We start from the raw sequence: 97,799 nt of genomic DNA, 5'->3' as shown, positions 1-97,799 counted from the left end.
CTATCCGTCGTGGGCGCAGGAAATTTGAGAGGAGCTGTCCTTAGTACGAGAGGACCGGGATGGACGCACCGCTGGTGTACCAGTTGTCTTGCCAAAGGCATCGCTGGGTAGCTATGTGCGGACGGGATAAGTGCTGAAAGCATCTAAGCATGAAGCCCCCCTCAAGATGAGATTTCCCATAGCGTAAGCTAGTAAGAACCCTGAAAGATGATCAGGTTGATAGGTCAGAGGTGGAAGCGCGGTGACGTGTGGAGCTGACTGATACTAATCGTTCGAGGACTTAACCAAATAGAAAAGCAGAGGCGACTGGTCAACTTCGACAGACGTTGGAGGGCCGGCACTGCAAATCCTGGTTTTGGATTTGTAGGGACGGATCGAAACGGCCGAGAAGTTAGGAGCCAAAGCTGGACAAAACATAGCAATATGAGTAAGGTGAACTCGGTTTTACAAAACTTCTTCTACAATATCTAGTTTTGAGGGAATGAAATTTTTTATAATTTTTCTCTTGCTATATCTTGAAAAAACAGTTATAATAATAACTGTCTTATAAACAGTCTGGTAATTAAGGCGAGAAGGTCACACCCGTTCCCATACCGAACACGGAAGTTAAGCTTCTCAGCGCCGATGGTAGTTGGGGCAGGCGCCCCTGTGAGAGTAGGACGTTGCCAGGCTGTTTTAAAATTTTTCACAATGAAATAATTTCTATTGTCGAGGGGTGGAGCAACGAGCGTTGCTTCGATGAATAATCTGCGAGTTGTATCAATCGAGCTGCTGCTTGAATATGCATTCTGAGATTGATACAGTCCATTCAAACTATGGGCATGAACAACATAGTTTAATTCTTATTGTCGCGGGGTGGAGCAGTCCGGTAGCTCGTCGGGCTCATAACCCGAAGGTCGCAGGTTCAAATCCTGTCCCCGCAATCTGGTCCGGTAGTTCAGTTGGTTAGAATGCCTGCCTGTCACGCAGGAGGTCGCGGGTTCGAGTCCCGTCCGGACCGCCATTTATATGTTAAGAATTACGAAACTTGGTTTCGTTTTTTTTATGTCTTTTTTGCTCTTCGGTTAAAAGTTAGGTAAAATACATATAGAATAGGCATCCTTAGGATAACTCCTAAGGATTTTTTTTTCATAAATAAGGTAGAATGAAGATATGACTATGGTTAATAAAAAGGTGATTATATGAATCAATATGAAATAAAGACTTCTGGCCCTGAAGAGACTGATCTGTTTGCAGAAAAGTTAGCTCGTTTTTTATTAAGTGGTGATGTTATAGCACTTGAAGGTGATTTAGGTGCGGGCAAAACCACATTTACAAAAGGACTGGCAAAGGGCTTAGAGATAAAGAAAACGGTAAATAGTCCAACCTTTACGATTATCAAAGAATATAAAGGTCGAATGCCCTTGTACCATATGGATGTATACCGTGTGGCAGATGCCTATGAAGACTTAGGATTTGATGAATACTTCGAAGGCGAGGGAGTTACTGTAGTGGAATGGGCTCATCTAATTGAAGAACAGCTCCCAGCAGAATTGCTGACTATTTACTTGTACCGTGAGGATGAAGTGAATCGAAGAATGGTACTAGTACCAAAAGGTAAAAGATATGAGCAATTGTGTAAGGAGATTTTTTCATGACAATATTAGCAATCGATACATCAAATTATACTCTCGGGGTAGCACTAATCGAAGAAAATCAGGTACTCGGGGAATATATAACAAATTTAAAAAAGAATCATTCAGTCCGAGTTATGCCGGCTGTAGAGACATTAATGAAGGACTGTGGCCGTAAGCCTGCAGACCTGACAAAGATTGTCGTAGCAAAAGGTCCTGGGTCTTATACCGGGGTTAGAATTGGAGTTACCATTGCTAAAACTTTAGCATGGTCATTAAAGATACCCCTTGTAGGAGTATCAAGTCTTGAGGTTTTAGCTGCAGGCCCAGGCAGGTATTTTGATGGGTTTATTTCGCCGCTGTTTGATGCAAGAAGAGGACAGGTATATACTGGTCTTTACCAATATAAAAAGGGAAAACTTCATGCAGTTGAGGATGATCGGCTCGTCATGCTGGCTGATTGGGTGGAGGCTTTAAAAGAGGCTGGCAAGCCAATTCTATTTTTGGGTAATGATTTGCCGATTCATCAAGCGGTAATAGAAGATATATTAGGCCGAAAGGCTGTTTTAGCAGCTCATACGGAACAGAATCCCCGTCCGTCAGAGCTTGCACAGATTGGCATTGAAAAGCATGGAGAAGACATACATTCCTTTGTACCTAATTATATACGCTTAGCAGAGGCTGAGATGAAATGGTTAGAGGCTAAAGGGAAAATTTAAATGGATAGGATTAGAGAGTGATGGTAGATTCTTTTGTTTTTCGTTATATGAAGGAAGAGGATATTGATCAAATCCTAGAGGTGGAACATGCTTCGTTTACAACTCCCTGGAGTCGTGAAGCTTTTTACAATGAAATTTATCATAATAAGTTCGCTATTTATATCGTTTTAGAGGAAGATGAAAAAATCATTGGATACTGCGGCGCTTGGATCGTCATTGATGAGGCCCATGTCACGAACGTGGCAATCTTGCCTTCTTATAGGGGGAAAAAGCTAGGGGATGCCTTGTTAAGAAAAATGATATCGATCGCTAAGGAAATGGGTGCAAGGAGTATGACGCTCGAAGTACGACTGACCAATCATGTTGCACAATCTCTTTATCGTAAATTAGGATTCCAGGATGGCGGAATTCGGAAAAACTATTATTCAGATAATCAAGAAGATGCTTTAGTAATGTGGGTGAATTTATGAAACAAGATCAATGGGTTATAGGAATTGAAACAAGCTGTGATGAAACAGCGGTAGCTATCATAAAAAATGGTCGTGAGATTATCGCCAATGTGGTTGCTTCACAAATAGAAAGTCATAAGCGATTTGGCGGTGTTGTACCGGAGATCGCATCGAGGCATCATGTAGAGCAAATCACCATTGTAATTGAAGAAGCATTAAATCAGGCAAACCTCAGTTTTTCTGAAATTGATGCCATCGCAGTCACAGAAGGACCAGGCTTAGTAGGGGCGTTATTAATTGGTGTGAATGCAGCTAAGGCATTAGCTTTTGCCCATAATATCCCGCTTATACCTGTCCATCATATTGCCGGACATATCTATGCGAATAGGCTAGTTACAGAATTACAATTCCCGTTATTATCATTAGTAGTATCTGGTGGTCACACGGAACTTGTCTATATGAAGGAGCACGGCCATTTTAAGGTGATCGGTGAAACGCGAGATGATGCAGCAGGGGAAGCATACGATAAGGTGGCTAGAACATTAAATCTCCCTTATCCTGGCGGTCCGCATATTGACAGGCTTGCTCAAGAGGGGCGTGTCACACTTGAATTACCGAGAGCATGGTTAGAAGAGGGTTCTTATGATTTTAGCTTTAGTGGTTTGAAATCTGCTGTCATTAATACGGTACACAATGCTGAACAGCGTGGTGAGACAATTGCTCCGGAAGATCTAGCAGCAAGCTTTCAACAAAGTGTTATTGATGTGTTAGTCAAAAAGACGGAAAGAGCTGTTTTAGAGTATGATGTGAAGCAGTTGTTATTGGCTGGAGGAGTGGCAGCTAATAGGGGGCTTAGAAAGGCTCTAGAGGATACTTTTTCTAACAGGGATGATTTAGACCTAGTGATCCCACCATTGTCACTATGTACGGATAATGCAGCGATGATTGCGGCAGCAGGCAGCATCATGTTTGCAAAAGGAATCCGAGCAGATTTATCATTAAACGCTAATCCGGGTTTAGATATTGAATTATATAATGATTAGCCCTTCTAGTATTAGAAGGGTTTTTTTGATTTTGTAAAGTAATTGTCGAAAAATTCTTGTGGATAACCTTTCTTGAAAAATTGTCGAAGTTTCTCTAGGTGTGGGTAAGTAACCGTTTTCATGTGTATAATGTGGATAACTTAAGGTTTTTCTGTGGATATTGTGGAAAAGTCTAAGGAAACTTGATAATAAAAGTATTGATATGTGGATAAGATTGTGGAAAAGCTGCTTTTAAGAAAGTAAACGTAGGGATCTTGTCGATTTTACATGTTATTTGTCGGAAATCCTCTAGCGTTGTTCTAGCAGGAGTGTGAATATATTAGTTAAAAGAGAGTGAGGAGGAAAGATATGAAATGGAGGTTGTTGTTGTCATTTATCGTGGCATCAGGACTGGCCGCATGCACTCAAGAGTCTAAACCACAAGAGGAGCCCACGCCGATTGTCGACGAGGTACCAGAAAAGCAGGTATATGAAAATGAAGTATTTAATGAGGTGACGCTGGAAGAAGTAGAAGGTAAAACTGTTGTTACAGGTAAAGCACGCGTTTTTGAAGGTGTTTTCCAATATGCCGTTGTATCTGGAAATGAAGTTCTATTAGAGAATTATTATCAAACAGATGGAGCCCCGGCATGGGGAGAATTTACAATAACCTTGGATAAAGCGTTGACGGAGAAAGCCGGGAGCCAACTAGAACTCTTTGTATACTCCGCAAAGGATGGAGCTAAAATCAACATCCTAACCATTCCACTGAACTAATAAAAGGACTTGGAGCGTAATCTCCAAGTCCTTTATCTTAATCCGCCAGCTCTGCCCATTGGTCCATTAACTGTTCTAATTCTGCTTTTAACTTTTCATTCTTCAGGGTAATTTCTAATACCTTTTCATGGTTTTGGAACACCTCAGGCTCACAAAGCAACTGTTCGCATTCTTGAATTTGTTCTTCAACTTCCTCAATGCGCAATTCAACTTCCTCAAGTTTTCTTTTACGCTGGCGTTCGAGCTTTTTACTTTCTTTCTCTTGTTGAAAATTGTTTTTTTCGATACTTTCTGTCTGATAGTTTTTTTTCCTGCTACTAGCAGCATCTAAAGCCTTTAACTCTTCTTGCTCCAGCTTTTTTTCTAGATAGTAATCATAATCGCCTAGATATTCTGTACTGCCGTGACTGCTTAACTCTAATACCTTGGTGGCAATTCGATTGATAAAATAGCGGTCGTGGGAAACGAACAAAATCGTTCCAGGATAGTCAATAAGGGCATTTTCAAGTACTTCCTTACTATCAAGGTCCAAGTGGTTCGTCGGTTCATCAAGGATTAAAACATTTCCCTTCTCTAGCATAAGTTTAGCAAGAGCAAGCCGAGCTTTCTCCCCGCCGCTTAATGTGGAAACAATCTTTAAAACATCATCACCGGAAAAGAGAAAATTCCCTAATACAGTACGAATTTCCTTTTCTCCAGTTAACGGCCATTCATCCCAAAGTTCATTAAGAACACGTTTGTTTGATGTTAATTCAGCCTGCTCCTGGTCGTAATAACTAATGGCGAGATTGGCACCATATTGTATCGTTCCACCTAGGGCTGGAAGCTTATTAATCAATGTTTTTAAAAGTGTGGATTTCCCAATACCGTTTGGACCGACTAAAGCAATGCTTTCCCCTCGATAAGCCCGGAATGAAATATTTTCCGATACCTTTTCTCCCGTATAACCAACCCCTAAAGATTCAACGGTCAGAACATCATTACCGCTTTGTTTGTTAATTTCAAACGAAAAGGTGGCAGACTTTTCATCCCCAAGAGGCCGGTCCCTTAACTCCATTTTCTCTAGCTTTTTACGTCGGCTTTGAGCTCTTTTTGTCGTTGAGGCTCTAGCAAGATTTCGATTAATAAAATCCTGAAGATTGGCCACCTCTTGCTGTTGTTTCTCATACATTTTTAGATCACGCTCATAATTGGCGGCTTTTTGCTCTAGGTAAGTACTATAATTACCTATAAATTTTTGAATCTGCTGCCGTGAAACTTCATATACCTGTGTGACAACCTTATCTAAAAAGTAGCGGTCATGTGATACGATTAAAATTGCGCCATTATAGCTCTGCAAATACTGCTCAAGCCATGATAATGTATCGATGTCGAGATGGTTTGTCGGCTCGTCCAATATTAGAATATCGGGTTTCGTTAGTAGCAATTTTCCTAAGGCAAGACGTGTTTTCTGTCCCCCGCTTAGACTTGAAATCATTAGCGAGTGATCAGGGAAATTTAAGCCATGCAAGATAGAACGGATATCTGCTTCGTACTGATATCCACCCTGTTCCTTGAACGTAACCTGTAGGTGGTCATATTCTTTGAGAATTCTTTCATAGCTGTCATTATTCTCCAAGACAGCAGGATCCGACATTTTTTCTTCGAGCTGACGCAGTGATTTCTCCATTTTTCGCAAATCATCAAAAACAGTCAGCATTTCGTCCCAAATCGACAAATTCGACTCTAAACCTGTGTTCTGTGCCAAATAACCAATGGTTACCCCTTTTGGCTTAATGATTTCCCCACCATCATGGGATAGATGGCCGGCAATAATTTTTAATAACGTGGATTTACCCGCACCATTCCTGCCGACGAGGGCTACGCGGTCTCGAGTTTGTAATTCTAACTTTATATTCGATAAAATAAGGTCAGCACCATAATATTTTGCTAGTTGATTAACTTGTAACAAAATCATTTTTTTCACCTCTATTACTTAGATTTAGTGTACCGCATTCAATGAATGTCGGCAATAAACTGTGTTATAGTTAAGACAGTAGGATAAAAAAACTATATGAAAAAAATGTAAATTATCAACATTCGTTCGAAGTTTCACACACATAGAAGCGAAAATAGTGTATGATCTATTATTGGGAGGATTTTATATATGGCAGAATTTACTCATTTTAATGAAGATGGCAGAGCAAAAATGGTGGATGTTAGCGATAAGCCAGAAACTGTTCGAACTGCTATTGCACATTCCAGCATAACGGTTAGTAAAGAAATTTATGATAAGATTACCAATAATGAGATGAAAAAGGGCGATGTCCTTGCAGTCGCTCAAATAGCTGCAGTAATGGCGGCGAAAAAGACTTGGGACATTATTCCGATGTGTCATCCGATTCCTTTAACAGGAGTGAATATTTCTTTCTCCTGGGATCAAGACGGCCATCATACATATAAACTTTCTATTGCTGCATCAGTGAAAACAAAAGGGAATACAGGTGTTGAAATGGAAGCGCTAACAGCTGCGTCTGCTTGTGCGTTAACCGTTTATGATATGTGTAAAGCAGTTGATAAGGGTATGGTGATTGGACAGACCTTTTTGGTGGAAAAAACCGGGGGGAAAAACGGTGATTTTCGTCGAACTGAACAAATAAAGTAATAGCAAAGAACATTTATGGGGTGGGGAGAATATGAGCAATGAAACGATGAAGATACCACAGGCAACAGCAAAACGATTACCGTTATACTATCGATTCTTGAAAAACCTCCATTCATCGGGTAAACAAAGAGTGTCATCAGCAGAACTAAGTGAGGCGGTTAAGGTCGATTCTGCGACCATTCGCAGGGACTTTTCTTATTTTGGGGCCTTAGGCAAAAAAGGGTACGGCTACAATGTAAATTACCTGCTGACATTTTTCCGTAAAACCCTTGATCAGGATGAACTAACGAAGGTAGCGTTAATTGGTGTGGGTAACCTTGGTACCGCTTTTTTAAACTACAATTTTTTAAAAAATAACAATACAAAAATCGAATGTGCATTTGATGTCGATCCAAATAAAATGGGAACGACAATTGGCGATGTTCCCGTGTATCATATGGATGACTTAGAAAACTATTTAGGTAATGATACGATCCCGGTCGCAATCCTTACAGTTCCATCAGCTGCTGCTCAAATGATTACCGATCGATTAGTGAAAGCGAATGTGAAAGGAATTTTAAACTTCACTCCTGCGAGGCTAAATGTCCCGCCTTCAATTCGTGTCCATCATATTGATTTAGCAGTGGAACTCCAGTCGCTCATTTACTTTTTAAAACATTATCCGACAGAAGCAATTGAATAAAAAAGCCTTCCAAAAAGGAAGGCCATATTTTTTCGGTAAAATTTTTCGAGTAAAGAAAAAATGTGTTTCTTCCGGTTATGAAGGCAAAAACTCGGTGGAATATCAAGAGAAATGGCCATCATCCGGGTTATGAAGACCAAAACTCGGTTGCATATCAAGAGAAATGGTCATCATCCGGGTTATGAAGACCAAAACTCGGTTGCATAGCAAGAGAAATGGCCATCATCCGGGTTATGAAGACCAAAGCTCGGCTACATAGCAAGAGAAATGGTCACCATCCGGGTTATGAAGACCAAAACTCGGCTGCATAGCAAGAGAAATGGTCACCATCCGGGTTATGAAGACCAAAGCCCGGTTGCAAAGCAAGAGAAATGGCCTTCATCCGGTTATGAAGACCAAAACTGTTATTTTTTCAATTTGTCTTTATATTTAAAGTAAAAGAAGAGTATTTTTACGCCTGAACCAAAGTCAAAGGTGGCGAGGAGGACTAGCAAGTAACTGAAAAAGCCCCAGCCATTTTGACTAACATCCTCAACAGCGAAATAGGTAAATAAAAAGCCTAGCAAGATATATATGAATGCAGAGAACAAAGGTGAACGTCTCATAAAAAGCCTCCGATAAAGTTTTGCAGCGCCTCAGCCTCACGGATTAATTTTTCAATATCATCCTTATATACAGACTGAATGACGACAACTAAGGTGTTCATGCTAACATGAGCAAAAATAGGAACGATAATATTTTTTGTCTTTACATAGAGAAAAGCAAAGGTAAAGCCCATTGCTGAATAAAGCAGCAGGTGCTGCGGCTCCATATGAGCTAATGCAAATATCACCGAGCTGATAAGGGCCGAAACAAAAAAGTTAAACCGTTTATAAAGCGAACCAAAAATGACTTTTCGAAAAACAATTTCTTCTAGAATCGGTCCGAGGACGGAACTTACTAAAATGGCAAGTGGGAAGGATTCGATGATCCGCATTATTTGCTGTGTATTTTCAGAACCCATTTCGATTCCAATCAGGCGCTCAATATTTGCCGCAAGGGCTTGTGAAAATAAAGCTAAAAAAATGCCCGCAACAGCCCAGACTGCGGACTGAGAAAAAGAACTTCCTCTCTCATCCAGCCGAGGTTTTCTCATCTCTTTCCGTAATAAAAATAAAATAATAATCAAAGCGAATGAAAAGCTAAAAATGAGCCAGTACGGGATAACCAAGCCTTGATCCATGCCAAGATAGCCAAATATAAACATCAAACCCGGTATACCTAACAAACTGGATAATTGCATAGCAATATAGACGATAAGTATAATCCAATATTCCCTTTTCAAATGTAAATCTCCTTTAGGATCTAATCATATTAATTCTACACTACTCTTCATTCTACTCATAAATGCGTAAATCTTTCAATTTTAACGTATTATCTTTTTGGTAGGTATAAAAATCTTTGGTAATCACATACTTGTAGGGTTGTAAGAAATTAACTATTTTTTTATAAAAAAGTGTGCATGATACTTGCAAAATTTTTTCGTATTCATTATGATAATAATTGTGTTAGCACTCATTAGGTGCGAGTGCTAATAATACAGAATTACATATATATTTGAGGAGGTTGTTTCAATTGTTAAGACCATTAGGTGATCGCATTATCATTGAGCTTGTTGAATCAGAAGAAAAGACTGCAAGCGGTATCGTTTTACCGGACTCAGCTAAGGAGAAGCCTCAAGAAGGAAGAGTCGTTGCCGTAGGTACTGGCCGTGTGCTAGAAAATGGCGAACGTGTAGCTCTTGAAGTCTCTGAAGGCAATCGCATTATCTTCTCAAAATACTCTGGTACAGAAGTGAAGTACCAAGGTGCAGAATACTTAATTTTACGTGAAAACGATATCCTTGCTGTTGTAGAGTAAGGTTCTTACTAAAAAACTTATTACGACGTTTATAAAATACGAGGAGGTTTTTTAAACAATGGCTAAAGAAATTATGTTTAGTGAAGATGCACGCCGCGCGATGCTTCGTGGTGTTGATGCTCTAGCAAATGCAGTTAAAGTTACTCTTGGACCAAAAGGACGCAACGTGGTACTTGAGAAGAAATTTGGTTCACCGCTTATTACAAATGACGGTGTAACGATTGCAAAAGAAATCGAATTAGAAGATGCATTCGAAAACATGGGTGCTAAGCTTGTTGCGGAAGTAGCTAGCAAAACAAACGATGTGGCTGGTGACGGTACAACAACTGCGACCGTTCTTGCTCAAGCGATGATTCGCGAAGGCCTAAAGAACGTTACAGCTGGTGCGAACCCAATGGGAATCCGTAAAGGGATTGAAAAAGCTACAGCTGTTGCAGTTGCGGAATTAAAAGCGATCTCTAAGCCAATCGAAAGTAAAGCTTCTATCGCTCAAGTTGCTTCTATTTCTGCAGCTGACGAAGAAGTGGGCCAATTGATTGCTGAAGCAATGGAGCGCGTTGGCAACGACGGCGTTATCACAATAGAAGAATCTAAAGGCTTCACAACTGAATTAGACGTAGTTGAAGGTATGCAGTTTGACCGTGGATATGCATCTCCTTACATGGTTACTGATTCAGACAAGATGGAAGCTGTTTTAGACAATCCATATATCTTAATCACTGACAAGAAAATTGCTAGCATTCAAGAAATTCTTCCTGTACTTGAGCAAGTGGTACAGCAAGGCAAGCCATTATTGCTTGTTGCTGAGGATGTTGAAGGCGAAGCACTTGCTACATTAGTAGTGAACAAGCTTCGTGGAACCTTCAATGCTGTAGCGGTTAAAGCTCCAGGCTTTGGTGACCGTCGTAAAGCAATGCTTGAAGATATCGCTGCATTAACTGGCGGTGAAGTCATCACTGAAGAGTTAGGCCGTGAACTTAAGTCAGCTACAATTGACTCATTAGGACGCGCTGCTAAGGTTGTCGTTTCTAAAGAGAACACAACGATCGTTGAAGGTGCTGGAGACACTGCTGCAATTGGCGCACGTGTAAACCAAATCCGTGTTCAATTAGAAGAAACTACTTCTGAATTTGACCGTGAAAAATTACAAGAGCGCTTAGCTAAATTAGCTGGCGGTGTTGCAGTAATTAAAGTTGGTGCTGCTACTGAAACTGAACTAAAAGAGCGCAAGCTTCGTATCGAAGACGCTTTGAACTCTACTCGTGCTGCAGTTGAAGAAGGTATCGTTTCCGGTGGTGGTGTAGCCCTTCTTAACGTATACAGCAAAGTAGCTGAAATCCAAGCTGAAGGTGATGTAGCAACAGGTATCAACATCGTATTACGTGCGATGGAAGAGCCTGTACGCACAATTGCTCACAACGCTGGCCTTGAAGGATCAGTTATCGTTGACCGCTTAAAGCGCGAAGAAGTTGGCATAGGCTTCAATGCTGCAACTGGCGAATGGGTAAACATGATCGAAGCTGGTATCGTTGACCCAACTAAAGTTACACGTTATGCATTACAAAACGCTGCATCTGTTGCGGCAATGTTCTTAACAACTGAAGCAGTTGTTGCAGACAAACCAGAACCAGCTGGTGGCGGCATGGGAATGCCTGACATGGGCGGTATGGGTGGCATGGGCGGCATGATGTAATTGCTGCTAAATCCCTTGATATTTAAGGGTTTTGAGGGATTTGCTATCAATATGCTAACATAAGGTATATAAAAGAGGCTTCTCATTAGTTGATTAAACTCTTGGGGAGCTTTTTTTAGCTTCTTGCGTGATATGAAATTAACCGTCGGAAATTATTTATATCTTAAGATTTTGTTGGTTTTAAGAAAAGGTGGGAAATTTTAATATAAAAAAAAGGCAAGCTCTTCTTTTTCAAGATACTTTTGAACTTCCTCTTCTTCTTTTTCTTATCCTTTTTCACATAAGCAAATCCAGTAGGGTAACATTTTATTTGTAAAGAATTATCTTTTTAAGGAGATCTCTAAGAATGCTAATTAAAGAACTTTAATTGGGGGGACTCTAAATTTTGATTCTTTCTGGTAGTATTCGGCAATCGGTTGGAAACATTCTGCATAGTGCTCTAAAGTAAAATTCTATTTGATGGTTATGTCGGATACTAAATGTATGAAAGTTAATCGAAAATCTCTTATCAACATGCCTATATTGAATGTTAGTAAGAGGTATTCTCCGAGGGGGGAGGTTAGGAACAATATCATTAATATTTGCTACTCGAATACTTTTTTTATTATATCGTTATAGGTATTTACAAATTATTTCCGTGCCTGTGGTCAAGCCCCGTAAAAATAGACATCAATAAATTCGACATTTATGATGCATTTTGGTAATTTAAATAATATAGTTTTGGAGAAACGAATCCCATTCTATGATAGATTCGTTTTTCGTTGTAATAGCGAATATATTTCTTTAGATTTTATTGAAAAGAATCGATAGGGCAGTTGGGATAAAACAAGGGAATTCAGTTTTTAACTGTGAAAAAAAACTCTCAATAACAACGTTATCCCAACAGTTTGCCTTTTGTGACATACTCGGTATGAAGTGCAGCTCCTTACTTAAATTGTGATACATGTGAGATCTGTACACGCTTCCTTGGTCGCTATGAATCAGAACGCCCTCCAATGTATCCAATTTTCGCCTTTTCTGTGCTGCTTTAATGGTGGCTTTTATCAACTCCTTATTAGGGCTTGAACTCATTTCAAAGGCAATCACTTCACGGTTAAATAAATCCATAACCGCAGAAATATACAGCTTTTCCTGTCCCATCAAAACCTCAGTCATATCTGTAACCCATTTTTGATTGGGATGAACGGCCATAACCGCGACTTCATTCTTCTAGGGCAATCAAAAATTTTGCGAAAAGATCCTACCCGAAAAAAACATAAAAAGGCCTGACTAGCGAATAACCGCTAGTCAGGCCTTTTTCCGCGCAAAACTTTCGATTGTCCCCTTAAAGGACCGTGCCCATAAATTTCTTGGTAGAAGTTCTGATAAAGTTCTTTACAATTTTAAATTTTTAGAATATTATAATAAGAAATGAATGATTTAATTCTTTTTTATTATAAAAAAAAAGATTTCATCCTTTTTTTTAGAATGGAGCAATTTTCAATGAGTATTCAGGAGTTAATGAAAGAAAAGTATTTAACGTTATCGAAAGGACAAAAAAAAGTAGCCGATCTTTTATTAAAGGATGTAGCCACATTTAGTATGTCAACCGCTTTACAAATTGCCAAACAAGCGGATGTAAGTGAAACAACCGTTGTTCGCTTATCGTATGCGTTGGATTTTGAGAGTTTTTCTCAAATGCAAAAGTTTATTCAAAAAGACTACCTATCAAAAAAAGAAATGGGTCCTGTTGCATTAAATGATGAAAAGAATAACAGTAACGATTTTATCGATGACCTAATTGATAAGGAAATAGATATATTAAAGTCTTTAAAGAGTAGTTTGAATATGAATCATTTCTGGATGGCTATCGATGAAATAATGGGTGCCGATGAAGTGAAAATTGTAGGATTTAGGGCTTCGTACTCTGCAGCTCACTGGCTTTATTTGAAATTAAATATGATGAGAACCAATGTAGACTTGATAACATCTAATACATCCAATTATCCAGATAATTTATTAGTGGATAGGGATAAAAAAATCGTATTTATATTTATCTCTTTGCCAAGTTACGCGACTCCAAGTTTAGAAATTGCTGAAATGGCAAAGAAACAGGGGGCAAAGTTAATTACCATTACCGATCATCTTTTATCACCGATTTCCCGCATCTCAGATATAACGCTTACAACTCAAATCAATGCTAGTTCCGAAAGTTTTATTCCCATTAGCTCTGTAATGAGTTTATTAAATATCATAGCTACTGGTATTGAAACCAAATATGAAAAGGAAGTGATAGAACGAGTTTTAAGACTTCAGAACTTGTATAAAGAAAAAGAATTTTTCCTTGAGTAATGTATTAAAAATGATCAAGCGGGGGGAAGGAAATGAAGAAACTTGTTACTTTTTTTGTCATACTTGTATCTCTACTAACATTCCAAATTACAAGTTATGCTGCAGAACCTGTTGCGAAAACGCTGGATAAAGCAGATATTTCGATTATCTCAGATGGCGAAAGCAATTACGAAATCAAACAAACTATCGTACTAAAAGGTGAAGGGGACTTTAGTGGTAATCAGATTGAACATACTTTTTCCAACATCAATGATATAAAACCGGAAAATCTCCAATTTATTTCTGAAGGGAATCAACTAGAATTTACGGTTGAAGAATTCGAATCACTTGACAAATATATTGTAAACATACCTAGTGGGGTTTCTGGGACTTTCACCTACGAAATTAGCTATACATTATCGGTGGGAGAAGGGGAATATGCAACGCCAATATTTGTGCCTATGCACCCGGCTGATGGTCAATCAAATGTTGTACAAATTGATTTTCAAACAACAGAAGAAAATATGGTTCAAAGAAATAGTTTCCCTGTTTTAAAGAAAGCGGAGGATAACGAGGTTACAAGTTATTTAATGAATATTCCTGCACATGTAAACTATATATTTGGGCCCGAAAAGAATCTATTTAACTCTCATAATATCATTTCGTGGGCATCTATTCTCATCTTATTAAGCATTATTTTTATATGGATCCGTTCTGAATTAAAAAGTAAAAATATTAATTCCAATAACAATAACAGTAAAGGAGTTGTGAATTAATGGGCGTTCCTTTTTGGGGTTTAGCAATCTATACCGTTGTGTTCTTAGTTAGTTACTTTGCATGGGCATTTTATAAGAATTCTAAAGAGGAATAGGGGGGAGAAAAATGTTTGAAATCAGTCCAGAATTTTATTACGTCGTAATTGGATATTTTGTCATGGTCATCGCAATAGGCTGGTGGGCAGGGAAAGGGAATAAAACAAGTGAAGACCACCTTGTAGCAGGACGTTCGATTGGTGCATTGGTAGGCGGTGCTGCTTTAGCAGCTACTCAAATGAGTGCAGGTACATTCGTAGGAACGATGGGCGTTCACTATTTAACAGGTGCGAGTTATATATGGTTCTGGCCGGGTTTATGGGCTGGTTGGATTGTTTCAGCCGTTTGGGTTGCACCAAAGTTCCAAAAGTTAAAAGCGGTTACAGTTCCAGAGTACGTTGAAAAACGATATAACACAAAGGTTGGCAGGGCGATTGCAGCGGTTTTAATCATCGTTGCCTACTCTGTTTACTTAATCGCTCAATATGTCGCTGGCGGAATTGTGATGCAAACCGTCTTTGGAATTCCAATGGTTTGGGGAGCGTTTATTACGATCGCCATCACGATGGTTTATACATTAAAGGGCGGCATGAAGGCTACGGCATATAGTGATTTTGTCCAAGCCTTAATCATGGCAGGTTGTTTTATTGCAGCCATTCCATTGTTAATTAGTCAAGCTGGCGGCTGGGATTTTGTAGGCAGTTTCTTAACGAGTCTCGATAGCAAGATTACTGGATGGCATTTTGGAGCAAAAGATCTAATCGGTTTCGGTGCTGCATTTGGATTTTCTATGGCGATTGCGCCGTATGAGCTGGCAAGAATGTATACATTAAAAAATGCGAAAACAGTACGCTTAGCGATTGGATTTTCGTTTGTTTTCCAAGCAGTTGTTGCCTTATCCGTAACTCTCGGTGGATTAGGAATAAGAGCGCTATTCCCAATTTTAAAAACGGGAGACAGTGCCTCATCGATCATGGCCATTAACGTTTTACCTCCGATTGTTGGGGCACTATTAATGGTTGCCATTCTAGCATCTATTATGAGTACCGTTTCTGGGGTCATGATTGTATCTTCATCGGGTATATCCCATGATATTTACGGATTGATAAAACCGAATGCAACGGACGCTCAAAAAATGAAACTTAATAGAATCGCCGTTATTGTTTTAGCCTTTATTCCATTACTCTTTGCGTTAAAACCATTTGATATGGTTCAGTTTATCGTAATGGCTCAAGCATCGATGGTGGCTAGTTTCTTCTTCGCCATCGTGTTATTTGGACTAAATTGGAAAAAAGCGACCACAGCCGGTGCGATGACTGCTATGATTGGCGGCGTTATCACTGTACTTGTTTGGTTATTCGTATTAGGCAAGCCATTTGGAATCAATGAAGTAATTCCGGGAGTATTAGTTTCTTCCATCTTATTAGTAGTTGTAAGCTCGTTTACAAAACCAGTACCAGAGGAAAACCTGGAACCATTTTTCGGTAAATAAAACAATAAAATGTGTGATGTTAGATTTGATATCACACATTTTATTGAAGTATGAGGAGTGACAAGAATGACGAGATCTGTAGCAATGATTACGGGGGCAGCTTCAGGAATTGGAAAAGGAATTGCCTTGAAGTTTGCTTCTCAAGGCAGCGATTTGATCTTAATAGACCTTCAAGAGGAAAAATTAAATCAGCTGTACAATGAACTATTAGATATCAATCAGGATATCACTGTATTAGTAGCGCCAGGGGATTTAACATCTGAAACCTTCGCAGATGAAGTAGTTGAAAAGAGTAAGCAACAATTTAGCTGCATCAATGTATTAGTCAATTGTGCAGGAATTTTCCCAAGCACCCCATTTTTAAACATTTCAAGACAAGAATGGAATCGTGTTTTTGACTTAAACGTTTCTTCCAATTTCTTTCTTACACAAAAAGTCAGCCAGCTCATGATCGATACGAAAGCAAAGGATGCCAATATCGTTAATATATCTTCAACTGCTAGTGAAGTAGCTAGACCAGGGGTTGCTCATTATTGTTCATCCAAAGCGGCAGTAAAAATGCTGACACAGGTTCTTGCATTAGAATTAGCTCCGAGTGGAATTCGAGTAAATGCAGTAGGTCCGGGATTAGTAGAAACGGAGACACTTCTAAGCACGCTGACAAATGAAAAAGCAATAACAGAGCACAAGGAAAAAATATCCTACTCACCACTCAATAGATCAGCTAGGCTTGAGGAGATTGCTGATGCGGTCTACTTTATTTCAAGTCCACAGGCATCTTATATTACGGGCCAAAACCTATTAGTAGATGGTGGATATTCAGCAGGTAGAATTTTTAAAAGCTTTAATCAATAGATTATTTTTCTCAAGGAGGATGTTATGAAAACAGTTAAACAGATTATCGAAGAAAACCATAATGAAATGGTGGAGTATCTTAGAAGAATTGTAGAGTTTGAATCTCCTTCTCGTGATAAGGAGAAACTTGACGTGTTAGCGGAATGGATTGCATCAACATTTAGAAAATTAGTTGGTGGTAAGGCTGAAATCATTCCCGTCGAAAATTATGGGAACCATGTTCGCTGCGAATGGGGCGAGGGGGAGGAACAAATTTTAATCTTATCCCATTTTGATACGGTATGGCCTGCTGGAACCCTAGAAAAAAACCCTTTTCGTATAGAGGGTGACCGTGCCTATGGTCCTGGTGTTTTTGATATGAAAGGCGGATTAATTCAAGGGTTATTTGCGCTAAAAGCGTTAAGAGAAGCAGGAATTAAATTAAACAAAAAAATTGTTTTCTTTTTTGATTCGGACGAGGAAATCGGCAACCCAACTTCAAAAAAATTTATTGAAAAGGAAGCCCAAAAAAGTGAACGAGTCTTTGTTCTTGAGCCAGCTATGACGTTAGAAGGCGGTTTAAAGACTTCCCGTAAAGGTGTAGGTATTTATGAACTAAGTGTTAAGGGTATCCCATCGCATTCGGGTATTGATCCTGACAAAGGTGTAAGTGCGATTGATGAATTAGCCAAACAAATTGTCAGACTACATAGTGAAACAGACCTAACAACTGGAACAACCATAAATGTAGGTGAAATTTCTGGCGGTTCAACAGTAAATGTCATTGCAGAGCATGCTCATGCTGAAATTGATGTACGGGCTAAAACAGTGGAAGAACTAAATCGTATTGACCGATTAATCTTGGGATTAAAACCGATCAATGAGAAAACCCAAGTTGTTACAACTGGTGAAATCAACCGAATGCCGCTGGAAAGAACTGAGAAAGTGCAAGAAATGTTTGAAGTTGCAAAGAATATTGCGGAGAATGACATTGGTTTTACCTTAATTGAGAAAGAAACGGGCGGCGGCAGTGATGGCAATTTAACAGCACCATTTGCCCCAACCTTGGATGGTCTGGGAGCCGTAGGGGATGGTGCCCATGCGAATCATGAGCATTTACTAGTAAGTCATATGCCTAAACGAAGTGCCTTATTTGCTGAATTGTTACTTCATTATGCTGGCATAAAGGAAGGAGCTGGAATAGGTGATACAAACAACAGAAGCTAAGGACCATTTACTGAATAAGGTTTCTGAAGAACATTTAATGACATTCACAAAGGAAATCTCCAAAGAGGTAAGATTATCAGGTTCAGAAGAGGAAAAAAGAAGCTTTGAATATGCAGAAAGAACGTTAAGGGAATTTGGCTTTCAAACCCAATTGTTTTATCGAAAAGCTTTGATTAGCCTTCCTATTCAATCTGATTTAACCGTTAATGGGAATCAATTTAGCTCCATTACCCATTCAATGGCCACCTCAACGGGAGAATCTGGGTTAGCAGCCGAGCTGGTATATGTTGGAGATGAAAACTATCAAGATGACATTTCTTATACGGGTAAAGCGGTTCTTATTGACGGTTTAGCCACTCCTGCTGCTGTTATAAAAGCTCAAAGTAAAGGTGCAGCCGCAACTGTTTTTATTACGGCGGATTATACCCATGAGATGATTGTTTCTGCTGTATGGGGAAATCCATCTATGGAGGATGCTGAAAACTATCCTACTATTCCTGTTGCTTCGGTCACCTACCGAAATGGCCAAGAAATAAAAGCCCTTCTTACTAGTTCTGCATCTTCAGAATTACAATTAAAAACGGAAGTTCTTAAAGAGTGGAGAGATATTCCAACTCTAATAGCTGATTATACTTTTAATCCAAATTCCAAAGATTTCCTTCTATTTTCAGGCCACATTGATTCTTGGCATTATGGGGTCATGGATAATGGATCAGCAAATGCAACAATGCTTGAAGTTGCACGGGTTGTCAGTGAAAACAAGCCAGAGTTCCAACGCAACTTACGACTTGCCTTTTGGTCAGGTCACTCCCACGGAAGATATGCGGGGTCCACTTTATATGTAGATGAAAATTATGAAGAACTTTATGATCATTGCTTGTTGCATTTAAATATCGACTCTGTCGGCGGGATTCATTCTACTGTATTAACAGAAGGAAATACAATGGCAGAAACCAAAAATTTAATTGGCGAGTCTATTAATTTAGTTTCTGAAGATCAGTTTGAGGGTTCCCGATTCGGACGGTCTGGTGATCAATCCTTCTGGGGAGCGGGAATCCCTTCAGCGTTAATGGGCTTGTCTGAACAAGCTCCAGTTGATACTCCTGCGATGCGTGCTTTTTCTAAACTATTTGGTTCAGGTAAAGGCGGAGGTTTTGGCTGGTGGTGGCATACAACAGAAGATACGATCGATAAAATCGATCCTCAATTATTAAAAAGAGATTGTAAGATTTATTTATCGATTATTTTCGATTTTTGCTCCGCTGACCTTATTCCCGTACAACAGAGTAAAGCCGTTGAAGAAATCACAAAGGTACTTAAAGGGTATCAAGCAGAATTTGAGTTTAAAGGCATGCTAGATACTGCATTTGAAAGACTGCAAACTTTGAATGATACGGTAAAGTTGATTGAGAGATATGCGTCTGACGATAAAATTGTTGAACAGTATAAAGATGAGATTAATGGTTGGAATAAAACGATGTCCAAGAGCCTTGTCCCGATTAATTATGTAGATAAGGATGTTTTTGGCCATGACCCTGCACTTGGCCAGCCGCCGGTTCCTTCCATCGGTAAGGTTATAAAGAAGGAAAATCTATCAAAATATGACAGTAATGTCATCTATACCACTTTAAAGAGAAGAATCAATAAAATGAACTTTACTTTAAGAGAGTTAAACCAAATTTCTTCTCAACTTAACCATTTGCTTGGGAGTGAAGCAAGCAATGAGTAAATTATTTGAACCTTATAAGTTAATGGATCTTGAATTGAAAAATCGGGTTGTTCTCTCTCCGATGTGCCAGTATCAAGCGATGAATAAAGAAGGGGTACCCGAAGCATGGCACCTCATCCACCTTGTTTCCCGAGCGATGGGGGGGGCAGGTTTGATTATGACAGAAATGACAAATGTTGAACCAATAGGTAGAATCACTGATTTTTGTCTAGGGATTTATTCTGATGAGCAAGAGCAGGAGTTTAAAAAAATCAACCATGAAATTCACAAGTATGGTGCAAAGGCAGCCATTCAAATTGCCCATGCCGGAAGAAAATCACAGTTGAAAGATGGGGACATTGTAGCACCTTCTGCCATTGCATTTAGTGATGACTCCAGGGTTCCTAAAGAATTATCTATAGATGAAATTCAAAGAATCATTCAACAGTTTGCGGATGGTACGAAACGAGCGGTTCGTGCGGACTTTGATGCTATAGAATTACATGGTGCTCATGGTTATTTATTACATCAGTTTATTTCTAGGGCTAGTAATAAGCGTGAGGATAAGTATGGGGACCCAACCTTATTCGTAAAAGAGGTCATTGAGGCAGTAAAAGCAGAAATGCCAAGTGGGATGCCCCTTATTATGAGAATTTCCGCCACAGAATATACTAATGATCCATATACCCTTGATGAAATGATTGATTATTGTAAAACATTTATTCAAGCTGGAGTCGACATGTTTGATGTAAGTACCGGAGGAAATTCTCCAAATCGACCAGATGTTTTTCCAGCGTATCAGGCTAAGTACGCGAAGGCTATAAAAGAATCACTAAATATTCCGGTTATCTCTGTAGGAAGTTTAGATATTCCAGAAGTTGCGGAATACGTTATTCAAGCTGATTATGCGGATTTAGTTTCAATTGGCAAAGGGATGTTGAAGGATCCACATTGGGCAAAAAATGCGGCAGTAAAATTAAATGTTCCATTGGAAATGCCTGGTGTTTATGGCCTAGGCTACTAAGGGGGAAGAGCAATGGCAATTACAATCATAGGAGCAGGTGCTATCGGCGGTGTAATTGGGGCGTATTTAATTAAAAATGGCGAAGAAGTCGTTTTTGTGGATCGTGACACCGCCCATGTTGAGGCGATGAACCAAAATGGTCTTACGATTCAAATGAAAGATAGCAGTTTTACTGTTAAAGCACCAGCTTATACAGTGGATGAATTTTTTAAAACGAAACAATCGGTTGATACTGTATTTTTAGCGGTGAAGGCTCAACATACAAAAGAAGCGATTCAACCTTTTGAGAAGCTGATGCATAAAGACTCATTTGTTGTTTCCTTCCAGAATGGATTATGTGAAAATATCATTGCATCGATTGTTGGTAAATCTAGAACGGTAGGATGTTTTGTTAATTTATTTGCCGATTACATGAGTCCGGGAAAAATTGAGTACGGCGGGGTAGGAAGTTTGTATATCGGTGAAATGGACGGAAGCGAAAGTGATAGAGTAAATGACTTGCGAGACAGGCTGCAGTGTTGGGGGAAGGCGAAAGCAACCCAAAAAATATTTGGGTATTTGTGGAGCAAACTAGCATATGGATCCATCTTAACCGCTACTGCTCTAACCAATAAAGAAATTGCGGACTTTTTTGAGGAGCGTGAGTTTCATCCTCTATTAAATGCAATTGGAACGGAAGTTTTACAAGTAGCAGAAAAACAAGGAATTACTCCTGAACCATTTGATAACTGGACCCCGGGATTATTGTATCCAAATAAAAAGGATATTGAACTTGAGAACAGTTATTTTGAAATTGCTAGATTGTTAAGAGGATATACAAAGACACGTACAGGAATCTGGCGGGATCTAGCTGTCCGAAAAAGAAAAACAGAAGTCCTTGATCAATTAGGTCCTGTCATCTCTATCGGAGAAAAACTAGGATTTACCATGCCGCTAACACGAAGTATTGTATCGATGATTCAAGAAATTGAAGAAGGTCAACGTGAAATGAGCATAGAAAATATCAATGAACTTAAAGATATTATCAAGGAGTCTTCAAAGTTATAAAAATTAGCTCAATTAAAATTCTGGAAAAACGAAACTTTTTGAAAAAGGGTATCCCAAACTATTAATATAGGGAGGCCCTTTTTCAGTTTGATAAATCTAGAGCACCACTTGAATATTCAAGATAAAAACAAGTTTATCTAAAAGTAAATAGTAGAAATGCTTGGATAACCTGCCTCTCGACAAAATTTTTTGTAAAAACTTATTGGTTGGGTGTTTTCCTACAAGGTTTTTCCAGCAGTTAATCAAACGAGTAATTAGTAAAAATCTTGTTAACTAATCGTTTGATTAGACTTGTAATTTTACTCAATATTGCTGGATTTATCCCCTTTCTTTGTTATGGAATTTGTCGAGAGGAGGAAAGAGGCTATGATATTTTTTAGCTTCTGAAATATTTGGATATCTAGGTTTTCCCTTTTTACGCTCCACTTCTATGGCTCTTTCCTCTATGATGTGACCCCAAAAAGTTAGAGTTTTATTTCTTAAGCAGCTGATTGGCTGGTATGGTTACGGAATTGAACCGGGCTCATGCCTGCCAATTTTTGCTTTATACGCTTGTTATTATAATAATAGATATACTCTTCAATTCTCTTTTTTAATTCCTCAAATGAGCACAGTGCTTCTCCATGATACATTTCTTGTTTCAGTAATCCGAAAAAGTTCTCCATAGGAGAATTATCTAAACAGTTTCCTTTACGCGACATGCTTTGGTGAAAAGTATTTACTTGAATATGGAAATTTTCACAAAGGTCTTAGTTGAATTCCTGATTTATAAGAATGTGATTTCAAACAAATAAGATTAGGCATGTAGGTTAATTGCAAAGTTATGCTAAGGAGTAACATAACTTTGCATTTTTCTGTGCCAATTGGGATATCCAAACATTTCTTAAGTTTACCCTTATGGAAACCACAGAGGTGAAAGGAAAATGAATAGAAAGGTTGGGGACAATGGTTAAAATAACAGTAATCGGAAGTTCATCCATGGATTTGGTTGTTACGGCACCCAAAAGACCAAATAAAGGTGAAACGATTCTTGGAGAATCATTTAAAACAGTGCCCGGTGGTAAAGGTGCCAACCAGGCGGTTGCTGCTGCTCGACTGGGTGCAGATGTGTATATGGTCGGATGCGTTGGAGACGATGCATTTGAAAAAACCATACTTGATAATTTTAAATCGAATAATGTTATTACAACTTATATGGAACAGGTTAAAGATACAGAAAGCGGCACTGCCCACATTACGCTCGCAGACGGTGACAACAGTATCATTGTGGTAAAAGGTGCGAATGATTATATAACTCCAGATTATGCCGCAAAGGCCTTAGATATTATTTCTGAATCAGATATTGTCCTTATTCAACAGGAAATACCTGAAGAAACAGTGGAATATATAAGCAAAAAATGCCTTCAATTAGGTGTTCCACTTTTATTGAATCCGGCACCTGCTAGCAGCCTTTGCTGTTGCATTGGCAGAAGGAAAGAATTTTGAAGAAAGCGTTCGTTTTGCTAATCGGACCGCTTCCTTATCTGTTACAAAGTTTGGTGCACAAGGTGGGATGCCAACAAGAAGTGAAGTAGAAGAAAGTATATAATTGCAGAACAATGGGCAATCGCTCCTTGAATAAAAAAGCAGAATAGTTAAGATACTTCGGTTATAAGGATTTCCTAATATAAGTTCAAAAAATTTTAAAGCATCTAAGATGTCATCAGTCATAATTCGAAAAGTAATAAATTTATGCACAACTTTATAACTTGTTATCTTGGTAAGTTACAAACATTAAAATACTCAATTAAAATGCTAACATTTTGCTAACGCAATCCAGTGAAAAACGATTAACTCTCATGAAAGATGTTACAGTAAGAATTTAACAAAACCTTGATATACCGCACTTTCCGCACACACCGTTAAAGATATTACACACTCTCACCTTACGGGCGGCATGATGTAATAACGCCGTCGAAGCCTTGATAGATAAGGGTTTTGATGTTTTTAAAAAATTTAAAGAGGATGCTCACAAATTGTCCAAATTAGTGAGCATCCTCTTTTTTCTTTTTTTACAAAGTTTATTAAATAAAAAATGAAGAGTCAGAAGTAATATATGGCCTGGCCTGTAGAGTTAATCATCCAAATGATTGGCTCTTTTTCTTTGTTCATCTTTTTGAATTTTTTGTTACAGAATTTCGCTTACTAAAGTTACATAACTATATCAAAAGTTACTAAACCCAATGGCACTAAAAGAAAAAAATATAAAGAAAGATTGATGGTAGCAGAAATAAACCGCCGATCTATAGACCTAATCAAGGGGTTTGAGCTAGTTGGGATTGCTGAATCAGTTGAATCTGCCCTTTTAATTATGGAAAAGAAGAAAGTTGACCTGCTTCTGTTAGATATTCATATGCCTGGAGAAAATGGCTGGAAACTAATGTCTAAAATCCGCGGCTTGGAAAGTGAAATGGACGTTATCGTTATTACTGCATCTTGCGACAAGGAAAGCATTAAAAAAGGACTTCGATTTGGGGCAGTAGACTATTTAATAAAACCGTTTGAGTTTGAGAGATTTCAGTCTGCTCTCGTTACCTATCAAACTGAACAACGGGTCATGGATAACAAGGATCAGCTTAAACAAACAGACCTGGACCAATTTTTGCTTCATAAAGATCAGGTCGTTTTGGAGTCATATGAGTTGCCAAAAGGGCTAACAAAAGATACACTTTGCAAAGTCTGGAAACAGGCCATCAAAATGGGCGGGAATGCTTTTTCAACAGAGGAGCTTGCCAGTAAAGTAGGAATATCAAGAGTTTCGATGAGAAAATATGTCCACTTTCTAGCGGATATTCATGCTTTGGAAACGAATATTGAATATGGCGGGGTAGGTCGTCCAGTTTATATGCATAGAATTTCAAAAGATGGCAGTAGGATGATGCCAAACAGGCCACTCTGTGATAAATGTTTAAAATGCACCGAATGCTGTACGTCTTAAATCTCAGGAGCAGTGTTTTCTTTAGAGGAAACACTGCTCTTTAAGTGTCTTTATTGCCCTCTGGGTGGATCTAATGTGGAAGAATATAGAAAGAAAAGGCACAGAAATTTTGAGTCAGATTTTAAAAGAGAATTAAACCGCTTACGTTTTTTAATTTAAAAAAAGAATTCATTAATTTTAAAGACTATTAAGTTTAGAAAAGAAGTACTATGATGTGATTAGATATGGAAACGATTACAGGGGAGGTTGGTTTATGAATAAACGAAATCTACGAGAGGAAACGATTAATCTTCATGGTAACCACGCAGGTAAAATAAAAGTATTAAGTAAAGTAAACCTTGAAAATGAACAGGATTTAAGTCTTGTATATACGCCAGGTGTTGCAGATGCGAAAGGGACAGCTAGTTACCAGAAGAACAGTAGAAATCCGGTTTCCTAATACCGAATTTCTACTAGATATATCTTATGCTGATTTGACTTAGAAATTAAAAGTCCCCAATTGAAGGTGAAGAAATGAGAATTCGGTTAAGGACAAAGATGTTAATCATGTCATTTATTGTGGTGTCGTTTTCGATGGTGATGAGTGGTTGGATTATGGTTTATAGTATTTCGGATGCGTTTGAGAAGGAGCTTGGGGAGAGGGCTCGTGCGATTGCGCGTACAGTAGCGCAAATGTCTATCATTAAAGAAAATGTGGGCAAACCAGGAGGAGAGATTTATATTCAGCCAGTTGCTGAACGAACTCGGGTAGCAACAAATGTAGATTACATAGTTATATTTGATATGAACCGAATTCGTTACTCTCATCCAACTAAAGAACTAATAGGAAAACAATTTGTAGGCGGGGATGAGCACGCCTCGCTTTCAGGACAAGAATATATATCAAAGGCCCAGGGAACTCTCGGTTACTCCATGCGAGCCTTTGTTCCGATAATGAATGAAGGAGGGGTAAAGCAGGTAGGAGTAGTTGTTGTTGGTGTGCTTACCCCAACATTCCATGCGTTAGTAGCCCAATACCGTAACGATATTTTGCTATCACTCGTCTGGGGGCTGCTAATTGGTCTTCTTGGTTCACTTCTGTTAGCCCAAAATATCAAAAAACAAACATTAGGCCTGGAGCCTTACGAGATTGCTAAAATGGTAGAAGAGCGCTCCGCCGTGATGCAGGAGATGGATATGGGGATTATTGCACTAGATGAAAATGGCAACATTACCTTTATGAATCGTCTGGCCAAGCAGTATACACAAAGTGACCAAAAACGAGAAAAACATGTAGCGGAAATTTTACCCAAATCATTGGCATCCATTGCAAGCCTTATGAACAACGAAGAGTCTCAACAAGATAAGATTATTAATCGCACGATAGTTCTTTATGATAAAACATACTTAATTTCTCTTTGTCGTATTCGAGTAAAAGGAAAGTTGGCAGGTTCGTTCCTAACGATGATTGACCGTACTGAGGCGAACCGTTTAGCTGAAGAGTTAACGGGTGTAAAAACTTTGGTAGATGCACTTAGGGCTCAAACTCATGAATATATGAACAAGCTTCATAGTATTGCAGGCTTAATTCAGCTTGAACGAATAGAAGAAGCCCTAGAAATCATTATCGATGAAACAACAGAAGAAGAGAATGTTATTCAATTTCTAAAAGAAAATATCAGTGAGCATTCTGTGTCAGGAATCCTTTTAGGAAAAAGGTCAAGAGCACGAGAACTAGGTGTTCATTTTTCGATTGACCAAGAAAGTTATTTAACTCAAATTGTGGATGGGTTTACTGCAGGAGATATTGTTACTATTCTTGGAAACTTAATTGAAAATGCATTTGACTCCTACTCTTCACATGATAGAAACAAGATCGTTGGGTGCTGTATTCAATGCGATGAGCATCATTTATCAATCATGGTACGCGATGAAGGAAAAGGTATCGCTAAAGTAGATCAAGATAAAATTTTTTTATATGGCTATACCACAAAAAGTAAGGATGGTCATGGGATTGGGCTTGCTCTTGTAAAGCAAATTGTTGATGCTCATCAGGGAAAAATACAAGTTGATTCTAAGCTAGGTGAAGGAACCAAAATAACAATTGATATCGAGAGGTATGTACCGTGATAAAAGTAATGATTATTGAAGATGATCCGATGGTCTTGGAAGTGAACAGTAGCTTCTTAAATAAAATAACGATGTTTGAACTTTGTGGTTTTGCTGCAAGTGGCAAGGAAGCTATAAAAAAAATAAAAGAACTAGAGCCTGACCTTGTTTTATTAGACATGTACTTACCCGAAATATCCGGTATAGAGGTGTTAAAACAAATGCGTGAACAAGGGCTGCCAACCGACGTTATTATGATTACAGCTGCAAGAGACAGCAAATCCATCCAAGAGGTATTTCGTCTAGGTGCTGTGGACTACATGGTGAAACCGTTTCATTTTAAGAGATTTAAGTCAGCACTCGATTCATATCAAAAAATGAGAACAAAACTCAAGGACTCAGGAACCTTACAACAGGAGGATATTGATGAAATAAAAAAAATGAAAGAAAGTGATGAGCATCTTCCGAAGGGCTTGAGTGAAAAAACGCTACAGCAAATTTTAACGGGGTTAATGAAACAAACTAAACCGGTAACATCCGAAAATTTAGCAACATATTTGGGAATGGCAAGGGTGACGGTTCGTAGGTATTTAGATTATTTGGGTCAAACTGGCAAAATACAAGTTGATATTCAATATGGAAATGTTGGCCGGCCAAGTCATTTTTATTTTATAGAAAAAAAGTAATAGACAACTAAAAACCATAATGTTCATTTTTGAGACCAAAAAGACCAAAATGAACATTATGGTTTTTATATTGTTTAAAATCTGAAAGCGCTTTATATTTGAAATATCAGAAAAAAGACACAATTTTGTCATAATTAGAGAGCGATAGAACAAAGAATCAACTAGATTCAGAGAATGTGAATGTATTGAAATTCTTATTTTAACAGATGAAGAGAAATAACAATGGGAGGAAGCTTTCAAGCCGGTATATCAAAAATATATTAATCGGTTTGGAGCTACTATATAAAAGTTCTACCGAAATACAAAGGGGTATAAGTAGTTAACCAAAAAAAGGGGGAAATAAGGATGAACAATTGGAAAAGAAAAGTTATCACTGTATTTACTGGTCTTTCACTGCTAGTATTGGCTGCATGTAGTGGGGGTGGAAATCAAACGTCTAGCGGCGAAGGTGGGGAAGTTAAATATAAGGAGTACCCAACTACAGTTAAAGTTGGAACCGCTTCCCAAGGTGGTACGTACTTTATCGTTGGTGGAGGTTTAGCTAATCTTTTAGAGCAAAAGCTGGAAGTAACTGCAAACGTTGAGGTAACAGGTGGACCTGTACACAATATGCAATTAGTTCAAGCGGGTGATCAGGATGTTGGAATGGTAACATTAGGACCAGCCTATGAAGGATATACAGGAACTGGCGAATGGACTGAAGGAAATAAAATGGAGGACGTTCGAATTATTTTTCCGATGTTTACCACTCCGATGCATTGGTTGTCGCTTGAAAGCTCTGGTATAACAAAACTAGAGGACATCAAAGGTAAACGTGTTGGTGCAGGTCCTGCTGGTGGTACAGCTGGTACGTATGTTCCGATGATCCACGAAGTATTAGGATTAGATACGGCTAATGTGCATGCTGGTTGGAGTGACCTGGCTTCACAGATGATGGATGGGCAATTAGATGTCATTGGATTTGGGGCAGGTATTCCAATTTCTGCAGTTACTGAAATCGAGGTTCAGCGTGATGTAAACTTCTTTGGTGTCGATGGAGAAACGAGGGATAAAATAATTAAAGAGTTCCCATATTTCATGCCATTCACAATCCCAGCTGATACCTATACAACCTTAGACAGAGATTTAGAAACAATTTCCATGTTCAACTTTGGTATTGTACGTAAGGATGCAAACGAAGACTTCGTTTATGATTTAGTAAAAGCATACCACGAGAACCAAGAGATGCTTATTCAAACTCATACATCAATGGAAGAATCAGTTGCAGAGGCAATCAAACTCAATAAGAATGTTCCACTACACCCAGGTGCGATTAAGTACTATGAGGAAATTGGGATTGAACTACCGAAATCAGTATATCCACCTGAGTGGAAGAACTAAATAAAAGTATTGTAATATGCTGACTCAGATATAGGGGTCAAAATCCCAATGAGTCAGCTAAATTTGCTTAGGAGGTGTTTTACATGAGTAACAAAGAAAAAAACAAACAAAAAGAAGTTGAAACAAAACCAGTTATTGACATGCTAGCAGAGGCAGAAGACGATGAATCAGTTGAAAGTGCGACAGAGGCGAGAAACTTTTGGGGATGGCGGAAAATTACGTTTACAACAATAGCTGTAATCGGGGCTTTATTTCATTTATATGTTTTAAATTACCACCCAATCGATCCTTGGCTTTTTCGAGCAGCCCACTTATTATTTGGCTCAATCTTAGGATTTATGCTTTTTCCTGGATGGAAGAAGGCCTCATCTAAAATACATGTAATAGACTGGGTACTTATTCTTGCAAGTATTGGAGTCTTTGTCTATGTATTCATTAACTTAAAACAATTACTTTTCCGTTTTGGAGTTTTACCAACTACAATGGACTTTATCGTTGCTTTGGTTGGGGTTTTATTAGTATTAGAGTTAACTAGACGTACAAGTGGATGGACGCTGCCGATTCTAGCAAGCATCTTTATTTTATATGCCTTTATCGGACCGTATTTACCTAGTATTTTAAATCATAGCGGCTATACGATTGATCGATTTACTACGTACATTTATGGACTTGATGGAATATTCGGAGTAACACTTGATGTCTCTTCAAAATACATTCTATTATTTATTATCTTTGGCTCGTTTTTACAAATGTCAGGTGTTGGACGTTACTTCATTGATTTCTCATTCTCATTAGCAGGCGGAATGCGTGGAGGTCCAGCAAAAGTAGCCGTTATCTCAAGTGGATTAATGGGTATGATGAATGGTACTTCTGCGGGAAATGCAGTTGCAACAGGGTCGTTAACGATCCCGCTAATGAAACGTGTAGGTTACAATGCTCGTTTTGCTGCAGCTACTGAGGCGACTGCTTCTGCTGGCGGTCAGATTATGATTCCAATTATGGGTGCGGGCGCGTTCTTAATGGCAGAAATTACAGGGATTCGCTATAGTGAGATTGTTATCGCAGCAACGATTCCAGCATTATTATATTTCTTATCTGTTTACTTAATGGTAGACTTTGAGGCTGTAAAAAAAGGTATGAAAGGAATTGCTAGAAAGGATTTGCCAAGCTTTAAGGAAATCCTGAGAAAAGCCTATTTATTCTTACCTATCGTTCTATTAATCACTCTTCTTTTACAAGGCTTCTCAGTTATTATGTCAGGTACCTATAGTATCTTTGCTTGCTTAATTGTCAGTTTATTCAGCAAAGAAACAAGAATGGGCTTGAAGAAGATTTTAGGTGCATTAGAATTAGGTATGAAGAATACAATACAGCTGTTAGCAGTCTGTGCATGTGCTGGAATTATCGTTGGTGTAATTGCTCTTACAGGTGTAGGTTTACGCTTTAGCTCAATGCTTTTATCTGTAGCGGGTAACAGTGAATTACTAGCTTTATTATTCGCAATGTTTATTGCGATAATCCTAGGAATGGGAATGCCAACAACTGCTGCTTATGCGGTGGCAGCTTCCGTTGTAGCCCCTGGTTTAATTAACTTAGGGATTGAGCCATTATTTGCGCATATGTTTGTATTCTACTATGCGGTAATGTCTGCAATCACACCACCAGTTGCATTAGCGGCATATGCGGCTGCAGGCATCGCTGGTACTGATCCAATGAAAACGGGGGTTGAAGCCTTCCGTTTAGGAATCGCGGCTTTTATCGTACCATTTATGTTCATGTATAGCCCTCAATTATTAATGGTAGGAAGTATTTTAGAAATAAGTATTGCGGTAATCACTGCTTCAATTGGTATTTATCTTCTTGCAGCATGTGTTCAAGGCTGGTTTGCAGGTCGAAAAACAAGCGTTGTTACACGAGTTTTATTGCTTGTTGCGGCATTACTCTCAATTGATGCTGGGCTCCAAACAGACTTAATTGCATTAGTGATCGTTGCTGTAGCGGTTGGAATTCAAATCTTCCTTTCGAAAAAAGATAATTTAAATACAGTTTCAGCTTAAAATGGAGAGGGATAGGTTTAGTTGTTCGAAATATGAACCAGCTAAATCCTATCCTTTTCCAATCTTTTTAAAACTTTGGCTGTGTTAAATGATATTGTTGATTTTATAAACCTGTTGATTTGCGCGGAAGGCACGAGACTCCTCGAAAATGCTATCGCATTTTCTTCGTGCGTGGGTAAATTCAAGGATGTAAATCAATGTCCTGCGGGACTAGCAGGTCAGGGTGAGACCCCACAGGCGCTTAAGCGCCGAGGAGGCTCACCGACCGCCCGCGGAAAGCGAAGTGACTGGAGCGCAAATCAACAGACTTGTTTAACACTAACTATAATACCTTACATAGGGAGAAAACAGTATGGAAAACGTAAAGATATCAGTTATACCAGGAGATGGAATTGGAAAAGAGGTAGTACCAGCAACACTTAAGGTATTAGACACTCTTGCTGAATTACATGGAGGGGTAAAGTTTCATTTTGAAACTCATCCGTGGAGCTGTGAGTATTACTTAGAACATGGAGAAATGATACCCGAGGATGGAATGAAGCGGCTAAAGGAAACCGATGCGATTTATTTAGGAGCAGTTGGAAACCCGACATTAGTACCTGATCATGTGTCTTTATGGGGATTATTAATTAAAATTCGTCGTGAATGTGAACAGGTGATTAATATCCGTCCTGCAAAATATATTCAAGGTGTTAAATCACCTCTTGCAGATCCTCGAGATTTTGATTTTATTGTTGTACGTGAAAATAGTGAAGGTGAATACAGTGAAGTTGGTGGAAGAATTCATAGTGGCCAGGATGAAATCGCTGTTCAAAATGCTGTTTTTACTCGAAAAGCAACAGAGAGAACAATTCGTTATGCTTTTGAACTAGCGAAAGGGCGTAAAGGAAAAGTAACAAGTGCCACCAAATCCAATGGGATTGTCCATAGTATGCCGTTCTGGGATCAAGTCTTTAGAGAAGTGGGACAAGAGTATCCTGATATTCAAACAGAAAGCAATCATATTGATGCATTGTCAGCTTTCCTAGTTTCTAAACCACACACGTTTGACGTCATAGTGGCTAGTAATCTATTTGGAGATATTTTAACAGACCTAGGTGCAGCGATTATGGGAAGCATTGGAATTGCACCTGCTGCAAATATCAATATCAATGGAAAATATCCATCCATGTTTGAACCAGTTCATGGCTCAGCACCTGACATTGTGGGACTTAGTGCAGCCAACCCAATTGGCCAACTTTGGACAGCTAAAATGATGCTAGATCACCTTGGTTACCAAGATCTTGGGACACTTCTATTAAAATCGATCAAAACCACCATTAATCAAGGAATTAAAACTCGTGACATCGACGGTACATCAAACATGCATGAGGTGATTGATGCAGTCATCTTAAACTTAAAATGACAAACGAGGGTCAGGCATTGTATCTTCTCTTATTGAGAAAAAATATCGATAAAAAAAGTAAGCTACTTTTTGTTGTTTACTTTTTTTATTGCCAAAAGTAATAATAAAACTTTCATAAACTATTTTTCCTTTAAAGAAACAACTACTATGTAGAGCAAGAGCAGTAAAGGAGGAATAATTTCATGGAAACAGCAAGAAAATTGGAAACGCTTCAATATGAAGAAGAAAAAAAGGGGTTCCTTACAAAGTTCAAACAATTAAAGGTAGGGGTTATTCCGTTGCCACTTTATTTAGTATTAGCGGCAATAGTTTATGGTGCATCTGTTTATAATCAACTGCCTCCAGACATGATAGGAGGATTTGCAGTTATTATGGTGCTTGGGATTCTACTAGGGGACCTTGGGATGAAGATTCCTATTTTAAAGGACATTGGCGGACCTGCTATATTAGCTCTACTAGTTCCATCTGTTCTTGTATTTTTTAATATCTTTAATCCGGCCTCGATGGAAGCGGTAACAACATTAATGAAAACGTCTAACTTTCTTTATTTGTATATTTCTGTTTTAGTTGCTGGAAGTATCCTGGGAATGAATCGCAGAGTCCTAATTCAAGGTTTCTCAAAAATGTTTATACCGCTTGTTCTCGGAACTATAGCATCTATTGTTGTTGGTTTATTAGTTGGAGTACTTTTTGGATATGAAATGAAGCATACCTTTTTCTATATTATTGTTCCTATTATTGGTGGAGGAGTTGGTGAAGGGATTTTACCCTTATCACTAGCATACTCGCAAATTTTAGGTGGATCAGCTGAAACGTATGTATCTCAAATGATTCCTGCTGCAGTCATTGGAAATATCGTTGCAGTCATATGTGCAGGAGTAATGAAAAAATTAGGTGAAAAAAAGCCAGAGTTAACTGGAAATGGCGTATTAGTCAAAGCAAATGAAGGTGTAAAAGAGATGAAGAACGAGAATACAAATATAAATGCCCCAGTCGATTTTTCATTAATGGGTGCAGGTTTACTGCTTGCCTGTGGTTTTTTCATCTTCGGTCAATTTGCCCATATGTTTTTAGGTATTCCGGGTCCAGTTTTAATGATTGTGGCTGCTACATTGGTTAAATGCCTTCAGCTAATGCCGGCAAAAATGGAACAGGGTGCATATCATCTTTATAAATTTGTTTCTACTGGTTTAACATGGCCGCTTATGGTAGGGCTGGGAATGTTATTTATTCCATTGGAGGATGTTGTGAAAATTGTAACTCCTGCATATGTGGCAGTTTGTATGTCTGTTGTGCTGGCAATGGTTGGGACAGGATATTTTGTTGGTAAATTCCTAAATATGCATCCGGTTGAGTCAGCGATTGTAACTGGGTGTCATAGCGGATTAGGGGGAACAGGGGACGTAGCAATTCTGTCTGCCTCCAACAGAATGTCATTAATGCCATTTGCACAAGTAGCAACAAGACTTGGTGGTGCTTCTACAGTAATCATTGCAACGATCTTAATGAAGCTATTAAGTTAAAACGATGAGGGAAATCAAGGGAAGTTTGGTGTTCACTCCAAGGTTTTGTCAATAATAAAAGGAATTAAGCCTTGCCGAGTCTCCAGGTGTAACCGAGCCATGATACGCCGTTTTAGATTTATAGATAAATAGTAATCCTAATTAACTAAGGAGGACATATTAATATGATTAATGTTGCTATTAACGGGTTTGGCCGTATTGGAAGAATGGTGTTTCGTCAAGCGATAAAAGAAAGCTCATTCAAGGTCGTAGCCATTAACGCGAGCTATCCAGCAGAAACATTGGCACATCTTATTAAGCGCGACACAGTACACGGAAAGTTTGACGGCACGATAGAGGTATCACAAGATCATTTATTGGTCGATGGTAAGGTGGTTCAACTTCTAAACCAACGTAATCCGCAAGAGCTTCCTTGGAAGGAACTAGGCATAGATGTTGTGATTGAAGCAACAGGGAAGTTTAATGCAAAAGAAAAAGCAAGTTTGCACATAGAAGCTGGAGCAAAGAAGGTTATTTTAACAGCTCCTGGTAAAAACGAGGATGTTACGATTGTGGTTGGTGTAAACGATGAGCAATTAGATATTACAAAACACGATGTAATATCTAATGCTTCTTGCACAACTAATTGCCTTGCTCCAGTCGTTAAGGTATTAGATGAACAATTCGGCATTGAGAATGGTTTAATGACTACTGTACATGCATATACGAACGATCAAAAAAACCTTGATAATCCACATAAAGATTTACGTAGAGCTCGTGCTTGTGCACAATCCATTATTCCAACTACAACAGGCGCTGCTAAAGCATTAGCAAAGGTTCTGCCACATTTATCCGGCAAATTACATGGTATGGCACTGCGTGTTCCGACTCCAAATGTATCGCTTGTAGACCTTGTAGTAGACGTGAAATGTGATGTGACAGTGGAACAAATTAATGATGCCTTCAATAATGCGGCTCAAGGATCAATGAAGGGAATTGTTGAATTCTGTGATTCACCGCTTGTGTCTGTAGATTTTAATACAAATCCAAGTTCATCTATTATTGATGGCTTATCTACAATCGTTATGGGAACTCGCAAGGTAAAGGTTCTTGCCTGGTACGATAACGAATGGGGCTACTCCTGCCGCGTTGTAGATCTCGTAAAGCTAGTAGCAAATCAGTTTGCTAGACAAAAAGATATGCAATATGTTTGAGTCGATGACTTTATTACTTAGGTTCAAATACTTTCAAAAGTACCAACAAACCCCTAAAAATAGTATGAATCATATACGTTGATGTATGTACTATTTATAGAGATTACGAGAAATTTTTAAAAAAGATAAAAGGATGATATAGATATGAATAATGTGAGCGTTCAAATTGAATTACATGAGTTATTAAATGGAAGTAATGCACAAGTTCAGTTAAGTGTTTCACAGTTAGTGGAAAAAGTAATTAAGAGAGAAGAAGGAGAATTAACTTCAACCGGTGCTGTTTCTGTTTCAACGGGTAAATATACAGGACGTTCTCCTAAAGATAAATTCATTGTTAAGGAAGCATCTACTGTAGATAAAATTGATTGGGGCACTGTTAATCAATCGATTTCAGAAGAGCATTTTGATAATCTGTACACAAAGGTATTAGAATACTTAAAAGAAAAAGAAGAAATCTTCGTATTTAAAGGCTTTGCTGGAGCGGATCACAGCTCTCGTCTTCCAATTCAAGTAATAAATGAATTTGCTTGGCATAACTTATTTGCACATCAATTGTTTATTCGTCCGTCAGAGGTTGATTATCCGAATCAGGATGAACTATTTACAATCGTAGCTGCTCCAACATTCAAAGCTAATCCAGAAATTGACGGAACAAATTCTGAAACGTTCATCATTGTTTCTTTCGAAAAGCATGTAATTCTGATTGGCGGTACTGAGTATGCAGGTGAAATGAAGAAATCCATCTTTTCTATCATGAACTACTTGTTGCCGGAACAAGACATTTTACCTATGCACTGTTCTGCAAACGTATCTGAAGAAGGCAATACGGCATTGTTCTTCGGCTTATCCGGAACAGGTAAGACAACGCTTTCTGCAGATCCAAACCGTAAGTTAATCGGTGATGATGAGCATGGCTGGTCTGATAATGGTGTATTTAATATTGAAGGAGGTTGCTATGCAAAATGCGTCAACTTATCTAGGGAGAAGGAACCTCAAATTTTTGATGCCATTACATTCGGTTCTGTATTAGAAAATGTTGTCATCGATGAGAATACTGGTCTTGCAGATTACAACGATGTATCTCTAACAGAAAATACACGTGCAGCATATCCAATTGACGCAATCGATAATATCATGCTTCCAAGTGTTGCCGGACACCCAAATACAATTGTGTTCTTAACAGCTGATGCATTCGGCGTACTGCCTCCAATCAGCAAGCTGTCTAAAGAACAAGCTATGTATCATTTCTTAAGCGGTTATACTAGTAAGCTGGCAGGAACAGAACGAGGGATTACATCTCCACAAGTAACATTTTCTACTTGCTTCGGTTCTCCGTTCTTACCGCTTGACGCATCTCGTTATGCAGAAATGCTTGGAGAAAAAATTGAAAAGCACAATGCAAAAGTATTCTTAGTGAACACTGGATGGACTGGCGGAGAATATGGCGTAGGTCAACGTATGAACCTTTCTTATACTCGCGCAATGGTGAAAGCAGCACTTAACGGAGAATTAGAAAATGTGGAAACTGCAAAGGACGATATCTTCGGTCTAGATATTCCACTTCATGTACCAGGTGTACCTGTTGAAGTATTAATTCCAGAAAAAACTTGGACTGATAAGGAAGCTTATAAAGAAAAAGCCTTAGACCTTGCCAGCAAATTCAATGAAAACTTCAAAAAGTTCACAAGCGTATCTGAAGAGATTGTTAAGCTGGGCGGACCTTTAGTATAAGGAAAAGCGGACTCAACTGTTCAGCTTTTACGGAAATTTGATAGAGATATAAAATTTAATAAAGGTAGGGAGATTCTGTTATGTCAATCTTACGAGAAGAAGCATTAAAGATGCATCAAGAAAATCAAGGTAAACTTAGTGTTAGTTCTAAAGTCCAAGTACGTAATGCGAAAGATTTAAGTCTTGCATATTCACCTGGTGTAGCTGAGCCATGTATGGCTATTTATGAGAATGAAGATAAAGTATATGATTATACAATGAAAGGAAATCTGGTTGCTGTCGTTTCAAATGGAACCGCAGTCCTCGGGCTTGGAAATATCGGGCCAAAAGCAGCTATGCCGGTTATGGAAGGAAAGGCATTGTTATTTAAAGAGTTTGCAAATGTTGATGCTTTTCCTTTATGCATAGATTCAACTGATACGGATAAAATTGTCGAGCATGTTAAAATGCTGGAGCCTACTTTTGGCGGAGTCAACTTAGAAGATATTGCTGCACCACAATGCTTTGAAATTGAAAAGCGTTTACGTGAAGAATGTGATATTCCTATTTTTCATGATGACCAGCATGGAACGGCTATCGTAACCGCAGCTGGATTAATAAATGCTCTTAAACTAGCAAACAAAAATATTGAGGATATTCGCGTCGTAGCAAATGGAGCCGGAGCTGCAGGTGTAGCTATTGTAAAGCTATTGCTGAATATGGGTGTTAAAGATATCATTTTATGTGATACAAAAGGAATCATATATAGAGATCGTCCGGTCGGTATGAATAAATTTAAAGAAGAAATGGCAAGCATTACGAATAAAGAACAAAGGCAAGGAACTTTAGCAGATGCATTGCAAGGTGCTGACGTGTTTATCGGGGTCTCTGCTGCAGGAGCAGTTACGAAAGAGATGGTTCGTTCGATGAATGAGAATCCGATCATTTTTGCTATGGCTAATCCGGTACCAGAAATTATGCCGGAGGAGGCAAAAGAAGCGGGAGCACTAGTAGTTGGAACAGGACGCTCTGATTTCCCGAATCAGGTTAATAATGTCCTCGCATTCCCCGGAATTTTCCGAGGTGCTTTAGATGTTCGTGCGAAGGAAATTAATGAGGCAATGAAAGTTGCTGCAGTGTATGCAATTTCTGGACTCATTACTAGTGATGAATTGCATGCTGATTATGTCATTCCGGATCCATTTGATATAAGAGTAGCGAAATATGTAGCAGCTGCAGTTGCAGCCGCAGCAATAAAAACAGGGGTTGCGCGGAAAAAATTTGATTGCACGACCACCTAATGCTTCGTTGTGCTTGTAGTAAGGAAATTATCTTATCCAAAATCCTCCAAATTAAGTTAAGATAGAAATTTTACTTTTAAAGCCTTCCTAATAATTTGTTTAGGTAAGGCTTTTATTTTACAATAGCTTAATTAAAGCTGCATTATATGAAAGAATATGCAGGAACGCTTTTTAGGAGTGGACTCATTGTTAAAACAAAAATTGAAGCTAAGTACCATTATTATTTTCTTTGTATGCTTGGTTGTTCTTTTATCATTGTTTTTTACTGATTTATTAATTAGTCATACAGTAGGCGAATCGATTCGTAACAATCAAGAAGAAAAAGCAAAGATTGTATCAAGAACTGTTGCCAAATCTGAAATTGTTAGAAGTGGGCTTGAGAAAGATGATGATAGTGGTGCAATCCAAGAGTATACATTCGATATTCAACAAGCAGCTGATGTACTTTTTATCGTAGTGATGGATATGAACGGAATTAGAAAATCTCATCCAGATCCTGGGGAAATTGGAAAACACTTTATCGGCGGAGATGAAGAAGTGGTATTAAACGGAAAAGAGTATGTCTCGATATCGAAAGGGACACTAGAGCAGTCATTACGTGCATTTACTCCTATCTATAATAATGTAAATGAACAGATAGGAGCAGTTGTAGTTGGGATATCTCTTAATAATGTTGAACAAGCACTTGAAAAAAGTCATAAAAATATTGTAATTGGCTCGGTCTTAGGTATTATTGTTGGTATCATAGGCGCAGTTTTCCTTGCAAGATACATTAAAAAGATTTTATTAGGATTAGAACCATCTTCGATTGCTAAAATTCATGAAGAACGAAATACGATGCTGCAATCCGTCCATGAAGGAATTATTGCAGTTGATAAAAATGCAATAATAACTCTTGTCAATAAATCAGCTTTACGAACATTTACGAATATGGGATTGTCAGGTAACCCTGTAGGAATGAAACTAAACGATTATTTTCCATTTTCAAAATTGGAACGAGTATTAAAGACAGGAAAGTCTGAAAAAGATGAAGAGATTACGCTCAATGGTGTGACACTTTTATCTAATCGGGCTCCTTTGATCGTAAATAAAGAAATTGTTGGAGCCATTTCAACGTTTAGGGATAAAACAGAGGTCCATCAATTAGCGGAACAATTAACAGGTGTTCGGATGTATGCGGAAGCATTGCGCGCCCAGTCACATGAGTTTATGAATCGACTGCATGTTATTCTTGGAATGGTTAAAATGGGGTTTTATGATGATTTAATGGATTTTATAAATGAAATTGTGGATCATCGTGTAAACGAAGTTAGTTATGTTACTAAAAATATTAAAGATCCAGTTCTTGCTGGGTTTATTATAGGCAAGCTTAGTACAGCTAGAGAAAATAAGGTAGAGATGAAAATAGATAATGAGACAATCATTCCCAAACCCAGTGAAGAACATGTTACCCATGAATTAATTACGATAATTGGAAATGTCGTAGATAATGCAATGGAAGCCATGAGTGAAGTGAAGGAAAAGAAGTTAAATTTAAAGTTAAACTATAATAAAAATCAACTTCTAATTAAAGTACGGGATTCAGGACCGGGTCTTAAAAAGCAACAGTTTTCTCACATATTTCAAAAGGGGTTTTCGACAAAGGGAGAAAATCGAGGTTACGGATTATATTTAGTTAGTAAAAGTGTTGAAACTTTAGGAGGGTCCATTCGGTTAAACTTAAGTGTTGAAAAAGGCACAGAGTTTATCATTCAACTTCATTATAAGGGAAAGGAAGAGACAAATGATTAATGTTCTAATTGTAGAAGATGATCCGATGGTAGCTGAGTTTAACAAACGCTACTTGAAAGAAATCGATGGTTTCTTTTTAGTTGGTACTGCACATACAGTAAATGAAGCAACAAAAATCATTGATAATCAAAAATTGGATCTTGTCCTTTTAGATATTTATATGCCTGGTGAAAATGGTTTAACCTTATTAAGTAAAATTAGAAGAGAAAATAAAGAATTAGATGTCATTTTAATCACTGCGGCCACTGACATAGATAAAATTCAGACGGCATTAAGATATGGAGCTGTAGATTATTTAATTAAACCATTTGAATTTGAAAGATTTCACCAAGCACTTACTTCGTACAAAGAAAAATTCTTCTATTTAAATCAACAAACTGAGATGAGCCAGAAAGATCTAGATAAGCTTTTATTGGTAAAACAGGATGAATTTAAAGCGGCTGAACCATTAAAGCCTTTGCCGAAAGGACTATCTAGGAAGACTTTAAATATCGTTTTTTACGCTATTAAGGAGCAAGGGAATGCTCCATTTACGACAGATGAAATGGCAGAAATGACAGATATTTCGAGAGTTTCCATTCGAAAGTATTTAAAGTTTTTAAATGAGGTTCATGTTATTGATGAAACATTAACCTATGGTATAGGTAGACCTCTGTATTCCTATATATTTAATAAATCAAATCAATTTATACTAGAACAATATGAGTAATTTTAAAACGAGATGAAACGACTATATAAAAGCAATGAAAGGAATCCAATATGGTTGATGGTCGCTCATTGAGTTCTTATTATTTATTTAAATATACGCAACAAAATGCTAACATTTTGCTAACGCAATTCAGTGAAAAGCAAATATTCCTGTTAAAGATGTTACAGACAAAATTTAGAAAAGCCTTGATTTACCGCACTTTTCGCACACATTGTTAAAGATATTACACATTCTCACCATAGGGTAATAAAGCCGTCAATTCCTTGATATATAAGGGTCTGTATGTAAGATGAAAGTGAAATGCTAACATAAAAGATTAACCGGAGGCTTCTCATCAGTTGTAAAAACCTTTGGGAGCTTCTTTTGTCACGTGGATGGAGGATATGCCGATCACCGAATGATCATATTGGCAAAGCTAAAAGGGAAGTTTATACAGAAGTATTTGAAGAAATGGAGGTGACCCTGATGGGTCACCTCCTATTTCTAATAGGGATGATTATTATTGATGCATTATGCTAGATGTGTTGGTTATTGTATTATGGATAATAGAACGATTGCCTCAATAAATATATATTATTTAAAAGTTAAGGAGAACTACATGACCTGGAGCAAATTGAAGCAAAATCTGGAGAGTTTTCTCTGTCCTGCATTATATGGAAGGGTTGAATACCGTGCAACAAGCTACTCTTATTTACCTGATAAAGCAGGAATTTGTTATATTGCAGTAGATAAAAAGAATGTACTCAATATGAGTGACATAACTACCTTAATCAAATGGTATCAGACGGAGTTGGAAATTAAGAATGATTCTGATATCCAAATTCCTATCAACAGTGAGGAAATTGAAGCCGTAAGAAAAGAAACCAAGGGGAAAGTTCCTGAGGATCGTCTACAGGTAATTGCTAGAGGTAGAAAATTATCAGAATATGCAAAGGAGCTTTTGTCAGCGCAGTCATCATTAAGTAAATCTAATTTTATCATTGTAGCTAATAAGTTTTTATCCACTTCTATAGAGGAAAGCCTAGAGAGCAATGATATCCTATTGAATATTCTAGCTTTGGTGGACAGACGGGTAGGAAAAAAACGAATTTTAAAGATGAGCGAGAAGATGAAGTTAAAGCATCCAATTGTGCAGTATTTTTATGAACTACGGCTTAGTACGTTAGATAATAAATAATTCATCACCTGAACATTACTTCTTGCGAAAAATTTACCGCCATGTAGATTTAGTTTTATTCATGATCTGGGAATTCAGAAGAATGGAACCCTTCCCATCGACTAAATAATAAGGGTTTCAACACTATTAATCTGAGAGACAACAAATTGTTTAGATATTTTTTTTATGCTAAAGTATTGATAATTATTGAATTGAAGGCGGAGGAACATGCATTACGAATTATGAGCAGATTGATTATCAGGTTGATTTACCAATAAAAATTTTTACACATACAGTTGAACATTTCCCCTATCATTGGCATGAAGCGACTGAAATCCTTTTCGTGCTTGAAGGTGAATTGGAGATCCGGGTAAATCAAGATGACTACAACCTGAGAAAGGGTGATATTTTTCTTGTAAATAGAAGAGATTGTTACGATGGATTAATCGATAAGATAAAACGGAAACTCACCCCAAATATAATGAAGTGCCAGGCATAATTCTACTTGGATGGTGCCTGGCACTTTTTTTATTATGTCCATCCTTTTGCTAATTGCTTTACCTAACTGTCTAATACCTAAAACAAACTAACCGCCATCATTCACATCTATGTGGAGGCTTGGCGTATTACGGGAGGACAATGGGGATTAGGAAAGTTCAGTGAAATGAATTAAGATAAAAGGATAATTATGGTACTATAGCAAAACTCTAATTTACCGCTCTCTAAGCACACCATGTTAAAGATATTACACACTCTCACCTTAGGGGCGGCATGATGTAATTTAACCATATTGGTTAAGTACATTTTCCAAACAAACTAAGAAAAAAACACTCCTTTAAAATATTGGGAGTGGTTTTTTTTGTTGTAAAATCGCCTATCCTACACGTAACTGAGCCTATCTTAACTACTAAGTTTAATGTATTTCTTACCTTTTTGCGGATAGATTCCATCAGTTTGAAACCACTCCCATAGCAAGGTACCGCTCTTTCGGCCGATACAACCGCTCATAATGAGTCCGGGGACGATTATATGGGTGGGTAAGCCTTTTACATAATAGGTTATATAGGTATTAAATTCTTTTAATACAGTAATCTGGTCAATGACACTTGTTACTTCAAAAAGGCTGTCCCTTCTTTTCGTACATTGCTTGAAACTCTGATTCGCTTTTTCGATTTGCTGCTCGGGGCTAAAGTCTTTCTGATGGAGTTGTGGAAAGTCTCTTAAAAAAATAGTATTCAGCACTTCCTCACATAATTTCAGGTCGGAAATGGCTTCTTTTGAAAACTTATTAACAACTGGAAACCATGTTGTACCACTCCGTTTATCAAGCCATTGGATAAACATTTTTAATTGGTAAAGGAAGGTTTCTACTTGTTTTTGTTCAGGGGTAATATGCATGACAAGTGGTAAGTGTGTGAAAATCAGTTCTTCCCAAAATGGTCGCTTACATTTTTTCCATGAGGAGGGACAGTCATCTTCCAACACGTTGGACATGAAGTTTGATAAGATGCGGAGAAACTCATTGCGGTCTTTGTCGTAGGGGCGTTCTAGTTTGTAATCTATAAAATCTTTTCCATAAAATAAAAAGTGTCCACGGTGCCTCATGTCAAATTCAGCACTTATCTTCATATTTCTTACCATAATTTCGTGTTCCTGTGGATTTTCAAAATGTTTCAATAACACTTTCATCTGCGGTTCTTTCTCGTCATGAATATTCTTTGTACTGTTGATGTTCTTCATTAAATCAACCTGCTTTCATCATGAGTGGATTTTGGGTAAGAAGTGAGGGAGGTGAAGGGAAACTACAGAGACTACTTGTATTATAGCGTTTTACGAAACCTATAAACGGTTAATATATGTTACTTTTGTGTATTTTAGGAAAAAATTCAGGAATGATGAATTGAAATAGACTATGTATTAACCACCCTTTTTCGTCGACAATAATTTTTCTAGTAAAACTGGTATTAAACCGGTTTAAAAGAATTAACTGCACTACTAATCAATCGATTAATTGGGATAACTACTAGTCTGAATTTGTAAAACTATGTACTTTGCTAGTTTATATTGTGGGGATGGGAATGGAATCTTAACAACGATAACTATTTTATGACAATAATTACTCTTGAAAAGAGACAATAGCATGCTTGATAAAGGGCTTAACCACAATTTAATCAAACGCTTGTTTAGTAGAATTGGCACTAACCAAACGTTTAATTATATTCACTCAAAATGCTGATAAACATGGGTTAAATCCTCTTGGACGGGAAGAATATTGTCGAGAAGATGATCTAGTAAAAATGAATTCATCTGATGGTGATTTTCATTAGATTTATATTGTTAAAGAATTGTTTTCTTGGCTAATTATAGAGATAGAGATATTAATGTTTAGAGTAGTCTTTTAGATATACAAAAACAGCTAAGTCAAGTTTATTAAATTCTTACTATAATGAACCTTACCTTTACTAAATATTTGATTCCAATCGGCCGTTACCTAAATATACAGTAAAAAGCTTACGCGAAAAGTTATTACTCGAATGGACATATAATACAAATGCAATTGAAGGAAACACGCTAACGATCAACGAAACGAAGGTAGTGCTAGAAGGAATTACTGTTGGTGGCAAAATGCTGCGTGAACACTTGGAGGTTATTAATCATCGGGATGCGATTCACTTTGTAGAGGAAATTGTACAAAAGGGTGAACCTTTGTCAGAGTGGCAAATTAAGAATCTACATCGACTTGTACTAAAAGGAATTGATGATGAATATGCAGGTGGATATAGGGAACAGCAAGTTTTTATTTCCGGTAAACACATACCTCCAAATCCCTTCCTTATAAAAGAAGAGATGGAGCAGTTGATGGCCTGGTATGAACAAGTAGAAACAAAAAAATTACATCCAGTTGCTCGTGGAGCTATGCTACATGCCATTTTTGTTGGAATTCACCCATTTATTGATGGAAATGGTCGGACATCACGGTTGTTGTTGAATTTGGAACTTATGAAAGACGGTTATCCACCAATTGTTATTAAAGTAGAAAATCGCCTAGCTTATTATGTAGCATTAGATAAAGCACATACACAAAAAGAATATGATGACTTTATTAAGATAGTCGCGGGCGAAGCAGAAGATTCATTAAACCTATATTTAAGTACAATAAATAGAAACGCCTAGTAAAATATACAGTAGAGTTGGCAGTTCTAAGATGACACCCCTACATCATTTTTTATCTGAGAACATTTTGCCAACGCAATCCAAAGAATAACAATAAATCCACGTTAAAGATTTTTCAATCTCACCATAGGGGCCGCATGATAAGGCTTTTAAGCCGTTATTTTTCCCCATACTGAGAAGTACTAAATGTAGAAAATCCATATCAATAGCTAAAGCCACTTCCTTATCATTAGGGAGTTTTTTTTTGCTTTAGTATACAAATTAAATGAATATCAAAATTAGCAATGCCGTTTAGGAATACTAGCAGGGCATTTTGGATCTTGCATCAGCAAAAAATGACCAACCCGAATCTATCATCCTGACATTTAGTTCGATTCAGAATGACATGTAGAAATACTCCTATTGACCCAAGCAGTACCAGAGATTTCTTCATTAGATTACTTCAAAGAATACTTCAGAGTATAGTTTACTCTTCCACTATCAAATTCCCTAAGCAAAAAATATTTTCTTCCAACCTAACCTTTTTACTTCTTTATATATATATATATCTGTTGAAGGGACTTAATCCATTCGGCGGGCTGTTCGCGTCTTACGACGGGACGGTATCAATGTTCCTTACAAAAAGATTCTATAAAGGAGAGATTCAGATGAGTAGGTTACTAATCAATGAAAGTCCAATCATGATTATTCCGAGTTTTGCAGTTAAGCTTGATTTAAATGAGGCAGTGGTGTTGCAGCAAATTCATTTTCATAGGGTCGTCGATTTGAAATCAGCTGAATGGCTGGGCGACCCTGATTGGAATAAGTTCCTGCGGCCGGAGACGTTGTTTGGGTCAAAATTTGAATCGTATCTCAATCAGCAGGAAGGTAAGAAGAGAATGTCTGAGGATGATTTTGACTTAGATGAATAAGAAAGAGATTTATACGTTGATGGTACTTATCGAAGCCTATTATGAAAAGTTTCAGTTTGATCAATATAAGCTGGATTCCTGGCATGTGGTCTTGCGAAAATATTCCTTTGAAAGAGCACATGAGAATCTATTGGAATTTGTGGCACATTCGCCGAATCCGCCAAAGATTAGTGATTTATTCAATAATTCATCGGGTGGCCGCTATATCCCACGTATATATGAAATTGATATGACTGCAGGGGAAGATTGATAGAGAACCAGTTTGATAGATTTTTTTCGCACTTATATTTTTCGACATAAATCTTTCAAGAATACAGGGTAACTCTTGGTTTGAAAGGATTTACTGTCCTTTTAATTAAACGATTAGTTGGTAGAAAAACCTGTTTGCAATTGTAAGAATAGGTAGTTTGTTAGTTTTTATTGTCAGTTTTGAAGATAATTCCTATAAATCACAACGTCTATACGACAATTAATTTACCTGAAAGCAAGGAAAGCTCTGTTGTTAAAAGGGCTTAGACGGTAATTAATTAAACGATTAATTAGGTAAATTGGTGTTAACTAAACGATTGATTAGAAAAGCCTTACATGCTGTTACACCTGTATTTAATGATCCTAAGTGTGAAGAGAATTGTCGAAAGGGGTGGCTAGTAAAAATGAAGGGAAGCCCCTCGACCATTGATGAAAATTAAAATGGCTGCCATTGAATACAATTGTGGTTCATAAGGAAAAGTGATAGTATTTTTTCTGAGGTGGCAAATATGGAGCAATTGATCTATACCCTGTTAGCATACATAAATAATTCCCTTGATAAGGACATTAATTATTCCATTGCCAAAAGCTTACTTGAGCATATCGATAAAATTGAGAGATTTTCTCTAGAAACAGCAGCAGAAGCGTGTAATGTTGCACCTTCTACAATCAATCGCTTCTGTAAAAGATTAGGATTCAGGAATTTTTCGCACCTAAGAAGTAGTGCTGCTATGCAGGTTGGTGCCTATTCAGGTGATGAATATGAAAAGTTATTGAGCCCAGACATGTTAGAAAAGAAATTAAAAGAAAATATAGAGATGATAGCAAATATTAAGACGGAACAGTTGGAACGGGTCGCTTCCAGTATTTACGAATCTAAAAAAATCGTAATTCTTGGTTTTGAAAAAAATCAAATTCAAGCGTTGGAGCTTCAAAAGAGGTTACTGCTTTTAGGAAAGTTTTGTGAATGCAGTACAAATCTTTTTAAACAAGTCGACGCTTTATCTCTATTAACGGAAGAAGATATGATCATCACGATTTCTATTCAGGGAAACATCTTAATGGAAGAGTTAGCCATCATTGATAAAATTGAAATGGCCAAGGGGAAGAAATTACTTATTACCTTTTCGGACGCCCTAAAACAGCAAGAAGTGTTTGATGAATTATTACAATGTGGAAAAATAGAAAACAGTGCAGTTAGTGCATATACGTTATTACGCCTGTTTGATGTGTTAGTTTATCGGTATCAAGAGCAATATTCATCCCGAAACTGGTCTAAATGAGACCAGTTTTTTCAATTTCATATGTGTATGATTGAACATAGATACGATAATAAAAGAATGAGGGAGGCAATATTTATGACAGAAAGCCGTTTTCCAAAAGGTTTTTTATGGGGTGGAGCAACTGCTGCCAACCAGTTAGAAGGTGCCTATAATGAGGGTGGAAAAGGATTATCCATTTTTGATATGGTTCAGTTTGTGCCAAAAGAAGACCGTACAAATGACATTGAGATGGATGTTAAGAGTAAAATAGAGTTAGAAGAATTATTAGCGGGTAAAGAGGGAGACAACTTCCCAAAACGCCGTGGGATTGATTTTTATCATCGTTATCAGGAAGACATTGCGCTATTTGCAGAAATGGGCTTTAAGACTTTCCGTATGTCAATTTCTTGGCCGCGTATCTTTCCTACTGGAGAAGAAAGCCAGCCAAACGAAGAAGGTTTAGCATTCTATGATAAAGTGTTTGATGAACTGGAAAAGTATGGAATTGAGCCGTTGGTGACCTTATCTCACTACGAAATTCCACTGAACCTAGTTCAAAAATATAACGGTTGGGCCGATCGCCGTTTAGTTGATATGTTTGTTAACTATGCGGAAACAGTGTTTAATCGTTACAAAGATAAAGTGAAATATTGGTTAACTTTTAATGAAATTAATATTTCTGTATTCTCGCCATATATTGGCAGCGGTATTTTAATCGATGAAGTCGAGAACAAAGAGGAAACGGTATATCAAGCACTGCATCATCAGTTTGTTGCAAGTGCAAGAGCAGTAAAAGCATGTCATGACATCATTCCCGGTGCGAAGATTGGCTGTATGCTAGCGCGTATGGAAATCTATCCCGAAACGTGTAATCCAGATGATGTATTAGCTGCATTAAATGAAGATCAGAAGAATTTATTTTTCACAGATGTTCAAGTACGCGGATACTATCCTAGCTTTATGCTTAGCTATTTTGAAGAGAAAAATATTCAGATTGATATGCTGCCAGGTGATGAAGAACTGTTACTAAATCATACGGTAGACTTCCTGTCATTCAGCTATTATATGTCAATGGTTGCTTCTGCTAATGACAAGGAAAAAGAATTAGGTAACTTCTTCACTGGTGTAAAAAATCCATACTTGCAAGCATCGGATTGGGGATGGCAAATCGATCCTAAGGGATTACGCATCACGATGAAGAAAATGTATGACCGATATCAGGTACCTTTATTTATCGTAGAAAACGGATTAGGTGCGTACGATCAGGTAGAAGAAGACGGTTCGATCATGGATGACTACCGCATCGACTATTTACGATCTCATATTGATCAGATGGGCGAGGCGATTAAAGAGGGAGTAGACTTAATCGGTTTCACAAGCTGGGGCTGTATTGACCTAATTTCCGCAAGTACATCTGAAATGTCTAAACGTTACGGATTCATTTATGTAGATCAAGATGATTATGGTAACGGTACTTTAGCAAGATCGAAGAAAAAATCGTTTGACTGGTACAAAAATGTAATTGCAACGAATGGGGAAGAGCTGTAATTTTCAAATTTCAAATAGACAGTGTTCCGATCCTTGGATGGGTTGGAGCACTGTTTTAATGAATATTGGAAAATAGTGAGGCTACAGTGAGTTAGCTTTGAAATGGATGATGGAAGTAGGTGGGGTTATGGGAAAAGTAAAATTATATCTCATTAGACACGGTGAGACCTATTTGAATCATTATCAAAAAATGCAAGGTTGGGCAGATAGTCCTTTAACAGAAGCAGGTAAAACAGTAGCTATTGAGACGGGGAAAAAGCTGGCTAATACCTCCTTTGAACGTGTGTATACTAGTGATTTAGGAAGAACGGTTGAAACTGCAGAAATTCTAATTGGACAAAACAAGCATAGCGATCAACTGGCTATACGAAAGCTTAAAGAATTTAGAGAATTATTTTTTGGCAGCTTCGAAGGGGAGTACAATGAGGTTGCATGGAGTAAGATCGCTAAGGAAAATGGTTATTCAGATAATGTGGAAATGATGCGCAACCAACCGATTGAAAAAGTAGTGGATTCGTTGCATAAGGCAGACCCACTGCAAGATGCAGAAACGTTTGCAGCGTTCTCAGAGCGTGTTGAAAAAGGCTTGGAGATCATTATGGCTGAAAGAAAAAAAGAAGATGAAAATATACTGCTTGTTAGTCACGGTGTCGTGATTATGCATCTACTCCATAAATTTGCTGAAGAACCAATTGATCCAATAGAAATTAGGAACTCTAGTATTACTCATATCGAGTACACGGAAGAAAAATACAAAGTAATTTCTTATAATCAATAAAGGGAACAAATTCTTGAAATACCATCTCAAGGGCGACATGCTTTAATAAAACAGGGCATATCATTAGTCATTTGTATATGCCTTTTCTTTTACAATCATCCAAAAAATTCTTCTTTCAAAAGGTCTTCCTGGGATTATTAAATCTAGTGGGAGGCCTTTTTGCATTCCTTGGAAAGTGTTTTTGCTTCTAATTAGCAATGTTCCTTATTCCTAGTAAACATCTCGGCTATTGTACAATTAAGTATTGACGAACTTACCTGATATGCTAGAATAGATTTTATATTTTGAAAATACTGTGTATAGGCCTTAGTTTTTTTTGAAATTAGGGCTATTTAGTTTAATGAAAAGGGGGGGGTTGGGTGTTTATTGCGATGATGATTTGGGTTGGCATGATGTTTTTTTCGTTTCTTTTAGGTACTTACCTTTGCTATAAAATTGAAAAATCAGGTGTCAAACGTTGGGGTGCTACAGGAAAGATTTTTAGGTATAAATAAGATATAAAGAGAGGCTAAAACAACATGATGTACGTAATTGTGCTAATTTTTTATTTATTATTCATTGTATGGTCAAGTTTAAAGAGTTTGAAAAATACCGAATCCATCTCTGATTTTACAACAGGCGGGCATAGAATGGGCTTGTTAATCGGTATTGGTACAACTACTGCCACATGGGTAAGTGTAGCTTCTGTTCTAGGAGTACCTGGTTATTTATATAGTTCAGGAGTGGCTGCGATTATTGGATGGGTTGCAGGCTGGTGTTTAGGTGGTGCGTTAATTCCACTTGTTGCTTACAAAATCAGGAGACCTGAAACTCCAGTTAGGACCTTTCCTGAGTATATCCACCTTAGGTATGAGCCACATAAGAAAAACAGTCCGTTACGAATGATTGTTGGGATTTTAATGACAATTGGTTACTTCCTACTTGTTCATATTCAGGTTAACGGCTTTGGAATTGTATTTGCTTCCATCACAGGAATTGATTATAAAATTGCTATTTTTGCATTTTTAGTATTTTTAATTTTTACAAGTATTGGCGGTTTCTGGTCCGTTGCAGCCACAGATACACTTAACACAGTACTTATTGTCATTGGGATGATCCTAGGTAGTGCGGCTGTATTGGTAGCAACAGGGGGAATGGATAATATTTTAGATAAGTTAGCTACTACGACTGCTCCGACCTATGTAGGGGGAGAGCCGCTAGAGCCGGGGATCCTTCTTTCACCACTCGGAACTTTTGGCTTAAGTGCGCTTATTTCAATTTTTATTTCTAATTCATTAGGTTCTCCAGCATCGCCGCATTGGGTAGGCAGGATGTTGGCCCCTAAAAATACAAAAGTAGCTATTTTACAAGTAATGAGTACGATTGGTGTATTAATATTCATTATGGGTCCGTTAATTATCATGGGGCTTGGTGCAAAAGCGTTATTACCTAGTATCCCTGAAGGAAAAACGACGGATTACATCGTTCCATTAATTATTCAGGATTATGCACATCCTTTTGTTGGAGCGATGACACTTGTTGCTCTTTGTGGTGCAGCTGTTTCAACCGCAAATTCAATGCTGCTCACGGCGGGTACAACACTCTATTATGATGTTTATTTAGGCCTTGCTAAAAATACAAAAGTGGACGACAAGACATTTAACAAACGTCTAAGAATGATCATTTTGGTCATGGGACTGATTGCAGTAATAAGTGCCATTAAGCCGCCGTGGTTTTTGGCAATGGGATTTGTATATGTGTACGGTGGTTTTGGAGCAGCCTTTTTCTTAGCTGTATTCTTAGGATTGTACTGGAAGAGAATGAATGCTGCAGGTGGATATGCAGGAATTATTATTGGTTCTGTCACCTATATTATTGCAAAAGCAATGGGTGCTGCAAATCCGTTCTTAGTCGCGGGTGTAATCTCTTTAATCGGAGTTCTAATTGCTGTTTACACTACTAAGAAACCACCAATTGAGGCGTATGAACCATATTTTAAAGAGAATATCAGTGATTCGACCCGTAAAGTGATTACAGCTGTAAGGGAGCGTTCACATATTTAGTGAAACGCTAAGATAATGCTAAAAAAAGAAGCTTCCCACAAGTCCATTGAACTTGTGGGAAGCTTCTTTTTTATATGATAGGTTCATTAAGTGGGTTAACTAAAAGAATATAGTAGTACTGAAATTGAATAGAAATTGACTTTCATCTACAAAAAACAATACCAAATTACCATATCGAAAAGTGAAGGAATGATACGATTTAAATAAATGAAAGCGGATAAATACTAGGAGGTTTAATTAAATAGTTTGAAGTAAGAGTTAACATTGGGTTAGGTTGGATTTCCATTGATTCTAGGCAAAAGAAATAGAATTAATGATGCAATAGTAGTAGTTGTGAAGTAGTAGATTTATAGGAGGAGTCATGATGCGAACAACAATATTAATGAACGAGGACTGGAAATTTGTAAAAGAAAATGTGGGATTAGAGAAAGTATTTACGGTACCAGGTGAGAAAGTAAATATTCCTCACACATGGAATGCAATTGATGGACAAGATGGAGGAAATGATTATTACAGGGGGACCTGTTGGTATGGGAAGACGTTTAAAAAGCCAGAAATACATTCTGGTGACCAAGTATATTTGGAATTTCGAGGTGCAAACTCAACAGCAGAAGTATGGGTGAATAATATTAAACGATCTACACATGATGGAGGCTACTCTACTTTTAGAGTAAACATAACGGAAGCATTAAAAGAAGATAATGAATTGGTCGTTTCTGTTGATAATGCTCCTAATGATCGGGTGTATCCTCAGAAAGCTGATTTCACCTTCTATGGTGGGATATATCGTGATGTATATATGGTAATCGTGTCTGCTAGTCACTTTGACATGGATTATTATGGAGGAAGTGGTCTGCAAATTACTTCTGAGATAAATGAAAAAACTGCAGTTGTAAATTTAAAAACAGTTATTACCGGAGAAGCAGAAGCTGTTCTTTATACAATCGAGGGCGTGGGAAGTCTAGAAGTACCTGTTAGAGATGGAGTTGCTGTTGGTATTATTGAAATTTCAGAAGTTCGTTTTTGGGATGGAGTGGAAGATCCATATTTATATGAAGCAAAAGCAGCACTTATAAAGAATGGTAAATTAGTGGACCAAGTTGCTAGCCGTTTTGGCTGTAAAACATTTTCTTTTGATAAGGATAAAGGATTTATATTAAATGGCAGACCTTATCCTCTTAGAGGAGTTTCTCGTCACCAAGATCGAAAAGGTGTTGGAAACGCCATTACAAAAGAGATGATGGTAGAGGATATGGAAATCATCAAGGAAATGGGTGCAAATACTATCCGTCTAGCCCATTATCAGCATGATCAGTATTTTTATGATTTATGTGATGAATACGGGATGCTCGTATGGGCTGAAATACCTTATATTACTGAGCATTTGCCAAAGGGTAGAGAGAATACAATAAGCCAATTGACAGAATTAATCGTACAGAATGTTAATCATCCTTCGATCATTTGTTGGGGATTATCTAATGAAATAAGCGTTACAGGCGTAACGGATGACTTAATGGAAAATCATAAGCTATTAAATGATTTGGCTCATCGTTTGGACCATACAAGACCAACAACGATGGCTCACGTTTTTATGCTTGAAACGGATGAACCTTTAGTATTCTTACCTGATATCATGTCCTATAACCTCTACTATGGTTGGTATTTAGGAAATCTAACTGATAATGATCGTTTCTTTGATGACTTCCATAAAAAATATCCTGATACAATCATTGGTTTAGCTGAATATGGTGCCGATGCTAATCCTAAATTACAAACTGCAATGCCTGAGAAAGGTGATTATACAGAACAATATCAGTGTGTATATCATGAACATTTGTTAAATATGTTCAGAGACCGACCATATCTATGGGCAACACATGTATGGAATATGTTTGATTTCGCTGCAGATGGTCGTGATGAAGGAGGGGAGAATGGAATCAATCAGAAGGGGCTTGTTACTTTTGATCGAAGATATAGGAAGGATGCGTTCTATCTTTATAAGGCAAATTGGAGTAAGGAACCTTTTGTACATTTATGCGGCAGGAATTATGTGGATCGTCACGAAGAAGAAACTGAAATTAAGGTATATTCCAATATTGGCTTAGTTGGACTATATATTAACGGCGAGCTCGTAGAAAAGCAAAGTGGTGATAAAATATTTAAATTCCAACTGAAACTTCAGGGCGAACATAGAATTGAAGTAAAAGCAGGTAATTTCTCAGATGAGATGACTATACGCAAAGTGTCAGAACCGAATAAGGATTATCAATTAAAAGGACGTGAAGTGATAAATTGGTTTGATGACCCAGAAATGAACTGTCCAGAGGAATATTATTCTATTAAAGATGTCATGGCGGATATACGTATGAACACCGAAGGAGCCAAAATCTTAGATGATATGATGGCTTATGCAAAATCTAAGCGCGGAGATGTTGCCAAAAATGTAAAACAGTCTGAAGCCATGACTAGAATAATGAATGCCATGACTGTTGAAGCACTGATTAAACAATCAGGAGGATCCATCCCTATGTCAATGGTAATAGAGGTTAACAAGGCTTTAAATAAAATTAAGAAAGTAAATAACTAGAGTTTTGTTTTCTGGCTGAAAAAAATAAAGATGAGAATGAAATGCTAACATGTAAATTAAAAGAGGCTTCTCAAAAGAACTAAACTTTTGCGAAGCTTCTTTTTTAGTTTTACATCTACTAGAAATTGTTGCAGTGAAGTCAAAAGTAATAAGCCTTCAATCCGTTTAAAGTTAAGAAAAGATCTTTCATCAGTTTTCTAAACTGTTGGGAGCCCTTTTCTTCCATATCAAGACAAAAATTGACAATATTTTTATAAGACTAAAGGCGAATTCTAGCATTGACAGGGGGCAAGGTGAAATGACAAATCCTTAGTCGGGTCAATTTTACTAATATTGTAGATTTTTGTTTAGTAGATAATATATTGACAAGTGGTTGGATTTGAATTATTCTATAGTTAATCAAAAATTCTGACAACACAAAAGGCATTCCTTGGTAGTTCAGTGCTGACAAAATGAACCTCATTATACAAATCTCCTTCGATAAACATCATCCCAGAGCCGGTTTTTATTTCAAAACAATTGTAAGCGCTTTTAAAATAGTGCTTCTCTATTTCCTAATTTCTAGATAGAATGACCATAGCTTTACTCCAAATGGTATATACCACTTCAAAAAACAAGAATTTACAAATGAAGTAGAAATACTATATCCTTTGTATATGGATTGAATACGTGCATATACGGGAGAAATAGAGATGAGCAGAATGAACAGAGATGAAGAGGATGTTCCTTTTTACAAACAATTAAAAAATAAAATTCTCGATGAAATTGAAAGCGGTAAGCTTAAGCACGGTGATAAGCTTCCTTCGGAACGGGAATTGGCTGAGCAGTTTCAAATCAGCCGGATGACAGCAAGACATACCTTGTCGATCTTGGAGCGGGAAGGTGTAGTGGAGCGGCGTGTAGGGGCGGGAACCTTTATCAACAATAAGAAAATCCAAATGGATTTTGTTACGTTTAATAGTTTTACCAAGAACATGCTGAGTAAAGGATTATTACCGAGCACACAGATACTGTCCATTCGTAAAATGGAAGCCACACCTAATTTAGCTCAAAAGCTTAAACTGCCCCTGGGAGAAATGATGATTGCTATTCAACGGCTTCGGCTTGTTAATGAGACTCCGATCTCGATTGAAGAGTCATTCTTGCCAGAGAAGCGGTGTCCCGGGCTCGATGAAATGATTACCGACAATGATTCCTTGTATGAAATTTTAGAAAGAGAGTACGGGATTATCCTTGTCATGGCAAAGGAATATATGCAGGTCACGGTTTCCGATGAAAGTGAGAGCAAGCTGTTGAAAATACGTTCCGAGAGTCCGTGTATCCTTCAAGAAGCAGTTGCTTTTGATACCAATGAAAAGGAAATAGAATTCTCCAAGTCCTTAACGAGAAGTGATATAGTCAAGTTTTATTCAGAATTAAAGCTGAAATGATAGTTATAATCATTTCAACTTAGTTTGAATGGTATATACCAATAATTGAATATGGGGAGGTTTTTTTCATGAAGGTAATCGGTGTTGGCGATAATGTGGTTGATAAATATGTTTATAAAAAAACGATGTATCCAGGCGGAAATGCCTTGAATTTCAGTGTCTATGCGAAGCAGTTAGGAATTGAGGCAGCCTATCTTGGAGTGTTCGGCAATGATCGGGCCGCAGAGCATATTATTGCCACCTTAAAAAAATTGAATGTTGATATGTCTAACTGCCGTCAGCATGAAGGGGAAAATGGCTTTGCCGCAGTTGATTTAGTAGATGGTGACCGGGTGTTCATCGGAGGAAATGAGGGTGGTGTGCAAAAGGAACATCCGATTGTCCTCAACTCAGAAGACTTGGAATATATTAAAAGCTTTGACATTGCCCATAGCAGCATCTACAGTGAGATGGATTCAGAGTTACATAAATTAAAAGAAACAGGGATCCTAGTATCCTATGATTTCTCGAGTGATTATAACGATGAATTGCTAGCGAAGAATTGCCCTCATATCGATATAAGCTTGCTCTCCTGCGGGCAATTGGCCGAAGAGGAAGTAGAGAATCTATTAAAGCGTGCTAATTCCTATGGGAGTAAATTAGTGTTGGGCACAATGGGCTCACGCGGCTCGATTGTCTATGACGGCCATTCCTTTTACCGCCAGGAGCCGCACTTTGTGGAGCCGGTTGATACGCTCGGTGCCGGGGATTCCTTTTTTACTGCATTTATCTTACATTATCTCTCTGAAAAAAAAGGAAATCCTGAAATTCAGGAAGCCATCCTCCTCCAAAACAGTATGGAGGAAGGGGCCAAGTTTGCGGCAAAGACGTGTCTTGTAGATGGTGCTTTTGGTTATGGGATTCCCTTTTAATTTCCTTAAAGGGATAAAATATTAATCCGCTCATAGAAGGTTGGGGGGTGAAGGAATACCGCTTTTGTATAGGTTGATTTTATAAAAATAAGGAGGGTTAATGAAATGAGAAGGAAAATAAACGTTTTATTAGCAGTACTGATGGTTTTCGCTCTTGTCCTGACAGGATGCTCTAGTTCCTCTTCTAGCAATGAAGAGTCGGGGAAAGTTGTATTAAAGTTTTTGCATAAGTGGCCGCAGCCAGAATACGCTCCATATTTTGAAGAAGTAGTGGAAGCCTTTGAAAAGGAAAATCCTAATATCAAGATTAAAATGGAAGCGGTTGCAGATGAACCAATTAAAGACAAACTCCGTGTCATTCTAGGCGGTAACGAAGTTCCAGATATTATGTTTTCGTGGTCAGGTGAATTTGCCAGGAAATTCGTTCGTGCTGATGCAGCCTTAGATTTAACTCCTTATTTAAATGAAGATACAGCTTGGAAGGACAGTTTTATTCCGGCATCTCTGCAGCCTTTCACATCAGATGAAAAAAATTATGGGATTCCGCTTCGTTTCAATGGTAAATTTTTTGTTTACAACAAGAAGATTTTTGATAAATATCAACTGCAGGCACCAACTACTTGGGATGAATTTATACAAGTGCTAGACACCTTGAAAAAGGGCGGAGAAACGCCAATTATTCTGGGTAACCAAGGTCCATGGGCAGCAATCCATTACTTAACAGGCTTAAACCAAAAGATGGTGGCCCAGGATGTGAGAACGAAAGACTATAATCCGAAATCAGGTGAGTTTACAGACCCAGGCTATGTAACAGCTATGCAAATGTTAGCTGATTTGAATAATAAGGGCTATTTTATGAAGAATGTTAACTCTAGTTCTCATGATATGGGACAACAATTATTTGCGGCCGGTAAGGGAGCAATCTTCTATGTCGAATTAGAAGAATTCCAAACGGTCGAGAATAATATGAAAGGAAACTGGGGCTTCTTCCCAATGCCGTCCATGGCAGATGGTAAGGGCAGTCAGAGTTTCATTACCGGAGCACCGGATGGATTTATCGTTTCCTCTAAAACAAAACATCCAAAAGAAGCGATTAAATTCTTGAAGTATTTAACAAGTAAAGATAACGCCTTAAAGCTTGTGAAGCAAATTGGCTGGCCAAGTCCGATTGATGGGGCTACAAACCAAGATACAGCTTTGAAGGAAGTGGCTGAAGGTGTGGAAGTCATGAAGAAGGCAGAAGGTATGGCTGAATGGCTCGACACAGATGTCCATGCGAAGGTAGCGGATGTGTATCTATCCAATATTCAGCTATTGCTTGATGGATCCAAATCTCCAGAAGAAATTATCAAAGAAGTACAAGATGTAGCTAAGCAAGTACAAAGTGAAGTGGAATAAGAAAAGCGGAAGGCCCCGTTTTGAGCCTAGTCCTCATTCGGGCTCAGGGGATAGACAGTAGTCTATTTTATTCCGTGTTACCTATTTTATAAACGAGAAAGGGTAGGCAGGGATACCTGCTTACCCCCTCCTAGGAGGAAGTTGGGGATGACAAAAACATTTAAAAACAGCCAAACTGCGATACTTTTTATTTTGCCAGCACTCCTATTCATCCTGTTTTTTGTATTTTTGCCGATTGTATTAAATCTATATAACAGTTTGTTTCGGTGGAATTCCTTTGAGGCTGGAAGAGTTTTTGTTGGCTTAGAGTATTATGGCAGACTTTTCAAAGATCCAATCTTTTTTACTGCATTGAAAAATAATTCTCTGTACGCTGTCATTTCATTGGTTTTTCAGGTAGGTATGGGCTTAATCATTGCAGCCATATTAGAAGATAAATTGATTAGAAGGTTTCAGCCATTTTTCCGGACTGTCTTTTTTATCCCATCTGTTATATCAATTGCGGTTGTTGGTTTGTTATGGCAGCTCCTTTATAATCCAGAAGTGGGTTTAGTGAACGGGGTGTTAAATGCAATCGGACAATCGGAATGGGCAATATCTTGGCTTGGTGACAGTAAGACGGCGATTTATGCTGTAGTTGCTGTTTCACAATGGCAGTACACCGGTTATATGGTGATGTTATTCTTGCTCGCCATGCAAAAAATTCCATATGAATATTATGAAGCGTCCATGATTGATGGAGCTTCTAAGATAAAAACGTTCTTTTTCATCACCTTACCGCAAATGAAAGAAATGATTCTGGTCGGTACGGTGATCACGGTAATCGGTGCGTTCAAAGTATTCGATGAAGTGTATGTAATGACCAATGGGGGACCCGGCCGTTCAACCGAAGTGTTAGGAACGATGCTTTATCGAGCAGCCTTCCGAAATGATGAAATGGGCTATGCGTCCACCATCGGGACTATTATTTTTGTCGTCACCCTTACACTATCCTTAATTCAGCTAAAAATAGGCAAATCGGGAAAGGAGGCGTAGGCAATGGCGAATAATAATACGGTAGTGGAGACGAATAAAATAAAGGAAATCCAGACAAATTCCAAGCTGTCTTTGAAGATGAAAAATAGAATTTTTCAAACGGTTGTGCTTATATGGTTTAGTCTCTTTGCAGTGGTGATCATTTATCCGATCCTTTGGCTCGGCTTGAGCGGACTAAAATCTAATGCTGACTTTTTCTTAAATACTTGGTCGCTTCCGGAAAAATGGCTATGGGAGAATTACCGGGCAGCTTGGGATGCCGGGATTGGCCAATTTTTCCTAAATAGTGTGTTCATTACGGTGGTATCGGTCGTAATCGTATTACTGCTGGGGTCGATGGCCGCTTTTGGATTAAGCCGCTTCCAGTTTAAAGGACAGAATATTTTACTTGTTATGATCCTAAGCGGACTAATGCTTGCGCCGCAGGTCAGCTTAATTCCACTTTACAAATTACTGCAGGCGATTGGACTGTACAATACTTATTGGGCATTAATTCTCCCCTATGTTGCCTTTCAATTGCCGTTTTCAATTTTCTTGATGCGTTCCTATTTTCTGTCGATCCCGAAAGAGCTTGAGGAGTCAGCGATTATTGATGGGTGTAATAGTTGGAAGGTGTACCGACATATAATTGTTCCGATGGGGAAACCGATTATTGCCTCGTGTGCGTTATTAACGGGAATGAACGTGTGGAATGAATTTATGTTTGCGTTAGTTTTTATAGAGGATTCTGCCCTAAGGACGATTCCGGTGGGTCTGATGAATTTGAGAAGTCAGTTGAATACTAATTTCGGAATCCAATTGGCGGGGTTAGCCATTTCGGCGCTGCCAATGATTATCGCGTATATTGTTTTCCAAAAGCAATTTGTACGCGGTCTCTCGGCAGGTGGTGTAAAAGGTTAATGGAAACTTGTAAAGAGTATAGGGGAATGAAAAGGAAAGGGTTCCACTTTCCACTTTCCTCTCCATCACTCTAGTTTCATAAGATTGGCTTGAATGGTATATACCAAATGTTACTTTATTAAAACTACGTTGGGAACGAAGTAGGAGGGATTAGATGGGCAAAATCAAACGGTCGCAAATAACAGGAATGAACTTTCATTATCTACACTATCCGCTGGTCTATTTTTTAGATGCAATGGTGAAGTATGAGTTTGAAAAAATTGAACTGTGGGGTGCTGCGCCGCACCTGTATGTGGAGGATCTTTCCTTAGTAGAAATCCGTGCCATTAAGAAAGAAGTCGACCGGCGTGAATTGGAGGTTGTTTGCTTTACTCCTGAACAGTGTATGTATCCGATCAATCTGGCCGCAAAAGAGTCGGCGATTCGTGAAAGAAGTGTCACTTATTTTAAAAAGTCGATTGATGCAACGCTTGAATTAGAGGCGCCGATGGTGTTAGTAACCGCCGGCTGGGGATACCGCAATGAAAGCAGGCAGGAAGCGTGGAGGAGGACCCAGGATTCTTTGGAGCAGCTAACCGTTTATGCGGAAAAACAAGGAATTGTTTTAGCCCTAGAGCCATTACAAAAAATTGAGTCCAATCTGATTACTACCTTGCCTGAGTTAAAAGAAATCCTTGCTTCGGTTGCTTCTCCTCATTTAAAAGGAATGGTCGATACCATTCCGCTTGCGGTAGAAGGAGAGGAACTGGCCAGCTATTTTCAGCAATTACAGGATGACTTGGTCCATATCCACTTTATCGACGGGAACCCGGGTGGACATTTAGCATGGGGGGATGGCAGCCTGCCGCTGGAAACCTATATGAAAACTCTAGGAAACTACAACTACGATCGTGCCCTTACGTTGGAGTTTACTTCTTCACAATACTTGATTGACCCTAACGAGGCGGTTGAAAAGTCCCTGCGAAGTCTTGCACCATTTCTAGAGTAATGGACGGAAAGATTGTTCCGACTAGGGTGACTAATTCAGTGATATAAAGGAGTTTTATCCTATGTCGATTTGGAGGAGTTATCCCAAGAGCTTAAAAGTTTTATTAATCGCAATGTTGGTCAATTCCACCGGTATGGCTTTTCTTTGGCCCTTGCACACCATCTACATGACACAAGGGATGGGAAAAACGCTGTCAGAAGCAGGATTTGTTCTAATGCTTCATTCAGGAGCTGAGATTGTTGGTAGTTTCCTGGGCGGCTACTTATACGACCGCATTCGTGGGAAACCAACCCTTCTCCTTTCGGTCCTAGCAGCTGCCTGTTTTATTTTCATTATTTCCATTGGTTTATCATGGCCCACCTATATCCTAATGATGGTCCTGCTTGGTTTAGCCATTGGAACCATTTTTCCTCCCATTTATGCCCTTGCAGGGATTGTTTGGAAGGAGGGCGGTAGAAAAAGCTTTAATCTCATCTTTCTGGTTCTTAATTTCGGTGTGGCAGTAGGTAGCGCTTTAGGCGGCATAGTGGCGCAATTCTCGTTTCAATACGTCTTTTGGGTCAATGGCTTTACCTATCTCGTCTTTATCTCCATTATTTGGTTCGCTCTCGAAGAACCTGACCCAGTGATTGAAGCTGCGAAGGTGAAGAAGGAACGTGACCTGAAGCCGAATCATGAGGTTCGTCCTGCACAAAGCTTTCATTCCTTATTGGTTCTTTGCTTAGGATTAATATTTTGCTGGGTTACCTATATCCAATGGCAAACAAGTATTTCCACCTATATGCACCAGTTAGGATTTACATTGTCAGCCTATAGTACTTTGTGGACTATCAACGGGGTACTGATCGTATTGGGTCAGCCACTGATCCAATGGTTTATGGCCCGCATGAAAGCACCGATGAAGTGGCAGCTTTTATTGGGTGTACTCTTTTTTATGGCTACCTTCAGCCTCTTGTCACAGAGTCATTCCTATAGCGGGTTTGTTGCCGGAATGGTGATTATGACGATCGGAGAAATCCTTATTTTTCCGGCAGTGCCAGCGATTGCGGATCGACTGGCACCCATAAATAAAAGAGGAATGTACCAGGGCTTAGTGAGTGGTGCTGCCAATGTGGGAAGAACAATCGGACCTTTACTAGGCGGGCTGCTCTACGATGAATTTGGGCCGTTGGTGCTACTGTATGTATGTATTTTTATTGGTGGATTTGCCTTGATTTGTTTTGGTACCTATCAAAGGCTCCAATATACACAACATGAAGTTTTACCTGTTAAAGTCATAAAAAAAGGAGGATAAAAAATGTTAGCAGACGTACAAAAGGCTTTGGATGTCTTTAGTGAACGGGACATCGATCGTGTTTATTTCGTAGGCTGCGGTGGCTCTTCATCCCTCATGTATGCAAGTAAATACGTATTAGACCGGGAAAGTGCAACGATTGACTCGGACCTGTATAGTTCCAATGAGTTCGTGCATCGTAACCCACGAAGACTCAACGAGAAATCGCTGGTGATTTTGTGCTCCCACTTTGGAAAAACACCGGAGACGGTAGAGGCCGCTCGATTTGCACGGGAAAAAGGGGCAATTACTGTCTCGTTAACCTTTGACCAGGGATCACCGCTTGCCGAAGCATCCGAGCATGTAATTGTTTATGAAGATGGGAAAGAAGCAAAGTATGTGAATGAGTCACCAGCCGTGATGCTGGAACTTGTTTTTGGACTTCTGGCTGCCAAAGAAGGGAATGAAAAGTTTTCTGATGTCGTTTCCTCCTTAGAGAATTTAGATCAAATTTTGGTACAGGAGAAAGCAAAGTATTTAAACCAGGCAAAGGAATTTGCTCAATCCTATAAGGATGAAAAAATAATTTACACAATGGCGAGTGGCGCGAATTATGGAACTGCTTATTGGTTTGCGATATGCCTCCTGATGGAAATGCAGTGGATTCACTCCCACGCTCTCCATGCCGGGGAATATTTCCACGGGCCGTTTGAAATCTTGGATCAAAACGTACCAATCATTCAACTGTTAGGTTTAGATGAGACTCGGCCATTGGAAGAACGCTCATTGGAATTCACCCAGAGATATGGCGAAAGAGTCGTTGTTCTTGATGCAAAGGACTTTGATTTGAAGGGTGTAGCAGAAAGCGTCAAAGGCTACATAGCCCCACTCGTCCTGCAAACCATCCTGCGCCAATACGCAGAAGAGCTAGCAACAGCCCGAAACCATCCACTAAGCACAAGAAGATATATGTGGAAAGTGCCTTACTAAAAATGTTGGTGGTGTCATTTATGGTGTTAGGCACCAAAGATGTAGTGCTAATAATTCTAATAAAAATTTGGAGGTAGTGTAGATGTTGAAATTTGATGCTGAGTTATTTTTACAATTGGTTGGGAAAGAGGCTATCGCGAAGAAAGAGGAAATTGAGAAGGTTGTTGATGGTGTTTCAGCTAAAGGATTTAAAAATATTTTCCTAATCGGTTCCGGCGGGACGATTGCGATGATGTATCCATATGAGTATATCTTAAAGTCCAATTCCACACTGGAGGTACATGCAGAAATTGCAGCTGAGCTTATGGTGATGAATAATCGCCACCTGACCAAGGATTCTGTTTGTATCTTTGCTTCAGTTACTGGCACCACAAAAGAAACAGTAGCGGCTGCTGAGTTCTGTAAGAGCAAGGGTGCGACAACGATTGGGCTAGTTGCAGAACAAGGCACGCCATTGGCTGAGGCGGTTGATTACTGCATCTCTACTGGTCATGAGAAGCACTCGTTTGACACTTTCTTTATTCACCTGCAGCTGCTAACGTTCCGTTTTATTCACAACAATGATGAGTTTCCGCAATATGACCAGTTTGCAAAAGAAATTTCCCTCTTACCACAAGGGATCGTCGATGCATTAGAGCAGTTCGACTCACAAGCTGAGCAATTCGCGATCAAACATAAAAATACTGATTACCATATGCTCGTTGGGGCCGGAAACCTGTGGGGGAATACTTATTCCTACGCAATGTGTATCTTAGAAGAAATGCAGTGGATCAAGTCCAAATCCATTCATGCGGCTGAATTCTTCCACGGTACGCTTGAGCTGCTTGAAGAAAATACAAGTGTGATTTTATTCAAGGGCGAAGATGAAACTCGTCCATTGGTAGAACGTGTGGAACGATTCGCAGAAAATATCACCAACGAACTGTTCATTATAGATACAAAGGATTACCGCTTGGAAGGAGTTAGTGATGAATTCAGAAAGCACTTTGCAATCTGCCTGAACTGGGCATTAACGGGCCGAATCAGTGTTTATCTTGAGCGGGAAAGAAATCATCCGTTAGAGACTCGCAGATATTATCGTAAAATGGCTTACTAGGAGGCGATTGGCATGTTTAACTTTGATGTGGAAAGATATTTAACCATTCAAAATGGTGCCTTATCTCTTAAGGATGAATTCGATCAGGTAATCGATTCGGTGGTAGAAAAAGGGTTGGAAAATGTATTTTTTGTGGGAACTGGAGGAGCGGCTATCCTGATGCGCTCGGCTGAATATATTTTAAAGACACATTCCAAGCTGCCTGTTTATACAGAAATCTCTTCGGAATTGATGTTGATGGATCATCAGCACCTGGGTGAACATTCATTGGTTATCTTGCCTTCTTTGTCTGGTACCACCAAAGAAACAGTGGAGGCAGCGGCATTTTGCAGAGAAAAAGGGGCGGTGACAATCAGCCTTGTAGGGCACGCCGCTACACCGTTAGCGATGGGAACCGATTATACCTTTATCAATTATGCGGCCGATGATACCTCCTGTGAATCGTTCTATATCCAGTCCTATTTACTAGCGTTCCGTTTGATGTATAAGCGTAATGAATTTCCAGTTTATCAGCAATTTGTTGAGGAAATGCGACATCTCCCAAATGCCCTCCTTACCGTGAAGGAAGAGGTAGAACCGCGGGCGGCGGAGTTTGCCAGGAAACATAAAGATACACCGTACCATATCCTTTCAGGAACAGGGATCGATTGGGGTCAAACCTATTATTATAGCATGTGTATTTTAGAAGAAATGCAGTGGATTAAAACACGACCGGTTCATGCCTCTGATTTCTTCCATGGTACCTTGGAATTAGTGGAGGAAGATACGAGCATAATCCTGCTAAAAGGGGAAGATCGAACCCGTCCGCTAGCGGAAAGAGTCGAGCGATTTGCTGAACATTATTCGAAGGAAGTAACTATTTTTGATACGAAGGAATATCCATTAGAGGGCATTTCCGAAGGTCTGCGTAGTCTCGTTTCTCCAATTGTCTTTGCGGCGTTACTTGAGAGAGTAAGCTGCCACTTAGAAGAGCAAAGGGATCACCCGCTGACAACGAGAAGATATTATAAAAAAGTACCATTTTAATAGAAACATTGGTTTGGGAGCGGCCTGCACAATAGTGTTGGCCGCTTCTTTTTTTAGTTTTACATCCACTAAGGAGTTGCTGGAATGAAACCAAAAGTCATAATCGTTATATTAAATAGCCGTAATTGATATAGCCAATAACAGCGTTACCATGTAAAATGAATTTAATATTATAAGAGGTTCTTATGGATTAAATAATGCTGCAAAGTTGGTCTACAGTGGCTCTTTCATCAAAGGAGGAAAACATGTGGCAGGGTTGATGCGTGGCTTTTATAGCATTTCAGAGTGGGTTATGAGATTAGCCTATGTAAACATACTATGGATGATCTTTTCTCTGTTAGGATTAGTTATACTCGGTTTCTTTCCTGCAACAGTTGCCATGTTTGCTGTTGTCCGTAAATGGGTAAGGAAGGACTTGGACGTTCCCGTTTTTAAATTGTTTTGGACAACCTATAAAGCTGAATTTGTAAAAAGTAACCTGCTAGGCTTAATTATTGTATTTATAGGTTTTGTTATGTATTTCAATTTTACCATTATTGAGGCCACAGTCATCCCTATCTATAAATGGCTTTATATCCCATACACGATTATTACTGCCGTGTATATTCTTACACTTTTATATGTCTTTCCGGTATTCGTTCACTTCAATATAAAGCTTAAGGAAGTGATTAAAAATGCCTTCATATTAATGACAGTAAGTCCTATAGTCACTTTTAGCAAGGCAGTTTTAACAGGGGTCTTATGCTTCCTTTTTCTGAAATTCCCAGGTGTGATTCCTTTTTATAGTGGAAGTGTAATTGCCCTATTATTAATGTTTTTAAGCAACAACTTATTCCGAAAATATGAAAAAAGTCGGAAGGATACTACTATCAAGTCGTAATAGTAATAGTGAACCTATAAGAAAGCCCTTACAATAAAGTTATGCTGTATCGGCTCTAGAAAAAACCTCTTTCATGTCTATTGGCAGCATGTGGAAGAGGTTTTTTCTATTATTATTATATAAAAATAATTGAATATTCGTTAAAATTAGGAGAGGGTTATAAATAAAAAGGGGAAACAACAGGTGAAAACAAAGATATCATGGAATTCAATCCGCTTAAAGTTAGTGATAGGATTTTTGGTACTCATTGTGCCATTACTCATATTAATCATTTATAGTAATTATCATGCGATGGATGTTGCTCGTGAAGAAGTGGCAGAATCTAATGACAAAATGGTCACCCTTTATATGGGTACGATTGATAGTACGTTAAAAACAGTAGAGGAATATCTCATTAATACGGCAACGTTCGATCATGATATTCAGCAATTGGAGTATTTTTTATCAGAGAAGGATTATACATTAGCAAAGATAAGAGCCCAGAGTAAAATAAAGGATCATATTCTAATGTTCGAATCGATTGATTCGCTCTTTTTATATTCCAACCATACCGGAGAATTTACAGAAGCATTTAAGCTTGATAGTGCACCTTATAAAGATCGAGTAAATGCTAGAAATTATATCCGTCATGTGATTAATGAAGACAGCTTGGAGGTTAACGAGAAAGGATGGCATCTAAAAGCGATTGATGGTGAACACTACTTATTCCGATATATAAAAACTAGTGGAGTAGTGGTAGGGGCATGGCTAAATCTAGAAACATTATTAACTCCACTAAATTTAATTGATTTTGGCGAGATAGGTTCCTCCTTTTTTGTAACTGATGCTGGTGAGACAGTTGGGGCGCCTACGGGGTTACTTGAGAAGAATCTTATCAACCTGACAGGTAATCTAGACAACTATTATCTCTCAGGAAGTAAAGATAAGTTTTTAATCGTTGGGCAGCCATCAACCATGGCTAATTTTAGCCTTGTTGCCATGATACCAGATGATAAGATTACCGAGAATTTTAAATCTCAAAAACAAATTGCTACTATTGTTGCGTTGGGTTCCTTGTTAATCATCCCTTTAAGCCTGTTTTTATTAAATAAAGGGGTATTGGCTCCTCTTCAAAATATTGTTTATGCAATGAAACGAATCGGAAGTGGAAATCTAGATGCTCGAATACCGAAGGATGTAACCTCTGAAGAATTTCAGCTTGTAAACCATACATTTAATCAGATGATGGATCAAATAAAAGAATTAAAGATTAATATATATGAAGAGCGAATCCTAAAACAGAAAACAGAATTGCAATTTTTACAATATCAAATCAATCCGCATTTCTTTATGAATACGTTGAATATTATCTTTAATCTTGCTCAAGTAAAAAAACATGACCTTGTACAGGAAATGACGCTATGTTTGGTTCGCTATTTCCGATATACCTTAAATGCCAATACAGACTTTGTCTTACTAAAAGATGAATTAACTCACGTGAAAAACTATTTACGGATTCAAGAGCTGCGCTTTCCTGATAGATTTACCTATCAAGTTGATGTGGAAGACCGCTTATTGAATACCGAGCTTCCTCCGGTTGTGATTCAGACGTTTGTAGAGAATGCGATTAAATATGCGATTAATATGGATTACTCCATTCATTTATCTATAAGAGTAGAATCAGCCAATTTCGATATGGAGGATAAAATAAAGATAATCATACAAGATACGGGTGTAGGTTTTCCTGAAGCGGTGTTAACTGATCTGAATACTGGTAATCGTATCCGAGGAAATCAAGGTAAGCATATTGGAATCTGGAATGTACAACGAAGATTGCAGCTGCTTTATCCAGACCGCGTATCGATATCCTTTAAAAATGCAATTCCAAGTGGTGCTTGGGTTGAGTTGATGTTACCTGAAAGGCAAAACTAGATTATAAAGGGGGAAGAAAGATGTACTCGGTATTGATTGTGGATGATGAGATACATGCGGTAGAAGGCGTCAAGGCGGGTTTGAACTGGGAAAGTCTTCATATAAATAAAGTATATACAGCGCATAATAATCGACAAGCAAAGGAAGTTTTTGCAGGTCATTCTATTGATATTATGCTTTGTGATATCGAAATGCCTCAGGGAAGCGGTTTAGAACTTCTAGCATGGGTTAGGGAAACTTATCCAAATACAGAGTGTATTTTTCTTACATGTCATGCAGATTTTGATTTTGCAAAAAAGGCCATTCAATTAGGGAGTATGGATTATATTTTAAAACCAGTTCCTTTTGTGGAGCTAGAAGAGGTCATTAAAAAATCGATAAATAAAATAGATAAGGAAAAAGAATTAAAGCAAGGAAGCATGCTTGGAGAGCAATGGGTGAAAAATCAACCCTATTTAGTGGAACGTTTTTGGCATGATATTCTAAACGGAACGATTGAAAGTAACTTACAGGCAATTAAGCACGCTGCGGATGAACGGTCGATTGAGTTTAAGGAGAAACAACAGGTCATGCCTATTCTCATTAGTTTCCAAGGCTTGAATGAATCGCGAAGTAGTAATGAGGAGAGAGCGATTGAGCAAGCGTTAAAAATAGAAGGGGAAGAGTTCTTTTTTAAAAGAAATGGTTATAGAGGCCAAGTTATTCGCCAAGGACAAGAAAAGCTGATCGTGATTCTATTTGCTCCAGAAGTTGAGGAGTTAGGCCAGAAGAAATTGAAACAGCTATGTGAGTCCTATGTGACAGGTTGTCACCGTACTTTAGGTTATGATCTTACTTGTTATCTTGGAAATATGACACTAGCGGATGCATTTATTGGTATGGTTGATGATTTATATGAATTGGATCGAAATAACGTTTCTTTTTTGAATAAGGTATTCTCGTTTGATGAAAAGATAGTGATAGACTCCAATTTTTCACTCCCCGACATGAGCTTGTGGTCCGTCATGCTTCAAGAAGGTCATTACACTAGAGTGATCGATGAAGCTGGTTCCGTTTTGAAGGATATGAACAAGGAAGGAATCGATGCAAAGAAGTTACGAAACTTCTATCATGATTTTCAACAGATGATTTACTATACGTTAAAGCAAAAAGGGATTCAAGCACATCTTATTTTCAATGATCAACAATCTGTCGATAAATTAAATCATGCGTGTCGGTCGATAAAGAATCTTATCGAGTGGATTTCGCATAGTGTAGCAAGAGTGAAAGAGTTCTCTGAGACCAGCAACAAATCAGACTCTGTGCTAGAAAAGGCGATTCAATATATCACAGCGAATATTGATCAAAATATCTCACGTGAGGATATTGCTAATGAAGTATTCTTAAATCCAGATTATCTATCGCGAATTTTTAAAAGGGAAACAGGGTTATCTATTTCAGAATATCTAGTAAATGAACGTATGAATATTTCCAAAGAGCTATTAGAAAAAACTGATATGTCTGTTAGCTCTGTGGCTACTTATGTTGGGTATAGTAACTTTTCCTATTTCTCGAAGCTATTCAAAAAACACCAAGGAGTAACACCCGTGGAATACAGGCTAGAAGTTCAATAGAAAACAAGTTAATAGAGCATTAAGGCTTTACTCCCCCTAAAGTTTTAGAATCATCCCGTTCATATATGTTCGGGATTTTTTTATTAGGTCGTAATACTACTATTGAAAAGTCTATAGGGAAGTAGTGGGGGGGCAATGAATGCGTTATCATTTGTATATATTAATCAATCTAAATCGAATAGGGAGGCTTTTTTAATGGCAGAGACAATAAGAAAAGACCTGGAATACAAAAATGGGCCAAACCTGGAACCTAATGTTTCAACAAGTATAGTGTCTAAGAGGAAAATAAGAAGGTTTAGGGGGTATATTCCTTTTTTCATCATGCTTGCACCAGGCTTACTTTACCTCTTAATTAACAACTATTTACCAATGTTTGGACTCGTTATTGCCTTTAAAGACTTTCATTTTGCAAAGGGGATCTTTGGTAGTGACTGGGTTGGATTGAAGAATTTTGAATTCCTGTTTAAGACACAAGACGCTTTTATTATTACCCGAAATACGTTGTTGTATAATGGTTCGTTTATTATTTTGAATACAGTTGCGGCTCTCGCTGTTGCCATCTTGTTAAATGAGATCAGAAAAGTTTTTTTTGTGAGATTATATCAAAGTATTATCTTAATTCCTTTCTTAATTTCCATGGTAGTAGTCAGTTATTTAGTTTATGCGGGCTTAAGTGTTGAAAGTGGGATTCTAAATAAAACCATCCTCCCATTCCTGGGCTTGGAGCCAATTTCTTGGTATATGGAACCGAAATATTGGCCTTTTATCTTACCAATCGTTAATTTATGGAAAAGTATTGGTTTCTTTACCATCATCTTTTTCTCTGCCGTTATTGGAATTGATAAAGAATATTATGAAGCGGCAACATTGGACGGGGCATCTAAGTTACAGCAAATTAGAAAAATTACCCTTCCATTGATATCTCCAGTAATTGTCATGATGACGTTGCTTTCAATTGGACGGATTTTTTATTCTGATTTTGGATTGTTTTACCAGGTACCATTAAATTCTGGGATGTTATATGATACGACCAATGTAATTGATACGTATGTATATCGAGGTCTCTTGCAGCTTGGAGATATCGGAATGTCTTCAGCCGCAGGTTTCTATCAATCAGTCGTTGGATTTGCTTTAGTTCTTTTGGCCAATTTAATTGTTCGTAAATTTAGCAAGGATAATGCTTTATTTTAATAGGAGGTGCTTTATATGAATAAAGAAACACGAAGATGGCAGTGGATTTCACACATTACTTTAGCTAGTATTTCAATCATTTGTATCATTCCGTTTCTTTTGTTAGTAATTTCATCGGTCACAGATGAAATGGCAATTCTTAAAAATGGTTATTCCTTTTTACCTGAAAGCTTGAGTAATCAAGCCTATCAATATCTTTGGGAGCAACGAGGACAGTTGTTTAGAGCATATGGAATTACCATCCTTGTAACGGTGGTCGGGACTTCTATTGGATTAGCGCTTACAGCTTTACTGGCCTACCCGTTGTCTAGAAAAGATATGCCTTTAGGGAGAATAATCACTTTTATGGTCTTCTTTACGCTATTATTTAATGGAGGACTTGTACCGACTTATTACGTTTATACACAAATCTTTGATATAAAGAATACAATTTGGGCACTGATCGTACCAGTGTTACTTGTAAATGGTTTTAATGTCCTGCTTATGAGAACGTTCTTCATGAATACCATTCCGGATGCTGTCTTAGAATCTGCTCGAATTGATGGTGCGAGTGAATTTAGAGCATTTTTCTCAATCGTTTTACCTATGTCCCTTCCGATTTTAGCGACAATTGGGTTGCTGCAAACGATTATGTATTGGAACGATTGGATGAATGGTTTAATTTATCTTACCGACCCATCGCTTTACAGTATCCAAAACATACTAAATCGAATATTATCTGACATCCAATTTTTAACTAGTAATAGTGATTATGCAGCACAATCAGGAGAAGCTATATCGCAACTACCATCTGCAACGATTAGAATGGCGATTGCGGTTGTAGGGATATTGCCGATCATCGTAGCTTATCCATTGTTCCAAAAGTATTTAGTAAAAGGGATTGCCATTGGATCAGTAAAATAGCACTAGGGAAGTCGAAATAGTGATATCTAGATGTCTGAATTGTAGCGGTTACATTCTATGAAAACACTTACAATTAAGTTGTACTAAAAATAAAAACAAAAAGAGGGATAGCAATGGTGAAGAATTGGAACATGTTAAAAATCCTATTACTTGCATTGGTAGTGTTCGTCTCAGCTTGTTCGCCAAAAAATGACACTGCTTCAAATGACAGTGATGGTAAAGATGGTAAGTCAGAAGAGACTTATGAAATTGTAATGGCTTTTCCGGTATTTGGACCTGTGCCAAAAGACATGAACAAAATAGAGGCTGCTGTTAGTGAGATTACAAAAGAAAAAATCAATGCAACAGTGAACTTCGAACCCATTAGTATTGGAGCGTATGACCAACAATTTAACTTAATGTTAACGAGTAATGAAAAACTTGATTTGTTAATGGTTAGCTTTAGAACAGTGGATGGTCTAATATCTAAAGGTTCATTAAACGAGTTAGACAGCTTTTTGGATGCACACGGTGACGGAATTAAAAATGTATTTGAACCACAGTATTTGGAAGCAGCGAAACATAATAATAAACACTACATTATTCCTAACTATAATGAAATGGCTGAACAGCCTGGATTATTAGTTGCTAAAAGATATGTAGATGAGGCGGGCATTGACTTAACAAAGGTACAGAAGTTTGAGGATCTTGAGTCCGTTTTTGAACAAATTAAATCGAACAATCCTACTGTTGCTCCACTTGTTCCAGCAGGTGTAGGTTTCTCTATGCTTGACCATTATCGTTGGTACGATAGGTTAGGTGATGGGATTGGTGTGTTACCTGGATTTGATAACGACTTAAAAGTAGTAAATTTATATGAAACTCCTGAATATGCAGAACACTTGAACCTACTTAGAAAGTGGTATAAAGCTGGTTATATTATGAAGGATTCAGCAACAAACCAAGACAGTCAAATTGATTTAGTTAAGTCTAACAGAGGAGCATCCATGTTTACGGGATTAAAACCAGGTGCAGCAGGGGATGAATCTAAAAAGTTTGGAATGGAAATGGTTACAGTACCTCTAGGCGATACTTACTCGACTACTTCAAATGTTGTTGGGTTGAACTGGGGGATACCTATTAACTCACAAAATCCAGAAAAAGCATTTCAATTCCTTAATTTAATGTATAGCGATCAAGATATCATTCGTTTGATTCATTTTGGGATTGAAGGAGAGCACTATGTGGAGGCTTCTGAGGGTGTGATTGATTACCCAGAAGGAGTAGATGGCTCTACTACTGGATATGGTTTGAACCAAAACTTTATGTTCGGAAATCAGTTTGGATCAGGATATGTTTGGAATGGATCAGATCCAGGTTTAGCTGGACAATATAAAGAATTTAACAAAACGGCTAAAACATCGAAAGCATTAGGTTTTACATTTAATGCAGAACCAGTAAGAAGTGAATATACAGCTGTGAGCAATGTTATTAATCAATACAAGCTTTCTTTAGAAACAGGAAGTGTGGAACCAGAAGAGGTTCTTCCAGAATTTATCACTAAGTTAAAAGCAGCTGGAATAGATAGAATTATTGAAGAAAAGCAAAAACAGCTAGACGAATGGGCTAGTAAATAATAAAACCCATCAATTGAGAATCATTAAAAAGGGGCTAATCTTAAGTTTCGAGCTTAAGATTAGCCCCTTTATTATACAAATTATTGATTTTTATATTCCTTTTGCAATTTTTTCGGAGAAAGGTTGTATTCTTTTTTGAAGAGTCTATAGAAACTCGAATAATCAGGAAAGCCGCACTTTAAGCTAATTTGCTCGATCGGGATTTGATTTTGTTTAATCATCGTTACAGCAAATGATAGGCGTTTTAATGATACATACCGGTAGAACGGTAGGTTCATCTGTTTTTTAAAATAATGAGAAAAATAGTATTTGTTTAAATGAAAATGGCTCGAAACCTTGTCTAAACTTAGGTCTGGCTCTGTTACATGTGCTTCAATGTATTCTAGTATCGACACGAGCCTTTCATCGTGTTCTTCCTTATTCCCTTGCAAACGGCCCACAGAAGTATATATGACTTGAAGTGCTTGGAATAATAGATATTGTAAGGTGAAGGAAATGTTTTCTTCACCATTTTGTTTTCTAGTTGATATTTCATGAAGTAAAGAGGTGATATTTTGAAAGTTTGCTTTATTAAGATGTAACAAATAAGAACCTTGTGTCTTTTGATAAACCATATGCTCATTCATAGATGGTGAACTTGAAGCAAAGTCTGCCATTAGACGATTACTAATGTTGATGATGATCCGTTGATAGGAATCGATATTCTTTACGATTGCCTGATGAACCGCATAAGGAGGCACCAACATAACATCCCCTCTTCTAAGGGTGTAGGTCTTTCCTTCACAGAAAAAATCACAATCCCCGCCTAAAAACACCAAAATCTCCATCACGTCGTGAGTGTGTAAGCGAAATAAAGGATCTAATTGATATAATCTTTCTACTGAATTGTTATATTTTTTGAGCAAATCATAGGAGTGATTTTTATGGCTAAAGTCATAAATTTCAAACGTTTGATGGACTACTGGGATATGAATCGACTGCTTCATTTACGGCCGCCCTTTCATATAGCAACATTTACAATATTTTTAGCAATAAATGATATTTATTAATTACTTTTTGTTGTTATTATAACACTGTAAGCGAAATCATTATATCGATCTATCCAAAATGGAGTACCAATAGAAGATAAATTAGCTGGATTAATAGTAAGGGATAAGTTTAGGAGGCATTTAGATGATGAACGATAAACAACCTGAATTAGAAGTTAGAGTCAAAAAAATCATTGAAGTGGATGGCTTAAAATTCAAAGATTTGAATAACAGTGGGAAACTAGAGCCTTATAAAGATTGGCGTTTAAGTCCAAAAGAACGTGCTGAGAACCTAGTCTCATTAATGAATACTGATGAAAAAGTGGGCATGATGCTGATTAATACCCGTCAGATGGGGCTCTCTCAAAAAGATAAAAGTAAGACAAGCCATGATGGTGTATTAGATGAAGCGATTGTTGAAAAAGGCGAAAATATTTTTGCTGTCAATAAAATTATGGGAACGACACATACCATTGAAAAGATGCATTTGCGTCATTTCATTCATCGGGACAATTGGAGTCCGGCAGAAATGGCAGAATGGATTAATACGATGAATGAGGTATGTGAGGGAACACGTCTTGGTATTCCTTGCTTAATTGCATCAAATTCTAGGAACGAAAATGCGGAACCGATTTTTGGAATGAATGATGCTGCTGGGATCTTTTCCACATGGCCAGGCACGCTTGGACTTGCTGCCGCGGCTAAAGGAGATATAAAAAATGGCGGTGATGCATCTCTTATCAGCCAATTTGCCCAAATCGCACATGATGAGTGGGCTGCAACTGGCATCAGAAAAGGATATATGTATATGGCTGATACGGTCACGGATCCTAGATGGCAGCGAACATATGGTACGTTTGGGGAAGATCCGGAATTTATTTCTGATGTGATTGGCCGCCTCATTGACGGGTTCCAAGGAGAGAATTTAGGTAGTCAGAGTATTGCGATGACAACGAAGCATTTTCCTGGCGGTGGAGCAAGGGAAAATGGATTCGACCCTCATTATGAAGAAGGGAAATGGAATTTATATCCGACTCCTGGAAGCTTAGAAAAGTACCACTTACCACCATTTAGAGCAGCGGTAGAACACGGAACAGCTTCGATTATGCCATACTATTCGATTCCTAGCATCAAAAAGAGTGTGGTTCAAGAATTTGAGGGCGAAGACATTCCTTTCGAAGAGGTTGGCTTTACGTTTAATCATTATTTCATCCATCATATCCTTAGAGAAAAACTAGGATTCACTGGTTATATTAATAGTGACAGCGGTATTGTCAATAAAATGGCCTGGGGTGTTGAGAACTTAAGCGAGGCTGAACGTTTTGCAAAGGCCGTCAATGCGGGTACCGATCTTGTTGCGGATACAAATGATATCGAAAATCTTAAAACAGCAATCGAAAAGGGCTGGATTAGTGAAAAGCGTATTAATGAAGCAAATGTCCGACTTCTTACCGAAATGTTTACCTTGGGATTGTTTGATGATCGTACGTATGTTTCACCAGAACATGCTAATTCAGTGGTTAACACTCCAGCACATTGGGAAGCCGCTTATGAGGCACATAAAAAGTCGGTAACCATTCTAAAGAATTCAAACCAGGCCATGCCGTTAACAGCTGAAAAGCTTGATGGTAAGAAGGTTTATGTAGAAGTATTTCACAGGGAATCAGAACGAGCAGCGTCTTACACGGAAAAGGCAAGGAAAGAATGCGAAGAGCTTGGCCGATTCACGCTGGTCAATCAGTATGAAGGAGCAGACATAGCTGTATTGTTCCTACATCCAAAATCCGGATCCTATTTCAATGCGACACCGGGTCTGTTAGAACTTGAATTATGCGAAAACAAAACGTTAACAGCGTTAGATGGCAGCACGTATCAAGAAACTACGTTAACGGGGATGGATCATTTGAAAGAAGTTTGTGACAGCGTTCATAGTCGCGGAGGAAAAGTAATCATCAGTGTGAATATTACTTTGCCGTGGATTCTTGGAAATGTTGAATCGTTAGCAGATGCGTTGATTGTTGGATACGATACCTTCTATAAGCCGCAATTTGAGGTAATCGCAGGTGATTTCCAACCAGTGGGCGTCCTGCCGTTAACATTACCAGCTAGTGAAGCAGTGATTGCAGTTGATGAAAATGGTGATTGTGTGTCAAGAAATGATGTACCGGGCTATGACAAAGACAAATATATGCCTGAGGGACTGCAATATGCCTATAAGGATAGCGATGGAAATATCTATCAACTTGGTCATGGACTGAGCTATTAATCACAATTTTGAGAAGGCCATTTATCAGATTAGTATCTGATGAATGGCCTTTTTGGTTTTTACAAAACAGCATGCTAGGCATAATTGCTCCATTGTGAATGAATTTTTTTATGATAGTATAATCATATATGAATACGTTATGAGGTTGAGGATCATGAGTACAATATCAGATATTGCTAAGCTGGCGGGTGTGGCGAAGAGTACGGTGTCTCGGTTTTTAAATGGTGGCTCTGTTGGGGAAGCAACAAAGAAAAAAATTGAACAGGCGATTAAGGAAACCGGATATACTCCAAATCCATTTGCACAGAGCTTGAAAGCGAAGAGAACAAATATTATTGGCACGATTGTTCCGCGGCTTGATTCGTATGCTGCTTCGCAAACGTTAATGGGGATTGATGAGCAATTAAAGCGTATGAACTATCAAATGCTGATCTCCAATACTAGTCAAAATCTGGAGCGAGAGATTGAGAGTATTTATAGCTTTGCGAATCAAAAGATGGCGGGAATTATTTTGCTTGCTACCGAAATCACCGATCAGCATATCGAGGCTTTTGAAGCAGTTAATGTTCCAGTCCTGTTAATAGGACAAGAGCACGAGAACTTTCATAGTCTCATTCATGATGATTTTAACGCTGGTTATGAGATGGGGCGATATGTCCTTGAAAAAGGATATCGAAAAATTGCTTACCTAGGGGTAACGGAGCGGGACATTTCTGTAGGGATAAAGCGAAAGCAGGGCTTTAAAAAGGCGATGAAAGAAGTAGCGGATTGTCAGGTGCACTTCTATGAGACATTGTTCAAGATTCCAGCTGCACAAGCTAGTGCAATGGAAATCATCGATGAATTTCAGCCTTCCATCTTTGTTTGTGCGACCGATAATATTGCCCTTGGGGTTCTGAAGGCAGCGTATTCAGAGGGGATGACGATTCCTAAAGATCTAGCGGTAACGGGATTTGGTGGTTATGATGTGACAGGAATCATCCATCCTGGCTTAACGACCGCGAAGTTTTTTTACAAGGATGCAGGGCAAACGGCTGCAAGACATATTGTAGAATTAGTTAATGAACGTCCAGTAGAAAAAATAACCACTTCTAAATTTGAGATTATTGAGCGAGAAAGCGTTGACAATCTCTTAAATCGTCGCCTATAATAAAAACAACGAAACCGGTTCCAATCAAGAGAACCATTCACTTGGTATCAAACGAACTCGGTTTCTCTTTTTAGCCATTATATTTTTTTAATGTATTTTGGAACCGGTTCCTCTTGGGGAGAGGTTTTATTTTAATTTTAAATTGGAACCGGTTCCTTATTATGAAAGATAAGAGAGGGATTAAGATGGATCATAAAAAAATTGCACGGGAAGTTCTAGATGCTATTGGTGGTAAGGAAAATCTTTCAGCTGCAGCACATTGCGCCACACGCTTACGTCTAGTATTACATGATGAATCGGTTGTGAATCAAGCAGCTCTGGAAAATATGGATGTTGTAAAAGGGACCTTTTCTACGGGAGGCCAGTTTCAAATTATCTTAGGTTCAGGAACGGTGAACGAGGTCTATAGGCACTTGGCGGAGATGGCTGGTCAAACGGAAATGTCAACGAGTGATGTCAAAGATGCGGCCACGAAGAAACTGAATCCAATTCAACAATTCGTCAAAATGCTGTCAGACATTTTCGTTCCGATAATCCCAGCAATCGTAGCTGGTGGTTTACTAATGGGGATCAACAATATCCTAACGGCTCCGGACTTGTTTATTGAAGGAAAATCCTTAGTGGATGCCAATCCAGAAATGGCGGATTTAGCTGCACTTATTAATACATTTGCAAATGCAGCCTTTGTCTTTTTACCGATTTTAATTGGGTTTTCAGCAACGAAACGATTTGGAGGGAATCCGTTTCTTGGGGCCACTCTAGGGATGCTTATGGTTCATCCGGACTTATTAAATGGGTACGGTTACGGTGCTGCATTATTGAATAATGAAGTTCCAGTTTGGAATCTTTTTGGCCTTGAAATTGAAAAGGTGGGCTATCAGGGAACGGTACTACCTGTTCTAGCCGCATCTTTTATTCTAGCTAAGATCGAAACATGGTTACGTAAGGTTGTACCATCGGCATTAGACAATCTATTAACACCGTTATTCTCGATCTTTATTACTGGGGTTTTAACGTTCACTTTGGTAGGACCGCTGACACGCTCAGCTGGTAATCTATTAACAGATGGAATCGTTTGGTTATATGACACAACAGGTGTGATTGGTGGAATCATCTTCGGTTTAGTATACGCACCAATTGTTATTACAGGTATGCACCATAGCTTTATTGCAGTAGAAACACAACTGCTTGCTGATGTTGTCAAAACGGGTGGGTCGTTTATCTTCGTCATTGCCGCGATGTCAAATATTGCTCAAGGAGGAGCAACACTTGCGGTACTAAAGACAACAAAGAATGCCAAGATCAAAGGAACGGCTTCAGCAGCCGGGATTTCTGCTTTATTAGGGATTACAGAACCAGCGATGTTTGGGGTTAACTTGAAATTACGCTATCCATTTATCGGTGCCATAATTGGTTCAGCTGCCGGATCTGGCTTTGTTACGATGTTCAAGGTGAAAGCAACGGCGTTAGGGGCAGCGGGTATCCCGGGAATCATCTCGATTCGTCCAGATACAATCATTTCTTATATTATCGGCATGCTCATCGCCTTTGCTGTAGCGTTTCTCGTCACGATTGTTTTAGCTAAAAGAGACGAAAAAAAAGCAGTTAAACAAACATCTGATCAAGCAGCAGCATAATAAAAAATGAAAAGGAGAATCCTGTGATTCTCCTTTCTGTATTAGGAGTGAACAGCATGGAATGGACTAAAGAACAACGATACAGAAGCATGATTGATGTGAGCAAAGAGGAAATTCAAGGGTTAGCGAAACTCGTGAATCAATGCCCATGGCGTCAGTCTTTTCATATTCAGCCTGTAACAGGATTGTTAAATGACCCGAATGGCTTTAGCTATTTTAACGGGGAATATCATTTATTCTATCAATGGTTTCCACTCGGGCCGGTTCATGGATTAAAGCATTGGTATCATACAAAATCTAAAAATCTTGTTCATTGGGAAAATGTTGGAATGGGCATTGAACCGACGAATGAATTTGATTGTCACGGCGCGTATTCCGGAAGTGGAATTGAGCATGATGGGAAATTATATCTCATGTACACGGGCAATACACGCGATGAAAATTGGAAGAGACATCCGTATCAATGTTTGGCTGTACTGAATCCGGATGGAAGTATTATCAAAATGGATGAGCCGGTGATTGCAGAGGTTCCATCTGGCTATACAGATCATTACCGTGATCCAAAGGTTTGGAAAGATGGAGATCATTTCTACGCGGTGATTGGTGCCCAGAGGGAAAATGAGACTGGAACTGTCGTTTTATACCGCTCTTGCGATCTAAAAGACTGGCAGTTTGCGGGAGAAGTGAAGACTGGGCTAGGAGAAGACTTTGGCTATATGTGGGAATGTCCCGACTACTTTGAGCTGGACGGGCAAGGCGTGTTCCTATTCTCCCCGCAAGGGTTAAAAGCAGAAGGTGACCACTATCAAAATATTTATCAATCAGGGTATGTAGTAGGAAGTCCAATAGATTTAGAGAAGAACCTATTAAAGCATGGTGCATTTCATGAGTTGGACCGTGGCTTTGAATTTTACGCACCGCAGTCAACCGTGGATCAGCAGGGGCGCCGAATTGTAGTCGGCTGGATGGGATTGCCGGAAATTGACTATCCTACTGATAAAAATGGCTGGGCACACTGTTTAACATTGCCTAGGGAGCTATCGGTTAAGGACGGAAAGTTAGTTCAGCAGCCTGTCTCTGAGCTGGAATGCCTTCGCGGGAAAAAGGTAGAAATCTCTCAAATGGTCGAAAATGAAAATACTGGTTTGGCTGACTTTGAGGGAGAAGTGTATGAGCTTTTTGCGGAGTTCTCTAATAGTACAGCCGAGGAGTTTGGTTTGGAACTACGTGTCGGACCAATGGAGAAAACGGTAATCAAGGTTGATGCTGTTTCGAAAAAGGTGGTGTTTGATCGGACGGAGTCGGGCGAATCCTTTGCAGAGGAGTTTGGTACCGTTCGAAAATGTACGGTCGACGCTGAAAAAATGTCGTTTCGGATTTTTGTAGATGTTTCATCTGTTGAGGTGTTTGTAAATAATGGGGAAGAAGTATTTACAGCAAGGATTTTTCCTAGTAAAAATAGTAATGGAATCCGTGTGTTTGCTCGAGGCGGCGAAACGAAAGTAACGGCTGTTAAATGGGATATCATAGACTCTTAAACTTACTAGAGGTGACGGAATGGGAAAGCTATTTTCGATTGGTGAAGTGTTAATTGATTTTATTCCCCTTGAAAAAGGGGTGGCATTAAAGGATGTTGTCTCGTTTGAGAGGGCTCCAGGGGGAGCTCCGGCAAATGTGGCTGCGGCCGTTGCCAAATATGGACAGAAAGCTGCGATGATTTCTAAATTAGGGAACGATGCGTTTGGCGATTTTTTAGTAGAGAAGCTTGTTGAGGCTGGTGTTGAGACGGACAAAGTATACCGTACTGGAGAGGCGAATACGGCCTTGGCTTTTGTCTCGTTAAAAGATAACGGAGAACGTGATTTTTCATTTTACCGTAATCCTTCTGCAGATTTGCTGTTAAGCGAGAAGGAAATCAATCCAGCATGGTTTCAAGCGGGAGATATCCTCCACTTTTGCTCGGTTGATCTTGTAGAAAGCCCGATGAAACAGGCACATAAGAAAGCGATCGCGGCTGTTTCAGCTGCAGGAGGCTTGATCAGTTTTGATCCAAATGTTAGACTCCCACTTTGGGCAGACCCAGAGGACTGTCGAAAGGCGATTCTGGAATTTTTACCGACTGCTGATATCGTAAAGGTTTCCGATGAAGAACTTGAGTTTATTACAGGAATCAAAGAAGAGTCGGACGCGATCCAATCATTGTTCGTTGGAAATGTGAAGGCAGTTGTCTACACAAAGGGAGCTGCTGGAGCGGATTTGTTTTTAAAAGATGACATGTTTGAATCGAGCGGATACGCTGTTGAACCTGTAGACACAACCGGGGCGGGTGACGCCTTCATTGGCGGATTCTTATATCAATTACTAGTTTTGCAAGCGAACCCAGCTAACATGGAGGAAGTACTTCGAGGCAATCAAACCGACATACTCCGATTTGCAAATGCAAGTGGTGCTCTCACGACAACAGGAAAAGGAGCCATCTCTGCGCTGCCGACTAAAGGGGAAGTGGAGCAGCTTATAGGTTAGGTATATGTAAAAGTGGCAAAGCCTGTAGGCGGATAGGATCGTATCACTGATAGATCATGTAAAGAAACCATTCGATAGTTGCGAATGGTTTTTTTAGGTTTGATTTAAGTGGAAATCTACTTTTTTGTATCCATTTTATACCAAGGAATTTTGTAAAAAATATTAAAAAATAAATGGACTGAAACATATTTCCTGCTCAGGCCGTCTATAAATTAGCTGTATTTGAAGATTGTCTGTCATGTATAAAGGAATTTAATAGGAAAAATAGAATAGATAGATATATTGGTAATTTCGGTGAATGAATTGAGGAGGAGTTCAACTTGGGTAATGAGCAAATGAATCCGATAATAGAAAAGGTTTTATTAAACATTGAAAAAGTAATGATTGGAAAAAGAAATGTGGCAGAATTAAGTCTCGTTGCCTTACTGGCAGAAGGGCATGTCCTGCTGGAGGATGTTCCGGGAGTGGGAAAAACGATGATGGTCCGTGCGCTTGCTAAGTCCGTCAATGCAAACTTTCGCAGAATTCAGTTTACCCCCGACCTCTTACCATCAGATGTAACAGGTGTTTCGATTTATAATCCAAAGGAAATGGAATTTCAATTTCGTCCTGGTCCGTTGATGGGGAATATTATTCTAGCAGATGAAATCAATCGAACCTCTCCAAAAACGCAATCGGCCTTATTAGAGGGAATGGAAGAGGCAAGTGTCACAATAGATGGGGTCACACACCGCCTGCAAAAACCATTCTTTGTAATGGCGACTCAAAACCCAATCGAATATGAGGGAACCTATCCGTTGCCAGAAGCACAGCTTGACCGCTTTCTTTTAAAAATGAAGATGGGCTATCCAGATATGGATGAGGAAATTGAAGTGTTAAACCGGGTACAAAAGGTTCCTCCGATTGAAGATTTATCTCCAGTCATTGGCCTAGAAGGGCTGATTGGATTACAAAGAGAGATCAAAGAGGTGTATGTGGATGAGACGATTAAACGGTACATCGTCGACATCGTTAACCGGACAAGGGGATTTGGCGGTGTTTATCTTGGAGCAAGTCCAAGGGGTTCGATCTCATTAATGAAAGCCGCTCAGGCTTATGCTTACATGTATGGCCGTGACTATGTCCTTCCTGACGACATTCAGTATTTAGCACAATTCGTGCTATCTCATCGAATTATTTTAAAGTCAGAAGCGAAGTTTGAAGGGATCTCAGCAGAAGAAATCGTCAACCGGGTTGTTGCAAGAGTTCCCGTTCCGGTAAAAAGGCTTGTGAAGTAATATGAGGAAAATTCTAAATCCTTTAAATAAGGTATGGAAGTTTCTAATCTTACTCTTTTTAATCATAATCACCTTTTCCTATGCCATGTTTCAGGGAGGGTTTGTCAGTTGGTTTCTACTTTATAGCTTCCTGCCATTTGCACTCTATTGTGTAGCCCTTTCTTTCTATTCCACGAAGGGGTTTGAGATTACTCGTCATATCCCTAAAGCTGATTACAATGCGGGAGAGCCGTTGAAAGTAACGATAACGATAAAAAGGCAGTCTTCGTTTCCCTTATTCTATTTGATTATCGAGGATCTGCTGGAGGATACACTAAAGTACTCACGGCAGACGCAGAAAGCAAAAGCACTATTGTTTCCTGGCTTCAAAAAAGAGTTTGCCTATCAGTACGAATTAGCCGAGCTGCCAAGAGGAGAGCATTTTTTCAACGATACGATTGTGAAAATTGGCGACCCGCTTGGTTTAATTGAAAAAGAAAGAACTTATTCGAATGAAGATAGAATCATCGTCTATCCAGCTTATACTGATTTGCTTTACCGTCATTTTGAGAATCAATTTGATCAGGGAATGACAGCATCAAGAGAACGTGTACAGCGGGATACGTCAATGGCGATAGGAGTAAGAGATTATCAGCCAGGTGACCGTTTTTCCTGGATAAACTGGAAGGCCTCTGCTAAACGAAATGTTATTATGACAAAAGAGTTTGAGCAGCGGCAGTCACATGATGTGTTTGTGGTAATGGATTGTGCCCCTGACCGGCGCTTTGAGTCCATTGTTAGTTTTACGGCTTCATTACTACGGGCTGTTTTAAAAAGAGGGGCCCAAACCGGGTTGTTGACAATCAGCGGCGAGAGGGCGTCTTTTCCGATTAGGAGCGGTGAAAGTCACTTACAGCAGCTGTTTTACCATCTGGCAAGTATAGAAGCAAATGGAATCTCCTCTCTTGATAAAGTGATGGAGAAGGAAGGCTTATTTGTTCAGCAAACGGTCTCATTTATATTGATTACAGCACAACTAACGAAGCCTTTAATTGAAAAGGCAAGCTTTGTTCGCCAAAGAAATGGGAGGATTACTCTGTTTCTTATAAAGGGAGCAAAGGAATCACCTCCACAAAATGAACGTTCGCTAATCGCTATGGCTAATGCACGTGGTGTACGTGTGGTAATGATACATGAAGGTGAGTTTGCAGCTGCCTTTTCGGAGGTGAGTTTTCGATGATAAAAAGGGATAACTCATCCTTTCTTTTATATGCATTTGGATTTCTACTTTTATGGGAATGGTTAAGGCCCATTGAGCAATTGACGAAAACCGATCACATTGAAACATTTGTTATCTTCCTAGTGATTTCCTTTGCTACTGCTTATATTAAGCTTAAGTGGATCTGGCAGTTTATCATAAAAATTTGGTTTATCTTCTTTTCTATCAATCGTTTTCATTATCAGGACGGATTTTTTCAAATGGCTTGGCTGAAGACGTTCCTGCAGGATATGAGCGATAATGTGAGGGTGATTTTTGCTAGGAACTGGCTGGAATTATCGAATGAATTCCGAACATTATTATTCTTTATCCTGCTTTGGCTAATGGTGTATTTGATCCATTATTGGATGTTGAATAGGCAAAAAATCTTTGTCTTTTTCCTCATGACTATCATTTATATTACTGTTCTGGATACCTTTACGGCCTATAGTGCGAAAGCAGCCATCGTTAGAACCGTTATTGCCGGATTTGCTGTCATGGGGATGCTCACCTATTACCGGATCTTGACACAAGAAAATGTGAACAATGAATCTACCGTTACACGGAAGTGGATGAGACCGTTAGCTATTATGATTGCTTTAAGCGTGATGGTTGGGATAGCGGCGCCAAAGGCTGAACCGATTTGGCCGGACCCTGTTCCATACCTGAAGGCAACTGGTAAGGAAGAGGGAACGGGAGAAGGTACAGGTACTAAAAAAATTGGTTATGGAACAAATGATTCCAATCTTGGGGGTCCATTTGTTGGTGATGATCGGGTCGTGTTTGAGACAGAGGTAAATGCAAAAACGTATTGGAAAGTGGAAACGAAGGATATTTATACAGGAAAAGGCTGGACTGCTTCAACCTCTTCAGAATACACAATAAGTGGAAATGACTTTATACCTTTAGGGTCTATTCCTGAAAACGTGGAAAGCCGTACGGAAACTGCTTTCTTGTCTATGCGTATGAACTACAAACATCTTATTTATCCAGCGGGCATCCAGCGCTATCATTTTGAAGACGAATATTTTTTAAACATTGATGCAGCAAGGGAAAAAATCACCTTTGCAGAAGTATGGGGAGCGAATGTTGCACCGCCCTCCTATAAGGTTGATTTTAAGGTTCCAAAATACAAAGCAAGTGATCTAATTTTAACTACAAGTGCAGTACAAGTCGATTCTGTTTTTATAGACAGATATACCCAACTTCCAGAGGAATTACCGGAGAGAATTAGTGAATTAGCAGAAGAAATCACAAGTGGAAAAACGAACTGGTTTGATAAGGCAAGGGAAATCGAACGGTATTTCAGCCGATCAGACTACACATATGACCAGAAGGATGTCGCAATACCTGGAGAAGCTGAGGATTATGTAGACCAGTTTTTGTTTGATACTAAAATTGGTTATTGTGATAATTTTTCCACCTCCATGGTCGTGCTGCTAAGAACACTGGGAATACCAGCTAGATGGGTGAAAGGCTATACTGGCGGGGAATTTAAACAATCGAGTAAGGAAAACCCGTCACTACAAATTTACGAGATCACTAATAACAATGCACATTCCTGGGTTGAAGTGTATTTTCCTAATCAGGGCTGGGTCCAATTTGAACCTACTAAAGGATTCACAAATGATGTGTCCATCAATTTTTTATCTGATGATGGCATCCCAGTTTCCGGAAACACTACACCTCCACCAGTACCAGTGCCGCAGCAGCAGCCATTAGAGGATGAAAATCTAGATCAGGATAAGACTACTAGTAAATCATCTGGTCTTAAAGAATTTTTACTAGCGGTAAAGTCATTTGTTAGTGAAAACTGGGGAAAGGTTATTTTTTCTTCCCTTGTCCTTGGAGGAACAGGCTGGTTGATTTACAGGATCCGTAGAAGATGGATTCCTTATTATTATATGTTGAGGTTTCATGTGAGAAGCAAGGATGAAAATATGGGTGAGGCCTACCATGTCCTATTGAATCAATTAGAGCGATATGGTTTAAAACGGAAGGAAAATCAAACCTTGAGAAACTATGCACGTTACATCGATACCTTCTTTTCTACAAGGGAAATGACAAAGCTCACGGCCCGGTATGAACAATTCCTCTACCATCAGCAGGTTCCAGATGGAGGCTGGAAGGAAGCAAGAGAATTGTGGGAAAATTTAATTAAAAAGACAATCGCTTGACCAGAAAAACGACCTATTGATACAATATGGTGTAAATTAATAGGTTCTTCATATATCCTCGAAAATAAGGTTCGAGAGTCTCTACCGGGTCGCCGTAAATGACCTGACTATGAAGGCGGAGTTTTTTTCTGTATAGCTATTACTAGAAAACTAGACTTCTGCCTTCCTAGTCACTTGAGGAAGGAGAAGTCTAGTTTTTTTGTTGTGTAAAAGGTAATGTCAATATTGTGAATTTCGCAAAAATCACCACCACTATTACAGCAAAATAGAAAAAGGAATTAATTATTTTTTCTTTTTTATGTAAAAGCTAACAGCAATACTTAAATTTCAGGAAGAGGTGGCCGTTTTGACAGGTACACAGGATATGATTGTCGTATTAGACTTTGGAAGCCAATATAATCAGTTAATTACCCGAAGAATTCGTGAGTTTGGAGTGTACAGCGAGCTGCATCCACATACCATTACGGCTGACGAGATTAGAAAAATGAATCCAAAAGGGATCATATTTTCAGGCGGCCCGAACAGCGTATATGATGAAAACTCTTTTCGCTGCGATGAAGAAATTTTTGAAATGGGTCTTCCGATCTTAGGAATTTGCTACGGCATGCAATTAATGACCGTTCATTTTGACGGCAAGGTAGAAAAGGCAAAGCACCGCGAATATGGTAAGGCTGTTATTAATATTGAAAACCAAACGAAGCTTTTCCACGATATGCCTAAAGAGCAAGTTGTGTGGATGAGCCATGGTGATCTTGTAGTTGAAGCACCAGCTGGATTTACCATAGACGGAACAAACCCATCCTGTCCAATCTCTGCCATGAGCGATGAAGCTCGTAAGCTTTACGCAGTTCAATTTCATCCGGAAGTTCGCCACTCTGTATATGGTAATGAGCTTCTTAAAAACTTTGTCTTTAACGTGTGTGAATGCAAAGGCGATTGGTCGATGGAAAACTTTATCGAAATGGAGATAGCAAAGATTCGCGAGCTGGTTGGCGATAAACAAGTACTTTGTGCATTAAGCGGCGGGGTGGATTCATCAGTAGTTGCTGTACTGATCCACAAGGCAATCGGAAACCAGTTAACCTGTATTTTTGTCGACCATGGCCTCCTACGTAAAAATGAAGCGGAAAGTGTCATGAAGACTTTTTCAGAAGGCTTCCAGATGAACGTCATCAAAGTCGATGCTAAAGAACGCTTCCTATCCAAATTAGAAGGTGTTTCTGATCCAGAAAGAAAGCGAAAAATTATCGGCAATGAGTTCATTTATGTATTTGATGATGAAGCGACTAAGCTAGAAGGAATTGATTTTCTAGCACAAGGAACACTTTATACAGATATTATCGAAAGCGGAACAGCAACCGCACAAACGATAAAGTCTCACCACAATGTTGGCGGTTTACCTGAAGACATGCAGTTTACGTTAATTGAGCCTTTAAATACCTTGTTTAAGGATGAAGTGCGTGCATTAGGGACAGAGCTTGGAATTCCGGATGATATTGTTTGGAGACAGCCATTTCCTGGACCGGGCCTTGGAATTCGCGTTCTGGGAGCCATCTCAGAAGATAAGCTTGAAATTGTACGTGAATCAGATTGGATTCTTCGCGAAGAAATTAAAAAAGCAGGGCTCGATCGCGAAATTTGGCAATATTTCACTGTGCTGCCAGACGTCAGAAGTGTAGGTGTTATGGGGGATGCCAGGACCTATGATTACACAATTGGAATTCGTGCAGTAACCTCCATTGATGGAATGACTTCCGACTGGGCCCGCATTCCGTGGGAAGTACTAGAGGTCATATCTACCCGTATTGTCAATGAAGTTTCTCATGTCAATAGAGTGGTTTATGATATTACAAGTAAGCCGCCTGCAACGATTGAGTGGGAATAAAAAAAATTAAGAATAAAATACGAATGATATTAATAATATTTATTATATCGTTCGTATTTTTTGTTTACAAAAAGGAAAATCACTGCTAAGATATGAAGAGTAAAGAGAATATTGTCGATTTTACTCGTATAATCTTGGGAATATGGCCCAGAAGTTTCTACCGAGCTACCGTAAATGGCTTGACTACGAGGCAGTGTATATTAAATGAGGTTAGCTATCCCTCTATCTATTTACACATGCCCTAGTCAACGCTCCGGTGGATACCGGGGCGTTTTTTGTAAATACTAGAAAAAAATACTAGGAGGAGAATGACTTGAAAAAGTATTTTCAGTTTGAGGAATTAGGTACAACTTATCGCCGTGAGTTCGTTGGCGGTTTAACTACATTCTTGGCAATGGCCTATATTTTGGTAGTCAATCCAATCACGTTAACGCTTGCTAGTATAGAAGATTTACCAGACTATTTAAGAATGGATTACGGTGCCGTGTTCGTTGCAACGGCATTGGCAGCAGCGATTGGTTCACTCCTAATGGGTCTATTAGGAAAATATCCGATTGCACTCGCGCCCGGAATGGGGTTAAATGCATTTTTTGCTTATACAGTTGTTTTAGGAAGCGGAATTCCTTGGCAGCATGCACTTGCAGCTGTCTTAATCTCCGGCGTATTTTTCTTTTTATTAACAATCGGTGGTTTACGAGAAAAAATCATCAATGCGATCCCTACAGAATTAAAGCATGCTGTTGGAGCAGGTATCGGTTTGTTCATTGCGTTTCTTGGTTTTCAAAATGCGGGAATCATTGTAAATAACGATGCAACACTTGTCGGCTTAGGAGATTTAACTTCAGGTCCAACCTTACTCGCTATTTTTGGAATTGTTGTGACAGTTATTATGATGACTAGAGGAATTAACGGTGCAGTTTTTTATGGAATGGTATTAACAGTAATCGTTGGGATGTTCTTTCAATTAATCGACGTACCAACTAAGGTTGTTGACAGTGTACCAAGTATAGCACCAACCTTTGGGGCAGCCTTTTCTGCCTTTGGTGATAGCTCCTTTTATACAACTACTATGCTAGGTATTATCTTGACGTTCTTATTCGTAGATTTCTTTGATACGGCAGGTACTCTAGTAGGGGTAGCAAACCAAGCGGGATTGATGAAAGATAACAAACTTCCGCGTGCTGGAAAAGCATTACTTGCTGATTCGGTAGCGACTGGGGTAGGGGCGGTACTAGGAACAAGTACGACTACATCTTATATTGAGTCTTCTGCAGGAGTATCTGCTGGTGCAAAAACTGGTTTTGCTGCAATTGTAACGGCAGGGTTCTTCCTATTATCACTGTTTTTCTTCCCGTTATTATCTGTTGTAACGGCACCGGTTACAGCACCAGCGTTAATCATTGTTGGGGTATTAATGGTATCGTCGTTAGGGAAAATTGATTGGTCTCGTTTTGAGATTGCAGTACCAGCTTTCTTAACGATTATTGCGATGCCATTGTCATACAGCATTGCAACGGGTATAGCCATTGGTTTTATCTTCTACCCAATTACGATGATCGTAAAAGGGCGTATCAAAGAAGTTCATCCGGTCATGTACTTTTTCTTCGTCATCTTTGTGCTTTATTTCATCTTCTTAAAATAATCCAGGTAAACGGAACTGTTCGCGCAGTTCCGTTTTTTTGTTAGATTTTTGCGAAATCCACTCGCTTTCCGCGGGTTCATCGGCGAGCCTCCTCAGTCGTTCCAACCTGTGGGGTCTCGCCTGGCTCATGCTCCCGCAGGAGTCTCGTGGATTTCGCAAAAATATTTGAAAAATCCGCTTTTCTTTAATGTTGTGTTTGGAAAAAATTCACAAAATATTCCTATTTATTTGAATGAAATGGGAGTATTTTGGCTTTACTTCTGTATGATTTAGATGAGGAAAGAAAGGAGATGATACTTATGAACATCATTCATGTTCATGATTTGAAGAAAAGCTTTGGGCAGTTTGAGGCTGTAAAGGGTGTAGCCTTTTCAGTTGAAAAAGGAGAGTCCTTCAGCTTACTTGGACCCAATGGCGCTGGGAAATCAACCATCATCAATATGATAACAGGCTTATTTGCACCAACATCAGGTTCGATACAAATAAAAGAAATTGATGTCATTAAAGAACCGAAGCGGGCACAAAAATTAATTGGTGTGGTTCCGCAAGAAATTGCTCTGTACGAGTCAATGTCAGCAAGAGAAAACCTAAAGTTTTGGGGAAGAATGTATAATTTAACCGGAAAATCCCTTGAAAAAAGTGTAGAAGAGGTTCTAGAGATTATTGGTTTGACCGAACGGGCAAATGAAAAGATAGAAACTTTTTCGGGAGGCATGAAACGGCGAGTTAATATTGGGGCTGCGATTTTACACAAACCGGAAATTTTAATTATGGATGAGCCGACTGTTGGGATCGATCCGCAATCACGTAACCACATTTTAGAAACAGTAAAAAGGTTAAACAATGAAGGGATGACGATTATCTATACAAGTCATTATATGGAGGAGGTTGAATATCTTTGTGAGCGGATCGGAATTGTTGATCATGGGAATTTAATCGCTTGTGGCACATTGCGTGATTTACGTGAAACAATTGGTAACCGCTCTAAGATTGTCTTAACAATTGATAAAGAATCGTTACATTCGGATCATGTATCAAAGGTATTAAAGGGCCGTTTTTTAGAAAAGGACGTACATATTCAGGAAAACCAGCTGATAGTATTTCATCAACAACCGCAATCAGTCTTAAGTGATTTAATTCAGCTGGTAACACAGACTGGTGTAAAAATAGCTGCTGTTGAAATAATTGAACCGAATCTAGAAAGTGTATTTTTGCATTTAACTGGCCGTAGCTTAAGAGATTAGGAGTGATAATCAATGAGTTTCTGGTGGCTTGCCTGGAAAGACCTAATGGTCATTACCAAGGATAGAAAAGCTTTATTAACTCTTTTGTTAATGCCGCTATTATTAATTGCTATTCTTGGATCTGCCTTTGGAAATATGTTTCAAGAGGAGGAAGAATTTGCGATTCAGAAATTCACATTGGGAATAGCCAATTTGGATCAAGGACAATTAGGTGAAGTTTTATCGGAAGAAGTTTTTCGTAAAGGTGCCTCAGAGGAAATCAATATTAAATATTTTCAAGAAAAAGATATGTATGAAGCAATAAGAGAACACGAACTATCAGTGGGTATTGTCATTGAAAAAGGTTTTTCAGATTCCTTACTTTCAGGAAATCTTGCTAAGATAAAGTTACTCTCAGTGCCTGATCCTGGGATAAAAGCAACGATCGTAACCAATATCATTGAACAATTTGTTCAATCAACTACGATACAAGCTATGTCTGCTAGGATGGCATTACCAGTACAAGCAGCACCTAAAACAGAAACCGCCTCAGAAACAGATGTTATCCAACCACTCCTCAATGAATCAACAGTTAAGGCAAATTCCAAACCTGTGAGTTCCTTTCAGTATTATGCAGCTGCTATGGGTGTAATGTTTTTATTAATGACAGTCGTCCAAGGAGTTACCACCATGATCCTAGAAAAGGAAGATGAGGTTTATAAACGTTTGCTTCTATCTAATTTAACTTTCACACAATATCTCTCAGGGAAAATGCTGGGGCTGCTTATTACCTGCTCCATGCAAGCTTTTATCATTATTTTGGGAACAAAATTTATTTTTGGTGTCAATTGGGGGGACTCAGTACTAGGGATTTTCTTAATGACATTGGCGTTTGTTATAAATGCTTGTGGTCTAGGAATTCTAGCTGGTGCTTTTATTAATACTGAGAAAGCTTTTAGTGTTGCGGGAATGTTTGCAACACAGTTGATGGCGGCATTAGGAGGCAGTATGGCTCCGCTCTACATCTTTCCTGATTGGGTCATAACGGTAACAAAGGTTTTACCAAATGGTCTCGCCCTTCAAACCTATATAGAGCTGATGAATGGGGCATCCGTCGTCGAAATTCTTCCAGCGATTACTGGTTCAATTGTTTTAGGAATTTTCTTTTTTGGAATAGGGTTACTGCGCCTTTCATTAGAAAGGAGAGGGAAGTATGCTTAAAATTTGGACTATAACCTGGCTGCATCTAAAGGAGTTTTTTAAATCTCCGGGTGCAATTGTCCTTATGTTTGTTATGCCTTGTCTTTTTAGCTGGATTTTCGGAGGCATCGCCATCCAATCAGAACAAACCAAACCTGCTGTATCTGTTGTCGCAGCTGAAGATGATATAAGCACAGAGATTTACCAGCTTCTAATAAGAAATAAAAACTTTCAATGGGAAAAAGAAACGAAACAACAGGCCAAAGAAAATGTAGCGGAACAGGACTCCGTTGCGGCCGTTGTTATACCAGATAATATCGATGAGGTAATTGTAAAGAAAGAACCGCTGTTTGATATCATTATTCGAAGTAAAACCCAAGATTATATGGCTTTAGAGCCATACCTTCAAGGGACGGCGAATACAATTCTCCAATCATATGATGCAGTAAAAGATATAGATGATGAGGCTTTTCCTGCATTAATGAGTGCAATTAGTACAAGTGAAGGTGTCCTAGTCGAACAACAAATCCTTCAAAAGGACAGTAATAACCTAGTGCAAATAAATTTAATGTTTGTTGGCTTTACCATCATGTTTATGATGTTCGGTCTATCGGGGGCAGCCTCGACAATCCTTGATGAACGGTCTGGTGGTACATGGGAGAGGTTGATGGTTACACCGGCTAGTAAGCTGCAAATTATCCTTGGTTATCTATTTGCCTATTTCCTAATGGGGTGGGTTCAGTTTATTGTATTAATGTCTGCACTAAAGTTTTTGTTTGATACTAACTGGGGAAAACTAACCTACTTGATACCATTTGCTTCATTGGTGATCCTTACGGTCGTTAGTTTTGGATTGATGATTGCTGGGTTGGTAAAAACCAAACAACAGGCTGGTGCTATTAGTACCATTTTGATTGTTAGTACATGTATGCTTGGCGGGGTATATTGGTCGATTGATTTTGTACCCGAATTTATGCAAAAACTTGCCTTAGGGGTCCCGCAAAGCTGGGCGATGTCAGGCTTTAAAGAAATTATTAGCGGCGGGCTTCATAGTATGACACTTGCTAAAGATTGCATTGCATTACTGCTATTTACCATTTTGTTTTTAGCAATAGGTTTACGCGGAATCACATATAAGTAAATATGTTCTAATTTTTGCCGTTGACTTCTTATTTTTACTTTTATACCATGTAAATACATTGGATAGTTAGGCGAAAAGAGGATTAGGGATGGCCAACTTAGTAATCAGTAAAGTTTTAAATAATAATGTTTTAATCGCTGATCACCCATCTTTTGAAGAAGTTGTCTTAATTGGCAAGGGGATTGGTTTTAACAGGAAGCACGGAGACTTAATCGATACGGATGCTGTTGATAAATTATTTGTTTTAAAAAATGAAAAAGAGCAAGAAAACTATATTAAGCTGCTCCCTTTTATAGATAATGAAACACAAGAAGTGATCATATTAGCGATTGATTATATTAAACAGAGGATGCATGTACCTTTAAATGAACATATTCACGTTGCATTAACTGACCACCTAATGTTTGCTATTTCAAGAATGACAAAGGGTTTAGAGATTACAAATCCCTTTTTAGTCGAAACAAAAACTCTTTACCGGCACGAATATGAAGTTGCTGCAGATGTCGTCCGCTTCATTAACGAGAAGACTGGTGTTATGCTGCCTCAGGGCGAAATAGGCTTTATTGCACTCCATATTCACAGTGCTATTACAAATAAGAATCTTTCTGATATAAACCAGCACTCCCAGCTTGTCGGCAGACTGGTTGCTATGGTAGAGAAACAGTTTCAAATTCAAATAGATAAAGAAAGTATCGATTATATGAGGCTTGTTCGCCATCTTAGATTTACGATTGAGAGAGTAATAAAAGGTGAACGGGTAGAAGAGCCTGAAAAAATTGCAAACCTATTGAAACAAGAATATCCATTGTGCTATAATCTCTCGTGGAAGCTCATTAAAGTGATGCAGCAAACACTTAAATTGAAAGTTTTTGATGCAGAAGCTGTCTACTTAACGATGCATTTACAACGCATACAAACCAAATTTAAATAATCTAACATTTTACGTGTTACTGATACGATCAGGCATGAGTAAAAAGTTTAATTGAAATGATATGTTACGGGTATTCTATACCCATAGCCTCATTTATTTAAACTTTTGACTCATGCCTTTTTTGTGGTTTGAGGTAAATGGGAAACCATAATGGGCAAAACATAATATGGAGGTAAGAAAATATGTTTAAAAGAGCTTTTGGCGTATTGCAAAAAGTCGGTAAAGCATTAATGCTGCCGGTTGCGCTTTTGCCGGCTGCAGGTATATTGCTTGCACTAGGGGCAGCGCTTAGAAATCCCGCATTATTAGAACTTGCACCTTTTCTAGATAACAGTGGTGTTAGTTTGGTAGCATCAGTCATGCAAAATGCCGGAGATATCGTGTTTGGGAATCTTCCGCTCTTATTTGCAGTAGGTGTGGCTGTTGGATTAGCAGGTGGTGAAGGGGTTGCTGGACTGGCGGCGATCATCGGATATTTAATTATGAATGTAACGATGGGGACTGTACTCGGTATTACTGCAGATGAGGTTAATGGTTTGAACTTTGCCAGTATCCTTGGTGTCCCAACACTGCAAACAGGTGTGTTCGGGGGTATTATCGTCGGTATTATTGCGGCCGGTTTGTATAATAAGTTTTTCGAAATAGAACTGCCGTCCTATTTAGGGTTCTTTGCTGGGAAACGTTTCGTTCCGATTATAACAGCAGGTGCCGCTGTACTTTTAGGATTATTGATGTTGATTATTTGGCCGCCAATTCAAAGTGGTCTTAATGCCTTCTCGCAAAACATGGTACATGCGAATTTAACCATATCTGCCTTTATCTTTGGATTAATCGAACGTTCGTTGATTCCTTTCGGTTTACATCACATCTTCTACTCACCATTCTGGTATGAGTTTGGTGAATATGTGACAGAAGCAGGAAATGTTGTCCGTGGGGACCAACGTATCTTCATGGCACAGATTACTGATAATGTCCAAAACCTAACGGCTGGTACATTTATGACAGGTAAATTCCCTTTCATGATGTTTGGTTTACCGGCAGCAGCATTAGCGATTTATCATGAAGCAAAGCCAGAAAAAAAGGTGTTTGTTGGAGGTCTAATGGCTTCCGCTGGATTAACCTCATTCCTTACAGGTATCACAGAACCAATTGAATTTTCATTCCTATTTGTAGCACCAATTCTTTTCGCTATCCATGCGGTCTTTGCAGGGTTCTCGTTTATGATTATGCATATCTTAGATGTTAAAATTGGGATGACATTCTCAGGGGGATTAATAGACTATATTCTATTTGGTTTAATCAACCCTCAGACAAATGCGTGGATTGTTATTCCGGTTGGTTTAGTCTTTGCGGTTATCTATTATTTTGGATTCCGAATTGCAATCCGTAAATTTAACTTAAAGACTCCAGGGCGTGAACTTGATGAAGAAGAGGATCAAGGAGCAACTAGTAAAACAGGAAATGCTGATTTAGCGTCCAATGTATTAGATGCAATGGGTGGGAAAGAAAATATTGCACACCTAGACGCTTGTATCACACGCTTACGTGTTTCAGTTAATGATATTGGTCAAGTTAATAAAGACCAATTGAAAAAGCTAGGGGCAGCTGGTGTATTGGAAGTTGGTAACAATATTCAGGCGATTTTTGGACCACGCTCTGAAACAATTAAAGGTCAAATGAAAGATATTATGTCAGGGAAAAGACCTCGTGCAGCTGCACCAGAAAAGCAAACCAGTGAAGTAAACACTGATCAAAGTGCACGGAAGGTCGAAGATGAAGGTATTGTATCTCCGATTAAAGGGGTATTAAAGCCAATTACTGAAGTGCCAGATCAAGTTTTTGCAGGTAAAATGATGGGTGATGGCTTTGCGATTGAGCCTTCTGAGGGAACAGTTGTATCACCGGTTAATGGTAAAATCGTAAACCTATTCCCAACAAAGCATGCGATTGGAATACTTTCTGATACAGGTCGTGAAATCCTAATCCATGTTGGAATCGATACAGTCAAACTAAAAGGACAAGGGTTTGAAACTTTAGTCTCAGAAAACGACATCGTAAAACAAGGTCAACCATTGTTAAAAGTTGATTTAGCTTATATTAAAGAACATGCCACTTCTATTATTACTCCTATTGTATTTACCAACTTAGCTGAGGGAGAGAAAGTGGTTATAGATAAGCAAGGTCCAGTTGAGTTAAAACAAAAAGGAATCGTAAGAATTACAAAATAAAGTATGGCCGGCCCTTTGAGGCCGGCTTTTTGTTTTCATTTATAATTTTGAAATAACAACTTTCAAATTTTTGTTGACGAATTATATGCCGGGTGCTAATATATATAAGCAGTCGTTAATGACGCCGTTAACAACATATTGAAAGTAAAAAAACATTTCGAAATGTGTTGACAGTGATTCGACGAAATGGTATATTAATAGAGTTGCTTCTGCGGGTAGATTGCTAGCAACTGAAATTGTTCTTTGAAAACTAAACAAACAAAAAAGTCAACAAACAATAAATTTTCATGTTTCTTCTATTAAATTAGAGRACATGAGCCAACGTAACAAATGAGCTATATCAACTTTCATGGAGAGTTTGATCCTGGCTCAGGACGAACGCTGGCGGCGTGCCTAATACATGCAAGTCGAGCGAATCTTGAGGTGCTTGCACCTCTTGGTTAGCGGCGGACGGGTGAGTAACACGTGGGCAACCTGCCTGTAAGACTGGGATAACATCGGGAAACCGATGCTAATACCGGATAATCCTTTTCCTCTCATGAGGGAAAGCTGAAAGTCGGCTTCTCGCTGACACTTACAGATGGGCCCGCGGCGCATTAGCTAGTTGGTGAGGT

The 97,799-nt window shown here is 38.6% G+C and carries 77 protein-coding genes, 2 tRNA genes, 3 rRNA genes, 3 pseudogenes and 2 riboswitches; of the genes and pseudogenes, 78 read left to right on the top strand and 7 right to left on the bottom strand.

Going from position 1 to position 97,799, the window contains the following annotated elements; genetic code table 11:
• The 9 genes from BTR25_RS16345 to BTR25_RS16305 form a co-directional block, all read left to right on the top strand.
• Positions 1-288, top strand: a 23S ribosomal RNA gene (locus tag BTR25_RS16345); the annotation flags it as partial.
• 266 nt (positions 289-554) lie between these two features.
• Positions 555-671, top strand: a 5S ribosomal RNA gene (gene rrf, locus BTR25_RS16340).
• 178 nt (positions 672-849) lie between these two features.
• A tRNA-Met gene (locus BTR25_RS16335) sits at positions 850-923 on the top strand.
• A gap of 3 nt (positions 924-926) precedes the next feature.
• A tRNA-Asp gene (locus BTR25_RS16330) sits at positions 927-1,003 on the top strand.
• A gap of 178 nt (positions 1,004-1,181) precedes the next feature.
• Complete coding sequence (tsaE, locus tag BTR25_RS16325; protein ID WP_075689107.1) at positions 1,182-1,637, top strand: tRNA (adenosine(37)-N6)-threonylcarbamoyltransferase complex ATPase subunit type 1 TsaE; 456 nt, start codon at positions 1,182-1,184, stop codon at positions 1,635-1,637.
• A complete protein-coding gene (gene tsaB / locus BTR25_RS16320) occupies positions 1,634-2,332 on the top strand; it encodes a tRNA (adenosine(37)-N6)-threonylcarbamoyltransferase complex dimerization subunit type 1 TsaB (RefSeq protein WP_075689106.1) in 699 nt (232 codons plus the stop codon). Before tsaE ends, tsaB begins: the two co-directional genes overlap by 4 nt.
• Before the next feature lie 20 nt (positions 2,333-2,352).
• Entirely contained in the window at positions 2,353-2,802 is a 450-nt protein-coding gene (gene rimI, locus BTR25_RS16315; protein WP_075689105.1) for a ribosomal protein S18-alanine N-acetyltransferase, read from the top strand.
• The gene (tsaD, locus tag BTR25_RS16310; RefSeq protein ID WP_075689104.1) at positions 2,799-3,824 is read left to right on the top strand and encodes a tRNA (adenosine(37)-N6)-threonylcarbamoyltransferase complex transferase subunit TsaD; all 1,026 of its coding nucleotides are present in this window, start codon (positions 2,799-2,801) and stop codon (positions 3,822-3,824) included. Before rimI ends, tsaD begins: the two co-directional genes overlap by 4 nt.
• A gap of 348 nt (positions 3,825-4,172) precedes the next feature.
• Positions 4,173-4,580 (top strand): Gmad2 immunoglobulin-like domain-containing protein, encoded by a 408-nt coding sequence (locus BTR25_RS16305; protein ID WP_075689103.1) that lies wholly within the window; start codon positions 4,173-4,175, stop codon positions 4,578-4,580.
• A gap of 37 nt (positions 4,581-4,617) precedes the next feature.
• On the opposite strand, the gene abc-f is transcribed toward BTR25_RS16305, so the two are convergent.
• Complete coding sequence (gene abc-f, locus BTR25_RS16300; RefSeq protein ID WP_075689102.1) at positions 4,618-6,537, bottom strand: ribosomal protection-like ABC-F family protein; 1,920 nt, start codon at positions 6,535-6,537, stop codon at positions 4,618-4,620.
• Between the two features lie 189 nt (positions 6,538-6,726).
• On the opposite strand from abc-f, the gene moaC reads away from it, so the two are divergent.
• Together moaC and BTR25_RS16290 are read left to right on the top strand one after the other, a co-directional pair.
• Complete coding sequence (moaC, locus tag BTR25_RS16295; RefSeq protein WP_075689101.1) at positions 6,727-7,224, top strand: cyclic pyranopterin monophosphate synthase MoaC; 498 nt, start codon at positions 6,727-6,729, stop codon at positions 7,222-7,224.
• 31 nt (positions 7,225-7,255) lie between these two features.
• Positions 7,256-7,906, top strand: a complete 651-nt coding sequence (locus BTR25_RS16290; protein ID WP_075689100.1) for a redox-sensing transcriptional repressor Rex — start codon at positions 7,256-7,258, stop codon at positions 7,904-7,906.
• A gap of 404 nt (positions 7,907-8,310) precedes the next feature.
• On the opposite strand, the gene BTR25_RS16285 is transcribed toward BTR25_RS16290, so the two are convergent.
• Positions 8,311-8,511 (bottom strand): YdiK family protein, encoded by a 201-nt coding sequence (locus tag BTR25_RS16285; protein WP_075689099.1) that lies wholly within the window; start codon positions 8,509-8,511, stop codon positions 8,311-8,313.
• The gene (locus BTR25_RS16280) at positions 8,508-9,230 is read right to left on the bottom strand and encodes a CPBP family intramembrane glutamic endopeptidase (RefSeq protein WP_075689098.1); all 723 of its coding nucleotides are present in this window, start codon (positions 9,228-9,230) and stop codon (positions 8,508-8,510) included. Before BTR25_RS16280 ends, BTR25_RS16285 begins: the two co-directional genes overlap by 4 nt.
• A gap of 290 nt (positions 9,231-9,520) precedes the next feature.
• Here BTR25_RS16280 and groES point away from each other — a divergent pair, with 290 nt between their 5' ends.
• Both groES and groL read left to right on the top strand, forming a co-directional pair.
• The gene (gene groES, locus BTR25_RS16275) at positions 9,521-9,805 is read left to right on the top strand and encodes a co-chaperone GroES (RefSeq protein ID WP_075689097.1); all 285 of its coding nucleotides are present in this window, start codon (positions 9,521-9,523) and stop codon (positions 9,803-9,805) included.
• Between the two features lie 58 nt (positions 9,806-9,863).
• On the top strand, positions 9,864-11,498 hold the full coding sequence (gene groL, locus BTR25_RS16270; protein WP_075689096.1) for a chaperonin GroEL: 1,635 nt from the start codon (positions 9,864-9,866) through the stop codon (positions 11,496-11,498).
• A gap of 783 nt (positions 11,499-12,281) precedes the next feature.
• Here the strand turns inward: groL and BTR25_RS16265 are convergent.
• Positions 12,282-12,689, bottom strand: a complete 408-nt coding sequence (locus tag BTR25_RS16265) for a DDE-type integrase/transposase/recombinase (RefSeq protein WP_075689095.1) — start codon at positions 12,687-12,689, stop codon at positions 12,282-12,284.
• Positions 12,690-12,980: 291 nt separating this feature from the next.
• On the opposite strand from BTR25_RS16265, the gene BTR25_RS16260 reads away from it, so the two are divergent.
• The 8 genes from BTR25_RS16260 to BTR25_RS16225 all read left to right on the top strand — a co-directional run bounded on the left by BTR25_RS16260 (position 12,981) and on the right by BTR25_RS16225 (position 21,952).
• Positions 12,981-13,829, top strand: a complete 849-nt coding sequence (locus tag BTR25_RS16260) for a MurR/RpiR family transcriptional regulator (protein WP_075689094.1) — start codon at positions 12,981-12,983, stop codon at positions 13,827-13,829.
• Positions 13,830-13,861: 32 nt separating this feature from the next.
• Positions 13,862-14,584 carry a hypothetical protein gene (locus BTR25_RS16255; RefSeq protein ID WP_075689093.1) on the top strand — a complete coding sequence of 241 codons (723 nt, stop codon included), beginning with the start codon at positions 13,862-13,864 and terminating at the stop codon, positions 14,582-14,584.
• A gap of 106 nt (positions 14,585-14,690) precedes the next feature.
• Positions 14,691-16,112 carry a sodium:solute symporter family protein gene (locus BTR25_RS16250; protein ID WP_075689092.1) on the top strand — a complete coding sequence of 474 codons (1,422 nt, stop codon included), beginning with the start codon at positions 14,691-14,693 and terminating at the stop codon, positions 16,110-16,112.
• Between the two features lie 66 nt (positions 16,113-16,178).
• Positions 16,179-16,967, top strand: coding sequence for an SDR family NAD(P)-dependent oxidoreductase (locus tag BTR25_RS16245; RefSeq protein WP_075689091.1), 789 nt, complete (start codon positions 16,179-16,181; stop codon positions 16,965-16,967).
• 24 nt (positions 16,968-16,991) lie between these two features.
• A complete protein-coding gene (locus tag BTR25_RS16240; protein WP_075689090.1) occupies positions 16,992-18,173 on the top strand; it encodes a M20 family metallopeptidase in 1,182 nt (393 codons plus the stop codon).
• Positions 18,151-19,902, top strand: coding sequence for a M28 family metallopeptidase (locus BTR25_RS16235; protein WP_075689089.1), 1,752 nt, complete (start codon positions 18,151-18,153; stop codon positions 19,900-19,902). The genes BTR25_RS16240 and BTR25_RS16235 overlap by 23 nt, the downstream gene beginning before the upstream one ends.
• Positions 19,895-20,905 (top strand): NADH:flavin oxidoreductase/NADH oxidase, encoded by a 1,011-nt coding sequence (locus BTR25_RS16230; protein WP_075689088.1) that lies wholly within the window; start codon positions 19,895-19,897, stop codon positions 20,903-20,905. Before BTR25_RS16235 ends, BTR25_RS16230 begins: the two co-directional genes overlap by 8 nt.
• A gap of 12 nt (positions 20,906-20,917) precedes the next feature.
• On the top strand, positions 20,918-21,952 hold the full coding sequence (locus BTR25_RS16225) for a ketopantoate reductase family protein (protein ID WP_075689087.1): 1,035 nt from the start codon (positions 20,918-20,920) through the stop codon (positions 21,950-21,952).
• Positions 21,953-22,431: 479 nt separating this feature from the next.
• On the opposite strand, the pseudogene BTR25_RS16220 reads toward BTR25_RS16225, so the two are convergent.
• Positions 22,432-22,659: pseudogene (locus BTR25_RS16220) on the bottom strand (transposase); the annotation flags it as partial.
• A gap of 238 nt (positions 22,660-22,897) precedes the next feature.
• Here BTR25_RS16220 and BTR25_RS16215 point away from each other — a divergent pair.
• From BTR25_RS16215 to BTR25_RS28650, 16 genes and pseudogenes are all read left to right on the top strand, one after another.
• Positions 22,898-23,540 (top strand): annotated as a pseudogene (locus BTR25_RS16215) (PfkB family carbohydrate kinase).
• A gap of 669 nt (positions 23,541-24,209) precedes the next feature.
• Positions 24,210-24,929 carry a response regulator gene (locus BTR25_RS16210; protein WP_075689086.1) on the top strand — a complete coding sequence of 240 codons (720 nt, stop codon included), beginning with the start codon at positions 24,210-24,212 and terminating at the stop codon, positions 24,927-24,929.
• Between the two features lie 253 nt (positions 24,930-25,182).
• Positions 25,183-25,368, top strand: a complete 186-nt coding sequence (locus tag BTR25_RS16205) for a hypothetical protein (RefSeq protein WP_075689085.1) — start codon at positions 25,183-25,185, stop codon at positions 25,366-25,368.
• Positions 25,369-25,442: 74 nt separating this feature from the next.
• On the top strand, positions 25,443-27,038 hold the full coding sequence (locus BTR25_RS16200; RefSeq protein ID WP_075689084.1) for an ATP-binding protein: 1,596 nt from the start codon (positions 25,443-25,445) through the stop codon (positions 27,036-27,038).
• Positions 27,035-27,703 (top strand): response regulator, encoded by a 669-nt coding sequence (locus tag BTR25_RS16195; protein WP_083652421.1) that lies wholly within the window; start codon positions 27,035-27,037, stop codon positions 27,701-27,703. The genes BTR25_RS16200 and BTR25_RS16195 overlap by 4 nt, the downstream gene beginning before the upstream one ends.
• 345 nt (positions 27,704-28,048) lie before the next feature.
• Positions 28,049-29,083: a TAXI family TRAP transporter solute-binding subunit gene (locus BTR25_RS16190; RefSeq protein ID WP_075689083.1), complete on the top strand. Its 1,035-nt coding sequence runs from the start codon at positions 28,049-28,051 to the stop codon at positions 29,081-29,083.
• An 83-nt stretch (positions 29,084-29,166) separates the two neighbouring features.
• Complete coding sequence (locus BTR25_RS16185; protein WP_075689082.1) at positions 29,167-31,140, top strand: TRAP transporter permease; 1,974 nt, start codon at positions 29,167-29,169, stop codon at positions 31,138-31,140.
• Between the two features lie 352 nt (positions 31,141-31,492).
• The gene (locus BTR25_RS16180) at positions 31,493-32,545 is read left to right on the top strand and encodes a tartrate dehydrogenase (RefSeq protein ID WP_075689081.1); all 1,053 of its coding nucleotides are present in this window, start codon (positions 31,493-31,495) and stop codon (positions 32,543-32,545) included.
• Between the two features lie 182 nt (positions 32,546-32,727).
• On the top strand, positions 32,728-34,068 hold the full coding sequence (locus BTR25_RS16175) for a 2-hydroxycarboxylate transporter family protein (RefSeq protein WP_075689080.1): 1,341 nt from the start codon (positions 32,728-32,730) through the stop codon (positions 34,066-34,068).
• 164 nt (positions 34,069-34,232) lie between these two features.
• Positions 34,233-35,261 carry a glyceraldehyde-3-phosphate dehydrogenase gene (locus BTR25_RS16170; protein ID WP_075689079.1) on the top strand — a complete coding sequence of 343 codons (1,029 nt, stop codon included), beginning with the start codon at positions 34,233-34,235 and terminating at the stop codon, positions 35,259-35,261.
• A gap of 144 nt (positions 35,262-35,405) precedes the next feature.
• The gene (gene pckA / locus BTR25_RS16165) at positions 35,406-36,992 is read left to right on the top strand and encodes a phosphoenolpyruvate carboxykinase (ATP) (protein ID WP_075689078.1); all 1,587 of its coding nucleotides are present in this window, start codon (positions 35,406-35,408) and stop codon (positions 36,990-36,992) included.
• An 80-nt stretch (positions 36,993-37,072) separates the two neighbouring features.
• On the top strand, positions 37,073-38,272 hold the full coding sequence (ystJ, locus tag BTR25_RS16160) for an NADP-dependent malic enzyme (RefSeq protein WP_075689077.1): 1,200 nt from the start codon (positions 37,073-37,075) through the stop codon (positions 38,270-38,272).
• Between the two features lie 186 nt (positions 38,273-38,458).
• A complete protein-coding gene (gene dcuS / locus BTR25_RS16155) occupies positions 38,459-40,063 on the top strand; it encodes a DcuS/MalK family sensor histidine kinase (protein WP_175596805.1) in 1,605 nt (534 codons plus the stop codon).
• Positions 40,056-40,772 carry a response regulator gene (locus BTR25_RS16150; protein WP_075689076.1) on the top strand — a complete coding sequence of 239 codons (717 nt, stop codon included), beginning with the start codon at positions 40,056-40,058 and terminating at the stop codon, positions 40,770-40,772. Before dcuS ends, BTR25_RS16150 begins: the two co-directional genes overlap by 8 nt.
• Positions 40,773-41,370: 598 nt before the next feature.
• Positions 41,371-41,949, top strand: coding sequence for an SF0329 family protein (locus BTR25_RS16145; protein WP_075689075.1), 579 nt, complete (start codon positions 41,371-41,373; stop codon positions 41,947-41,949).
• Positions 41,950-42,139: 190 nt separating this feature from the next.
• A complete protein-coding gene (locus BTR25_RS28650) occupies positions 42,140-42,427 on the top strand; it encodes a cupin domain-containing protein (RefSeq protein ID WP_083652419.1) in 288 nt (95 codons plus the stop codon).
• A gap of 401 nt (positions 42,428-42,828) precedes the next feature.
• On the opposite strand, the gene BTR25_RS16135 is transcribed toward BTR25_RS28650, so the two are convergent.
• The gene (locus tag BTR25_RS16135; RefSeq protein WP_075689074.1) at positions 42,829-43,668 is read right to left on the bottom strand and encodes a hypothetical protein; all 840 of its coding nucleotides are present in this window, start codon (positions 43,666-43,668) and stop codon (positions 42,829-42,831) included.
• Between the two features lie 885 nt (positions 43,669-44,553).
• Between BTR25_RS16135 and BTR25_RS16130 the strand changes: the two genes are divergently transcribed.
• From BTR25_RS16130 to BTR25_RS16015, 25 genes and pseudogenes are all read left to right on the top strand, one after another.
• The gene (locus BTR25_RS16130) at positions 44,554-45,102 is read left to right on the top strand and encodes a Fic family protein (protein WP_254842731.1); all 549 of its coding nucleotides are present in this window, start codon (positions 44,554-44,556) and stop codon (positions 45,100-45,102) included.
• A gap of 752 nt (positions 45,103-45,854) precedes the next feature.
• Positions 45,855-46,013, top strand: a pseudogene (locus BTR25_RS27175) (conserved phage C-terminal domain-containing protein); the annotation flags it as partial.
• Positions 46,006-46,263, top strand: a complete 258-nt coding sequence (locus tag BTR25_RS16120) for a thioredoxin domain-containing protein (protein ID WP_075689072.1) — start codon at positions 46,006-46,008, stop codon at positions 46,261-46,263. The pseudogene BTR25_RS27175 and the gene BTR25_RS16120, both read left to right, overlap by 8 nt.
• Before the next feature lie 508 nt (positions 46,264-46,771).
• Positions 46,772-47,545 (top strand): MurR/RpiR family transcriptional regulator, encoded by a 774-nt coding sequence (locus BTR25_RS16115; protein WP_075689071.1) that lies wholly within the window; start codon positions 46,772-46,774, stop codon positions 47,543-47,545.
• 75 nt (positions 47,546-47,620) lie between these two features.
• Positions 47,621-49,072, top strand: a complete 1,452-nt coding sequence (locus BTR25_RS16110) for a glycoside hydrolase family 1 protein (protein WP_075689070.1) — start codon at positions 47,621-47,623, stop codon at positions 49,070-49,072.
• A gap of 127 nt (positions 49,073-49,199) precedes the next feature.
• On the top strand, positions 49,200-49,850 hold the full coding sequence (locus BTR25_RS16105) for a histidine phosphatase family protein (protein ID WP_075689069.1): 651 nt from the start codon (positions 49,200-49,202) through the stop codon (positions 49,848-49,850).
• Positions 49,851-50,209: 359 nt separating this feature from the next.
• On the top strand, positions 50,210-50,344 hold the full coding sequence (locus tag BTR25_RS28490) for a hypothetical protein (protein WP_303046844.1): 135 nt from the start codon (positions 50,210-50,212) through the stop codon (positions 50,342-50,344).
• 24 nt (positions 50,345-50,368) lie between these two features.
• Entirely contained in the window at positions 50,369-51,892 is a 1,524-nt protein-coding gene (locus BTR25_RS16100; RefSeq protein ID WP_075689068.1) for a sodium:solute symporter family protein, read from the top strand.
• Between the two features lie 361 nt (positions 51,893-52,253).
• The gene (locus BTR25_RS16095; RefSeq protein ID WP_217696973.1) at positions 52,254-54,479 is read left to right on the top strand and encodes a glycoside hydrolase family 2 protein; all 2,226 of its coding nucleotides are present in this window, start codon (positions 52,254-52,256) and stop codon (positions 54,477-54,479) included.
• A 692-nt stretch (positions 54,480-55,171) separates the two neighbouring features.
• A complete protein-coding gene (locus BTR25_RS16090) occupies positions 55,172-55,909 on the top strand; it encodes a GntR family transcriptional regulator (protein WP_075689066.1) in 738 nt (245 codons plus the stop codon).
• 68 nt (positions 55,910-55,977) lie between these two features.
• The gene (locus BTR25_RS16085; RefSeq protein ID WP_075689065.1) at positions 55,978-56,820 is read left to right on the top strand and encodes a fructoselysine 6-kinase; all 843 of its coding nucleotides are present in this window, start codon (positions 55,978-55,980) and stop codon (positions 56,818-56,820) included.
• 105 nt (positions 56,821-56,925) lie between these two features.
• Positions 56,926-58,218, top strand: coding sequence for an ABC transporter substrate-binding protein (locus BTR25_RS16080; protein ID WP_075689064.1), 1,293 nt, complete (start codon positions 56,926-56,928; stop codon positions 58,216-58,218).
• Positions 58,219-58,365: 147 nt separating this feature from the next.
• On the top strand, positions 58,366-59,253 hold the full coding sequence (locus BTR25_RS16075; RefSeq protein ID WP_075689063.1) for a carbohydrate ABC transporter permease: 888 nt from the start codon (positions 58,366-58,368) through the stop codon (positions 59,251-59,253).
• Positions 59,254-59,256: 3 nt separating this feature from the next.
• Complete coding sequence (locus tag BTR25_RS16070) at positions 59,257-60,153, top strand: carbohydrate ABC transporter permease (RefSeq protein WP_254842730.1); 897 nt, start codon at positions 59,257-59,259, stop codon at positions 60,151-60,153.
• Positions 60,154-60,307: 154 nt separating this feature from the next.
• Complete coding sequence (locus BTR25_RS16065; protein ID WP_075689062.1) at positions 60,308-61,141, top strand: TIM barrel protein; 834 nt, start codon at positions 60,308-60,310, stop codon at positions 61,139-61,141.
• A gap of 61 nt (positions 61,142-61,202) precedes the next feature.
• Positions 61,203-62,435, top strand: coding sequence for an MDR family MFS transporter (locus tag BTR25_RS16060; RefSeq protein ID WP_075689061.1), 1,233 nt, complete (start codon positions 61,203-61,205; stop codon positions 62,433-62,435).
• A 3-nt stretch (positions 62,436-62,438) separates the two neighbouring features.
• The gene (locus tag BTR25_RS16055; RefSeq protein WP_075689060.1) at positions 62,439-63,404 is read left to right on the top strand and encodes an SIS domain-containing protein; all 966 of its coding nucleotides are present in this window, start codon (positions 62,439-62,441) and stop codon (positions 63,402-63,404) included.
• 82 nt (positions 63,405-63,486) lie between these two features.
• Entirely contained in the window at positions 63,487-64,500 is a 1,014-nt protein-coding gene (locus BTR25_RS16050) for an SIS domain-containing protein (RefSeq protein ID WP_075689059.1), read from the top strand.
• A gap of 12 nt (positions 64,501-64,512) precedes the next feature.
• Entirely contained in the window at positions 64,513-65,526 is a 1,014-nt protein-coding gene (locus BTR25_RS16045; RefSeq protein WP_075689058.1) for an SIS domain-containing protein, read from the top strand.
• 247 nt (positions 65,527-65,773) lie between these two features.
• Positions 65,774-66,406, top strand: a complete 633-nt coding sequence (locus tag BTR25_RS16040) for a YesL family protein (protein ID WP_083652416.1) — start codon at positions 65,774-65,776, stop codon at positions 66,404-66,406.
• A 183-nt stretch (positions 66,407-66,589) separates the two neighbouring features.
• Positions 66,590-68,317 carry a sensor histidine kinase gene (locus tag BTR25_RS16035; protein ID WP_083652415.1) on the top strand — a complete coding sequence of 576 codons (1,728 nt, stop codon included), beginning with the start codon at positions 66,590-66,592 and terminating at the stop codon, positions 68,315-68,317.
• 20 nt (positions 68,318-68,337) lie between these two features.
• A complete protein-coding gene (locus BTR25_RS16030; RefSeq protein ID WP_075689056.1) occupies positions 68,338-69,930 on the top strand; it encodes a response regulator transcription factor in 1,593 nt (530 codons plus the stop codon).
• 321 nt (positions 69,931-70,251) lie between these two features.
• A complete protein-coding gene (locus BTR25_RS16025; RefSeq protein ID WP_083652424.1) occupies positions 70,252-71,121 on the top strand; it encodes an ABC transporter permease in 870 nt (289 codons plus the stop codon).
• A gap of 15 nt (positions 71,122-71,136) precedes the next feature.
• The gene (locus tag BTR25_RS16020) at positions 71,137-72,024 is read left to right on the top strand and encodes a carbohydrate ABC transporter permease (protein WP_075689055.1); all 888 of its coding nucleotides are present in this window, start codon (positions 71,137-71,139) and stop codon (positions 72,022-72,024) included.
• A 113-nt stretch (positions 72,025-72,137) separates the two neighbouring features.
• Positions 72,138-73,640 carry an ABC transporter substrate-binding protein gene (locus BTR25_RS16015; RefSeq protein ID WP_075689054.1) on the top strand — a complete coding sequence of 501 codons (1,503 nt, stop codon included), beginning with the start codon at positions 72,138-72,140 and terminating at the stop codon, positions 73,638-73,640.
• Between the two features lie 80 nt (positions 73,641-73,720).
• Here BTR25_RS16015 and BTR25_RS16010 read toward each other — a convergent pair whose 3' ends face one another.
• The gene (locus BTR25_RS16010) at positions 73,721-74,626 is read right to left on the bottom strand and encodes a helix-turn-helix domain-containing protein (RefSeq protein ID WP_075689053.1); all 906 of its coding nucleotides are present in this window, start codon (positions 74,624-74,626) and stop codon (positions 73,721-73,723) included.
• Positions 74,627-74,813: 187 nt separating this feature from the next.
• Between BTR25_RS16010 and BTR25_RS16005 the strand changes: the two genes are divergently transcribed.
• From BTR25_RS16005 to BTR25_RS15930, 16 genes are all read left to right on the top strand, one after another.
• Positions 74,814-76,934: a glycoside hydrolase family 3 protein gene (locus tag BTR25_RS16005; RefSeq protein ID WP_075689052.1), complete on the top strand. Its 2,121-nt coding sequence runs from the start codon at positions 74,814-74,816 to the stop codon at positions 76,932-76,934.
• A gap of 154 nt (positions 76,935-77,088) precedes the next feature.
• Entirely contained in the window at positions 77,089-78,084 is a 996-nt protein-coding gene (locus tag BTR25_RS16000; RefSeq protein WP_075689051.1) for a LacI family DNA-binding transcriptional regulator, read from the top strand.
• A 185-nt stretch (positions 78,085-78,269) separates the two neighbouring features.
• Positions 78,270-79,721, top strand: coding sequence for a sucrose-specific PTS transporter subunit IIBC (locus BTR25_RS15995; RefSeq protein ID WP_075689050.1), 1,452 nt, complete (start codon positions 78,270-78,272; stop codon positions 79,719-79,721).
• Positions 79,722-79,777: 56 nt separating this feature from the next.
• Positions 79,778-81,259: a glycoside hydrolase family 32 protein gene (locus BTR25_RS15990; protein ID WP_075689049.1), complete on the top strand. Its 1,482-nt coding sequence runs from the start codon at positions 79,778-79,780 to the stop codon at positions 81,257-81,259.
• Between the two features lie 19 nt (positions 81,260-81,278).
• On the top strand, positions 81,279-82,244 hold the full coding sequence (locus BTR25_RS15985; RefSeq protein ID WP_075689048.1) for a carbohydrate kinase family protein: 966 nt from the start codon (positions 81,279-81,281) through the stop codon (positions 82,242-82,244).
• A 335-nt stretch (positions 82,245-82,579) separates the two neighbouring features.
• Positions 82,580-83,521, top strand: coding sequence for an AAA family ATPase (locus tag BTR25_RS15980; RefSeq protein WP_075689110.1), 942 nt, complete (start codon positions 82,580-82,582; stop codon positions 83,519-83,521).
• Position 83,522: 1 nt separating this feature from the next.
• Complete coding sequence (locus tag BTR25_RS15975) at positions 83,523-84,740, top strand: DUF58 domain-containing protein (RefSeq protein WP_075689047.1); 1,218 nt, start codon at positions 83,523-83,525, stop codon at positions 84,738-84,740.
• On the top strand, positions 84,737-86,935 hold the full coding sequence (locus tag BTR25_RS15970) for a DUF4129 domain-containing transglutaminase family protein (RefSeq protein WP_075689046.1): 2,199 nt from the start codon (positions 84,737-84,739) through the stop codon (positions 86,933-86,935). The genes BTR25_RS15975 and BTR25_RS15970 overlap by 4 nt, the downstream gene beginning before the upstream one ends.
• A gap of 28 nt (positions 86,936-86,963) precedes the next feature.
• Positions 86,964-87,065: riboswitch (purine riboswitch) on the top strand.
• Positions 87,066-87,299: 234 nt separating this feature from the next.
• On the top strand, positions 87,300-88,820 hold the full coding sequence (gene guaA / locus BTR25_RS15965; RefSeq protein WP_075689109.1) for a glutamine-hydrolyzing GMP synthase: 1,521 nt from the start codon (positions 87,300-87,302) through the stop codon (positions 88,818-88,820).
• Between the two features lie 104 nt (positions 88,821-88,924).
• Positions 88,925-89,026: riboswitch (purine riboswitch) on the top strand.
• Between the two features lie 107 nt (positions 89,027-89,133).
• Positions 89,134-90,462 carry an NCS2 family permease gene (locus tag BTR25_RS15960; protein WP_075689045.1) on the top strand — a complete coding sequence of 443 codons (1,329 nt, stop codon included), beginning with the start codon at positions 89,134-89,136 and terminating at the stop codon, positions 90,460-90,462.
• Between the two features lie 305 nt (positions 90,463-90,767).
• The gene (locus BTR25_RS15955; protein ID WP_075689108.1) at positions 90,768-91,706 is read left to right on the top strand and encodes an ABC transporter ATP-binding protein; all 939 of its coding nucleotides are present in this window, start codon (positions 90,768-90,770) and stop codon (positions 91,704-91,706) included.
• Between the two features lie 12 nt (positions 91,707-91,718).
• A complete protein-coding gene (locus BTR25_RS15950; RefSeq protein ID WP_075689044.1) occupies positions 91,719-92,906 on the top strand; it encodes an ABC transporter permease in 1,188 nt (395 codons plus the stop codon).
• On the top strand, positions 92,899-94,026 hold the full coding sequence (locus BTR25_RS15945; protein WP_075689043.1) for an ABC transporter permease: 1,128 nt from the start codon (positions 92,899-92,901) through the stop codon (positions 94,024-94,026). Before BTR25_RS15950 ends, BTR25_RS15945 begins: the two co-directional genes overlap by 8 nt.
• Before the next feature lie 88 nt (positions 94,027-94,114).
• Positions 94,115-94,957: a glucose PTS transporter transcription antiterminator GlcT gene (glcT, locus tag BTR25_RS15940; protein ID WP_075689042.1), complete on the top strand. Its 843-nt coding sequence runs from the start codon at positions 94,115-94,117 to the stop codon at positions 94,955-94,957.
• A 182-nt stretch (positions 94,958-95,139) separates the two neighbouring features.
• Positions 95,140-97,185, top strand: a complete 2,046-nt coding sequence (gene ptsG / locus BTR25_RS15935; RefSeq protein ID WP_075689041.1) for a glucose-specific PTS transporter subunit IIBC — start codon at positions 95,140-95,142, stop codon at positions 97,183-97,185.
• A gap of 346 nt (positions 97,186-97,531) precedes the next feature.
• Positions 97,532-97,799: ribosomal RNA gene (locus BTR25_RS15930) — 16S ribosomal RNA — on the top strand; the annotation flags it as partial.

Origin of the sequence: Bacillus sp. MRMR6 (assembly GCF_001940785.1) — a bacterium.
Taxonomy (GTDB): Bacteria; Bacillota; Bacilli; order Bacillales; family Cytobacillaceae; genus Neobacillus.
The sequence above is the reverse complement of the archived record's forward strand: the minus strand, read 5'-3'. Positions and strand labels throughout refer to the sequence as shown.

Coding starts and splice junctions, on each gene's coding strand:
- tsaE (WP_075689107.1), top strand. CDS start 1,182: ATGAATCAATATGAAATAAAGACTTCTGGCCCTGAAGAGACTGATCTG.
- tsaB (WP_075689106.1), top strand. CDS start 1,634: ATGACAATATTAGCAATCGATACATCAAATTATACTCTCGGGGTAGCA.
- rimI (WP_075689105.1), top strand. CDS start 2,353: ATGGTAGATTCTTTTGTTTTTCGTTATATGAAGGAAGAGGATATTGAT.
- tsaD (WP_075689104.1), top strand. CDS start 2,799: ATGAAACAAGATCAATGGGTTATAGGAATTGAAACAAGCTGTGATGAA.
- BTR25_RS16305 (WP_075689103.1), top strand. CDS start 4,173: ATGAAATGGAGGTTGTTGTTGTCATTTATCGTGGCATCAGGACTGGCC.
- abc-f (WP_075689102.1), bottom strand. CDS start 6,537: ATGATTTTGTTACAAGTTAATCAACTAGCAAAATATTATGGTGCTGAC.
- moaC (WP_075689101.1), top strand. CDS start 6,727: ATGGCAGAATTTACTCATTTTAATGAAGATGGCAGAGCAAAAATGGTG.
- BTR25_RS16290 (WP_075689100.1), top strand. CDS start 7,256: ATGAGCAATGAAACGATGAAGATACCACAGGCAACAGCAAAACGATTA.
- BTR25_RS16285 (WP_075689099.1), bottom strand. CDS start 8,511: ATGAGACGTTCACCTTTGTTCTCTGCATTCATATATATCTTGCTAGGC.
- groL (WP_075689096.1), top strand. CDS start 9,864: ATGGCTAAAGAAATTATGTTTAGTGAAGATGCACGCCGCGCGATGCTT.
- BTR25_RS16265 (WP_075689095.1), bottom strand. CDS start 12,689: ATGGCCGTTCATCCCAATCAAAAATGGGTTACAGATATGACTGAGGTT.
- BTR25_RS16260 (WP_075689094.1), top strand. CDS start 12,981: ATGAGTATTCAGGAGTTAATGAAAGAAAAGTATTTAACGTTATCGAAA.
- BTR25_RS16255 (WP_075689093.1), top strand. CDS start 13,862: ATGAAGAAACTTGTTACTTTTTTTGTCATACTTGTATCTCTACTAACA.
- BTR25_RS16250 (WP_075689092.1), top strand. CDS start 14,691: ATGTTTGAAATCAGTCCAGAATTTTATTACGTCGTAATTGGATATTTT.
- BTR25_RS16245 (WP_075689091.1), top strand. CDS start 16,179: ATGACGAGATCTGTAGCAATGATTACGGGGGCAGCTTCAGGAATTGGA.
- BTR25_RS16240 (WP_075689090.1), top strand. CDS start 16,992: ATGAAAACAGTTAAACAGATTATCGAAGAAAACCATAATGAAATGGTG.
- BTR25_RS16230 (WP_075689088.1), top strand. CDS start 19,895: ATGAGTAAATTATTTGAACCTTATAAGTTAATGGATCTTGAATTGAAA.
- BTR25_RS16225 (WP_075689087.1), top strand. CDS start 20,918: ATGGCAATTACAATCATAGGAGCAGGTGCTATCGGCGGTGTAATTGGG.
- BTR25_RS16210 (WP_075689086.1), top strand. CDS start 24,210: ATGGTAGCAGAAATAAACCGCCGATCTATAGACCTAATCAAGGGGTTT.
- BTR25_RS16205 (WP_075689085.1), top strand. CDS start 25,183: ATGAATAAACGAAATCTACGAGAGGAAACGATTAATCTTCATGGTAAC.
- BTR25_RS16200 (WP_075689084.1), top strand. CDS start 25,443: ATGAGAATTCGGTTAAGGACAAAGATGTTAATCATGTCATTTATTGTG.
- BTR25_RS16190 (WP_075689083.1), top strand. CDS start 28,049: ATGAACAATTGGAAAAGAAAAGTTATCACTGTATTTACTGGTCTTTCA.
- BTR25_RS16185 (WP_075689082.1), top strand. CDS start 29,167: ATGAGTAACAAAGAAAAAAACAAACAAAAAGAAGTTGAAACAAAACCA.
- BTR25_RS16180 (WP_075689081.1), top strand. CDS start 31,493: ATGGAAAACGTAAAGATATCAGTTATACCAGGAGATGGAATTGGAAAA.
- BTR25_RS16175 (WP_075689080.1), top strand. CDS start 32,728: ATGGAAACAGCAAGAAAATTGGAAACGCTTCAATATGAAGAAGAAAAA.
- BTR25_RS16170 (WP_075689079.1), top strand. CDS start 34,233: ATGATTAATGTTGCTATTAACGGGTTTGGCCGTATTGGAAGAATGGTG.
- pckA (WP_075689078.1), top strand. CDS start 35,406: ATGAATAATGTGAGCGTTCAAATTGAATTACATGAGTTATTAAATGGA.
- ystJ (WP_075689077.1), top strand. CDS start 37,073: ATGTCAATCTTACGAGAAGAAGCATTAAAGATGCATCAAGAAAATCAA.
- BTR25_RS16150 (WP_075689076.1), top strand. CDS start 40,056: ATGATTAATGTTCTAATTGTAGAAGATGATCCGATGGTAGCTGAGTTT.
- BTR25_RS16145 (WP_075689075.1), top strand. CDS start 41,371: ATGACCTGGAGCAAATTGAAGCAAAATCTGGAGAGTTTTCTCTGTCCT.
- BTR25_RS16135 (WP_075689074.1), bottom strand. CDS start 43,668: ATGAAGAACATCAACAGTACAAAGAATATTCATGACGAGAAAGAACCG.
- BTR25_RS16130 (WP_254842731.1), top strand. CDS start 44,554: ATGCTGCGTGAACACTTGGAGGTTATTAATCATCGGGATGCGATTCAC.
- BTR25_RS16120 (WP_075689072.1), top strand. CDS start 46,006: ATGAATAAGAAAGAGATTTATACGTTGATGGTACTTATCGAAGCCTAT.
- BTR25_RS16115 (WP_075689071.1), top strand. CDS start 46,772: ATGGAGCAATTGATCTATACCCTGTTAGCATACATAAATAATTCCCTT.
- BTR25_RS16110 (WP_075689070.1), top strand. CDS start 47,621: ATGACAGAAAGCCGTTTTCCAAAAGGTTTTTTATGGGGTGGAGCAACT.
- BTR25_RS16105 (WP_075689069.1), top strand. CDS start 49,200: ATGGGAAAAGTAAAATTATATCTCATTAGACACGGTGAGACCTATTTG.
- BTR25_RS16100 (WP_075689068.1), top strand. CDS start 50,369: ATGATGTACGTAATTGTGCTAATTTTTTATTTATTATTCATTGTATGG.
- BTR25_RS16095 (WP_217696973.1), top strand. CDS start 52,254: ATGATGCGAACAACAATATTAATGAACGAGGACTGGAAATTTGTAAAA.
- BTR25_RS16090 (WP_075689066.1), top strand. CDS start 55,172: ATGAGCAGAATGAACAGAGATGAAGAGGATGTTCCTTTTTACAAACAA.
- BTR25_RS16085 (WP_075689065.1), top strand. CDS start 55,978: ATGAAGGTAATCGGTGTTGGCGATAATGTGGTTGATAAATATGTTTAT.
- BTR25_RS16080 (WP_075689064.1), top strand. CDS start 56,926: ATGAGAAGGAAAATAAACGTTTTATTAGCAGTACTGATGGTTTTCGCT.
- BTR25_RS16075 (WP_075689063.1), top strand. CDS start 58,366: ATGACAAAAACATTTAAAAACAGCCAAACTGCGATACTTTTTATTTTG.
- BTR25_RS16070 (WP_254842730.1), top strand. CDS start 59,257: ATGGCGAATAATAATACGGTAGTGGAGACGAATAAAATAAAGGAAATC.
- BTR25_RS16065 (WP_075689062.1), top strand. CDS start 60,308: ATGGGCAAAATCAAACGGTCGCAAATAACAGGAATGAACTTTCATTAT.
- BTR25_RS16060 (WP_075689061.1), top strand. CDS start 61,203: ATGTCGATTTGGAGGAGTTATCCCAAGAGCTTAAAAGTTTTATTAATC.
- BTR25_RS16055 (WP_075689060.1), top strand. CDS start 62,439: ATGTTAGCAGACGTACAAAAGGCTTTGGATGTCTTTAGTGAACGGGAC.
- BTR25_RS16050 (WP_075689059.1), top strand. CDS start 63,487: ATGTTGAAATTTGATGCTGAGTTATTTTTACAATTGGTTGGGAAAGAG.
- BTR25_RS16045 (WP_075689058.1), top strand. CDS start 64,513: ATGTTTAACTTTGATGTGGAAAGATATTTAACCATTCAAAATGGTGCC.
- BTR25_RS16030 (WP_075689056.1), top strand. CDS start 68,338: ATGTACTCGGTATTGATTGTGGATGATGAGATACATGCGGTAGAAGGC.
- BTR25_RS16025 (WP_083652424.1), top strand. CDS start 70,252: ATGCTTGCACCAGGCTTACTTTACCTCTTAATTAACAACTATTTACCA.
- BTR25_RS16020 (WP_075689055.1), top strand. CDS start 71,137: ATGAATAAAGAAACACGAAGATGGCAGTGGATTTCACACATTACTTTA.
- BTR25_RS16015 (WP_075689054.1), top strand. CDS start 72,138: ATGGTGAAGAATTGGAACATGTTAAAAATCCTATTACTTGCATTGGTA.
- BTR25_RS16010 (WP_075689053.1), bottom strand. CDS start 74,626: ATGAAGCAGTCGATTCATATCCCAGTAGTCCATCAAACGTTTGAAATT.
- BTR25_RS16005 (WP_075689052.1), top strand. CDS start 74,814: ATGATGAACGATAAACAACCTGAATTAGAAGTTAGAGTCAAAAAAATC.
- BTR25_RS16000 (WP_075689051.1), top strand. CDS start 77,089: ATGAGTACAATATCAGATATTGCTAAGCTGGCGGGTGTGGCGAAGAGT.
- BTR25_RS15995 (WP_075689050.1), top strand. CDS start 78,270: ATGGATCATAAAAAAATTGCACGGGAAGTTCTAGATGCTATTGGTGGT.
- BTR25_RS15990 (WP_075689049.1), top strand. CDS start 79,778: ATGGAATGGACTAAAGAACAACGATACAGAAGCATGATTGATGTGAGC.
- BTR25_RS15985 (WP_075689048.1), top strand. CDS start 81,279: ATGGGAAAGCTATTTTCGATTGGTGAAGTGTTAATTGATTTTATTCCC.
- BTR25_RS15980 (WP_075689110.1), top strand. CDS start 82,580: ATGAATCCGATAATAGAAAAGGTTTTATTAAACATTGAAAAAGTAATG.
- BTR25_RS15975 (WP_075689047.1), top strand. CDS start 83,523: ATGAGGAAAATTCTAAATCCTTTAAATAAGGTATGGAAGTTTCTAATC.
- BTR25_RS15970 (WP_075689046.1), top strand. CDS start 84,737: ATGATAAAAAGGGATAACTCATCCTTTCTTTTATATGCATTTGGATTT.
- guaA (WP_075689109.1), top strand. CDS start 87,300: ATGATTGTCGTATTAGACTTTGGAAGCCAATATAATCAGTTAATTACC.
- BTR25_RS15950 (WP_075689044.1), top strand. CDS start 91,719: ATGAGTTTCTGGTGGCTTGCCTGGAAAGACCTAATGGTCATTACCAAG.
- BTR25_RS15945 (WP_075689043.1), top strand. CDS start 92,899: ATGCTTAAAATTTGGACTATAACCTGGCTGCATCTAAAGGAGTTTTTT.
- glcT (WP_075689042.1), top strand. CDS start 94,115: ATGGCCAACTTAGTAATCAGTAAAGTTTTAAATAATAATGTTTTAATC.
- ptsG (WP_075689041.1), top strand. CDS start 95,140: ATGTTTAAAAGAGCTTTTGGCGTATTGCAAAAAGTCGGTAAAGCATTA.